Genomic DNA, 113,979 nt, shown 5'->3' on the forward strand with positions numbered 1-113,979 from the left:
CGCACCGAGAACTACTCGCTGCTCGCCAAGATCCGCGATATCTCGCAGGTCGTCGCGCAGTTCGGCATTGCGGCCCTCGCGATCGCGGCGATCAACTGATGACGCCCTATCGCTCCCTCACCGGCACGCTCACCCGGCTTCCGGTGCTCCGCAATCCATGGCTGCGGCGCGGCCTGTTCGTGGTGCTGCTCGCCATCTGCGCGGCGCTCACCCTGTTCCCGCAGAAATATCGCGCCGCCGTCAGCCTGACGCCGACCGATCCGGGCACCCTCGGCCTTAGCGGCACGCTGGGCCAGCTCGGCGCCGTGAACAGCGTGTTCGGCAACCAGGCCGCGATCGAAGTGAGCCAGAAGGTCGCGAACAGCGAATATGTCCGCACGATCGTCGCCAAGCAGACCAACCTCGAGCAGCACCTCAAGCTCACGCCGATCGAAGTGCATCGCTGGCTCGATCGCCATATCGACATCACGGTACTGCGCGGCGGCATCATGCAGATCGAGCTCAAGCAGCGCGATGCCGAGTTCGCCCGCCGGGTCGTCTCGGCTTATGGCGAAGCGGTCCGCAGCCAGCTCGCGCTGATCGCCCGCCGTCAGACCGAGCAGAAGCGCGCGATCCTGCAGCAGCTGTTCGAGCGAGCGGGCGAGCGCCTGTCCAAGGCGCGCACCGCCTATGACACCTTCCGCCTTTCGACCCGCTACAGCAGCCCGCAGGCGGCCTTCTATGCGGCAGGCGACCGGATTCCGGCGCTCGAGGCCGATATCCGCGCGAAGGAAGTCGATCTCAACGCGATGCGGCAGTTCGCGACGGACGACAATATCCGCGTCCGCCAGATGATCGCGGCGATCGACGCGCTGCGCCAGCAGCTGGCAGTGGCGAAGTCCACCTCGCCGCAGCAGGACAGCTCGGTCGGCCAGGTCGTCCGCCAGACGACGGAAGCAGAGCGTCTCTCCCGCGAGCTCGACATCGCCCAGGGCCTGTACGAGAACTACAAGCGCTTCCTGCAGGGCACGTCCGTCGAGGACCTGACCTCGGGCGTCACGATCCGTATCCTCGAGCCGGCCTATATCGACAGCGAGCGCCAGCTTAACTTCGGGCCTCTGGCGCTGGGCGTGCTGATCCTGCTGCTTGCGCTCGCGCTCGAATTCTATCCGCTGCGCCCGCCGCTTTCCGAGACCAGGCTCGCCGAGAAAGAGGCATGATCGACACGAGGCAGCCCGATCTATCGGTCGTCATTCCCTGCTACAACGAGGAGGAGAATGCCGAGGCGATCTGCGCGGCGGTGATCGCCCAGCTGGAGCCGCTGGAGCTCCTCTTCGAGGTGATCTTCATCGACAATGACTCGACCGATCGCACGGTCGAGATCGTCAAGTCGATCTGCGCGCGCGATCCGCGGGTCCGCCTGATCGTCAACACGCGCAACTTCGGCCAGATGCGTTCGCCGACCTATGGCATCTACCAGGCACGCGGCCGTGCCGTCGTGGGCATGTGCGCGGATTTCCAGGACCCGCCCGAGCTGCTCCCGCGCTTCGTGGAGCGCTGGCGCGCCGGTGTCGACATCATCCTCGGCATCCGCGCGGGCGAGGAGCGCAACAGCCCGATGCTGCGCGCTACCCGTGGCCTGTCCTATTGGCTCGCGCGCAATTTCGGCGACTATCCGATCCTGCCCGGCGCCACCGGCTTCGGCCTGTACGATGCCCGCGTGGTCCGCTCGATCCGCCAGCTGGCGGAGCCGGAGCCCTTCTTCCGCGGCATGCTGGTCGAGACCGGCTACCGGCTCGAGACCATCGCCTATCCGCGCCCGCCGCGTGCCGGTGGCCGCTCGAAGAACAACTTCTTCGCCCTGCTCGATTTCGCGATGTCGGCGCTTGCCGGTTCGTCGAAGCGGCTGCTGCGCATTCCGATCTATATCGGCGCGTTCGGCGCGCTGATGACGCTGGTGATGCTGCTCGGCGGAACGCTGGCCTTCTTCCTCGATCGTCCGATCGCGGGCTGGTTCATCGCCGCGGTGGTGCAGGCGCAGCTGGCCATGCTGTTCGGGTTCCTGGGATTGCTGGGCGACAATGTCCGGATCATCTCGGAGCGCACGCGCGGCACCCCGCTCGTGCTCGAGCGCGAACGCATCAACTTCCCGCCGGAATGAGCGCATGGCGATCTCTCTCTCCCGCGAGCGCCTGATCGAGCTGTGGCGCTATTACCAGGCCGGGGTGGTCAACACCGCCTTCGGCCTGGGTGCCTATGCGCTCCTCGTCTGGCTTGGCCTCAACATGTTCGTCGCGCAGCTGGTCGCCCATGTCGCCGGAGTCGCGTTCAACTACATCACCTATAGCCGGCACGTGTTTCGCGATGCCGGGCCGGCCAAGCTGCGCTTCACCATGTCCTATGTGGTCAACTACCTGATCGGCCTGGCCACACTCGCCTGCGTCGCGCTGGTAATCAAGTCGCCCTATCTCGCCGGCCTGATCACCGCGGTGCTGGTGTCGATCCTCAACTATTTCATCCTCAAGCACTTCATCTTCGTGAGGAAGACCGCGTGACGGAGACGCCACGTCCGGTGCGCCAGTCCGTCTGGATGGAATATGCGCTGATCCTGCCGATCATCGCCGCGATCGGCTACACGACATGGTTCTTCTTCTATTATCACTATCTGCCCCAACCCTTCTTCTACGAGCCGAGCGGCACGTGGATGGACTGGTATTCGCTGACTCGATGGTCGCAGAAGCCCGGGGCCTATGAAATCGAGCGGACCATCTATCCGCCGCTTTCCTTCGTGCTCATGCGGATGTTCTCGATCCCGCATTGCTATGCGCTGACCTATTCCGAGGAAGCCCGCGCCTGCGACTGGCTTGGCGGCGTGGCGCTCACCGCGATGTGGCTGGGCACGGTCGTGCTCACCTTCCTGAGCTATCGCAAGGTCGATCGGCGCACCGCCCTGCCCCGCGCCTTCGCGATGACCTTCGGCTTCCCGATGATCTACGCCTTCGAGCGCGGGAACCTGCTGATCTTCTGCTATGCCTGCATCCTGCTCGGCTTCGGCCCCTTGCTGAAATCCGCCTGGCTGCGCTGGTTCTTCGCCGGCCTGGCGGTGAACTTCAAAGTCTATCTGGTCGGCGCGATCGTCGCCCCCCTCCTGCGCCGCCGCTGGGTGGCGTTCGAAGGCATGCTGCTGTTCACGGTGCTGATCTATCTGGCGAGCTGGTACATCCTCGGCGAGGGCAGCCCCTCGCAGATCTACCGGAACATCACGAGCTATTCGACCGGCTTCGGCGCGCAGGCCGCGCTCGATCTCTGGTTCCCCGCCACCTATCTGCCGCTCAAGACGCTGATGACCGGGACCTTCCCGATCTACACGGTCGTGAGCTCGACCATGGCCGACGGCCTGGTGATCGGCGTGACGATCTTCACCCGCGTCATCCAGGCATCGATCCTGATCGCGGCGGCGGCGGCCTGGCTCCGGCCGGAAGCGGTCCCGCCCCGGCGCGTCGTCTTCCTGGCGATCGCCTTCGCGCTCAGCGCTTCGGAAGCCGGCGGCTATACCGAGATGCTGACGCTGGTGTTCGTCTTCATGGAGAAGCGTCGCGGCTTCGAGCGGACGACGGCGCTGTACATCGCCTATTTCCTGTCGATCCCGTTCGACTTCACGCTGGGCCTGCTGCCGCCGCTGGTGCGCTACTCCTATCTCGCCAATGTCGAGGTGATCGCCCAATATGGCGTTGGCGTGATGTCGCTGCTGCGCCCCGGCCTCAGCATGATCATCGCCGGCTTGCTGTCGATCCAGACCGTCCACGAGGTAGTGGCCGACATCCGCAACCAGGGCTGGCAGAATCGCTGGCGCTACCGCTTCGACTGGCCGGTCCTGCCCGGCGTGCTGCGCCCCAGCCGGCCGCGGCAGGCGGGCGAAGAAGGTCCGCGATGACGGGCCCCGCCTGCGAGACGATCTGATGGCCACCACAGACCTGCGCCATCGCTGGATGCTGCTGGCGATCCTCCTTGTCGCCTTCTATCTGCGCGCCTCGAGCATCGCCTTCGGCCTTCCCGGGCTGAACGATCCCGACGAGATGATGTTCGAGCTCGGCGCAATCCGCATGCTGCGCGGACCGACGCTCGATCCGGGCTGGTTCGGTCACCCGGCCACCACCACCATGTATGTGCTGGCGCTCGTCAATATCGGCGTGCTGGCCTTTGCCTTGCTGACCGGCGTGGCGAGTTCGGCCGGCAAGTTCGTCGAGCTGATCTACGCGGATCCCAGCTGGATGATCCTTCCCGGCCGCGTCGCCATGATGCTCTTCGCGCTGGGCACGATCTGGATGAGCTGGCGGCTCGCTTCGCGTTTCTTCGGCCCTGCCGCCGGCCTTGTGGCTGCGCTGCTGATCGCGTTCGATCCCGTGCACATCGCCTGGTCGCAGGTGATCCGGTCGGACATCATGGCCTGCTTCTTCATGCTGCTCTGCCTGCAGGCCTGTTCCGACATCGCCGAGAACGGGCGCTGGCGCAGCTATCTGCGCGCGGCCTTCTGGCTCGGCGTCGCCATCGCGACCAAATGGCCCTTCGCGCTGACCGGCATCGCGATCGCCGGCGCCAGCCTTGTCGCGGTGCGCACCAACGTCCTGCCCGCGCGCACCGCGATCGTCCGGCTCGCCGCCAGCGGGGCGGCGGCGATCGGCTTCCTGCTGCTGGTCTCCCCCTATCTGCTGATCAACTACCGCACGGTGGTGCGCAATCTCCAGGGCGAGAGCCAGCCGCACCATCTGGGCGCGACCGGCGGCGACTTCCTCCACAATCTCTGGTGGTATCTCTCCGGCCCGGTCGCGACCGGCCTCGGCATTGTCGGGCTTGTTTTATTCCTGCTCGGCGTCGCGCGATTGCCGCGACACCGCCTGCCGCTCTTCCTGCTGGCGCCGCTGGCCCTCGCCTTCCTGCTGCTGTTCTGCGCGCAACAGCTGGTCTGGGAGCGCTGGGCCCTGCCGCTGCTGCTGATCGGCGCGATCATTGCCGGGGGAGGTTGGGTCGTTCTTCAGGCAATCCTGCGTCGAACGCTCGCGGTGCCGGTGGCGCGGACCGCGATAACCATCGCCGTGGCGTTCGCTGCCGTGCTGCCGCTCGGGCTGCACGCCTGGTCCGATGGCGTCGAGCGCATGCACGACACCCGCCAGCAGGCCTCTGCCTGGGCACGCCAGCATATTCCGCCGGACGCTACCATCCTCATCGAGCACTTCGCCTATGACCTGATGAGCGCGCCGCAGCATTTCCTGTTCCCGCTGGCCGACGCCGGTTGCGTGGACCCGCGCGGACTGGTCCGCGGGACGATCCCCTATTCCGTGATCGACCGGGCCCGCGGCAGCCGCTCCAACCTCGACTATGGCACGCTCCCGCCCGAAAAGGCCGCCCTCTGCATCCCCGACTTTGCGATCCTCACGCAATATGACCGGTACCGCGCCGAGCGCACCACCTTCCCGAACGAATATGCCGCCTATCAGCGGCTGATCGCGCGCGGACGCATCGTCGCGACCTTCGCCCCGAGCCCGGGCCGGCATGGCGGCCCCATCGTGCGGATCGTCGATCTGCGCAAACCCTAGCTGCGTGGCGCCTGGCGGCGATAACTGAGCGCCTCGGCGACATGGATCCGCCCCACGCCCTCAGCCCCGGCAAGGTCAGCGATCGTGCGCGCCACGCGCAGCACCCGCGTATAGCCGCGCGCCGATAGCCGCATCGCCTCGGCCGCCTGCGCCAGCAACTTGCGGCCCGGCTCATCGGGCGTGGCATGGCTGGTGAGCAGGTCGCCTTCCGCCTCGGCATTGGTCCGCGCCGGCACGTCCCTATAGCGCGCCACCTGCACCGCCCGCGCCTCGGCGACGCGCACCGCCACTTCGGCCGAGCTTTCCGCCCGCCGATCGAGCACCAGGTCCGCCGCGGTCACCGGCTGGACCTCGACATGCAGGTCGATCCGGTCAAGCAGCGGGCCCGACACCTTGGCCTGGTAGTCCGCCGCGCAGCGCGGCGCTCGGGCACAGGCCAGCGCCGGGTCGCCCAGATGCCCGCACCGGCACGGGTTCATCGCCGCGACCAGCTGGACGCGCGCCGGGAAGGTGACATGCGCATTGGCGCGCGCCACGCTCACCACCCCCGCCTCGATCGGCTGCCGGAGCGAATCCAGCACCGCGCGCTGGAATTCGGGCAGCTCGTCGAGGAACAGTACGCCGAGATGCGCCAGGCTCACTTCCCCCGGCTTCACCCGCAGCCCGCCGCCGGTGAGCGCCGCCATCGAGGCGGAGTGATGGGGTGAGCGGAAGGGCCGCGTCCGGGTCAGCCGACCGCCCTGCAGCGTCCCCGCGACCGAGGCGACCATCGACACTTCCAGCGCCTCGCTTGCATCCAGCGGCGGCAATATGCCCGGCAGGCACGATGCCAGCAGCGACTTGCCCGCCCCCGGCGGCCCACACATCAGCAGGTTATGTCCACCCGCCGCCGCGATCTCGAGCGCGCGCCGCGCCGTCTCCTGCCCCTTCACCTGGGCAAGATCGGGCCCGACCACCGGCGGATCGACGGTACCCGCCTCGGCCGCGGGCAGCAGCTGGTGCCCCTTGAAGTGGTTGAGCAGCGCAATCAGGTCCGGCGCGGCGATCACTTCCACCTGGCCCGCCCAGCTTGCCTCGGGGCCCTGCGCGGCAGGGCAGACCAGCCCCTTGCCCGTCTCGGCAGCATGCAGCGCTGCGAGCAGCACGCCGGGGCTCGGCGCGATCCGCCCGTCCAGCGCCAGCTCGCCGACCACGACATAGCCCGACAGCGTCTCGGCATCGACCACGCCCATTGCCCCCAGCAGCGCCAGCGCTACCGCAAGGTCGAAATGCGAGCTTTTCACGTATTAAGCCAAACCTATCAATTCGATTTCACGGTCGGCTGGGCATAATCTCTCCTTCACGGGGCGCCGCGTGCCGCCACATGGCGAGTAGGTTCGTTACAGCAAACTGTTGAGCAGCGGTTCGAGCTCGGCGCGAACGTCATCATATGGCTCTCGACACTGTCGGCGGCTTGGTCATTTGGCTATGAATCTTCTTTCAAGCGATGCCCATCGCCACGCTCCAGCACGCGGATCAAATCACGCGATAGGATGGTGACGGCCGCCGCCAAAGCCTTGAGATCGAGGCTATCAGGGTGTGACAAATCCGCCTCGATCTTTGCCATGACCTCCGGCGAAAACTGAGAGAATCGCTTCGTACCCAGAAGCAGCAGAGAGTAATTGGCTTCCCAACCCCGATAACGCGTTGCGCCGGCTTTATGCGTATGCCGGAAGGCCTGAAGGTCTCCGCTTGGATCTTCGACGAGCAGAATCCCGCTAAAATTGCGCAGCGCCTTTTCCGAAGCTACGAATTGTTCGCGCGAGACCAAAGCGAAAGCCACGGTGATGGCTTCCAATCCAACATTTTCGAGGATCAGGCGTGGCAAACGTCGGGAGTCCGACGCGCTCGGTACATGCACTAACGCCACTTTGCTCATTTTGGTGGACGCAAACCGAATGACCTTACCTGGCGGCAGCAGGAGTGCCGTCGCCTGCACGGTCGATTCCGACATTTGCAAATTGGCATCGAGAGCGATCTGGCAACTCTGCCACTCGCTGCCTCCTTCTTCGCCGGCTCGCTCCTCCACAGCTCCGGCTGGGCCACGATCAACTGGTTCGTGCTGCCCGCCGTGGCACTCGTGCTCGTGGCACTTGTCTGGCGCGCTGCCCGCACTCCCACTCGAAAGGCGCATTTCGCATGATCGCAAAATATCGAACCGGGCTGATCCTCAGCGTCGCAGTTCTGGTCTTGGCTGGCTCGCTCTACGCCGAAACGCAGAAGCCCGCCCCAGCCAAGCCGAGTGACCTGCGGGCGAGCGACGAAGGCGCACGGCTCAAAAGCCTCCTCGTCAACGACACCGCCATGCCTAGCCTCGCGCCGCAGGGCTATGACGTGACGATCGTCGTCTTCTCGGACTATCAATGCCCCTATTGCCGCAAGCTGCACCCGACGCTGAACCAGCTTCTGGCCAGCGACCGCAAGGTACGCATCGTCTATCGCGACTGGCCGATCTTCGGGGAGGCTTCAGTCGAAGGCGCCCGGGTGGCGATGGCAGCCGGCTATCAGGGTAAGCATGCCGCGTTCAACGACGCGCTGATGGCAGGGCCGGTCAAGTTCACTTCCGCCGACATCCGCAAGGCCGCCGTACGCGCCGGCATCGACTGGCAACGCCTGCAAATCGACCTGAAACAGCATCAGGCGGAAATCGATGCTGGCCTCGGCCGCACCGTCCAGCTGGCCCGGCGCATGGGCCTGTCGGGCACCCCGGCACTGGTGATCGGCGACTATCTCATTCCGGGCGCAATCGATGCTGCAACCCTGCGTGAGGCAGTGAAGGCCGTTCGACAAGGCGCGCCGAAGTGATCCGTCAGGTAATGAAGGAGACGAACGCGAAGCGGACGTGCATCAACATCAGAGTGAATTCCTCCCGGAAAGGCGAGCGACGTGCCATCAATAAAGATTCACCCAATTACAACCCCTCGATTCGAGTAATTGATAATGCGCAACGGCAGCGCTCATGCCAATGGCGCCCGACTGGAATATTCGCGATGAACCGATCGGAGTTACGTGCCCCTGAAATCTGACCGATCTTGAGTAAAGCTCACGCTTGAAGCGGAGCGGGTTCAGTGAAAGCGATTATCGCGATTTTGGGGCAGGAAGCCTGGATGGCGCTGACGATGGCGGAAATAGGCCGAGGCAGCAACGGCTGATGATGGGCTTATGCTGCTCCTTGCTGGTGCGTTGGCGCGAACGGGCGGCAGAAGGCTCGACCATCAGCGCCACTTTTGTTCATGGCGCAACATGTATATCATGTACCAGCGCCTCTTGATCTGCATTTAGGCCATGAACATGGTTTCCTCAATTTCAGTACCACGCTCTTCGCGGAAGGGGCCGCAGCCAATTTTACTGATAAGAACTGAGATTATGTGATCGATCATGTGATCAAATGATGAAAATCTCAGGAGGCGACTTGAGTCCATAAGGGCGGACTCTCCGGTGGAATTAATAGTCATCCAGATTTGATTGTTGGCAACGATGACGCCCACCGGGCGCCATTCGCGCATAAATTCATCAGGCCGCTCACTTGAAAATTCAATCTGCGGAGTCCCAATATAAACAGGGCGTTGATCATCAAGGTCAACGGATCTGCTCAGGCTTTTGTCAAGCCCAAATAAATGCATAACGGAGTCAAATAAGATACATCCGCCGCACTCCGATAAGAATTCATCATAGCCTCTTGGAGCTTCAAATCCTGCAACAGTGATAAAATTATCATTATTAGTGTTTTTGGGAAATATTTTATGAAGGTATCTAAGTTTTTGTTCGGAGCCAATCTTCTTGACAAACAATATCCCGTTATCCGTCAAAATATTGGTATTGTCGGCGCATTCGTGCGCCGCTGAAATTATACGCTCATAGGCTCGCATTAGGCGCACTCTCCCCACCCGGTTTGCGCAACTTTAATCGCGATGGCCCTTCCACAGGTCTGCGCAATCCTCATCAGCGCGTCTTCTCTCGACTCGTAACCAAACATATCAGAGATCATGTTGTCCAAATTGTCCACGCGAATCCTGCCCGATAGCATTCCGGTTATATCAGTAAACCAACCGACTGAACGCACTGTCCGGGACAATCCCTCTAATCCACGAATAGGCGCTCGATGCCCCCCAGCCCTCATATGCACCTCAATATGCTCCCTCTTCGTGAGGAACTCGATATTGTTTGGATCTCTCGCGCTGGCTAGGGAGTTCCCATTCACCGTATTCCTGTGATGTCCTTCCATGCCGCGAACTCGCCCCGTTTCGAGGAGCTCCTTCTTCTGTGCAGGAGTCCATGCCCGCGTCCCGCCACCAGCCTGTACCAGCCTCTTTTCCTCCGCCCACGCATCTCTAACAGCCGCGCGGCGCGCGCTCTCAACCTCTTGGGCGGTTGGGCAGCGCCCGTTTTCATCATTGCACGCGGTGCCCGTCGGATCCGTGCTGTTTAGCGGATCATTCCCCACATATGTGTACAGATTGACCTGATCATCATATCCGATGGGATCGGTTTGCAAGAAGCGGCCCAGCGTCGGCGAGTAGATGCGAGCCTTGTAGTAATACATTCCCAACTCGGGGAGCCATGCCTGGCCAGTGTATTGGAACCGTCCCGGTTGGTTGGCGCCAGGGATGCCATACTCGTCGTAGCGATAAATACCCAAGGCATTGCCGTTGGCATCCGCAACCGACACCACTGACCCCTGATGATCGACTTGCATGCTGCGCAGGTCAGAAAGCCCCGCCCCTTCATACCAAAGGAGGGGGTCGTCCTCGCCTACACCATGCAGGTACCGCCGGAGCAGATTGCCCGACCCATCATATTCCACGGTGAGCTGGTCGCCATCGTACAGGAAGCGAGTATCGCTGACCCCGCCGCGGTAAACCTGATAAAGGCGACCAAGGGGGTCGTAAACTAGCGCAACGCCCTCGGAGGTTGCCACCAAACGATTCTCTGCATCATAAGCGTAATTCGTCGTACCATCAGCAATAAGGTTACCGTTTGCATCATATGCGAAGCTGTTGCCGGCCACGCTCGCATATTGATTGAGCCCGTTGGCCGTATAGGCTCGATCAACATTCACATAACCGGTGAACGCGTAACTGTTATTGGTTCGAGATCTACTAACAATCTGACCCGCCGGATTGTAGCCAAAGTTCGTCGCAACATCGTACGATGAACCTACCAGATCATGATTGATGCTTTGAAGCCGTGAGATTTGATCGAAACCGTACGACGAATAGACGGCACCTCGCCACTCGCCCGAACGACGTCCTTGGTTGTCCCAATCGAAATGCACCCGCTGGTAGACACCGCTTTCATAAGCGTCGATTGGCCGATCCAAACCATCATAAGCGTAAGTAAAGAAAATGCCATCGGGATAGGTGAGCCGACTGCGGTTGCCATCGGCGTCATATTGATAGCTCAGATTCCGGCTCACCCCTCCCATGCTTGTGGAGCTGGAGGCCAACCGCCCGAACCCGTCATAACCGTTGAGCACCGCGTCGCCGCCGGTCGGGCCATCAAACCGCGCCGCCGTTTGCAAACCTCGTAGATCGTAGCTGTAATAGACATCGCGCGTCGAACTGGCGCTCACGTTGGTGCACGCATAGCCCGAGACGCAGGTGTCTGGTACGATCTTCGACGTCATCCGATTGAGGGCGTCATAAGCAATGCTAAAGGTGCGAGCGTCGCGCTTTCGAAAGCTGGTGCGATTGCCATTCGCGTCGTAGCCATAGGCTTCATAGTCATTGGTGTTGACCGCGCCGGAAGTCGCGATTGCGTTCGCTGGCGTCGAGCCATTGTAGCCAGTAGGCGCAGTTGCCGAGGGAAATTGCCACAGCACCTGGCGATCATGCCCGTCATAGATCAGGCGCGCCTTGTTGCCATTGGCATCAACGATATATTCCTGTTTATCGTTCAAGGTATAGCTGTAGGTGACATAGGCCTGCTCCAGGCCTGTCCCGACCGCTCTGCGGACCTGCACTAAGCGCCCGGCTGTATCGTAGATATTCTTAGCGACGCGATCCGGGCCAAAACTCGCAGATACACCAGGAGTGCAAGCATCCGCATTGGCTGCAGTCGGATCCATGCGGACCACGGTGCACACAAGCCGACCGAGCGCATCGTAGCTGTATTGGGTCAGCAGATAGGTCGCGCCGTTACTTACTCTTTCGCTGACCTTATGGCCGAGCGCATCATAAGAATAGTCCTTCCGCTTATTGACGGTGAAATTAGGCCAATCTGCTGCCGCCACAGACGCGTCTGGCCAAGTGCCCAGGACTCCATCTTCAATCGAGATCAGCCTGTCGGCCGAATCATAAGTGTAGCGGATTCCGGAATTGTGCAGCGGTCCCCCGCCGTCCGGATCTGGGTACATTTCCCCCGTTTTACGGCCTGAGGAATCATACCGCGTATCGATGGTAAAACTCGGGCTGTCCTGAGCGTGGGTCAGCCGCGGAATAAGTAGAGCCACGCAAGTCATCGCGGCGAAGGCAAATCGAGCACAACGCTCAAATGGTTTAAGGCCTATCACTGGCAGGATCCTCCGGTTCCGCGCGGACTGATCTTCCTGATGACGTCACCACGACCGTTATAAACATAACAAGTCCGCAGCGTCTGGCTGTCCGCAGTTACCGCGATGCCTCGAAGCATCAGGTTATTTGCAGTCCCGTCCGGGCCATATTCGTAACTCTTTACGACCTCATCCGCCGTCCCCCCTGCGCAAGAGTTGCCGACCGTCGCACTAGTCCGGCAGGTGCGCTCGTCGGCAAGCAGCCATATGGGTTCAGGGCCTGCGCTGTAACCGCCGCCCGCATTCTTGAACCATGGATATCGCTGGACGTAGGAGTAACGAACCAGGGGAGAAATGCCGCCCACCGCGGGAAGGGCTTTGGTGAGTACTCCGCCGTGGCTACCGTCATAGCTGAAGCTGGTGACCGCGCCCCGCGCATCGGTGATCGTCAGCGGCTTGTTGCAGGTCTTCGGATTAGTGCAGGCCGAAGGATAGGTGGCGGAGATTGAGTAAGCGGCATCGCTCGAGCCCGGCTTCGGAACAAAGGTCATTTTGGTTATGTTGTTCCGTGCGTCTCGCTCGTACGTGTGGCCGTTCCCTTCAGACTGGCTGTCCCCGACTATCCGGTAATCGAAGTGGTTATAGCTATCCAGCCACTGCGAAGAGCCGCGTCCAAGATTCTCGGCGATCCCTTCAACCACACCAAATGTGAGATTGCCGCTTGCATTGCGCCAGAAGCCCAGCGGTCCGGTTACATCGCTAACTCCATGAGCCGTAATACGGCCTTCCTCCATGTTCCGGTAATAGGTGTAATTCCAAGTGTTGCCGCCCTTAGTGACTGAGGATACATGACGCTCAAGATAGCCGTCATTTTCACTACCGACCGTTTCATAGGTGTAGTTCACCGCCGATCCGGGAACTCCGGTATCTTCGATACTCAGGATGTCGCCAAGCACCGGCTTCCCAGGGACCGACGAAGCTCCAAAGGTCAGCTTGCGTCCGTACGTCTGCCCTTTTCTGCGAATCAGGATGCTGCGGTCGCTGTCACTGTAGATGAAATCCACATAGTCGATCGCGGTTGCAGTATTCGAGCAGAGCGCCAGCGCGCCCTCGTTGCAATAGAGCTGAGCCTTGTTGAAAGACAGAACTCGTTTCACGCCTCCCCAAGCAGGTGAGGTAATGTCATCCGATCGAAATTCATATTCAATTGTTACACCGCGATTAGAGCTGATCGAACGCAGTCGCCCATAGGGCAGGCCGTCGCGCGTAATCCACTGTGTATATAGTCGCCAGATTTCGCCGTTCGGAAAATTAATCTGATCAAAGTATCGTTGACCCGTTGGGCCGACCCTCACAGGCATGCTCGCGCCATCGGCAGTATAATAACCGTCTCCCCCTGAGTAATTGCTCAGGTAAATTATATGGGTCGGCCCGATGCTAGGTAAGTAAGAGGATCCGTCCGGATTTGTAACAATATAGCTGTAATGTCCTCGAGTCATGCCGCTGCCGAGCGGCGTCGTTACCGCATTAATAGTACCAACATTTTCATTCAGGAACGTGTTTTCTTGAAAGGGGAAGTTATTGCCGAAATTTGCTCCCGTCTGCTCTAGGGGTGCGAAGGAGATTGCTTGATCTCCCGTTGGCATCACTAGCTGCATATTGAGCTTTAGCGAGCTAAGCTCCGGCGCAAAGCTCAAGAGAGGAATTGTGACATTAGCCTTGCCGGATACCAAATCCACACCGTTTTCATCCTGGGTGCTAATCGCAGGCTGGGTCGCGGTCAGGTATGCATACGGATCGCTCTGTGCCCAAGCCGTCTGAGATCCGGCAGCGAGAAGCGAAACCGCCATAGCAATGCGAGAAGATAAGCCGAAGGACCAGTGACCGCGGTGCCATGTGTGACCCGGCATAATGTCTCCTGAAGTTGATGATCCCGAAATAGGGGAGAGGATGCAGTGAATGGCTAGGGCGATGGAAGCATCAAAAGGGCCCCGCCCGGCATTTATCCGCACGGGGATTGATAGGCACTCGCCCCCAGCGCCTAGAGTCCTATACAAGTAGCAATTGGGCCCGTTAGAGTTATTGTTACCTGTCCGCTGCTAGTCGCGCCGAGGCTATCCGCGACGACGTATGTAAAGACGGCGGCCCCTCGTCCGGTGCCTACAATATGAATTGTTGACGCGGAAGAAATGGAAACAGTCGCAGCGTTCTGGATAACGCCGCTCGTGCGCGTAATCGACTGCAAAGCGAGCGGTACGTTATTCTCGGGATCAGTGTCATTTGCGGTAAGATTCAAATTATATGTCGTATTGCACGGAAAGCTGATGGCGTCGGCGTTTGCCACTGGAGGGAGATTGCCGCTGGGAGTTGGCGTTGGAGCTGGAGTGGGGCTAGGGCTAGGGCTAGGGCTAGGGCTAGGGCTAGGGCTAGGCGTGGGAGTCCCGCCAGAACAATTGGCCGCCGCTGAACTCACCACATATCGTGAACGATTCCCCGCTGCGTCAAAACATGTTGTAGTGGATATACCACCATTGCTTCCGCCGGTTATTGACGACCCAACAAGTCGGCCGAGCGCATCATATTGATAGCTAGTGGCCTCTTGCGCCTGAGCCATCAAGGCAGTGAAACTGATTGCGAGACCACTAGTGCACGCCAGCAAACGAACACGCATTGCCGCTCCTTTACGAATCGGTCTTGAGGTCATTAAGCACGCATCCATTCGGCCCCTGCCGTTGGAAGACTATGCGCAAATGACGATCTGAACCCCCAAACAAATATAAGAAACCTGCGATACATTTCGGAAATGTGTCAGAAACTTCGTATGCATCCGTTTTGGCGGCACTTCACCAAAATAAGATGCCGAAGGTCTTTTGCTCTCGCGTTTGCCGGAGAGTCTGATGGCGTAGCGCTGTCCAACGACGTGGTCCCCTGAATTTCCTTCAAGGGGTGAAAAGAGCAATCCTGCCACCGTTACGCACATGATCTCGCCTCGAATGAGTAATAATGTTGGGTGGGAATCAGCGCCCCACCACCGGCATCCATGAGAACAGACAGGGAATCATCTACTCACTAGCTGGCGTTCTCAAGTTGCTGCCTGAATGGGCGCGCCAATATCGGAGATCGGGTGTTTGTAGTCCATTTGCTTCGCGAGTCTCTGCCTTAATCACCGACAATGCGCATCGTGGCGGCATATTTTGAGGTCGCGGGTAGGAGATGGCGCGCATACGCAAGAGGCTGTCGCGGGCTGGTCAAGCGTAGAGCCTGCATAATCGAGCCGATATCTACACCTGCGGCAAACAGATCCCGGTCACGACCTACCCGCACCGAATGTGCCGAGGTCTCTTTGACGATGAGTTCCGCCGGGGCGGAATCGGCTACCTTCTGCGCGACTGGCCCATTGCAAAGCGCTGGGACTGATACGTGCAAGCAAATTCGCCCCCTACGAAAAGTAAGGCCGGAGCAACTCATCGAGTGCTGCGCTTGCCTCAGCCTCCTGCGCAGACGTGAACGACCTGTTGCCAAACGTAACGAGACCTGGCGCGAGTACTACAGGCAGCTTCGTGGGCTTCTCCCAATCACCATTGTAAATGTGAAGGGTCGCTGTCGCGACTCCTGTCGAGCGATCAATATCGCGCGAGCCCAGTCCGAAGCCCAGACCATACCCTTCGCCAAACCGATCTTTGAGCGCTTGCGAGCGCGCTGCAATCCCCTCGCCAAAGAGAGGAAATTCCTCAGTGCGCGCACGAGATACCTCGTCCGCCGCCGGTAGAGCAGGAGCCGGCGGGTTACCTGCGCGCAGAGTTTCAGCAAAACGCTCAGCATCCTCGCGATAGTTTCGTGTCATGAACGTCCTTTCGATTGACCAGTCGTCCGACACTATGGGCCTCGTGCAAGAGACCTCAATGCTCAATCGCCGTGTGCGGGATCATAGCCAAGCTGCTGGAGCCGGCGAGGTCCCCGAATACAGCATTAGCTGAGCGGCGGCTTTATCCCATGTAGCGTTCCTAAGCCGACCGTCCGCAACCGGCCCAGGAGCTGGCCGGCAGCTTTAGTGCAATGCGCCCTAATCGTGGTCATTCAGGATCGACCCTTATGATACCCAAAGTAGCCGTTGGTTGATGCAAGTCAGCTACAACGCTGGAGCAAAGCCCCCCGCGCTTTTTGAGGCGGGATGAATAACTACGTGTCAATAAGGCTCAGAAGACCTTCCGAGGCATGAAGTTTGGCCTCAGCCCGCACGGACACCGATATGGCTTGCAGCTTCAGAGCTTGCTGTACCGATAATTGCCTTTGATATCCGATGCTAGGAACTCGCCCTTGGACCCCGCGGCTTGAAACGCAGCGGCGACATGGTTGGGTACGTCATAATATTGATACGTGCCGCCATTGTGAAAGGTGACCTCGAGGATCAACAAAGCGTCCTCGTATCGGATCGACTGGATGTTCGAAGAACTGAAGGGCGGGAATTGCTGCCAAGCCATAGTCGGGTCCTTATTTAGTTTCTTGGAGAATGGGGTTTTGTTGAAGCCAGGTCTCGACGAAAGGATTGTAATCAGGATCGTCCAAGCGTTTGATGTTCCACCCACCTGGCGTCATCGATTCTTCCGGCGCGAGCTCATCGCAGATCACCGGATCTTGGCTGTCTGGACGCCTATCTTTCGGAGGGGCTTGAATCATTGTCCGCATTGGAAGGCCCACCGCCTCGCCGAGAATGATTGCCTCTCCGGTGCGGAGGATCGGAAGCATGCTGGTCAGACCTTCGAGATTGTCTGAAAGCGCACTGGTCACCTGAGATCTGTCATTGCCATTACTCAGTCGCATGGCGAAGAAGGTTCCGCACTGAGAGAGAATGGTCGGATTTATCTCCGAGGGCCGCTGACTGACGATCATCGCACCAATGCCGTATTTGCGTCCTTCCTTCACAATCCGCTGCGTGACCAACGATGCCGCCCCATCGAAATTATCGTTCAGATAGGCATGCGCCTCTTCCATCACGATCAGCAATGGCCGCTCACGACCGCCTTCGGACAGATTTCGAGCCCAGAAAAGGCCATCATAGATCACGCGCAGGACGTTGCCGATGATGTCGTTCGTCATCGACGACGGGATGCCCGAGAGATCGAGGATGGTGATCGGATTGGGGCTTCCGAGCCAGTCCTTCATAAGTTCGGCGAGGCCCTTCTTGACCAGGCCATCGGCATCCGGATGCCAGTCGCCCGGGCGTAGCAGGAAGTCGTAGCGGGACACGCGGAGTTTCGATCCAAGCGCCTCAAGTTGCGAACGGATATTCAGGCCATCGGGCACATAGTTGATCTTTTCCGGGTCGTCTTTGACGTTCTTGACCTTGCGGAATCGGGGGGGAATCCCGGCCTCGGCGTCGCCCACCAAATCCTTCCCCTTGGCATCCTTCTCATATGCCCAAGTGGCAGGGTCGGTGGGGTTACCCTTGCTGTTATAATAGGTGGCGAACTCCGCGCCGTAGAGCTCGTGCCAAAGCTTGTTCAGCGAGAATGGAACCGGACTGTCGGCGCTCAGGTTTTCCGGGGTGAGTCCGCGGATGGGCGAGGCCGTGAGGCTGTCCGCTTTCGCGGCGATCACGCGCTCGAGAATGATGTTGCGCGCTTTCCCGTCGGTAGGCAGCGCGCCGAACGTCACACGCAGCATCTCGTCAAAGCTCAGCGCCCAAAAAGGGATGCAAAGCCGGCGCTCATTGGGCGCGCGGTCGCTTGGATTAATCCTGAAAACGGTGGCACGATCGCCAAGCGCCCGTGCATACTCACCGTGAAGATCCAGCACGACGATCCGCGCGGAGGGGAAGCGGTCTTCACTCGACAGGACGTTGAGAATGCCCGCGACCGTTGTCGATTTACCCGAGCCTGTGGTGCCGACTATGGCGGAGTGGCGGGTCACCAGCTTGTTGATGTCGACCAGAGCATCGATCGACTCGCTGCCGGCGATATGCCCAACCCGCACCAAATGGTTCTGTCGGTCCGACCGTCCATAGATCACCTTCAGGTCAGCTTCGGAAACGAGGTGCACTTCATCGTCGATGGTGGGATATTGTGAGATGCCGCGCTGGAAACGCCCCGTGCGATAGCCCTCGCCAATTAGCTGAATCTTCATCCAGCGCAGGCCGTTGGGGAGGTCCTTCGCCATGTTCTCCGGAACCGCGCTCGCTCCGACCTGCGATACGATGCCGAATAGATCGACATAGCCGACAGGTATCTTCACGAAGCTGCCGATCTGGCCAATTCTATAGCCTTGGCCATCGACGAAGCTGAGGCCGGAAAATCGGTCAGCGCGCATCGTCACGCTGACGGTTGTCCCGCTGACATCCTGGACCGCCCCGATGACCGTCGCAGCATTAAGGCTTTCAGGGCGCATCTGCGATGGCCTGTGCCTTTGGCGCTTCTGCCTGGGCTCCGGACAGTCCGCGAAGGAGATTACCGAGTGCAGCGAAGTCGCCCAGCCTTACCGACGTCGTGGTTCCGTCCGAGATGAAAATATTGGGCGGCAGTACGGGGGGATCGCCGTCGTTCGCTCGCCAGGTGCCGGCGTTGCGGCCGATAATCGCCTCGTCAAACCCCAGCATGCTGAGATTGGGAGTGCGCTCGGCGCACTCGCGACCGGCTTTGTACTTATCGTCGCTGAGCTTGCCGTACATGAACGCGAAAACCTGCGCGGTCGAATTGGTCGCCAGGCTGCGGCAGATCACATCGTTGATATGCTCGTCCGCGAACGAATAGCCGCAGATGAAAAGCGCGGCCGAAGGCTTGAGCAAAAAGGCTTTCAGCCTGTCCAGCATCGCAAGATAGGGCATCTTGCGGCTCTGGTTATATTTGAGGTGGGAAGGGTAGATCAGATAGGAGTTGCCATCGCGCATAGCGTCGCTGCGGATGACCGCCCCGGTCTTGTCGAGGCGCCAGTTCAACGAGCCATGGATTTTCCACAGGCGCGTCCAGCGCGGGGGCAGTATGGACTCGTCCTCCACTGCTCCCAGATCGAAGAATGCTCGCCTCGCCCCGATAAATCCGTCGAAATACGGCGCGTCGCTTTCCTCAAGAGCCTGCTCCAAAAGTAGGTCGTAGTTCGTGGTGAAAACGTGGATCGGCTGCTCACGATGGATCGCGCGGGCCCAGATCGCGAGGTTGTGATAAGGCGTGTCGTCTCCCGGGAGAGGTACATCGACCACTTCTGAGATCACCGCACAAATTTGCTTGTCGAGTTCTTGCAACTCGCCCGATTGAAGACCGCGCACGATCCCCTTCCCGGCGACACTGCAAAGCAGCCGGATCGTGCTCAGCAACAGTTCGATATTTTTCTCATCTCCCCCGTCCTCATCGACTATCGCGACGATCTTGTCCCAGACCGAGAGCGAGTCCGGCTTGCCTTTCAACCGGTTATGGATGGTAGAGGTGAGCCCCGCCACGTCCTGGATCAGCGGTTCGTTTTGAAGCGTTCCAGCGACTTCGCGTTCCACGCGTACCGACAAAGGGCAGCCGGCACCGATGAAGAAGCCAAGCGGCTTACGATTCTGGGACAGCGACTGCTGGATGAAGCTGATCTGATGGAGGGGATCGTGAAGATTCATGGGATCAGCGACCGATGAGCGAGAATTGCTATACACTTGCGAGCTATCATGAAGAGCGCCGCTAACCAAGCATGATCGCAATTTGATCCGATCTGGATTGTTATTGATCCATAATGATTTTGATTTTGTCAGGCAGGTAATTATTCGCTGAAGTCCAATTGGGTACGGGCTTCCTGTTGACGACGCGCCTGGGCCATCTCATCGGCAATGAGACGCCAGCCGCCTTGACGCAAGTCGGCCGTCCGTGGATGCCTCGCAAGCGATCATGCCGACAGTGCGGCCTCGCATGTATTTCAAGGGACGGAAAGGAAGCGCCCCGTGCCGGCGATAAAGATCATCCACAGCGCGGATTGGCAGCTTGGCAAGCCGTTCGGGCGGTTTCCGCAAGAAGTGCGCGGCGCACTGAGCGAAGCGCGCCTCGATGTGATCGACCGCTTGGCCGCCGCGGCCGCGAGCTTCGGTGCCGCGCATATCCTCGTTGCCGGAGATGTCTTCGACAACACCGAGCCTGGCGACAGGATCGTTGCGCAGGCAATGTCTCGAATGGAGCGCGCATCCGCGACATGGTGGCTGATGCCGGGCAATCACGACCACGCGCGTGCCGGCGGTCTGTGGAGCAGGGTGCGCGCACGCGCGGCGGCGAACGTTCGAATTCTGGATGCGGCCGAGCCTGTCGAGATTGAAGATGGTGCTTGGCTGCTGCCGGCACCGCTAGAACATCGCAAGACAGTCCTCGATCCAACCGCAGCGATGGTCGATATGCTGACCCCGCCCGGTGCTCTCCGCATCGGGCTGGCGCATGGCTCGATTACAGAGTTCGGTGCTTCAGGAGAAAGCTCGAATCTCATTCCTCCCGATCGCGCGAAATCGGCGGGGCTCGACTATCTTGCACTCGGCGACTGGCATGGGTTTCTCGCCGTAGGCGATCGGACCGCCTATAGTGGGACGCCCGAGGTGGATCGGTTCGGGCGAGACGAAGCGGGCGCTTGCATCGCCGTTACAATCAGGTCTGGCGATGCCCCGTCGCTCGAGCGCGTGGAGACCGGGCGGTTCCGTTGGCTGACCCGTCGCTGGGATTTGGCCGCTATGGGCGATCTCGAGCGCGAGCTCGATACTCTGCGTCGCGAAGCACGGCTTTCGGACGCGCTCTTGTCCTTGAAAATTGAAGGTGTGACCAGCTTGTCCGATCGCGTCGCGATTCTGGCAGCCTTGGATGACCGGCTTGCGCACGAGTTGCGCCATCTCGATCTCAATGCGGAAAACCTCCTGGCACGCCCGACCGCGGAGGATATCGCACAATTCGATGTGCAGGGTGCGCTGGCGAGCGCGGCGATGGCGTTGCGCGAGCGGGTGGACGCAGGAGGCGCCGACGCATCCTTGGCCGGCGCCGCACTCGAGCGTCTCTTTGTGGAGACCCTGCGCCTGGATGCGGGGGCTGCGCGATGATCCTGAATTCTTTGGAGCTTGCGAGCTTTCGGAAGTTTAGGGATCCCCTGCGGATCGACGGTTTCTCGCCAGGGTTCAATATCGTCGTCGAACCGAACGAGAGCGGAAAGTCGACGCTGCTCGAAGCGCTGCGTGCCGCCTTTTTCATTCGCTATTCGGCCAAGACCGAGCTGGTTAGGTCTTTCTTGCCGATCGGGGACGACGTGGCGCCGCGGATAGCGGTGGAGTTCGAGATCGCTGGTCAGCCGTGGAAACTTGAAAAGCAGTTTCTGAAGGCGCCATTCGTTCGCCTCGCTGGCCCGTCCGGCCGCCGCGAAAGCGATGCGGCGGAGGATGCGCTGCAAGAACTTCTGGGCTTTGAACGCGGCAACAATAGAGGAAGCGATCCGGAGACACGCGGGCCGCTGGGTATGCTCTGGGTCGAGCAGGCGACCGCTTTATCGGTGGAGAGTCCGAACCGCATCGTTCGTGACTCCGTGCGCGGCGTTCTGGAGGCCGAGGTGGGGGCGGTCACCGGAGGGCGACGGTTCGATGCCATCCGGGCCAATGTCGAAACCGCATACAGCGCCATCCGCACGCCGCGATCCGGACAGTCCCGAGGCGAACTGGCATCTGCCGAGGCGAGGGTCGCCGCCGCGTCTGCAGCACGCCAGCAAGCAGAAGCGGTCATGCGTGAATATGACCACGCACTCAGCGAGCTCGAGCTGGCCCGAGCCAGGCTACGGATCGTCGAGCGCGATCTGGTCGATCCCGAAACCGCGGAACAGCGGCGCATGCTTGCCGAGCAGCTCAAACTTGCAGAATCCGCCACACTTCGCTCGACCGCTGCAGAAGCGCAATTTGGTCAAGCGGACGAGGTGGCGAAGACTATTGCCGCGCGCATTGATCGCCTGGAAGGGAGCGAGCGCCGTGTCGAGGCGGCCGCGGCCGAAGTTGCCAGGCTCGAAGCCGAGCGCGATCGGACTCAGGATGGGGCGGACCAAGCCGCCCGCAATGAGCAAGAGCTTCGCGCTGCGCTCGAGGCAGCGCGATCGGTTCGCGAGCAGCGTGAGGATGCCCTGTCCCGCGCCAGGGACCGGATAGCGGCATTCGCCAAAATTGCCGGGGCCGGGCGCGCAATCGCGACGCGCAGGACGCTGTCGGACCTTGAAGATCGGGAGAAGTTACTTCAGGCCGATGTTAGCGCCGCTATCGGCGACGTGGAAATTAGCGCTCTGGCTGACCTGGAACGCGCCGCGATCGAAGCGCGGGCGCGGTTCGAGGCCGGAACGGTGAAGGTCGATTTCGACCTCGCCGATGGCGTCGAACTGCGGGTTGACGGCAATCCAAGCGGAGCAGCCAGCATCGACGTGCTGAGCGTTACCCGGCTGGACATCGGCGAAGCGGGCAGCGTCCTGATCCGCCCGCCGCAGGGCGGCGGCCGATCGATCGAGGCCGAACTCTCGGCGGCGGAAGATCGGCTTGGCGCCAAGCTGCGATCGCTCGGTGTCGTGTCTCACGCGATGGCGGTTGCGCGAAACGAACGCTCCTTGGCAGCGATGCGCGAACTCGAGGCGTTGCGCGTTCAGATATCAGTGGCTTGCCCTGGAGATCCGACGATCGGACTCGCGCCCGGCGCTGATGCACTCCGCGCATTTGTGGCGACGGTCGGCGAGCAGTCCGTGGAGGCCGTGGCTCCGAATGACGATATTGACGCGCTGGAGGCGGTGCTGGGCGAAGCCAAATTGGCCGAAGCCGAAGCGGCGGGCCGGCACGAGGACAGCCGACTGAGCTTGTCAAAGGCCGAGAGTGAACTCGCGGCGGCCGTTGCAGCGCTTGGTGCGGCCGGACGCGAGGCGGAAGCCGCCGTTGCGCAGTTGCGTGCCATCGCGATCGACGGCGATAGCGCTGCTCTTGAGACGGCGTTTGCCGAAGCGCAGCGGGACCGGGCGGCCAAGCTGGACGCGCTTGAGGCGGCTCGGGCGGGAGCAAAGTCCTTCGATGCGAATACGCTGCGCCGCCGAATCGAAAATCTCGATCGGGCAACGAGCAGGACCGTGGAGGAGAGAGTCGACCTCACCGGCAAGATTGCGGCGCTCGATTCCACTATCACCAGAGAGGGCACAGCCGGGCCGGCCGGGCATGTCGCAGAGACGAGGGAAGAAGAAGAGGCTGCCATTGCTGCGCGCGATCGGCTTCAACGTGAAGCCGATATTCTGGAAGTGTTGAGGGCTGCGCTGACCAACGCCGCCAATGAAGCGTCACGCACTTTTCTTCGCCCAGTCACCACACGCGCCATGCGCTATGTCGAGCGGCTTTTTCCCGGAAGCGATGTGACATTCGATGAGAATCTTGGTCTGTCGTCGGTCGCACGCGGCGGCCTGGACGAAGCCTCCGGTGATCTCAGCCGCGGTACGCAGGAGCAGCTGGCAATCCTGACCCGCCTCGCCTTTGCCGACCTTCTGCTGGAAGACAAGGCGCCCGTTTCGCTGATCCTTGACGATCCTCTTGTATATTCCGACGACGCGCGCCTGGAGACGATGACCGACATTCTTCAGGAAGCATCGGCGCGCATGCAGGTCATCCTTCTGACATGCCGTTCCAAGGCGTTCCGGCATGTCGAGGCGAACAGGATCGCGCTGCAATAATAAATGGCCGCAGTAGGGTCGAATGCCTTTCGCAAATTGGGGCAACGATATCGACTGGCGCGAAGGTCATATTCGAACAAGGTGGTCGCCGTGTCGCGCGATGCTGGAGGCGCGGGCTGCGGAGGCCCACCGGAAAATCTGCTTTTCGACCGCATGGACGGGACGCTGATGGCATTAGAGCGCTGATCCTAGCGATCGCCAGTTCGGTAGGCAGGCCTGCTTTCATGAATTGCGGACATCGTCCTCGCACTTGGCGGCGAAAGCGGAAAGCTGGCTACGAATGTCGCCATAGAGCGGCACCGCCAGCATCAATGCGCTCACCAGCGCTTCGATCAGCGTCCAGGCCCGTCGCCGCGCGTTCTCGCCGAGCGGCGTGAATAGGGCTGCCTGACCGGTGGGATGTATCTGCGCAAAGGCGGTGGTGGTCCCGCTATCGTTCGGATGCGCATATTCGCTCAACTCGTCATAGAGCGCGCGGAACTCGGGGATGCTTTTCGTCACTTGATCGACGTCCGACAGTACGTTGCGCGCACTGGGACGATCATCTCGGGTTCGCGATCCGAAGATGCCCCGCATCAATCGGGCGTCCAGGGCATCGGCGTCGCCGCCTTGATAGCCCGTCACGAGCTCGTGTAGCACGCGGAGCGTGGCGACAGTTTCCGTCGTGGCGCGGGCGAGCAGAATGCCAGCAACGTGCATCTGGTCATCGTAGGCGCCGAGTGCTCCCCGGCCGAGTTCATCGACGCGCCATGCAAGCGCGCCGGCGAGCAGCGCGACCTTGAACGGCAATTTGGAGCATGCCGATAGTTCCTGCGCGCGGATTTGGTCGGGCAGCAAGTGATCAAGTTCCTCGAGCAGCCTTCCCGCCGAGGCTCGCCGATCCTCAAAGTCCCACTCATCCATAGGCGAAGTAAATGCGGCGACGGCCCCAATGCAAGCCTCTCTCCACAAGATCTTCCATCTCGATAGATTGCAACTCCCAACACCTGTAATGAGCACGTGGCCAACATACTTCCCCACCCACCCGGAGTCCGAAGGCTTGGACACGACCAGGTAGCCCGCAGCCAGGACCCAACCGAAATCGCTAAATTCCCTGTCGCGATCCGTCGCGACCGGCTTATCATGCCGGTTGTGAAACGAAGCACCTTACCTCCGCCGACCGATACCGTTCGCAGGGCCGGCCGAACGGATTTCGCGCAGCTGGTCGGCAAGGCGGCCCCGGGCGGAGCGAACCTTCCGTTCACCCACCTGACCGACGCCTATCACATGCGCGGCATCGTCGAAGCCGGCGCGCTCGGCCCGCAGCCATGCCGGGTGTTCGAGGAGCCGCTGCTCTACCTCTTCTACGGGAGGCCCGCCTATCGCGTCGCCGCCCAGGTGGAGAGCAACGGTCTCGACGCCTATTGGCCGATCTGCTTCGTGCTGAAGCCCAAAGCCGTGGCGGCCAAGCGCATCTATCCCTTCGACAGCGGCGCCTTTCATCATGGCCGCTTCGGAAGCTTCTGCCACCATGGCATGATCAGGGAGGACTTCGAGCTCGAAGCGGACCCGGCCACGCCGGCCCGCTTGCTCAGTCTCTTCTGGCCCGATGCGCGCAGCTATTTCGACAATCGCAATCCATTGGAACCGGTCCTGGATGCCTTCGCCTTCGAGGCGAAATCCTATGGCGAACTGATCCGGGCCAAAGGCAATGCCGGCTTCGACGAACGGCATTCCGCGGTCGAGATACAGACGGCGGAGCCCTTGGCGCTTGCGCAGAATCTTCTTGCCGTGATCCTGCCGGCGGACTTTGCCAGCGAAGCGATCACCACCACCTTCCACGGGCTGGGTGCGCTCGTGCTCCCGTTCGACACGGTGACGCGGAACAGCGCGGCCAACATGGTCGGCCAGATCTACGATATCTGCCGCGATCTCTATTCCGGCAAGCATGGCGGAGATTCGTTCTGGTGACGCGAGCCCGCGCCAGCATGGCCGGCTATCTGCAGCCCGTGGTCGGCCAGCCCGGCTTCGCACTGCTGCTCTTCCGAACGCCCGAAGCGAACCGCCTGGTTGCCCAGAAGCTCGGCGCCGACGGCAATATCCGCGAATTCACGCCGATCGATCCTCCCGCCTACACCGAGATTTCAACCCCCGCGCTGCAGGTTGAGGCGAACGGCCCTGCCCTATGGGCCTATGTCCTGCCGGGCGAAGCACCCTGTATCGGCGCACGCGGGCAGGTCGCCGAGTGGCTGGGCGCGCGGCTCGGGCAGATAGAAGATCCGCTATTGCGATTGCAGGCAGCGGAGTTTTGCGAACGGGATCAACCGGTACGGGACGCCTGGCGGGCGGCCTATGAACGGTTGTCCGAAAGCGCTCCGAGGAGCGCGGTCGCGTGGCGCGACGTCGTCGTACTGCCCGGCCGGGTGCGGCAGGCCGTCGCCCAAGCCATCCTGGAGCACGGAATCGAGGGCCATGATCGCGACCTCGGCCGGGACGTGGGCGTAAGCGTCGAGAACGGCAAGCTGCACCTCAGCTTCGATGCCGGCCTGTTCGAAGCGCTCGGGAACTCGCCCGGGGCGCTTGCCGGAATTGCAAAGGAGACAAAGGGCGTCCGGGAAGCGTTCGATCTGGCTGATGACCTCGTCGCCACCTCCCGAGACAATTCAAGATTCATTCCACCTGATTCCCAAGAGCAATTGCTGATCGCGGTGGGGAGGCGTGCCATCGTGCTGGCCAACGCGGCCTCGCTCGACAATCCGAGCCTGAGGAACCCCGCAGGCTATCGCCTGTCGTACGCTCCCGAAATGGAAGAGGACCAGACAAGCCCGCCCGTGCTCGTCGCAAGCGGTACCCGAATTCTCTATCATGGCGACGCCGGCGCAGACGGGATCGCGCCCCATCTGCCCCCGCCCGCCTCCAGGAAGTCTGATCCGGCGCTTATCCTGTTCACGGTGATGCCCGGCAAGATGAACGTCACGAGGCAGGCGGTAGCGCAGGCGCTTGATCTCCGGCGCGCCGGCTACCGCACGATTGGCGTGATTCCTCACCTTCCGCACTACGGGATGGCCGAAAATGCGGACTATGCGAACCTGCTCGACACGCTGCAGGACAGTTTCGACACGATCTACATGGTGAGCGACCACAGCGCCTATACCCGCGGTGGCCTGCCCTTTGGCCCATCCTATTCCCTGCGGGCGACAACCAACCGCCTGCGGGAACTTCTGCGCAATATTGACAGCCACCTGGCCCGCACCGAAGCCGACACGCGGACCGTGGGTCGCGGCTCGGCACTGGTGCATCTTATCGGGTCCGCAATTGGAAGTCACCGAACAGGACCGGTCAGGCTGGTGGATCTTGCCCTCCAGGGGATTTCCGACTTCCCCCTGGACTGGAACGGCGCGGCACGCCTGCACGTGGCCTCGTCGGGCATCGATCGATTGCCGAGGGAGTATCTGCTCGATCTGATCGATCGCGAAGGCCTCGGGTCGGTCGGGACGCATTTCGGTGGCGACAATCTGGCGGGGCCGGATACGGCCGAACTCAAGGTCGAGATCGACGCGGCAGAGTGGCTTCCCCTTGGGCTGGAAGAATTCCACATGGTCTGTGCGAAGGCGCTTCAGAAACATGGCTGGGATCTGATCGATGCCGGGAACGACGAGACGAACTGGCGAATCCACCAGGCTGGCCTGGAGGTCCTGGTGGATTGCCGCGCGTATGGCGTCTCAAGAAAAGACTTCCGCCTGAGGGACAAGGCGCATCGCCGCTATGGCGAAATCGTCGTTCTGACAAACGTACCTGTCACCCCGGGTGATTATGCCCGCATGATGCTGAACGGCCAGGTGCCGGTGCACTATAGCAAGATCGGCATTCTGCGGACGCTCCTGATGCGGCGATACAGCTATCTGCTCAGCGCGCTGCGCAGGGGCGGCCATGAGCGGGAGCTTATCGAGGCGGCCTTCGCGATCTTCATCGACACCTTGAAGACAGGTCAAGAACCGCCCGGCGTGCAGCTGGCTACCCAGGAGCATAGAATTGTCCGCACACCGCGAGGGTTTGATCTCGATCTCGACTCATCGCGGGTGACGATGTTGAAGGATGCGGCTCGCATCGACCTGGTGATCGACGATGCCGCGGCGCGGGGGAGTTCGCACAAGGCCATCATGATACTCCACAAGGAAGGATGGATGGTCGGGTCCAATCCCTGGTCCCCAAAGCTGGAAAGCCTGAGATGACGAGGGGCGCATTCCATCCGGCGAAGCGCGCCGGCCATGCGCGGCCAGATGTGCCGCCGGGCGGAAGCCGGGGCGGCCACGCGCAGGGGCGTGGCGGCGGATGGTGGGGCCCGGCCTGCTTCCCGTTCGGCCGAACCCCGCTGCAGCTTTTTCACCAGGCCCGGCATGCACCGCGTTCCGGTCCGGGCCGATCCTCAGCGCACTCCCGGCGACACGCCTTTCCCCCTTCCTCCCCTTCCAATTGACGGGACCGGCGCTTTCCCCTGTAGTGCCGGCGCGTCCCCGCCGGGACGACACCCGGGAGCATGCATGGCCGAAGCCGAAACCCTGATCGCCCTGACCGCCGACATCGTCGCCTCGCACGTTGCGAACAACAGCGTCTCGCTGGCCGAAGTGCCGGTGCTGATCGCGAATGTGCACGGGGCGCTCGCCGGACTTGGCCAGCCCGACCCCGAACCCGAGCCGAAACAGGAGCCCGCGGTCTCGATCCGCGCCTCGGTCAAGCCGGACTATCTGGTCTGCCTCGAGGACGGCAAAAGGCTCAAGATGCTGAAGCGCCACCTGATGACCCAGTATCAGATGACGCCCGCCGACTATCGCGCGAAATGGAATCTCCCCGCCGACTATCCGATGGTCGCGCCCAATTATGCCGCCGCGCGCAAGGAGATGGCGCTCAAGATCGGCCTCGGCCGCAAGCCCGGCGCCAAGAAGCCCGCCGCAAAACCGGCCCGGGTCAAGGCAAAGGCCAGGTCTTGAACCAACCGCGCGAGCATCTTGCCCGTGCCGCGACCTACCTCGCCCAACACTTCCGGCCCGGACGGCGCCCCGACCCCGGGGCCCAACCCACCGGTCCTTCCGCTCCCGCGCATTTTCCTTCGGCAGCGGATCGTCACCCGCAGGGCCGGACTCCGGCGCAGCCGGAGCCCGGTCGCCGCGAAGCGGCGATAGAGCCGCGGTGCCCGCATGGCGGGCAGCCGCCCTGCCCCGCGCCAATGTCCCCTACGCCCTGCCCACCGGCCCCGCCGCACCCGGCACGAAATGCACGTCCAGTGCGTTCCGCGCGCCCAGCACAGAAAGCAGCCGGGCCGAGGCATCGGCCAGGGCATCGAGCGTGTCGAACATCTCGGTCGTGTAGGCCCCCCGCGCGAAGATCGCGGGATCGCGCACCATCGAGGTGTAGCTGGCCGGCCAGTGGCAGAGCAGCACAAAGGGCCAGCCGGCGCATGGCGGGTCGTAGGAAGCGATGACGATGCCACGCGCCACGAGCTGGGAGGGTCGATGGTCCAGCAGGTCGGGGACCACCGGGGACGGCCGCTCCGCTGCCAGCAATGCGCGGAACTCGCGATGCTCGCGCTCGGTCTCGATCATCACGGGATAGAAGTGCTCCAGTGCCAGCCCCGGTCCTGCGAAACGGGCGGGCACGTTGATCACCAGGATATCGGGCAAGGTGGGGACTGGGCGTGCGTAAAAGGCACGCCGTCGCGCAAGGTCCTGGTCCAGCACATGCATCGGACAAATGTGACCCAGCAGATCCATGGGTCAATGGCGACGTGACGATATCCGCGGCCCATCGTCCCGAAACGCCGCCGGACTGTTCCCAGACCGACCGGGGGCCGCTCGCGTCGGCGCAATTGATCGATCACGTAAGTTGATATATTTACGTGATCGAATCTGAAAACGCGAGTTGAGGCAAGAATGGAATTCCGGTCCCCCACCGTGGCGGCGCAGCAGAATGCGGACGCGATCGCCTATCTCACCGACCGGCTCAGCGACCCGCAGGCGGGCCGCCGCCAGGTCGAGCAGCTGATCGAAGTGCTGGGCAACGCCGTGGTGATGTATCCCGACTGGCATCCGATCCTGACGGTGCCCCCGGGCGGCGGCGCCAGCCGGGCTTCGAGCCTTGTCGAGATCAAGACCTATGCGGGCATCGATCATACGCGCGAGTTCGTCCGCGGCTTCGTGACCTGTCCCTATTCGGACACCCGCGCGGACCGGCTGGTCGCGGCGGTCAACAAGGTCGACGGTCTCTGTGCATACCGGCTCGACGCGCCGCTATACGACGACAGCGCCTTTCCCGTGGTTGTGGTCGCACAGGGTGTCGAGCTGGAAGCCGACGGCACCATCCGCAGCCGGGACGCGCTCGCCTGGTTTGCACAACAGACGGCCGGCGCAGCCTTCGGCGCGCAGGTCGCCGAGACCTGGTGGAACATCCGCACCAACCTGCTCGGCAGACCCCATGGTTCGCGATCCTCGCTGTTCGTGAACCAGCATACCGGCGCGCACATGCGCAAGATCCTTGAGGCAATGAACGACAGCGGGATGTTCGGCCCGATCCTCGAAGTCTCGCTCGACATGCTGTCCCAGAAGAAGCGCAACACGATCTGCGAGACCCTGATCCGGGCCGCCGTGAACAACTGGGACAAGGAGAGCGAGTCCTACGCCTTCGAGATGCGCGGGGAGACCTGCACCGCCTCGCTCCGCGACACCTGGAAGGACAATATGGAATTCTCGGTCCGCGTCCGGATCGGCGAGTCCGACCTCTCGGTATCGGGCTTCTATTATCCGAAGACCGACAAGATCACCCATGTCGAGCCCTGGGGCAGGCGCGAGGTCGCGGAGAAATTCCTGTGACCGGACCCCACCCAGGGCGGCCCCGAAACAGGCCGCCGCCGACGGGGATCCGCACGCCCAGGTCCATTACATCATGGTTTCCCGCGTGCTGGTCCCCGAGGATCGCGCCGACCATTGGACCAGAAAAGGCCGCGCGACATGCCAGGGATGACAGCGCCGAAAATCGCGGATTTCAGCCCTTTCATGGCGATGCGCGGAGGCGCGCCTCCACTATGCGCACGGCAACCGTCGCACCGCTATAGCGAACCGCCCCTCACGCAGCGCCCAACACCGATCTAAGCTGTACATCAAGCCAATGCCCGACCCGCTACCGGTTGAGCATCGGCATCCAGGATCCGCTCGCAAAGGTGGAAGCTATGAGGAAGTCGCCGAGAAGGCCGGGCATGGGCGCGCACGAGGCGGAGACCCGCCAGTTCGAAGCGCTGGTCGATGCCGGCGAACCCAATCTCGCGCTCCGGCTGCTGGTCATCCGGCGCTTCTGGACCTTGCTGGCTGCCCTGTCCTGCGGCCTGATGCTCTGGCTGACCGGGCTTCCTGCCAGCGCCCTCGCGGCCCTGGCCCGGCTGTTATGATGGACGGCACGACTGCTACTCGCTAGTGCGCCTTTCTCCGTTCCGCGATCAGCCTTGCGCATGCACGGCAGCGGCCAGCGCGGTCGCCGCGTCACGGACAGCCAGCCAGCGCAAGCGCTCGGCCTCCGCATCCGCCAGCGCGCGATGCGACACGGCGCCTCGGTCGCGCGCCGCGGTCCTAACGAGCAGTTCCTCAACTGCCGGCCCCAGCTTTTCCGGCGCCAGCACCGGCGTCAGGATCGAGACCGCCGCTTCGCGATGCGCTTCGTCGGTATCGCGGAGCCTGAGGCTGTGCCGTGGGAATCCGGCGGCGCGAAGCAGCACGCTCATCCATTTGCCGTCCCAGGATGGAGCGCTGGCCAGCAGATCATGACCCGCCAGTACATCGAGCATCCGCTGCGCGACCGCTTCATGGTGCTCGCCCTCGCCCAGCAGCAGCGCGCGCGGGATCTTGTGGATCGCCTCGGCCTCCGGGTCCCAATCCTCCCAGCCTGAAGCCGGGCGGATCAGATGGTCTTCGGCCCGGCCATCCTCGAACACCCAGCCGACTTCGATCGGGTAGCTCTGCTTGCCGAGGGATGAGGCTTCGAAATCGAGAAAGACAAGCATCACGCCATACCTACGCCAACACGATCCGGCCCGAAATGCGAAGGGCCGCCCACCGGGCGGCCCTTCCATTGTCATCCGAACGCGGACAGCTCAGCCGAGCCGGACCCCCGCGGTGGAGGTCATGCTCGAAAGATCAGCCGCGAGCGGCATGCGACAATGAGACATCTGACCACCTCCTTTCCGTTGTTGACGATGGCGTGAAGATGGAAAGCCGCACACGATATTTCAACGGCAGGCCGCTGATTATCCGAGGGAAATGGAGGTGCGGGGCCCAGCTGGGACGGGGTTGGGTCGAAGGTTGCGGGAATGCTTCCGGCCTGCGACACCAGGCCTTGAATTCCTTCCGCGATGCCGATTCCGGATCTTCAACCCGGCTGCGCGCCCCGCCGGCGCCAGGTCATCACCAGCACGTCGCGATATGCTGGCCTGGACGGATCGAGCGCATGGATAGCGGTGACACCATGCCGGATGCGCCGGTCGTCGAGCAGCACGACCTCGCCAGGGTCCGACAGGGTGAAGCTGTCCCGGCGCCCAGCCTCGTCCAGTATCTCCGTCATGCCGGCCTCGACATTCGACCGGTCGATCAGCATCACGAGCACCCAGTCGACGCCGTCGCGGTGCATGCCTTCGGGCGTGGGCAATCCAGCCTCCACGCCCAAAGCCTCGATGCGGAACTGGTGCAGTTCACCATCCCAGTCGAGATCCGCTTCCCCCTCATTCTCCAGGGCGGAGAATAGAGGCGTGCAGAGCGCGAACAGGCTCTGCAGGACCGGATGCCGGACAAGCGCCTCTCTGGCAGGCGCGAACCAGCGCTCCACATCGCCGTTCAGGGGATTGTACGCGCTGCTCTGGAAATGCGGCTGGTCCGGCTTTCGCGCCGCACCCGCCCCGCGCAGTTCGAACGCCGCATGGCGTCGGCGACGATAGCGTCCGCCATCCGCCATGAAGCTGTCGGGCTCGAGATCTCCCCAAAGGGCGGCCAGGCTATCAAGCACATCGGAACCCGCCGCCCCGATCATCTTTCGGAAGGACCCGGCATCCACATGCACATAGCCCCTGTCCGCAAGGGCGGCGCGAAGGCCGGCAGTTTGCTCTGCGAGATCGAAGATTGCGAGATCCTCCATGTTCGGGAGCGTCCCTTCGCGCGATCAACCCTCCATCGCAAGACCGGCAAATCGATCGGGATCGCGCCCCTGTGCTGCCCGCGTTGATCGGCGGCGTGGACCGCGACTCGTCGAATCTTCGTACGATCTCCCCAGGCCTCTTCAGCCGACTCGGAGAATTCCTCCCTCGGCTAGCAGGATAGCGAGACCGGCCCTCAGCCAATGGTGTCGAGGAAGATCTGCGTCCCGCCCTCGCAGGGCCGGGCGCCAGTCTCCTGGAAGGCGATGAGTCGCGCGGGACGGGAATTGCCTGAAGCGAAGAAGGGCGGCCTTGCGGCCGCCCTTCCAACACCGTGTTGCCACAGCGCCTTTGCAGGGGCGCCCTACCAGCAGAAGGGCCCCTGGATCAAGCAAATTGAGGATGCACGGCGCCCCTGGATCGCCAGAAATTTGGCCCATTTTGCGGGAGGATAACTCTATTCCCGGACTTGCCGGATCCGGGCTTGCGCAGGCCGGTTTCGCACCATCGGGAGCCGGGATAATGGCCCAGTTATACAGAAATAATTCTGCCACGGGGCGGGTTTAGGCCGGAGTCGTCCGACAAAGGGTTTGCGTCCCCGAATGGGCCGCGATACGTAACCGCTCGACGAGCCACAGCGCCTTTGCACCTCGTTTTGGCTCGTCACATTTTGAAGCTCCGCCCTTCTCCGGGCGGGCCTGTGGGAGTGAGTCATGCGAAGGTTTCGTACCCTCGTCGCGATCCTGCTCGCGACCGTTCTTTGCTCTCTGGCGATCGGCTCGGGCTTCCCGCCCGGGCCCTTTCCCGACCTCGACCTGAAGCTGATCTGCCTCGTCGCGATGCACATTCTCATTGGCGTGGGCCTGCTCATCGAGAGCCGGCTGGCCGCTCGCAAGCATCATCCGAAGGACGCGGTGCGCCCCCTTCCCCGGCGCCGCGATCCGCGCCACGCGATGATCGCCAACGGATATATGATGGCCGCATTTCTCAGCTTCGGCGTGGTCATGCTCGAGCTGCTCGGCCACTCAACCAGCGCCGCCGCCTGACCGGGGCAAAGGCCCAGAGGCAGTACTCCCTAGATCGAACCATTCGACAATGCCCGACCGGCCCGTGGCTATCGCCGGATCTGCCCGAGCGTCTCGGGCCGGATGCGGAAGCGGCCAGCCAGGCCCGTGATGCGCTCACCGGCGGGCCCGCCTTGCCAGCACGACGACCTCGGCATCCCGCCAGCTGGCCTTCACATCGACTCGCGCCGTCACCGTGACATCCGTCGGATCGGCCTCGGGTTCGAACGCCATCTCGACTGGGCGGGTTGCGTCGCGCCCGATCAGCGAAACCTCCAAGAGGAGGTCGTCGCCGAAAAGCTCGGTCCTCTCGGACTGCGAGCGATGAAAATCGACCCCGGCATAGCTGTACAGATAGGTCGCGGGGAGCCCGTCCGCCTCGCGCTGGATCACCGCGTCGCCCATCTCGCCCCTTGCATCGAAGAGGTCGGGCCAATCCCCGCCCGCACAGCCGAGCAGGACGATCGGCCTCGCCCCGGTCGCTGCGATCTTCGCGCCTTCCAGGGCAGCCGCATCGAACATCTCGCGCAAGGAACGCACCGCGACACGCCGCCGCCGCAGCTTCCGATAGGGACGCCAGACCTGCTGCGCGACATGCGCGGCAAAGCCTCGCGCGTAGCGCCGCGCGTACGCCGCATCATATTTCTTGCCGGGCCTTTCGATCAGCACGGCCTTGTCCACCCCGGAGACCTCGAATGGCGCACGCCCTCGTTTCCCCACGGCGAATGCGACCTTCACCCGGGGGAACAGGCCAAGCCGCCTGTTCAGAGCACCGAGTTCGGCCCCAATCGCTGCATGGAACGCCTCGGTCGCGACCGGTGCGATCGGAAGCGCGGCCAGCCGCCGGGCACAGTGCCTGTTGATGGCTGCGGCCGCGGCGACCAGAGCGGCGTACAGCGCGTCGCCGGCCGGCTGGGGAAAGCGGGTGGGATTCAGGACGCCAATCGCCTCGGACAGGGAGGCACCGGCTTCCGGCTCTTTCCAGCGCTCGGCAGTTCGGGTGAGCCACGCCTGGACCTGCCACAGCACATCCTCGCCCATGCGTGCCGCCGATTCATCCGCGCCAAGCGCGCCGAGCCAGTTCTCGATGGCCGTGAAGGCCGCATCGTCGCCGAGCGCCGCGACCAGGGCAAACCAGTCGGGCGAAAGCGCGCCGACCCGAAACCGCGTGTCGAGCGAATAGAAGCGGCCCGCCACCCGCTCGGCTTCGGTCATCGCGTCGGTACGCTGGACGAGCGAATCCAGCGCGCCGACATATTCGCTCGGCTTGCCGGACCATTCGGGCAAGCGGAGCCGGACAAAGCTGCGGACTAGGTCGAGCGCGCCGTTTCCGCCGCCCGGCGCTGCTGCCAGCTGCCGGGCAGCCTGGGCGGCCTCGAAGACGGAGGACGGCGAAACCGCCCATCCGGCGAGGATAAGCGCCGTCACGGTCCGGACATCGGCATGGAGATTGGCCAGGACGGCGCCGAAGATCGTCGCCGGCGAACCCTCACGGAAATCCGGATGGAGCAGGAGTGGCTCGGTCAGTGCACGGACAGCCGACCAATCGAGGTCGACCAGCTCGCAGCCGAGAAGCGCGGTCTGCAGCACGTGCCGGCCATCCTCCTCGGCAAGATCGTGCAGCCTTCGCCGCCACTCCAAAAGGCTCTCCATGTAGAGCGGAGCGCCAATGTCATCCTCATGCCAATAGGAAGCGGCCAGCACATAGGCCGAGGTCGCAAGATGCCGGAAGAGCAGGGGCCAGCCATGGACCAGAGCCGCCCAGTGCGCATCGTCCGTTGCCCCCTCGGGTGCCTGGGCATAGCGAGCGCCGGCCTGGAGCGCGGCTTCGCTGGCGCCGACCATGCGCATCGCCACGCTGCGATAGGTCCGGGTCAGCTGATCGGGCAGCGCTCCCGGCATGAGCGCCCGCAGGCCGGTGCCTCGCGGCGCGCGCTGGCCGGTCAGCCAGCGTCCGACACGGTGGACCATATATTCGGGAATTTCGTACGGGCTGGCGGCGGTCCGGGGCGGAACCCGGTCCTTGGGATCGGGTATGAGGTTGGGCGCGACATAGGCAAGGCTGCCGAGGAAATCGTCTTCCCGTTCGATATTGGCAACTGCCCGTTCGATCAGGCGCGCATAGGCACGGGTCCAGTTCGACTGCTCGGCGAACATCGACCCATATTGCGCATAGCTCGACGCGACACCGTCCTCGCCGATGATCGTGTGTGCGCGGAGCAGAAACGCGTGAAACTCCCGCATCTCGCGCAACGCATGCTGGAAGCCGGACAGCGCAAGCCGATCCAGCTGCAGGACGACTTTGTCGCCAAGTTCCTTTAGGATGTCGGTCGGCGTCAGCCTGTCCTGCTCGACAAAGGGCGCAAAGACCAGGGAATGGCGGATCAGCCATCGCTCGATGCCGTTCAGCGGCACACCGCCGATGCGACGGCACAGCTGCACATCTCCGTGGAGGTCCCGGCCAATTGGCCCGGCAAGGCCCAGCATCCAGCGATAGGCGCCAGCGCCCGGACCCTCCCCGGCCCTCCGGCACCGCCAGGCCCATAGGCGGACGGCGAGCCGCAATGGCCGGAGACGAATATCGATAAGCTGCCTTACGCGCTCGAACCGCGCCACCACCGCGCGCTCGCCCAGCCCGACCTCGGCGGTGCCGGCCATCACCATGGGCATCGCCTTGCCCTGGCCCAGCGCGAGCGTGTCGCTCAGCTGGACGGTCGCATATTCGGATAGCAGCCGGACGAGATGGCCGGGGATGATGCGGGCGGCGACGAAGCGCTTTCGAGCCTCTGCCCGATATCCCGGCGCGATGAAGGAAAGGCTGGTGATCAGGAACTGCCAGGTCAGCAACAGGTTGAGGAGCAGCCAGGCGGCAAGCACGACCAGCAGGCCCAGGCTGACCGACCAGGCCACCGCCGCCCGTCCGATCAGGTCGAGCACCAGCATCTCTGGCGCGAACAGGCCGATCACCAGCGCGATGGCGAGCGTCAGCCCACTGGTCCCGACGGCATAGGCGAGGCTCTGGTCATAATAGAGCTGGACATCGGCATTGGTCCCCGTCCCCTCGTCCCGGGTCACGATCAGGGTGACCATGCCGAGCGCGAGCGGAAAGATCAGGCCGACCATGGTCGCCTGGGCGCCCAGCATATAGCTGAGCAGATTGCGGATCGTCTCCGGCCTGCCATAGTCTGCGACCAGCGTGTCGAGCGCCGCTGGCGTCGGAAGGGTCAGCAGGGCGCCGGCAAGGATCAAGACGGCCCAGATCAGCAAATAGGCCCTGGCCAGCCCGAACAGCGAGCGGTTCGCGAGCAGGGGACGCATCCAGCGAAGCCACCAGGGCTCCAGGGCCGCCGCGAGCGCGGGATTCTGGCGTCGCAGGCGACGGACATCCGCGCTGACGTTGCGGCGGATACTCGCAAAGAGGTTCATGTCCCCCACCTCGCACAAGCCGCGACGATCGTCACCTGCATCGCCGTTTCCCGACACAATCGGAGATCGCCGGTAGCTCCGAAACTCAGCGCCGCTGCCTGCTTCTGGTCGGACGCGGCCTTCGAACCAAAGAGATCGCCAAGGAACTCGGCCTCGCGCCCAATACGGTCGACACCTATCTGCGCCAGTCGATCGGTCGGTCCGCGTCAAACCCGGTCACGCGGCCTTCTCGGAGGTCTTGGCCGTCCTTTTCGCGAGCGAGTTGCTTCTGCCGGAGCAGTTCCTCAAGGTTAAAATAGCGCTCTTCCGTCACCAACTTCCTCCATTCTCGCTCGGCGTTAGTCAGCGCCCGGATCGCGGCCGCCGTCACGTTGGGCTACGGAATCTAGCGTCGAATTTTCAGCGAGAGCCGCGGATAAGACGCGGTGTATCAGCGTCCAGATCGCATCCTGACGGTGATGGCCGCAGATCTCGATGCTCTGTTCAGCCGCAGAAATTTGCAAAACCGGATCCGCCGTATGGTGTAGTTCGGCAGCGTATCGGTAAGATATTCCACTACTATCTAGCCCCCGGTTCTCAATGACCATCGACGCGATCATCTTGCGGGGCCGTTCGGAACCCAACGGCCATAGCTCCACCTGTACCGCGATCATGGAAATCTCACCGAAACGCGATAGCTGCGCCAAGGTGGCTGAACGCTTGCTCGACCACCCCGCGCCGCAAAATGGCGGTCGCTGCTTGCAGTTAAAGACATGCCCACCTCCTCCGCATCAATCATCGAGATCAAGGAGCGCCCCTAGAGACCTGTATGGTTTCCCAGCAGGCCGAAGGTGATATTCGCCGAGCGGCGTTGCTTCCCAAGCCCTTGGCATGGACTCCCAGATATCTAACTGGGTCAGCCGGTTTCCATCCTTCACCTGCAAACGCTGGTCGCCAACCCAAACGTGCGCGTTGATCCACAAGTCGCTTAGTGCAGTGACCCCAAGTTCATTGAACACGTTCAACATGTGCGAAAACCCGAACGGCGCGCTCGGCATTTCAACGCGATTAGGAAAATTGATCCGCATACCGGTCCTCCTCCTCCTCTTTGCATGGGGCGGACCGGCAAAAGCCGGGTGTTGGAAACCTGCTGTGACACAGGCGCATGCGCCTTTACCGTTGCCGGCTGGACATGCGCGCATGCCACCCGGCCGAAAAGCTCAGCCAGGCGTCACAGGAGGGGTTTCCACGCCCCGCAGCCGGGACATACCGGCGGCGTTAGGACCGTCGCAGAACGAATTCCGGAGCGCAAGCGTCTTGAGTTTTCTCCTGCAAATTACGGGAAACTCTGGCTTTCAAACATCCTTCCATGTGGGGAATTTGTCCCGCTGGCTGGATAAATCAGGATAAATTTTGCGCCTCACATGCGGCCTTCCTTTGAGACTCAACTCGGTTGGATCACCGGCCTAAGTTCAACATCTAAGGGTGACGCACGTGAATGATTAACTCGATAGATGGATTAATTAAGCGGATAAAATCCGTATAAGTCACGACTCTTCCAGAGGAGAAGCGTTTATACCTCGGATATATCCAGATTCACCCTGAGTTATTCCTCAGTAATCCACACTTAATATCACGGAAAAACATTAAGTTTTATCGAGTCCAATCGAATAATATTCGATAATATTCCATATTGACTCCAGCTTTCACTTAGAACCATTGTCGACGCCGAGTTGAACAAGGCGAGCGCTCAACATGTTCTGGAGTCTCAAAGGCACATGATCGACGACAGGAGGCACACTCGCATCAAAAGTGCGTTAGCGCTGAAGGGGCTAACACTGTCGAGCATCGCACGCGATCTGGGCGTGGCGCCGGGCACGGTTTCGATTGTTAGCCGAGGCTTTCGTCGTAGCCGCCGAATCGAGACCGCTATTGCTACGGCGCTGGGATGCAGACCCGCGGACCTATGGCCAGAACGCTATCTTACGCACCGCCGCGAGGAAGCCCGAAAATGAGCCAACCGTGGAACTACGCCGGCAGCGGCTCAGCAAATGGATTGGCATGCTCCAAATCGGCCGGACATCTGGCTAGCGCCTCACCTGCGGATACGCGTGAGCCGAACGTCAAGTGAATTGGAAAATATCGTGGCAACCAAGATACCGTCCGAGAGCGAATGCCAGAGGCGATGGTTGCTTTTGAACGAGCCGACCACCGATTCACATCATCCCGTTTCAGTAATTGGTCAATCGATCAGGTTCGGCGGTGCATTTTATGATTTTTCATCACTCGTTCCACTTTATGGATCGCATTTCGTTTTTGTATTACTAATACAATTCACCGAAGCATTCTTCCAAAATGCTTCGAACGGAAATGCGAAGCGTATCCAGTCTTTGCGGTCGTTCTTTAAATTTGTTGCCATAGAAGCAATGATAATTCCCAATAGTGCGGCAGCTCGCGCGCACCAGAGACTATCGTCGTGCATTCGCCCGTCAGAAAGCGACATGAATGAACTTGCTGAGAGTTACGGCGATGTCATTCGCGATTTTGAGGACACCTCAATCCTCAAGTCCACCAACAAAACGTACCGCGGCACCCATTTAGAGTCCGTCTCCGCTGTGCTGCGGCGCCTCGCGCCCCATGGTCTTTGGCCCTTGACGCAACCGATCAGAAGAATCGACGATCGGGCGGGCGGCCACATACCCACTCTGGGGCAGCTCGGCCCTGGCGGGACCAGGGTCGTATTTGAGGGGCCAGACGCTTACGCAAGGAGCGTAGCCGCCTCGAAGGCCCGCATGGCGCACCTGCGGAAGCTGTCAGAGGAAGGCCTCCTTCAAGCGTACGCGGTTTTCGAGAGAGGCAAGCAGCTTCTTGCTCGAAAAGACACCGCTTCCCTGGAAGTGATCACTCAAGCAGTGAGCGAACTAACCTTCTATGGAAAGAACCAGCGCGAGGCGCCGCTGGTTGAAAGGATCTTCCCAAAAGGAAACCCCGATCTTCGGTTAGCAAATCTGCTCAAATATTTGGACACTAAAACCGCAGGCGCCATACCTTATAAGACCGATCAAGACGGATCCTATGGTCTCACCTCATTGGTCGGAGCTTGCGGAGGTGCGCAGTTGATCTCCGCCCATCTTCAGGGAACTAAATTCGCGCTTCTTTGCGCACAGATAATCACGCTGATCGACACCGGTATGAATGTGCAGCCCTGCGTCGATATGGCAGCCCAGCCCTTCAACGGTGAGTTCCGCCGCGGAAGCGTTTCGCTTTTGACCATTGTTGCCACGAAAGATCGACCGACGCAGAAAGAAGTACTTTCCACGGTGCCGATCGATGGCGCGGAGGCGCTCCTAAATGTCGCCGGATTCAATTTATCAACGAAATCTGCGATCTCAATGTGGCAAGAAATGTCCGAAAGACTTCGATTTCGCGCCAGAATGCAAAATGATAATGTACACAGATACCTATGGATTTGCCAAAAGGGTTCAGGATTTTTCGGAAGAATACATCAATTCTCAATGACCGTAGCAAAATCACAGATGAACTCTTTTGTGGAGTCCATCGCCGATGACCCCGTGTTAGGCGGATTTCAATTCAGCAGAAATAATATTCGTCCGACTTACCTAACTATCAGAAACTCCAAAAACCTAGAAACCCAAGTCGTCGTTTCGCTGGCGAACCATAGTGATGGCCGCGTTACGTTTGGCGCTTATCTCAATCGCGCCGAATATCGAGAGCTCTTGGCTTCACTCATGCGCAGGTTCCAGAACCAGCTTGAGGCGGCTATCCTCGTTACTGACATTTCGCGAGTGGTTCACCTTAGCGTGAATGCCGAAACCATCGTCGGCCGGGCCGAGGAAGCCGTTCAAAATGGCCTCGATGAGATATTGTTCGACGCGAGCAACGCGAGGACGGAAGCCATCGCCGCCGCGCCTCCAGTGGAAATCGTTCCCGAAAGGCTCGAGAGCTTCCTCCAATTCGACCCCAAGCATGACGACCTGGTCGCGCTGATCCTCATCAACAGAGGAATGGAAGCCTCAGAGGAGACCTTTCTGCTCAACAACCCACAACGGTGGAAGCACAAGTGGATGCCGGGCTTGGCACTTACAAGCGCCGCAATCGCCCGCCTGGAGCAGAGCAAGCACCATGTGGCACTCAAGCGCGCGTCTCATGCCGCCGATCAAGGAATTCTGGACGGAAGTTTAAGGGCCTTCAAACCATGGTGAAAGTTACGGCGACCGGCCGGGAAACGCGGGTGACGCAGTCACCCATAGGTGAGCATGATCGTATCATCGGAATAATGAAGAAGCCTCATTGGATGGCCAACGACTCCCCCCTCGACAACACGTGGATCATCAGAAATCACGGGGGAAATGTTCGAGGCGGAGACATCATTGTTCGCTTTGATGTAGCGATCGCGCCTGGCGTTAGCTCGATTGATCTCGAGGCCGACCTAGTAACAGCGAAAATTCTCGCGGAGCGCGGCCTGAGCGGAAACGACGCACGATACGCATCGGGCGCAACCATACCAATCAACGTGAGAAACTATTTCGCTTTCGTCCGTTGGCGGCACGCGCGCGGCATCAATCATAACAGCCGCCTCACCAATGACGATATCAGCGACCTCCTTTTGGATCTGGAAACAAAGGGCATCGTGGGCCTCGCTCCGTATCGGCAACGATATGAAGAGCTTGTCCGGCAGATCGAAGCCGGAGAGTTCAAAATTCCCTTCACACTCAAAGCGAAGAGAAAAATTGCCAAGAAACTCGCACTAGCTAATGCGCTTGGAGCACCACATACTACGAGTGTTCCAAGTTCCATCCTGCATGATCTTGACGAATTACTTCTTACAAGAGGCTTCTACATATCACAGGATCGTAAGACACAAAAGCAAGATGATTGTAACGATGAATCCGACGAGGCCGCTTTATCAGAAAATCGTTTGATTTCGTTTCTGACGGCTCCGCAGCTGCTATTTTACTACCGCAAGCATCTCGCGCACGACCCGATTCAATTCGAACCCTTCGAAGGAGAGGACCAGGTCTCGAAGATTGCCCAGTCGATCGCCCGGGTGGCTGCTGAACGCTCTTTCACCATGCCGGCATATCATGGCTGCTTTCTCGTTAACGAGGCCATCACCTGGGTGGCGACGTACTTCGAAGAGATTCAATCATTCACTGAGGATCTCAATAAGACCATCGCCAAATATGTTCAGCTGGACCACTGGCACCCTACTGAGGCCGCGTTCAAAGAGCGCCTTAGCCTAGATGAGAAGAAGTACACTTCTGGCCCGGGGAGTTGGTGGCCGGTCCATCCCTCCTACTTCGCATCGCAAGGCTGGGTGCAAAATGTCGCAACCTATCGCCCTTCACTTCGCCCCGTACTGTTTGAGTTGCTGAGCACCGCGGCGCTGATCGTAATTGCCGCCTTCTCTGCCCGGCGAAAAGAGGAGATGGAGTCCCTCAAGCAGGATTGCATTTCCACGTTGGATGGCGAGTTCTGGTTAGAGACCTGGATCTCCAAGAACATTCGCGAGATGGATAAGATTCCCGTTCCGGCGACGGTCAAGAGGGCGGTAGATGTTTTACTGTGGCTATCAAAAGAAGGCCGCCTGGAGTCCGGTGATGCCTGGCTGCTGGATTTTTCAGAATTCATCGCGCCCTCCGGGGAGCCGAAGGGCAGCAAACCCGCTTACCGCTTCTATGACGGGCTGGACCGATTTGCGGAGTTCGTCGGCGTCCCGCTGATCGACGGCCAACGCTGGATTCCCAAGCCAACCGAATATCGCCGCTTCTTTGGCTTGACCTATTTTCATAGGTTCGACTTTCCAAATCTCGTCGCACTCAGCGATTTCTATCGCCATTTTAACCCGACCAGAACGAGGGGATACATCACTGAAATCGCTCATGGCACTCACGTCAGGCGGCGTGAAGAGAACTCCGAGCGCAGAGTGGCACGGATCGAAGGATCGGAAAATTCGCCTCGGATCGACTGAGAGACTTCGAGGAGTGCGGGCTGGAATATCGCGTTACGGTCGTGCGTGAAGCAATTACAGGCGACGCGTACATGGGAGGCTTTGGCGGCACCACCATCGTCAATGACGCGCAAAAGCAAATTCGCGATTACAAGGCCCAGATAGGCCTCGGCTCGAGCGAGAATCTCGACCTACCAAGCCTGAACGATGTTCTGCGCTCGATGATGAAACCCATGTCGATCGAGCCTCACCCTAACGGGCATAGCGCGTGCAAATGCACTGCAAAGGCTCAAGATTTAAGCACAGCGAGTTGCCTCCGCCTGCGTGCGGAAGCCTACCCGGATGCGATCGCCCCCAGCGGCCCCGATATTGAATTTGCAACCGACCTCGTTTGCGCGGGCTGTGTGCATAACTTGCAACTGCCATGTCACAGCCGCTGGTGGGATAAGGCGCTCGAACACGAAGAGCATGAGAGCGAGCACGCCCTACTACCATTCCTGCGCGAGATTGCCAAAGGTCGTGCGACTGCGATCAAAGGCGTCCTAAACCGCTGCCACGGGCAGAGGTAACAATACACATGTCGCCTGAGACAACACCAACTCGCGAGGGCAAGAACCGGAAGTCATTTCGGCTGAAGGTCGAAATTCTCGAGCGGGCGGCGGATAGCGGCAGTATCCCGGAGAACCTCCGCAACATCAAACTCCTGAAGGAGCTTGCCGCCTGGGAGGATAAGACGCTGGGCCTCACAGCTTGGACGAGCGCGAACGTGCACTCGAAAAACGGCCACAATCCAGATCTAGTCAAACGATGGGTCGACGTTCGGGGGCGAATTGCTCTGATTGTGCCGCACAGGCGGACAGGACGAACCTTACGTGAAAGCCAGAAGCAAGAAATCACCCTCCGATCAGAGGTCAAGGTTCTGTTGCTCCAGAACGAAGCCCTTCTAGTTCTGGAAGAAAGATATCAAAAGCAGCTCAGAATGGCAGCGCGTGATCTCGACGCCGCGAATGATCGCTTGCGGAGCGCCGGCCTGGCAACGGTGCCTGCGACGTTCCAGGTGCCATGAACGGAAACGTCACGCCCTTTATCCCCAAGAACGGCAGATTCCGACTGCAGCGGGTGCGGAATGACAGCTCCGACCGCTTCTTCATCATCGACCCTGCAATAGGGATTTTCCCGGAAGGGCAGTCGTTCATCCGCGAATTAACCAGATGGAGAGGCGGAAATTCAAAGAGCGTCAGAGCCGCAGCGTATATCATTATTGATTGGTGCAACTACCTCAGGTCGACGGGCCTGAATTGGCATCAGGCCACGGACGAAGAGTTTCTCTCCTGGCTCGGGGACCAAAAAATAAGCAAAAAGCGCCTTTCTCGAAAGAATGCAATCATATGGCGCTGGTACAAGCACCTATACAATCACGATGCTTATAAAGCATCCGCGGCATCGACCCTCGCTCATATATCAATACCAACCAACGACAGTGAGTTCGGTCGCCCCCGATACGTCCCACGGCGTGGTAGCAGAGATGATAGAAATTCAGGGCGAGACAAAAAATCAAGGACATTCATTAGCGATGAGACGGTCGCCACTATCATAGCAAATATCGCTAGGCTCGGTAATTCATTCATCGTCGATCGAGACAGCTTGATTGTCGCATATGAAGTCGGTTGCGGGCTGAGAGCAATCGGCATATCTGATATTCAAATTTTCTCTATAAGCTCCGCTCTCCAAAAATCTGGTATAATTCCTAAGCACGTAAGTATTTTTCATTATGGATCGGATAAGGCAGCCCAAGCAGATATCCGCGTCAGATTAGATCGGCTGCTTGATATTGGCGGCCACGGCATCTTCATTAATGTGATGGAAAAATTCTCCAAATCCCGCGATGTGCTGATCGAAGTCGGGCTCATTCATCAGACACTAGACTTTATCTGGAGGCACCATGAAAAATGGAAGAGTGGATCACCAGCAAGCGAGCTGAAAAATCATCTCTTTCTGAGCCTCAAGACGGGCCAAGGACTTCTGCCCGGGACAGTATCTGACGTTGTTCGGCGGTATTTTAAACGCTTCGGCCTGGACGGGAGCGGTCACGATCTCCGCAGGTATAAGATCACAAGCCGGGGCTTGGAGCTCGTTCGCAAGAGCAAGAAGCACGGGAAGCTGTTTGACGGGACCGCCATCGAAGTCGCGATGGCTGATGAATTCGGACACGATGATTTCAAAACGATGAGCCCATATGTGAATATGGGAAGGATCCTCGATGCAATTGGCGACGAGGTGGATGACCACTACCGGCGGTAGGGATTGGTAGAGAGCCTTGATCCATGCACCCTAGCCGCAGATCGAGCCGGCTGCGTGCTGGAGAACGCACTTGGCCAAGGCATCATTGAAATACCTGCGCACGTGGCAAGCGAGCACTGCCTTCGGCAGTTGCGACCGGAGGAGTTCGAATATGAAATTCGAACTCCTCCGGTCGCTCATATTTTCTGGTAGCCTATCAATATCAAATCCTCTGAATAGTCTATATTTTTCAATATAGTTATACCGATTTGATAGATCCGGAATACGTGAGACGTGTGCCTTCCTTGGGCAGGTCGGCGGGCGAGAGGTTGAGGATGATGTGCTTGGGCGGCAGCGCCAGTCCGATCGCGGCCATCGCGGCACGTACCCGCTCGCGGCTCTCCGCCACGGCCTTGTCGGGCAGGCCGACGACCACGAACTTGGGAAGCCCGGCAACGAGGTTGCACTGCACCTCCACCGCACGGGCCTCCAGCCCCAGATAGGCAACCGTCGAAACGCTCGCGACCAAGCCCGCCTCCCCCCGACCGGACGGCACGATAGCGGGGGTTGGCCGGGTTGCGCGCCGGGATGCGGCCGGAACGGATCAATCAGGGCGCGTTGGTGCGGAAGTTGCGCTTCACCGCGCTCAGCAGCGGATTGGTGCCGTCGGGCATATGATCATAGTTGATCGCCCAGATGATCGCCCCGCCCAGGCCCGTCTGGCGCACATATAGCCCCTTCGCCGCGATCGACAGCTCGTCCTCATAGCTCAGGAAGCCAGCCTGGCTGAGCCCGGAGCCCGCGGGCGAGAACCCGCCGGGATAGCTGCGATAGCCGACCTGCGAGGTCTCGTCCCAGCTATAGGTGCCCCGGTTCAGATAGCCCCAGCGCACCAGCTCGGAATAGCGCAGCGGCGTATCCTGGATCTCGAGGATGTTGTTGTGCTCGGTGTCCTGGCGCGGCCCGGTGATCGTCGGGCCGTAATAGATGCCGTAGAAGCCGATGCCGATGCCGATCTTGCTGCGCGGAACCCCGGTCTTCACATAGGCCCGCACGCTGGTCTCCAGGTCGCGCGGCGTGGTGCCGGTGGCGCCATAGATCGGGCTGGAGAACCAGGAGAACCACCCCGCCTGGTTCCAGGCGCTGCCGACGCCGTAGCTCATCACATTATACTGATCGACGAGGTTGGCGATGTCCGCCTGCCACTGTTCGACCATGCCTTCGCGGGGGCCGTCCCTGGGCAGGTCGTTGATCGAGACGAGATAACCCGGGAAGGTGATCAGGAAGCGCCGGCCATTCTGGTAGCGCGGCCGTGCGTTCGCCTCGGCGCGCAGATCGGTGATCAGTGCGATCGCCCGCCGCCGGGCTTCCTCGCCCGTGACCTTCAGCGCCGCGCTGCCCTCGAGCCGATCCTCCCAGTCGACGTCGATCCCGTCATAGTCATGCGCCACGAGGTAATCGACAAGGTTGCGCACGAAGGTCCCGCGCACCGCATCGGTGCTCGAGCGCAGGAAGCCGTCGCCATCGCCCTCGCCGCCCAGCATGAGCAGCGCCTTCTTGCCGGCATCGTGGGCCCGCTTGACCAGATAGTCCTCGACGCTGCGGACGCCGTCCGGCGAGAGACCGGCGTCGTGCGCGGTGCCGGCGCCCTTGACGACCTGCCCCGCCTGCCCGCCCAGCGTCCCGCTGCCCGGCGCGACGCGGGCGAACATCAGGTGGGTAAGCGCCGTCACGTCCACCTTGTCGGGCGGATAGCTCCAGTCCCAGTAATAGCCGAGATAATAGCCGGTGACCCAGGGCCTGTCGTTGACCGGCGTGGTCACGGTGATCGTCGCGGTCGCCGTCGCATTCGGATCCGCCGCGCTTCTCGCGACGAGGTGATAGACGCCCGGCACCGCCGGCGCGGCATAGATCCCCGCCGCCGAAACCGTGCCGCCATTCGCTTCCTGCACGGTCCAGGTGCAGTTCTGGTCGCTCGATCCGGTCACCTGGCAACCATAGTGACGGGTCGCATCGGTCGGCAGCGAGAAGCTGCTCGGCGCAACCCGAACGCTCAGCGCCGACGTGGGCGACGGCGTGGGAGACGGCGATGGAGATGTGGATGCGGTGGGTGTCGGGGTCGGCGCCGGCGATACGACACCGCCCCCTCCGCCGCCGCTGCAGGCGGAAAGGAGGAGCATCGGGGCGAGCATGCGGTTCGTGCGGAACATGGCGGCGACATGCCCACCGCGGGCCCGACCAAACGACGACGCCGCGATGAAGGCCGGTCATGCGGCGACGAAACAAGGCTAATCCAGGATCAACCGTTCCAACGTGTCTTGCAGGCACAACACACACTCCCCACCTCCTCCTCATGGCAGGCGCACGAAGCCCTTTCCTCCGCACCGCCCTGTTCGTCACGGGGCTATTGGTGATCGCCGTATCGCCGGTGGTCGGCATCCTGCCCGGCCCGGGCGGGCTCTTCGTCTTCGCCGCCGGCCTGGTGCTTGTCCTCCAGAACTCGGCTCGCGCGCAGAAGGTCTTCTGCCGGGCAAAGAAGCGCTGGCCGCGATTCGGGCATTATGCCGACATGGCGCTGCGCCGGCGCAGTGCCCGCCGTCGTCGCTTGCGCGAAAAGGAGGCCGAAATCGCCCGCGCGGAAGCGGAACTGCTCGGTTTGCGGAACACAACGCGTTGACTCACGCAAATCGCCCCACTATGGGCACCCGACACGCGGCCGCCCCTGTGGTGGCCCTTTTACGTTCTAGATACTTGAGGATGAGCGATGAAGCGGACCTTTCAGCCGAGCAACCTGGTGCGTGCGCGCCGGCACGGCTTCCGCAGCCGCATGGCGACCCCGGGCGGCCGCAACGTGATCCGTGCCCGCCGCGCCCGCGGCCGCAACAAGCTGTCGGCGTAATCGCCGACGGTGCGGGGGTGGGTCTTACCCGGCTCACCCAGCGCAAGGATTATCTCGCAGCGAATGCAGGCAAGCGGGCTCCCATGCCCGGCTTTGTCCTGATCGTTCGCGCGCGTGACGATGCCGATCCGGTCATGCGGGTCGGCATTACCGTATCCAAGAAAGTCGGCAACGCGGTGATCCGCAACCGGATGAAGCGCCGGTTCCGCGCGCTCGTCCGCGAAGTGCTGCCCGAAGCCGGCCTGCCCGGCGCCGATCATGTGCTGATCGGCAGACATAGCGGCATCGAGCGCCCGTTCGACGATCTCAAGGCCGAGCTGGTCAAGGCGCTGGGCAAGGTGAAGCGGTGAATACCCCTTCCTTCGTCATGCTGAACTTGTTTCAGCATCCAACGCGCGGCACGGGAATCGCCAGAACCTCCTGCCTTTCGTTCGCGGCACGTTGGACCCTGAAACAAGTTCAGGGTGACGGGTGTGGGAACCGCGACGCATGATGGCGAAACTCCTGATCCTGCTCGCGCGCGCCTGGCAGATCGGCCCTTCGGCGGTGCTTCCGCCAACCTGCCGTTACCAGCCGAGCTGTTCGGCCTATGCAATCGAGGCACTTCGCCGCTATGGGGCAATGAAAGGCAGCTGGCTCGCCATCCGGCGGATCGCTCGCTGCCATCCCTGGGGCGGGCACGGCTACGATCCGGTGCCATAGAGTTTTTCCGAGGAAATCGTTCGTGAAGGATGACCAGAAGAATTTCCTGCTGTTCGCGGTAATCGCGGCACTCCTGCTGTTCGCGTGGCCCGCGATCATGCACTGGTTCTTCCCGCAGCAGCAGGCGGCCTCCACCCAGATGGTGAACGGCAAGCAGGTTGCGAAGCCGGGCGCCACGCCGGGCATCGATTCGCCCGCCGCGCTGCGCGACCGCGCGATCGTGCTGGCCGACGGCCCGCGCGTCGCGATCGAGACGCCGTCGCTCAAGGGCTCGATCAATCTCAAGGGCGCCCGGATCGACGACCTGGTCCTCCTCGGTTACGCCGAGACCACGGCCAAGAACTCCCCGCCGATCCGCCTGCTCTCGCCGAGCGGCGCGCAGGGTGCCTATTTCGCCCAGTTCGGGTGGCAGGGTGCCGGCGTCCAGGCGCCGGACCAGAACACTGTGTGGCAGGCCAGCGGGACCAAGCTGACACCCACCACCCCGGTGACGCTGACCAGCAAGACCGCCACTGGCCAGGTCTTCCGCATCGATCTCTCGGTCGACCAGGACTATATGTTCACGATCCGCCAGACGGTCGCGAATGTCGGCCAGGCGCCGGTCTCGGTCACCCCGTTCGCGCTCGTCTCGCGCGCCGAGCGCTCCAAGGACGTCGACCAGTGGGCCGCCCATGTCGGCCCGATCGCCGTCGCGCAGGGCGCCGCCAAGTACATCAACTGGGGCGATATCGAGAGCACGCCCACCCAGCTCTCCACCACCGGCGGCTGGGTCGGCTATAGCGACCATTACTGGCTGACCGCGCTCGTCCCCGATCAGCGCGTGCCCGTCTCGCTCCAGCAGCGCGGCACCGCCAAGCAGACCTACCAAGCCGATTACAGCCTCGCCGAGCCGCTCAACCTCGCGCCCGGCAAGCAGGTCAGCTACTCGAGCCGTTTCTTCGCCGGCGCGAAGGAAGTGAAGCAGCTCGAAGCCTATCAGTCCAAGCTCGGCATCGTGCAGTTCGACCGCGCGATCGACTGGGGCTGGTTCGGCATGATCGAGCAGCCGATCTTCTACTATCTCGACTGGCTGTTCCGCCTGGTCGGCAATTTCGGCGTGGCGATCATCCTGCTGACGATCACCATCCGCGGCCTGCTCTTCCCGATCGCGCACAAGCAGTTCGAATCGATGGCGCGCATGCGCGTCATCCAGCCGAAGATGAAGGCGCTGCAGGAACGCTACAAGGACGACAAGCAGCGCCAGCAGCAGGAGATCATGAAGCTCTACAAGGAAGAGAAGGTGAACCCGCTGGCGGGCTGCCTCCCGATCCTGCTCCAGATCCCGATCATGTTCGCGCTGTACAAGGTGCTGCTGCTGACGATCGAAATGCGCCACCAGCCCTTCGTCTTCTGGATCAGGGACCTTTCGGCCCCGGATCCCGCGACGATCCTCAACCTGTTCGGCTATCTGCACTTCACCCCGCCGTCCTTCCTGGCGATCGGCGTGATCCCGGTGCTGCTGGGCGTGTCGATGTACTTCCAGATGAAGTTCAACCCGGCGCCGATGGACGAGGTCCAGAAGCAGGTCTTCGCGATCATGCCGTGGATGCTGATGTTCCTGATGGCGCCGTTCGCGGTCGGCCTGCAGGTCTACTGGATCACCTCCAACGTGATCACCATCCTGCAGCAGCAGTGGCTCTACTCGCGCCACCCGGTGCTGAAGCAGTCGATGAAGAAGGAAGCACCCGCCAAGTGAGCGCGTTCGACGACGACATGATCGAGGCTGCGCGGAAGACCTTCGCCGGCCCGATCACGTTCCTCAAATCGGCACCGAAGCTCGAGCACCTCCCCAATCCGGTGGTGCCCGAGGTCGCGTTCGCCGGCCGTTCGAACGTGGGCAAGTCGTCGCTGATCAACGCGCTCACCAACCGCAACAGCCTTGCGCGCACCTCGAACACCCCGGGGCGCACGCAGGAGCTGAACTTCTTCGACGTGGGCGAGCCGCTGAAGTTCCGCCTGGTCGACATGCCCGGCTATGGCTTCGCCAAGGCGCCCAAGGACATGGTCCGCCAGTGGCGCTACCTGGTGAACGACTTCCTGCGCGGGCGCGACGTGCTCAAGCGCGCGCTGGTGCTGATCGACGCGCGCCACGGCATCAAGGAGGTCGACAACGACATCCTCGACATGCTCGACACGGCGGCGGTGAGCTACCGCATCGTCCTGACCAAGGCGGACAAGATCAAGGCGACCGAGCTCGCCGACGTCTTCGCCCGCACCGAGGCGGAGGCCCGCAAGCGCCCCGCCGCGCATCCGGACATCATCGCCACCTCGTCCGAAAAGGGCATGGGCATCCCCGAGCTGCGCGCCGCCGTGCTGGAAGCGATTGGTTGAGCCGGGGCGCCAGATGACCGACGGCGCCCTGCTCTTCTCCTACGGCACGCTCCAGCTGGAGAGCGTGCAGCTGAGCCAGTTCGGTCGCCTGCTCGAGGGCAGCGATGACGTGCTTCGTGGCTACAAGCAGATCGAGATCACGATCCGCGACCCCGACGTGCTGGAAGCCAGCGGCATCGAGGTCCATCTCGCGCTTGTCCCCGATGCCGGCGCCCCGCCGATCCCCGGCAAGGTCTTCCGCCTGACGCCGGACGAGCTGGCGGCAGCGGATGTCTATGAGAGCGAGAACTATGTCCGCGTCGAGGCTCCCCTCGCAAGCGGCGCCACTGCCTGGGTCTATGTGAAGGCCTGAGCGGCCCTGCTTGCAATGTAGGATCGGACCTGATTGTTCGAACGACCGGAAGCTCCGCACCACTCTTTCACCTTGTTGGAAAAATAGGATCGCGGCCGCGCAATCTTGTTGCGAGATGCGTCGCGTTTCCGCCGAGGAGGTCAAAATTCGGACCGCGCAAACCCGCTCCTGGCCTGTACTTTGTGTACTTTGGCGAGTCGCGCCCGCCCCTTGTGTAGGACGCCCCTTTTGACCTCGCCGGCCAAGCGCGCCACAGTCTTCGCAACCGGAGGGGATCGCCAATGAACGACGCGCCCAGCGCACCCGCACGGCTCGGCGGGCTCGACCTGTTCCGCGGGCTGACCGTGGCCTGCATGGTCATCGTCAACACGCCGGGCAGCTGGGACCATGTCTGGTGGCCGCTCGATCATGCCGAGTGGCATGGCTTCACCCCGACCGACCTTGTCTTCCCCGCCTTTCTCTGCGCGATGGGCGTGGCGCTCGGGCTTTCCTTCCCCCGCAAGGTCGATGGCAAGCTGTGGGGCCGCGTCGCGCGGCGAACGCTGCTGCTGATCCTGATCGGCTGGGCCTGGCAGATGCTGGCGCGGCCGGGCCTGGCGGATTTCCGGGTGTTCGGCGTCCTCCCCCGGCTCGGCCTTTGCTACGGCCTAGCCGCCACGCTGGCGATCCTCACCGCCCGCAAGCACGCCGACGGCCGCGCCCATCTCGGCGCTGCGGCCATCGGCATCGCCAGCCTTGTCCTGCTCATCGGCTATTGGGCGTTGCTGGCCTTCGTCCCCGCCCCCGGCTATGCCGCCGGCGACCTCAGCCCCGCCGGCAATCTGGCCGGCTATATCGATCGGATCACGGTCACCACCCACCACATGTATCGCTTCGGCACCGATGCGGCGGGCAACATCGTCTATGATCCGGAAGGGCTGCTCTCCACCCTGCCCGCCCTGGTCAACGTCCTGCTCGGCATGCTCGCGGCCCTGCTCTGGAAGGCCGCGCCGGAACGCGCGACGCTGCGCATCCTGATCGCCGGCATCGCGCTTGCCGCGCTGGGCTATGCCCTGTCCTTCGCCTTCCCGCTCAACAAGAAGCTGTGGACCAGCAGCTTCGCGCTGCTCACCTCGGGCCTGTCGGGCATCATCTTCGTCGCCTGCATCGTCGCCGCGCGCAGCGCTGCGGTCCGCACGATGCTCTGGCCGCTCGACGTGCTGGGGATGAACGCGATCCTCGGCTACCTCCTGTCGCTGCTGCTCTCGCTCGCCGCGATGCGCTCGGGCTTCCAGGCCTGGGCATGGGAGGGATTGGCGGCGCTGCTGCCCGGCAACCTGCTCCTCGCCTCCTTCCTGTTCGCACTGGGGATGCTGCTGGTGGTGCTCGCCCTGCTCATCCCGCTTCACCGCCGCGGCATCCATCTGCGACTGTAAACGCGATGGTAACCATGTCCGGCTATTTGCTGGCCGGATGGGAGAGCTGGACGGAAACGCGCTCAAAGGCGCGGTCTGGGACAAATGGGCGGCGCTGCCGCCCACGCTGATGCGCGCCCACAGCATCGCCATCCAGCGCGGCTACCCGGTTTCCTTCATCGCCAGCGTCTTTGTCAGCATCACCCTGGCAGTGATGATCCACGCCAATGGCTTCATGGCCTGGCACATTGCGGCACTGGCGCTCCATCTCGCGATCAATGTCGCCGTGCTGGTCCGCTGGCGCGACGGCAAGCGCAGCGACTGGCGGGTAGACGATCCCGCCGCCACGCTCCGCGCCACGGTGATCGAGGCGGCTGCGGTCTCGCTCGGCTGGTTCCTGTTCCTCGCCACGATCGGCCTGGGCGCGACCAGCCAGGAGCTGATCGTCACCACCACCGCGCTTGCCGGCGTCGTCGCGATCGGCGCGCTGCGCTATGCCCCGCTCCCGCCCGCCAGCCTCGCCTGGCTGGGCATCGCGGTGGTGATCTGCGCGCTCTACGCCATCTTCGCCAATATCCCGGCCGGCGTGTTCGTCTTCCTGGCGGTGTTCGTCGCCCTGCTCGCCCGCACCGTGATCGGCCAGGCGGCTCTTGTCAGCGAGCAGTTCGCCCAGGGCGAGGCACTGGCCCGCGCCGCCAGCGAGCGCGACCTGCTCCGCGCCACGGCGCAGCAGGAGGAACTGCAGCAAGTCGCCGCCGCCGCCGAGACCCGCCACCGCGCCCAGGTCGATGCCGAACGCGAGCGCCGCGCCGAGATCGCCCGCATCGCGGATCGCTTCGAAAGCCAGTTCATCGCCGCGATCAGCGAGCTCGCCGCTGCCGCCGAACAGACCCGTGTCTCGGCCGAAGGGCTCGCCGGCACCACCATGACGACCCGCGACGAGATCCGCGGCGTCGCCGGCCGCGCCGTCCGCGCCGATACCGGCGCCGCCACGCTGTTCGAGGAATCGGCCAATCTCAGCCGTACCTTGGCTACGGTCGAGGCGAGTATCGCCGCGCAGAGCGAGACGACGGCGCATCTCCACGCCCTATCCCGCTCCGCCGATGCGCGCTTCGGCACGCTCGCCGAGCATAGTGCCAGCGTCGGCAGCATTGCCGACATGATCGCCGAGATCGCGGCACGCACCAACCTGCTCGCCCTGAATGCCAGTATCGAGGCAGCCCGGGCCGGCGAAGCGGGTCGCGGCTTCGCGATCGTCGCCCAGGAGGTGAAGAGCCTCGCCGCCCAGACCGCCACCGCGACCGGCGACATCCGCGCCCAGCTCGAGCGCATGATCGGCGCGGTCCATGCGACCACCTCGATCGTCGGCGAGATGCGCGAAAGCTTCGATCGGATCGGCGAGGTCGGCGATGCCGTCGGCCAGGCGATCGCCAACCAGGGCGACGTGATCCGTTCAATCCAGAGCTATGCCGGCACCGCCGCCGCGCTTACCGCCGATCTCCAGACCGGCGCCGCCAACGCCGAAGCCGCAACCGACGCCGCAGCCCGCACGACGGCGGAGATGGATGCCGCAACCGACGAGCTGGTCGGCCAGGCCCGCCGCCTGCTCGGCGAGATGCGCAGCTTCCTCGAGACGCTGCGGGCGGCCTAAGCCAGCGCTAGTCCCGGCTGCGGCTTCTCCGCCCGCGCCGCGAGGATCGCCACCGCCGCCACCAGCCCGAAAGCGCCAGCTACCAGGAACGCTGGCGTATAGGTCCCGGTCCAGGCCCGCACCGCGCCCGCGCCGAACGCAGCGGTCGCCGCACCGATCTGGTGGCCGACCATCACCCAGCCGAACACGATCGGGGCATCGCGCTCGCCGAAATGGACATTGGCCAGCTTCACCGTCGGCGGCACCGTCGCGATCCAGTCGAGCCCGTAGAAGATCGCGAAGAGCAGCAGGCTTGATGCGCTGAAATCAAGGAAGGGCAGCGCCAGTAGCGAGAGGCCGCGCAGCCCGTAATAGACGAACAGCAGCTTGCGCGGATCATAGCGGTCGGTCATCCAGCCCGAGGCGGTGGTGCCGAACAGATCGAATAGACCCATCAGGCTGAGCAGCCCGGCGGCCTGCACCGGCGCGATGCCATGGTCACCGCAAAATGCGATCAGATGGGTGCCGACCAGCCCGTTGGTGGTCAGCCCGCAGACGAAGAAGGTACCGAAGAGCAGCCAGAAGGTCATGCTCTTCGAAGCACGGAACAGCGCGGTGAAGGCGAGGCCCGGCGTCGCGGCCTGCTTCATCGGCGGCGGCGGCGCGCTGGCATCGGTCTCACCGAAGCGCCGCACGCCGACATCCTGCGGATGCTCGGGCATGAACAGCAGGACGAACGGGATCACCGCAGCCGCCGCGATCGACACGGCGAGCGCTACCGGCCGCCACGCTCCGCCCTCGGCCAGCCAGGCAAGCAGCGGCAGGAAGACCAGCGCGCCGGTGGCGGTGCTCGCGGTCAGCATGCCCATCACCAGGCCCTGGCGCGTCGCGAACCAGCGATTGACCACCGCAGCGCCCAGCACCGAGGCGACGGCACCGCTGCCCACGCCCGAAACCACGCCCCAGCTCAGCACATATTGCCAGGGTTCGGACATCCAGAGGCTGGCAAAGGTCGCCACGGACATCAGTACCAGACCGCCCAGCATGGTCCGCTTGATCCCGACGCTGAGCATCAGCGCCGCGGCGAAGGGGCCGACCAGTCCGTAGAGGAAGATGCCGATAGCAGCGGCGGCGGAAATCGTCGCGCGGTCCCAGCCGAAATGCTGCTCCAGCGGCAACATCATCACCCCAGGCGCCGATCGCAGCCCGGCGGAGACAAGCAGCGCGACAAAGGTGATCGCCGCGACAATGCCGGCATAGCCGCGCGTGCCGAAGGGCATGCGGGAAAGCAGCGCGATCATGCCCGCCCCCCTGCACGCTCGACGCTCTGGGTGAAGCTTTCGAGCCCGGCCAGCAGCACCTTCCAGAGCGCTGCACCGGCCTCATCCTCCACGCGGTGCTGGATCGCGCTCCAGTCGGGCTCGGCAGCATGCATTGCCGCTTTGCCCTCGGAGGTGAGCGAGGCGCATTTGCTGCGCCCCTCCCCGGCCGCCGTCCGAACCCAGCCCCGCTTCTCCAGCGGGGTCAGCGCCCGGTAGAGCGAACTGCGATCCATCTCGAGCTGCTCGGCCAGCCGACTGAGCGCCAGGGGTTCGCCCCGCGAGATATGCCGCAGGATGGCGAACTGGCCGATGGACATGCCATGACTGGCCAGCGCCTCGTCATAGACACGGCCGATTACGCGGGAGGCCTTGCGCAGCAGCGTGCAGGCACAGACCGAGGGCAACGAATCTTGATGCATACACATCGTGTATATGCATCAAGCAAGCTTCACAACGCTGCATATGCATCATGTGCGTGCATCATGCATATGCAGCAAGCTCAGATCGGGTTGTATTTGGCCAGGAACGCCTCGAGCGCCTTCAGGAACTGCAACCGATCCGCTTCACGGGTGAAGTGGTGATCGCCCTCCGGCTGTTCGATATAGGTTACATTCTTTCCGGCTTCTTTCAAGCGCTTGGCCATCAGCCGCGATTGCGAGACGGGTACTCTTTTGTCTTCCTTGCCATGCACGATCAGGATCGGTGTGGAGAATTGCTCGGGAAAGTTGAGCGGTGAAACGCCCTTGAGATCCCCCACCTGCTGCCGCAGCCAGTCCTGCCGGGCCCCCGAGCCCAGGAAATTGCCGTTGAAGCGCAGCATGCGGTTCAGGTCCGACACGCCGGCATAGGATACAGCACACCGATAACGCGATCCGTCCCGCTGCGCCGCACGCATCGCCGCATAGCCGCCATAGGAAGCGCCGACCATGCAGACCCGCTTGGGATCCGCGATGCCCTGCGCCGCGAGCGCGGTCACCGCGTCGTCCAGATCGTCCTGCATCGCCAGGCCCCATTGCCCCTGGCCCTTGCGCGTGAACTTGGTGCCATAGCCCGAGGATCCACGATAATTGGGCTGGATCACCACATAGCCGCGATCGGCCATGAACTGGGCCCACCAGTCCCATTCCTCGGTATCGCGGGCATAGGGGCCACCGTGCGGCATGACGATCAGCGGCGCGTTGTGCGGATCGCCCACCGGCAGCGTCAGCACCGCCGGGATCTCCAGCCCGTCCCGCGCCTTGTAGCGGATCGTCTTCACGCGATGGAGCAGCCGCATGCCAATCGTGTTGTTGACGCTCCCGATCGACGTCATCGAGCCGTCCGCCGCGCGATACAGGAAATAGCCGCCCGGCGCCGAGGCCGAGCCGGCCCGGACGACCACGACGCTCCGATCGCGATTCATCGAGACGATCTCAGGCGAGCCGCCCTTGATCATCCCGTCGAGCTTCGCCTGCAGCGCGACCATCGAGGGATCGGTCCACACCATGCCCGGCTTGTCGCGCGTCACGTCGATGCCGAGATAGCCGAAGCCGGTGCCATCGATCCGGATGCCGTCGATGTCATAGCCCTTCGAGGCAAACAGCTGCTTGCCACGCTCCAGCTTGGTCAAGTCATATTCGTAAAGCGACGAGAACCCATCCGCATCGTCGCCGATGATCAGCGCCTTTGTCGGATCGCTGAGGAACAACGTCGGCATCTCGATCGAGTCATGGATCGAGGTGGCCTTGTCGATCACCTTGAAATTCTCGCCGCGCTGCTGGCGATAATAGAGGCGACGCTTGCGGCCGTCGTCGGAAAGGCCATAGCCCATGCGGACCACGCCATTGCCGTCGGCATACCAGTCCCATACCCCCGCCATGCCGGGCTGGACGCGCCGGGCCCGGCCGTTGGTGACGTCGATCTCGTCCACGCGCGGCCAGAAGTCCGGCTGGCTGCCATAGATCGAGTTTTGCGAGCCGAGCAGGATGCGCGGCGTGCCGTCGCGCGCGACCCAGATCAGGTCCGATGCGTTCTGGCCGGCCGTTTCCTTGTTGAGCTTCACCAGCTTGGTGCCGTCGGCGCGCACGCCATAGGCGCGCGTGAGGTACCATTCCTCGTCCTCGACCGGCACGGTCTGGCCGATGCCGACGACGAGCCACTCGTCGTTCACCCATTTCCACCAGTTGAGATCGGTATCCCCCAGCGCAATGATCGCCGGCTTGCCGCCTTCGACCGAGAAGACGCCGAAATACTGGACACCGTTCACCGCGATGCGGGCCGCCACCTTGTCGCCCTTGGGCGAAAGCACGGGCGCCTCGACCGCAGGCAGCTCGGCGAAAACCTCGGTATCGTAGCGAACAACGCGGGGCAGTGAAGCCGTGGCCGGTACCGGCGCGGCGGCGGACGCCGTCTGCGCGGAAGCACCTTCGGAAACGCCCATACCGAGAACGAACGCCGCCAACGCGGACGACACGAGCAGACAGCTACGCATGAATCCCCCCTAATCCCCGCAAATCATTCGAAGGATTTCGTTACGTTGGCAAGACAGCGATGACACCGTTTCGACTGGTCCGCGCCCGACGATTGCCCCCGGCGCACCTGCCCGCTATCCCGGCCGCATGAAGCTCTATATCGGCAACAAGGCCTATTCCTCCTGGTCGCTGCGCGGCTGGCTCGCCTGCAAGCAAGCGGGCCTCCCCTTCGAGGAGGTGGTGGTGCCGCTGTACGATGATGCCTGGGAGAAGCGCCGCGAGGGCGACGAGTTCGCCCCGTCCTCGGGCAAGGTGCCAATCCTGTGGGACGGCGATGCCGTGGTGTGGGACAGCCTGGCGATCGTCGAGTATCTCAACGACAAGACCGGCAACACGAAGTTCTGGCCGACCGAGCCCGCGGCGCGCGCCATGGCCCGCTCGATGGCAGCCGAGATGCATTCCAGCTTCGCGGCGCTGCGCCGCAAGCACAGCATGAACATCCGCCAGGTCTATCCGCCCAAGACTCCCGACGCCGACGTGATCCAGGATATCGGCCGGATCATGGAGCTCTGGGCCCAGGCCCGCGCCCGCTTCGGCGGTGACGGCCAGTTCCTGTTCGGCGAGTTCGGCGCGGCGGACATCATGTTCGCGCCCGTCGTGACCCGGCTGGTCACCTATTCGCTCCCGGTCGCCCGCTTCGCCCCCGCCTATATGAACGCGGTGCTCCAGCATCCCTTCATGCAGGACTGGATCGCCGGCGCGCAGGAGGAAGAGTGGGTGATCCAGCAATTCGAAGCCGATCCGGTCTGATCCTCTCTTGCGCAGCGCCCTCGCTGCGCGCAGGCTCCCCCAACAAGTTTCCACCGGGTCGCAGGGATCAACCGGGGGGAATAATCCATGTTCGATGTAAAGAAGCTGCAGGAGCGGCTGGGCGTGACCGCCGATGGCGCGCTGGGACGCGGCACGCTTGCGGCACTGTTCGCCAAGGCCGGCGCACCGGCGAAGATCGCGCCCGAGCTGGGGCTCGCCGCGAATGTCCATTTCCGCACCTATGGCCTGGTTGAGAACGGCCTGCGCCTGGCCCATTTCATGGCGCAGTGCGCACATGAGAGCGGCGGTTTCCTGTACAATCGCGAGATCTGGGGGCCGACTGCCGCGCAGAAGAAGTACGAGATGAACGCCGCGCTGGGCAACGACCAACCGGGTGACGGCCTGCGCTATCTCGGCCGCGGCCCCGGCCAGCTCACCGGCCGCGCCAACTACCGCCTCTATGGCCGCAAGCTGGGTATCGACCTGGAAAGCAATCCCGAGCTGTTGGAAGTCTGGTCACTCGGCCTGCTCGCCTTCTGCGCCTATTGGGACAATTGCAGCCTCAACGAATGGGCCGACAAGGATAATCTCATGGCCGTCTCCAACGGCATCAACCGCGGAAACCCGACCTCCACCAAGGATCCCAATGGCTGGGAAGACCGCAAGAACCGCTATGCCAAGATGAAGGCGCTGATCCTCTGAACCACTTCGGACCGGGTTCCGGATTGATCCGGACCCCGGTCCGATGCCTGATGCAGGCTTCCAGTAACGAGGAGTCTGCGCATGAAGAATCTTCTGAAAATCGCTGGCCTGTTTGCAGTTCTTACCGCCAGCACCACGCTCCCGGCACAGGCGATGCACGGTCAGCAGGAATATGTCGTCGTATTTTATGACGACGAGAACCACACCAACATCGTTGGGCATAACGTGGTCTATTGCGACGGTCATTTCGTCCATGTCGGCGCGCGCACTCTCTACACCGACGAGATCTATTACGGCTGCAACTGACCCACTGCATCTGGGAGCGTGGGGATCAGAACGCGCTCCCGTCCTTGCGCCGGAAGCCCTGTCCGGCCGGCAGGTGCATGTCGATGTCCGGATAATGGCAGTCGCTGGCGGACGGCCTGCCCACCGCGACATAGACGCAGGGCGCATCACTGCGGTTCTGAAGGACATGGCCGTTGCCGTCGCCCTTGGCAAAGGCGGCAATGTCGCCCGGCAGCATCAGCACCTCACCGCCGTCATCGACCAGTACCGCCTCGCCGGCGAGCATCACGACGAACTCGTCCTCACCTTCGTGCCAGTGCCGCTGCGCGGACCAGGCGCCGGGCTCCAGCGTCACATGGCTGAACCCGAAATCGCTGATCCCGCTTGCAGGCGCCAGCCGGCGATACCAGCGCCCCTGCACCGGCCCGGCAAATTCGGCCGGATAGCCGGTCGCATTGGTCTGCGGGATTGTATCGAGATCGAGCTTGGGCAATGTCGCCTCCACCAATGCCGGAGACCATCTTGCCCGACGCAATCGAACTGACCAAGGCCCTGATCGCAGCCGAGAGCGTTACCCCCGCGCGGGGCAGCGTGTTCGATGTGCTGGAGGCAGCCCTCCTCCCCCTCGGCTTCAAGGTCGAGCGCTTCATCGAAGGCGAGGCGCCGGACGGGCCGGTGGAGAACCTGCTCGCGGTGCGCGGCACCAGCGGTCGCCACTTCGCCTTTGCCGGCCATCTCGACGTGGTGCCGCCGGGCCAGGGCTGGACCAGCGGCGCCTTCGCACCCGAAATCCGTGGCGACCTGCTCTACGGCCGTGGTGCCGTCGACATGAAGGGTGCGATCGCCGCCTTCGTCGCCGCGGCGGCGCAAGTCGAAGGCGGCGTGACCACGCTGATCATCACCGGCGACGAGGAAGGCCCCGCTACCTTCGGCACGCCGCGCCTGATCGAACGGATGGCCGAGCGCGGCCTGCTGCCCGACCTCTGCCTGGTCGGCGAGCCGACCTCGCAGCACCGCCTCGGCGACATGATCAAGATCGGCCGCCGCGGCTCGACGGTGATCGATATCGTCGTGCCGGGCAGGCAGGGACATGTCGCCTACCCGCACCTAGCCGACAACCCGGTCCCGCGCCTCGTCCGCGCGCTGGCCGAGATCGATGCGATCGTGCTGGACGAGGGCAATGCCTGGTTCCAGCCCTCGAACATCGAGATCATCGACCTTACCGTGGGCAATCCCGCTACCAACGTCATTCCAGGCGAGGCGCAGGCGCGGGTCAGCATCCGCTTCAACGACCAGCAATATGGCCCCGACCTGATCGCGCGGATCGAGGAGATCGTGCAGCGCCACGCGCCCTTGGGCATCGTCAAGGGGCGCGTCTATGGCGAGGCCTTCCTCACCGAGCCGGGCGAGCTCTCCACGCTGGTCGCCGGCGCGATCGAGGCTAAGCTGGGAGTGATCCCGGAGCTTTCGACTACCGGCGGCACCTCCGACGCGCGCTTCCTGTCGAAGCTCTGCCCGGTGGTCGAGTTCGGCCTGCTCAACGCGACGATGCACAAGCTCGACGAAGCCGTGGCGCTCGCCGACCTGGAGGCGCTGACGGATGTGTACGAGGAGATTTTAAGGCGCGCGGTGGTCTGAGAGCCAACCGTCCCCCTGAACTTGTTTCAGGGTCCAGCTATCGGCAGACGAAAGACAAGCGGCTCTTGCGCTGTAACTCGATGCCCGTTGGATGCTGAAACAAGTTCAGCACGACGAAATGGGGAACCTCAGCCCGCGATGCGCTGCGGCTCTACGCCGCGTGCCCATTCGAGGAAGGCTTCCTCCTCCATCGGCGTCGCCACCGCATAGCCCTGGAGCACGTCACAGCCGATGACACGCAGCACGGTCGCCTGGTCCTCGGTCTCGATGCCCTCGGCCACCGCTTCGCAGTTCAGGCCGTGGATCAGACCGATCACCGCCTGGGCGATGGTCCGGGCCTCGGCGCTGTCGGCGACATGCTCGATCAGGCTGCGATCGAGCTTGATCCGGTCGATCGGCAGCCTGCGCAGGCGCGCGATGTTCGAATAGCCGGTGCCGAAATCGTCGATGGCGATGGTCGCGCCGTCGTGGCGCAGCAGCGCGATCGCCTCGAGCACTTCGCTGGAGCAGTGCATCGCCAGCGTCTCGGTGATTTCGAGCTCCAGCAGGTTGGCCGGCGCATTGGCCGCCAGCATCGCCTCGCGCAGCATCCGGAAGAAGCTGGCATGATCGAGCTGGCGCGGGCTGATGTTCACCGCCATGCGCTGCTGGATGCCGAGGCGGCCCCAACGCGAAATGGTCTCGGCAACGCTCTCCACCACCCACTCGCCGATCTCGACGATCAGGCCGGTTTCCTCGGCGCGCTGGATGAAGGCACCGGGCATCTTGAGCCCGTCCGGATGGCGCCAGCGCAGCAGCGCCTCGGCGGCAACGATGCGGCCATCCGTGGCGGAGACCTGGGGCTGGTAGACGAGCGTGAACTGGTCCTTGTCGACCGCTTCGCGCAGGTCGCTTTCCAGCCGGGCGCGTTCGGCGATCTCGGCGGCGAGAATCTCGGTGAAATGCTCGGCGCGGCCACGGCCCATCGCCTTGGCATGGTACATGGCGGCATCGGCGGCGCGCATCAGGTCGTGCAGCGTCGTACCGTGCTCCGGGCGCAGCGCGATGCCGATCGAGGCACCGATCGACACTTCCTGGTCGGCCAGATCGAACGGTTCGGACAGTGCGTAAAGGATGCCGCGGCCGATCCGCTCGGCTTCCCGCACATTGCGCAGCGCCGGGAAGAACATGGTGAACTCGTCGCCGGCCAGTCGGCCGATCAGCGGCGGACGTGCATCGGCTTCGGCGGCGAAGCGATCAGCGACCGCGCGCAGGCGATTGGCGACCATGCCGAGCAGCGCGTCGCCGGTGGCATGGCCCAGCGTGTCGTTGACATGCTTGAAGCGATCGAGATCGATGAAGAAGAGCACCGCGACCGCGCCCGGCGGCAGGTCCGACAGCATGCGCTCGGCGGTACGCCGGAAATTGGTGCGGTTGGGCAGCGAGGTCACCGGATCGAACATCGCGAGCCGCTGGACGCTTTCCAGATTGGCGTGGAGCTGGCGGAACAGCCCGTCCATGGCGCGCGCCAGGGTCGGCACCGATTCATGCACCTGGGGCGGGATGCCGCTCTGGAGATCGCCATTGGCGGCACCCTGGAGGCGCTCGATCGCGGCGTCGATGGCTTCGGCGGTGGAGGCGATGCTGCGCTCGGCCGAGGCCCAGCACATCACGCCGCAGACAATCGCGGCGATCAGCGCGCGACCGGCGGTCTCGACGGTGATCATGCCAGGGGTGGAGGCAGCAGCCAGCGCGAGGATGAACGCCACCGCACCGGCGCACATCGCGAAGGCTATCGCACGGCTCTTGAGCGAAAATCCTTCCACTGCGCTCGCTCTTCCCCCCAGGAATCCCTCGGAGACCGGCGAATCCCGACCTCGACCCCCGGAAACATGGCAGACAGAAGTTAAGAATTTTCCCGGGGGCGGCGCAGCACGATGTAGAGTGCACCGGCTCCGCCGTGGCGCGGATGCGCGGTTCTTACGGCAGCGATACGATCGGAATGGCGCGACGAGGCGAGCCAGTCGCCCACCGCCGCGCGGATCGCGCCGCGTGCATGCGGCCGCTCGGATTCCGGACGCGGCGGCTTGCCGGTGACGAGCAGCAGCACGCGATCGCCACGCCCGATCGCGACCTCGAGCCCGAAATCGAGCCGGTCATAGGCCGAGGATAGCGTGTGGCCGTGCAGGTCGACCGTCGATTCAGGCGAGACCAGACCGCGCGACAGGCGGCGATCCCAGGACGCGTCGAGGGTATTGGCCGCCACCCTGCGCGCCGGCGGTGGCGTCGGCGCGGGCGCGCGCAGTGGCGGCACCCGCCCCTTCACCTTGGGCGCGCCCGGTATCGGCAGCGGTGCCGGCGTTGTCGGCTTATCGAGCGCCTCGACCGACTTGACCGGACGTGCCGCAAGCGGGGTGACGCTGGCGATCACCCGTTTCCACAGCGCCGCTTCCTCGGGCGCGAGGCGCCTCACCGCTGGCGGGTCGGCGTCGGCGCCCCGGCGATCGGCGCACCGCCCAGGCGGCTGAGCGTGCCCAGCGGCAGCAGCAGCCAGGCCGTGCCGCGCGAGTTCATGCCGCCCGCGATCGCGCGCGCATCATCGCCCGCGCCCCAGAAGGTATCGACGCGGTTGGGCCCCTTGATCGCCCCGCCGGTATCCTGCGCGATCCACAGGCCATTGGCCTCGGCCCGGTCCATCGAGAGGAACACCGGCGCGCCCAGCGGAATGAACTTGGGATCGACCGCGGCGCTCACCTGCCCGGTGACCGGCAGGCCCAGCGAACCATTGGGCCCGGCCCCCTTCAGCTCCTGGAAGAACACATAGCTCTTGTTCTCCCACATGATCTGGCGCCCCTCCTCGGGATGGGTGCGCAGATATTCCATGATGCCCTGCATCGAGGCCTTGCCCGGCTGGAGCAGGCCACGATCGCGCATCAGCGCGCCGATGCCGACATATTCGCGACCGTTCTGACCCGCAAAGCCGATCCGCATCACCTGCCCGTCCGGCCCGCGCAGGCGGCCCGAACCCTGGATCTGGAGGAAGAACAGCTCGATCGGATCCGCCGCCCAGGCGATCTCCAGCCCGCGCCCTTCCAGCGCGCCCTGATCGATCTCCTTGCGGTCGTAATAGGGGATGAAGGTCTTGCCCGCGACACGGCCGCGGATCTTCTTGCCCTTCATGTCAGCCGAGAACTGGCCGAGATCGACTTCGATGATGTCGTCCGGCTTGGCATAGACCGGCACGCCATAGCCCGAGCGATGATGCTTCGTGCCGGCGATCTCGGGCTCGTAATAGCCGGTCGCCTGGGCCCTCCCGTCGGCTATTTGGACGGATTCGAACCACCGAGAGAAGAAGGCGCGGGAATCGCGTTCGGGCCAGGTTTTCGCGGCGTCGCAGGCGGGTTGCCAGTCACGGCCCTGGGTAAGGCCGCTGACATCGGTGCGACGCACCAGCGACGGGCAGCTCAGCCGGAACGCGACCAGCGCGCGCGCCGCCGCATCGTCGCTCAGCGGCAGCGAATCGAAGGCCGGCCCCGGGATCAGCCCGGCCGAGGCCGCGGTCAGCGTGCCGGCGGGCGCGGCCGGCGCCGGATAGGCGGCGAGCGGCACGGCCGGGATCGGCTGGCGGACGGCGGGATTGCCATGCGGCTCGGCCACGCGGCTGCTGTCACGTGGACGCTCGCGCGGGACTTCGCGGGACGGCGGCGGCGCATAGCCCGGCTCGACCGAACGCGGCACCACACCACCCGAGCAGGCGCCCAACAACGCCGCGAGCGCGACTCCCCCCCAGATACGCATGTGCTGCCCCCTCAGGCTTCGTCGGTTTCGACGAGCTTCCAATTGGGATCGTTGCTGCGGAGACTCCGGGCGAACGTCCAGATGTCGTGCGTCTCGACCGCATCGCTCAGCGAGCCGGCGATGACATTGCCGTCCGCGTCGCGGGTGACCGCCGCGATATCGGCATCGAAGCGCACGGTGATGCGGGCGCTCTTGCCCTCGACCACCGCGTCCGAGATGATCGCACGCTCGATCGCAACCAGGCGATTCTCCAGCACATGGCCGGCGGCCTTGCGATCGGCGATCGCCTGCGAGAAGCCGGCGCGGACATCGTCCTCGACCAGCCAGGCCAAAGTATCCTCGTCGCCCTTCCAGAAGGCCTCGAGGATCATCTTGTACGCGCTCTTGGCGCCATCGATGAACTGGGCGACGTCGAAGCTGGAATCGGCGGCGATCACGGCCTTGAGCCCGCTCTCGGCACCCGTCTCGATCACGCGCGGATTGACGTCGCGTGCTTCGGGCGCCTGATCGATGGTGCGCTGCGCCGGCGGCACCGCCACGCGCTCTTCGCTGGGCTTGGGCAGCGCCTGCTCATGACCGGTGCGCTTGCCGAGCACGGCATAGAGTCGGAGTGCCAGGAACCCGGCCACCATTGCGAACAAGATTATCGTGTACACTACGCCTCCAAACGCTTCGCCGGTTAACATAGGCCTAAGCGGCGCGCGTTTCAAATCCGGGCAATCCGTGGGAATTGAAACACGTGCGCCCGCCTGCTAGGCGCGCAACCGATCCAACGCTTCAACAGCGTGAAACTTTCCGGATAAAGAGGTAGTTGAAATGGCCGAGAACGACACGATCGCCGAATTCGGCGAGCCCGCAGCCAACGGTGTGGACACCACCCCGGCCGCCGGCCTGCTGTCGCAGTATGTGAAGGACTTCTCGTTCGAGAACCCGAATGCGCCGGCCATCTTCCAGAGCCAGACGGCTCCGGCGATCGACGTGCAGTTCAACATCGGCTCGGGCAAGGTTGCCGACGAAGTGTTCGAAGTCGTGCTCAAGATCGAAGTGCGCGCCACCGCCGAGAGCCAGACCGCGTTCATCGTCGACCTGGCCTATGCCGGCCTGTTCGGCATCCGCAACGTGCCCGAGGGTGAAGCGCTCGACGCGTTCCTGCTCGGCGAGGCTCCCCGCCTGCTCTTCCCGTTCGCCCGCCGCGTGCTGGCCGACGCGGTGCGCGACGGCGGCTTCCCGCCGCTGATGCTAGAGCCGATCGATTTCGGCGGCATCTACCTGCAGCAGCGCGCCGTGAACGAAGGCGGCCTGACCGGCGAAGTGGCAGGCGAAGCCTGAGGAGTATCCGGGGGTGACGGTTCTCAAATCCTCCCCGAGCTTGTCTCGGGGAGGGGGACCATTCGCAAAGCCAATGGGGGAGGGGCCGAGGGCGAAGCCGGCGGTGTTCCACCGCCGCCCCTCCACCACGACGCTGCGCGTCGCGGTCCCCCTCCCCCAGCAAGCTGGGGGAGGATTTAAGAAGTGAAGCTCGCACGCACACTGGGCTCGGTCGGCGGGCTTACCCTGGCCAGCCGCGTGCTCGCGCTGGTGCGCGATTCGCTGCAGGCGCGCTATGTCGGCGCCAATTTCGCGTCGGACGCGTTCCTGGTCGCCTTCCGGCTGCCCAACATGTTCCGCGCCTTCTTCGCGGAAGGCGCCTTCTCCTCGGCCTTCATCCCGATGTTCAACCGCAAGCTCGCCGAGCATGACGGCGAGCGCGGGCCGGCCTTCGAGTTCGCCGAGCGCACCCTGGCGGTGCTGTTCGCCATCCTGGCGCTGATGACGGTGGTGATGCTCGCCGCCGCCTGGCCGCTCACCGCCCTGCTCTCGGGCGGCTTCCACAAACAGGCGCCGACGCACGACCAGTTCGCCTTCGCGGTCGAGCTGAGCCGGATCACCATCCCCTATCTGATGCTGATCTGCCTGGCCTCGCTGCTGGGCGGCATCCTCAATTCGCTCGACAAATTCTGGGTCAACGCCGCCGCGCCGATCCTGCTCAACATCGCGATGGTGACGGCGCTGTTCGTCTTCCACGGCACGCCCGAGGAGACGGCGCGGGCCCAGGCGATCGCGGTGCCGCTGGGCGGCGTGGTGCAATTGCTGTGGCTGTGGTTCGCCTGCCGCGCCGCCGGCGTGTCGCTGCGCCCCCGCCTGCCCCGGCTCGATCCCGAAGTGAAAAGGCTGATGAAGCTGATCCTGCCCGCCGCGCTCGGCGCCGGGGCGGTGCAGCTCAACCTGGTCATCTCGACCGCGCTTTCGGGCTATCTGCTCGGCGAAGGCTCGATCTCGTTCATCTATTATGCCGACCGGCTCAACCAGCTGCCGCTCGGCATGATCGGCATCGGGCTGGGCACCATCCTGCTCCCCACCGTCTCGCGGCTGCTCGGCGCCGGCAAGGACGCCGAGGCGATGGAGACGCAGAATCGCGGCATGGAGCTGGCGCTGTTCCTGACCCTGCCGGCAATGGTCGCGCTGATCGTCGCCGCCGAACCGATCGTGCGCGGGCTGTTCCAGTACGGACACTTCACCGCCGACGACACGGTGAAATGCGCCTGGGCGCTGGCCGGCTTCTCGATCGGCCTGCCGAGCTATGTGCTGGTCAAGGTGCTGACCCCGGGCTTCTATGCCCGGCAGGATACGAAGACGCCGGTGCGCTTCGCCACCATCTCGGTGGCGGTGAACATCGTGGCCAATCTCGCGCTGATCCCGCTGATCGGCCATATCGGCCCGCCGCTGGCGACCGCCCTCTCCTCCACCGTCAATGTCTGGATGCTCTATGCCGCGCTGAAGAAGCGCGGGCATTTCGTGGCGGACGCGCAACTGCGGCGCCGGCTGCCGCGGCTGGCGCTGGCCGCGGTGCTGATGGGCGCGGCGATCTTCGGCTTCGAGGGGCTGCTCGATCCCTGGCTGAGCGGGCTGCTGTGGCAGCGCTACGCGGCGCTGGTGGTGCTGGTGGGCGCGGGCGTGGCGATCTATTTCGTGGCGTGCTTCGTGACGCGGGCCTTCCGGGTTTCGGATCTGAACGCGCTGGTGCGGCGGCGGCGGGCCTGATCCCTCTTATTTTCGTCATTCCCGCGAAGGCGGGAATCCATTGGCATTGCCGTGACGGCTCCTTTCGAGAAGCCAGCCAGAATGGATCCCCGCCTTCGCGGGGATGACGGAGAAGAGAGTGCACTCGCCCCCTTCAGTTCCCCGGCGAAGGCCGGGGAACTGAAGGGGGCGATCAGGCGCTCCAGCCCACTCGTCACGAAATGCCTACCCCTCGCCCACCCCACCCGCTACAGCGCCCCCGTCCCTGACATCATCGTGCGGCTGCGTCCCCGCCGTCTCGGACCCGCGGCCCGTCCAAAGGCCGAACGGTCAGCCCGGGCGTGGAAGGAATATCTATGCGCGTCGTTTCCGGCATTCAGACCACCGGCAATCTGCACCTCGGCAACTATCTGGGGGCGATCAAGAACTGGGTGGCGATGCAGGACCAGGGAGAATGTCTGTTCTTCCTCGCCGATCTCCATGCGCTGACGGGGAATATCTCGCCGCAGGAGCTTGCCAATTCGACGATCGAGATGGCCGCGACGCTGATGGCGTCGGGCATCGACGATCGTGCGATCCTGTTCAACCAGGCGCGCGTGCCCGCGCATGCCGAGCTGTGCTGGATCCTCAACGGCACCGCGCGGATGGGCTGGCTGAACCGCATGACCCAGTGGAAGGACAAGGCGGGCAAGAATCGCGAGGGCGCGAGCGTGGGCCTGTTCACCTATCCGGTGCTCCAGGCAGCCGACGTGCTGGTCTACAAGGCGACGCACGTCCCGGTGGGCGAGGATCAGAAGCAGCATCTCGAGCTGGCGCGCGACATCGCGACCAAGTTCAACACCGACTATGAAGTCGAGCTGTTCCCGCTGCCCGAGCCGTTCATTTCCAAGGCCGCGCCGCGGATCATGAGCCTGCGCGACGGCAGCGCGAAGATGAGCAAGTCCGATCCTTCGGACCTGTCGCGGATCAACCTGTCCGACGATGACGACACGATCGCGCAGAAGTTCAGGAAGGCGAAGACCGATCCGGAGCCGCTGCCCGATTCGTTCGAGGCGCTCGCCGAGCGCCCCGAGGCGAAGAACCTGGTGACGATCTTCGCCGCCTTGTCGGACCGCGATCCGCAATCGGTGGTGGCGGAATTCGCCGGCCAGGGTTTCGGCGCGTTCAAGCCGGCGCTGGCGGACCTCGCCATCTCGGTGCTCTCGCCGGTGCGCGAACGGCTCAACCAGCTGCTCGGCGACCGCGCGGCGGTGGGCGCGCAGCTCGCCAGGGGCGCGGCGCGGGCAAGCGAGCTGGCGGCACCGACGCTGCTGGCGGCGCAGAAGGCGGTCGGGCTGCAGGTTTAATCTTATTCCTCCCCCCGGGGGGGAGGGGGACCGCCGCCGAAGGCGGTGGTGGAGGGGTAGCGCGCCACAAGCGACATCGCTCGCGGAGAATACCCCTCCACCAGCCTGCGGCTGGTCCCCTCCCCCCCCCCGGGGGAGGATTCTTTAGGGTTGTCCATTACCCTCCCCCGGACATCACCGGACTTCGGGGAGGGAACAGTTATGGGTACCACCGGGTTTCTGTGCGCGGAGAGTGCCTGATGCGTAGACTGATTCCCGTGCTGCTCCTCGGGAGCGCGATCGCCGGCTGCAGCGGTGGTGGGGGCTCTGGCGGCGGCGGCACCGTCGTGACGCCGACGCCCACGCCGAGCCCGACCAGCACGCCCACCCCTACCCCGACGGCCACGCCGACGCCGACCGGCAGCGAGCCGGCGACGGGCTCGGATTTCCTGACTTCGGTCGCGCAGCTCTACAGCAGCCCGCCCAATATCGGCGCCTGCCAGGCCGGGACGCTCAAGCCCGAGGTCGGCCAGCGGGTGCTGGCGGCGCTCAACTATATCCGCGGGCTCCACAACCTGCCGGCGGTCACCTACAGCGCCGCCGACGAGCCGGCCGTGCAGCAATCGGCGCTGATGATGGCGGCGAACGGCCAGCTCAGCCACAATCCGCCGACCAGCTGGAACTGCTATACCGCTGCCGGCGCCACCGCCGCCGGGCAGAGCAACATCTATCTGGGCACCGGCGGGCTGCGCTATTCGCAGGATGCCGATCTGCTGGCCGGCTGGCTGATCGACACCAACAATGTAGTGGCGAACAATATCGGCCATCGCCGCTGGCTGCTCTATCCGTTCCTGTCGACGATCGCCTATGGCCGCACCGCCGGCGTGTGGCAGACCAACAACCGGGCGGACGGCGCTTCGATCAAGGTGATCAACACCACCCAGAACACCGCCGGGCCGCTGCCCGACTTCGTCGCCTATCCCTTCCAGGATTATCCGGCGCGCTATTTCGAGACCGGGGCGCTGCTCTCCTTCGGGGTGATCGCCAACAAGAGCTCGAACTTCGGCGCGAATCAGTCGGTGAGCTATGCCGGCGCGACGATCAGCGTGCGGGTGCGCGGCGGCGCGGCGCTGACCGTGTCGAACATATCGTGGGACAATGACGGATACGGCCTGCCCAACAGCCTGCAATGGAGCGTCGCCGGGCTCGCCGCCAACACCACCTATGACGTGACGATCAGCAACGTCACGGTGAGCGGCGCGGCGCGCAACTACAGCTATTATTTCCGGATCGTGCCCTGAGCGGCGCGAAACCGCCATATCCGTTGCAGATCGGCTAGGTCGCCCCGGCGCCGCGACCTAGCCTGTGCCTTCCACGACAGGGAGGCACTCATGCGCAACAAGATCGGTTTCTCGCTTTCGCTTGCCGCCGCCGCCGGTTTCCAGGCCGTCCTCGCCCAGCCGCTCCAGGCGCGCCCGAACCTCGAATGCGCCAACCCGCCTTCGGTCACCTGCACCAGCTACCAGGCGCGCGGCTTCGCCAGCTATGGCGAGTGCGTGACCTATTACAGCGAATATTGCCCGCTGCTGGAGAGCGGCGAAGGCGGCTGCGTCTATGATCCGCGAATCGGGCAGACGATCTGCTGGTGAGTGGGTCGCTTCATTATGTCTAGACAAAAAGGCCGGAGCCCCTGCGGGCCCCGGCCTTTCCGTTTTGAAGGGTGGAGGCGTGACCGATCTGCGTTGCCCCGCTCTCAGCTCCTCCACCCCGCCCGCCCCTGAAAGAGGCGGGAAGTTATCCCTTCAGCCCTCCAGCGTGCGCATCAGCGTGCGCACGGCGGTGTCGATCTCCACGTCCTTGGCGCGCAGATCCTCGATTCGCTTGACCGCGTGGATCACCGTCGAGTGATCGCGGTTGCCGAACTTGCGGCCGATCTCCGGCAGCGAGCGCGTGGTCAGGCGCTTGGCGAGGTACATCGCGATCTGGCGCGGCCGGGCGATCGCGACGGCACGGCGCTCGGAGATCAGGTCGATCTGCTTGACCTCGAAATGCGCCGAGACCGCGCGCTGGATCTCGTCGATGGTGATCCGGCGCTGGGCCGAACGCAGCACTTCGCCGAGCACGTTGGTCGCGAAGTCGATCGTGATGACTTCGTTGTTGAGCTGGGCATAGGCGACGAGGCGGTTCAGCGCGCCCTCGAGCTCGCGGATGTTGGTGGTGATCCGCGCGGCGAGCAGGTCCATCACCTCATGCGGCATCGAGACGGCGGGCATCTCGAGCAGCTTGCGGCCGACGATCGCGCGGCGCAGCTCAAGCTCGGCCGGCTTGATGTCGGCGACCAGACCCGAGCCGAGACGGCCGGCGAGGCGCGGCTCGAAGCCCTCAAGCGCCTGGGGCGCACGGTCGGCGGCGATCACCAGTCGCTTGCCCGACGACATGAACTCGTTGACGGTGTGGAAGAATTCCTGCTGCGTCGCGTCCTTGCCGCCGATGAACTGCAGGTCGTCGATCATCAGCAGATCGACCGAGCGCAGCCGCGCCTTGAACGCGTGCGTGTCCTTGTTGCGCAGCGCCTGGACGAACTCGAACATGAAACGCTCGGCGGTCACGTAGATCGCGGTCGCATCCGGATTCGCGGCGAGGAAGGCATGGCCGATCGCGTGCATCAGGTGCGTCTTGCCCTGGCCCGTGCCGGCATGAAGGTAGAGCGGGCTGAACTGCGGCGAGCCCGGCTGCGCCATCGCCTTGGCGGCGTTGCAGGCGACGCGATTCGTCGCGTCGATCACGAATCGCTCGAACGTGAAGCGCTGGTCGAACTGCGGGCGCTCGATCGCGGCAGCCGCCACGGGGGCCGAATCGGCGACCGGAGCCACCGGCGCCGCGCTGAGCACGCGCTTCGGCTCCTCGGCCAGCGTCTCGATCGACACGCTGCGCACAGCCGGAATCTGGCCGCGGAACTCGAGCAGCAGACGCTCGGCATAGTGATTCTTGACCCACTGGGTCATGAACGCCGACGGCAGCCCAAGGCGCACGATCTCGGCATCGCTGCCCTCGATCAGGACAACCGGCTTCAGCCATTGGTCGAACAGACGCTGGCCCGCCGAGCGACGCAGATTCGCGCGCACATGCGACCAAGCCTTGGCAACCGCTGCTTCCATTCCGTCCCGTTCCAAGGCCTGAACCTGAGTCACCGTGACGCACCCCTCCTTCGCGGGAAGCACTGCTTCCCGTGCGCAAATTCGCTCCGACATGAGGCCCCCCGACACCGGACATCCCCGGTCCCTGTGCGGCAGGCTTCGACTACACCCTGGCGAGAACCCGCCTGGGAGGTCTGTTGTAGGTACCCCTTTCTGAGTCGAGCAAGGGGGTCCGGTGTAAAGATACTGAAATAGTTTTGTTGACTCGCCGTAACCCACGGAAAACCGTGCCCATGGCCACTAACTATCTGAAAAGAATAGCGCCTTCAAATTATTGCAAGTCGAAGACACCGCGACTCGCGCGAATCGTAGGGTTCCAGGGTGCTAACCACGATTCGTTCCGCAAGCCTCTGTCGAACACGACAAAAACCCCGCGGAACTGGTGTCCCGCGGGGCTTTGTTACGGAAAAGTGACGATTATGCCAGCGCTTCGACGCGCTTGTTCAGACGCGCAAACTTGCGCGAGGCCGTGTTCTTGTGAAGCACGCCCTTGGCAACGCCGCGCGCCATTTCCGGCTGCGCAGCGGCGAGCGCGGCAGCGGCCGCAGTCTTGTCGCCGGCTTCAAGGGCCGACTCGACCTTCTTCACGAAGGTGCGGATACGGCTCACGCGGGTGCCGTTGATCTCCGCGCGGCGCGCATTGCGCCGGATACGCTTCTTCGCTTGCGGCGTATTCGCCATGCCGTGTCGTTCCTGCTCGTAAAATGGTTTGGACCCGGAGACGAAACGCCGTCCACGTCCGGAAAGACGGGCCCCTTAGCGGCACCAGCGATTCGGGTCAACCAAGAACGATGCGGCACGGCGGAGGCAGTATCTCGCCCGGCCCCGGTACGTACGCAGAATCGAAATAGGGACCCACCATCACGAGGCGCCTGCCTTCGAACCGCGCGGTGCCCCGCCATTCCCCACCCAGCGACAGCGCGCCGCTGGCCTGGTGCCAGGTGTAGCTGCCACTGCCGCTGGTCATCGTCTCCACCATCGCTTCCGGGTAGGTGAAGTCATATCCGCCATTGTCGAAGAAGCGGATTTCGGAAGGCAGCTTTGTGCGGCAATGCTGCGATTCGACCACATGCCAGGTGCCGGTGAGCACTTGCTGATCCCGCCCTGTGACCTTCACCGTGCGGCTGTACGGCATCCCGCCTATGCGCATCGAGAGGGCAATCTCCTCGCCGCCCTTGGCATCGGACCGTACCAGCAAGCGCTGCCTGCCGCGCAAGCGGGCCGGACCTTTCACCGCCAGATCGGCGATGCAGCGCTGCGGGATCACCTTCTCTCCGTCCGGACCGTCACGGTAAACATATTCGATGTTCGTCTCGTCATCCGGCCGCAGGACCTCGCGGTCATAGCGCGCCGCCCGCAGCGATTCGCCGATATGACGGCAATCCGCCGCACCGGCGGCGAGCAGGGCAAGGGCAGTCAGCAGCATGGCATCTCCCTATTTCTGGCAGGCGGGGCACCAGAAGGTCGACCGCCCCGAATCGATTCGCCGCTCGACCAGCCCGCCGCAGCCGCACGGCTCCCCTTCCCGGCCATAGACGCGCCATTCCTTGGCGAAATAGCCGAGCTCGCCGTCCGGCCGGGCATAATCGCGAATCGTCGAGCCGCCGGCGCGGATCGCGCTTTCGAGCACGTCGCGAATCGCCGCGACCAGCTTTTCCAGCCTGGCCTTCGAGATCGAGCCGCCTTCGCGGGTGGGCGCGATGCGGGCGATATAGAGCGCCTCGCACACATAGATATTGCCCAGCCCCGCCACGATGCGCTGATCGAGCAGCAGCGCCTTCACCGGCGCGATCCTGTCCTTGAAGACACGCGCCAGGTGCGCGGCGTTGAAGTCCGGGCCCAGAGGCTCGGGGCCAAGTGCGACGAAGGGCGCCCAGGCACTCACCTCCGCGGTCGGCACCAGGTCGACCGAGCCGAATCGCCGGGGATCATTGAGCGCGAGACGGTGCTGCTGCGTCTCCAGCACCATGTGATCATGCTTGCCGATCTCGCCCGGATCGATCCGCCAGCGCCCGGACATGCCGAGATGGAAGATCAGCGTGTCGCCGCGATTCGTCTCGATCAGCCCATATTTGGCGCGGCGGCCCATGCCAGTGACCGTCGCCCCGGTGAGCCGCTGGCCGAGCCCTTCCGGGAAGGGCCGGCGCAGATCGCCGCGGTGGAGGGTGACGCGCTGGATCGTCTCGCCCTTGAGCACGGGCTCCAGCCCGCGAACGGTCGTCTCTACTTCGGGGAGTTCTGGCATGCCCTGTCCGTACCGCTCCCGTCATCCCGGCGAAAGCCGGGATCTCGTGCGGTTCCTGCCCCGCGCCTTCGCCTGAGATCCCGGCTTTCGCCGGGATGACGATATGGGCGGGTATGGCGATATGGACGGATGACGTAGGAAATTTCCCCCGCTAGAGCCCGTCGCATGACCGACACCGTCTCCTTCGGCTACGAGGATGTGGCCCCCGAGGAAAAGACCCGCCGCGTCGGCGAGGTCTTCTCCAGCGTCGCGGCGAAATACGACCTGATGAACGACGCCATGTCGGGCGGACTTCACCGGTTGTGGAAGGACAAGTTCGTCCGCCGGGTGAAGCCGCGCGAGGGCGAGCATATCCTCGACATGGCCGGCGGCACCGGCGACATCGCCTTCCGCATGGCCCCTTCGGGCGCATCGATCACGGTGGCGGACATCAATCCCGAGATGCTTGCCGTCGGCGTAGAGCGCGCCGCCGAGCGCGGGATCGACGGGCTGGTATGGAGCGAGGCCAATGCCGAGACGCTGCAATGGCCCGACAAGTTCTTCGACGCCTATACCATCGCCTTCGGCATCCGGAACGTGACCGACATTCCCAAGGCGCTGCGCGAAGCACACCGCGTGCTCAAGCGCGGCGGGCGGCTGTTCGTGCTCGAGTTCTCGACCACCGAGTGGCCGGGCTTCTCCGAAGTCTATGACGCCTATTCGCACAAGCTCGTCCCCAAGCTCGGCCAGATGCTGGCGGGCGATGCGGAGAGCTATCGCTACCTGATCGAATCGATCCGCCGCTTCCCGAAGATGCCCGAGTTCGAGCGGATGATCCGCGAAGCAGGCTTCACCCAGACCAAGGTCGAGCCGCTGCTCGGCGGGCTGGTCGCGATCCACAGCGGCTGGAAGATCTGAGCTAAGTGACCGCACCCGCCGTTCATCTCTGGCGCCTGCTGAAATGGGGCCGCATCCTGGCGCGCCACGGCGCGCTGCGCGGTATCGAGCAGGATCCGCACACGCCCAGGCCCGTGCGCCGCGTGGCGCGCATCGCCCGCTTCGGCGCGCGCGTGCCCAAGGTGCCGCATTATGCCGATGCCTTCCAGGCGATCGGCCCCGCCGCGATCAAGCTCGGCCAGACGCTGGCCACCCGTCCCGACCTGGTCGGCGATGAGGCGGCGCACGACCTGCTGCGCCTGCAGGATGCGCTGCCGCCGCTCCCCTTCCCGGTGATCCGCCAGCGGATCGAGGGCAGCTTCGGCCGGCCGCTCGAGACCTTCTTCGCCGAATTCGACGAGCATCCCGTCGGTGCCGCCTCGATCGCGCAGGTCCACCGTGCGATCACCACCGATGGCCGCCAGGTCGCCGTGAAGGTGCTGCGCCCGGGCATCGAGACCGAGTTTGCCAAGGCGATCGACACCTATGAATGGGCCGCCGCCCAGGTGGAGAGCATGGGCGGCGAGGCGTCGCGCCTGCGCCCCCGAATGGTGATCGAGACGTTCAAGCGCTGGACCGCGCGCGAGCTCGACCTGCGCCGCGAAGCAGCCTCTGCTTCCGAACTGGCCGAGGGCATGCAGGCCGAGCCGGACTTCATGGTTCCCCAGATCGACTGGCAGCGCACCACCGGCAAGGTGATGACGCTGGAATGGATCGACGGCATCAAGCTGTCGCACCGGCAGAAGCTGATCGAGGCCGGGCACGATACCAGCGCGCTCGCCAGCCGGCTGATCAAGGCGTTCCTGCGCCAGGCGATCGCCGAAGGCTTCTTCCATGCCGACATGCACCAGGGGAACCTCTTCGCGCTCCCCGATGGCCGCATCGCCGCGATCGACTTCGGCATCATGGGCCGGATCGATCGACGTGCAAGGGTCTGGCTGGCCGAGATCCTCTACGGACTGATCACCGGCAACTACAAGCGCGTCGCCGAGATCCATTTCGAGGCGGGCTATGTGCCGCCGCACCACAATGTCGCCGAGTTCGCGACGGCGCTGCGTGCGGTCGGCGAGCCGATGCGCGGGCTGGCGGTGAAGGACATGTCGATGGGCGCGATGCTCGACGGCCTGTTCTCGATCACCCGCGACTTCGACATGCAGACCCAGCCGCATCTCCTTCTGCTCCAGAAGACGATGGTGATGGTCGAGGGCGTGGCGCGCGGGCTCGATCCCGATATCAATCTGTGGGACGTCTCGGCCCCGTTCGTGCGCGAATGGATCCGCACCGAGCTGGGCCCGGAAGCCAAGATCGCCGACCGGCTGGTCGAGGATTTCCGCACGCTTGCCCGCCTGCCCGACCTGATCCGCAACATCGAGCTGCGCTTCCCGGCCCCGGGTGGCGCGCCGCCCGCGCCGCCGCTCAAGGAGATCGAGCGGATCCGCGTGGTCGGCGGCTGGCGCTATGCGCTGGTTGCGGTCTTCTCGGGCGCGGTGGGTGCCGCGATCATGATGTACCTGCTCTCGTGAAGCTGCCCGCGGTCCAGTGGCTGGCGGAACCGACGCGCTTCGCCGCGCTGGCCCGCCCCCGCGCCCGGATCGTTCTTGGCATTCTGCTGCTGTTCCTGCTGCTGTCGCTGACCGCGCTGGTCACGGTCGGGCCGCCGCCGGTGAGCGGCGATCCGGCGAAGCGTGCCGACGACCAGAGCGACGTGATGCTCTATGAGAGCATCGTCGCCGGCGTGCGGCACGGCGGCGACTATTACGAAGTGACCGCCGATGCGCTGCGGGCCGGCAACTACCCGCTACGCCCCTTCGTCACCTTCCGCCTGCCCGGGCTGGCGATGGTCGAGGCGCATGTGCCGCGTGCCGGCATGCTGGCGCTGCTCTTCGTGCTGGTCGCCTCGGTCCTTGCCGTGTGGGGCATGAAGCTGCGGAGCGGGATGACGCGCTGGCCGCCGGTGCTGATCGGCCTCGCCCTGCTCGCCGGCGGGCTGATGGCGTTCGTCCAGACCGACCTCTGGGCGTTTCACGAGATATGGGCGGGGCTGCTGATCGCCCTGTCGCTCGGCATCCGGCGGCAGGGGCGCTGGATCGAGGCCGTCGCGATCGCGCTGCTGGCCATGCTGGTGCGCGAGCTGGCCGCGCTCTACGCGATCATGATGCTCGCCGCCGCCTGGTTCGAGGGACAGCGGCGCGAGGCGATCGGCTGGGGCGTGGCGCTGGCCTGCCTCGCGGTCGCGGTCGGCTTCCATGCCCATGCGGTGGGCCAGGTGACCAATGCCGCCGATCCGGCCTCGCCGGGCTGGGCCGGGCTGCACGGCTATGGCTTCTTCGCCAAGGCGATGGTGCTGTCGACCGCGCTGCAGCTCTTCCCGATGGCGCTGGGCGTGCTGCTGTTCACCTGCTCGCTGTTCGGCTGGGCGGCTTGGAAAGACCAGGCGGCGGGGCGCGTGTTCCTGACGCTTGCGGCATATGGCGTGGCGCTGGCCCTGTTCGCGCGGCCCGATACCTTCTATTGGGGACTGATGGTCGCCCCGCTCTCGCTGATCGGCCTCGCCTTCGTGCCCGACGCCCTGCGCGACCTGTTCCGGCAGGCGCTCGACAGGCGCAGGATCACCGTGACAAAGGTCACACGATGAAGAAGATCCTCCTGATCGTCGGCGGCGGCATCGCGGCCTACAAGGCGTGCGAGCTGATCCGGCTGTGCCGCAAGGCCGGGATCGAAGTGAAGTGCGTGCTCACCGAAGGCGGGCAGCATTTCGTCACGCCGATGACGCTCGCGGCGCTGAGCGAGAACCAGGTCTATACCAACCTGTTCGACCTCAAGGACGAGGCCGAGATGGGGCATATCCAGCTCAGCCGCGAGGCGGACCTGGTGGTGGTGGCGCCCGCCACCGCCGACCTGCTCGCCAAGATGGCCGCGGGGATTGCCGACGATCTGGCGACCACGCTGCTGCTCGCCACCGACAAGCCCGTCCTCGCCGCGCCGGCGATGAACGTGCGGATGTGGCAGCACGCCGCGACCCGCCGCAATGTCGCGACGCTGCGCGGCGACGGGGTGACGGTGCTGGAGCCCGACGAGGGGCCGATGGCCTGCGGCGAGTACGGTCCCGGCCGGCTGCCCGAGCCCGAGGCGATCCTCGCGGCGATCCAGAAGTTCTCAGAACCTAAATCTGGTGCGCCTCGTCCGCTTGCCGGCAAGCATGTCCTCGTCACCGCCGGCCCCACCCATGAGCCGATCGACCCGGTGCGCTACATCGCCAATCGCTCCTCGGGGAAGCAGGGCTATGCGATTGCCGGGGCGCTCGCAGCCTTGGGAGCGAAGGTCACGCTGGTTTCGGGGCCGGTCACGCTGGCCACGCCGCCGGGCGTCACCCGCATCGATGTCGAGACCGCGCAGGAAATGGCCAATGCCGTCGCCCAGGCGCTGCCCGCCGATGCCGCGGTGATGGTCGCCGCGGTCGGCGACTGGCATGTCGAGCGCGCCGGGCAGAAGCTCAAGAAGCAGGGCGGCGAGCCGCCCCGGCTCCAGCTCTCCGAGAATCCGGACATCCTCGCGATGCTCGGCGCCAGCCCGCGCCGGCCGGGACTGGTGGTGGGCTTCGCCGCCGAAACCGAACAGGTGCTCGAACATGCTGCCGCGAAAAGGACTCGCAAGGGCGCAGACTGGATTGTCGCCAACGATGTTTCCGGCGATGTGATGGGCGGTGAAGCCAATGCCGTTCATCTCGTCACCGCCGACGGTGTCGAAAGCTGGGAAAGACTGCCCAAGGACGAAGTCGCCCGCCGTCTCGCGCAGCGGATTGCCGATGCGCTCTAGCCTTGCCCTTTTGCTGCTCGGCGCGAGCCTGGCCGCCTGTACGCCGGGCGAGCGCATTGGCGCGCCGGAACCGGGCCCGGGCCTGTACAGCCAGAGCTTCGGCAACACGCCCGCCAAGCAGGTGCGCACGCTGATCGTGGTGCTGCACGGCGACGCGCCGACGACCAAGCCCGACTATCACTATGCCTTTGCCCGCAGCGCCGCCGCCGCGGTGCCACAGAGCATCGCCGTCGCGCTGCTCCGCCCGGGCTATGAGGACCCGCAGGGGCATGTCTCGCCCGGCGAGCGCGGCCTGACCACCGGCGACAATTATACCGCGGACCGGATCGGCGCCGTCGCCGCGACGATCCGCCACCTGCAGCGCCGCTATGGCCAGGCGCGCACCGTGGTAGTCGGCCATTCGGGCGGCGCCGCGATCGCCGCCGACCTTGCCGCGACGCATCCGGGGCTGGTCGACGGCATCGTCCTCGTTTCCTGCCCCTGCGCGCTGCCCGAGTGGCGCAAGCACATGAAGACCGTGTCACCCACCCCGCTCTGGGACGCGCCGGTCACCAGTCTCGACCCGGTCAAGCTGGTCGGCGGCATGCAGCCCTCGCTGCGCGCCGCGGTGCTGGTCGGCGGCGACGACAAGACCACGCCGGTGCGCTTCTCGCGCACCTATGCCGAGGCGCTTTCGCTGCGCGGCATCGCCACCGATTTCCGTATCATCCCCGGCAAGGACCATGAGCTGCTGAGCGATCCCGAAGTGATCTCCGCGCTCCAGCGCCTTGCCGCCGCGCTTCCAGGAAAATCTTGATGCTCGCTCCGATCCGCATTGCCCTTCAGCGCCTGCCGCATGGCGAGGGCCTGCCGCTGCCCGCCTATGCGACGGCGGGAGCCGCGGGCATGGACGTGGTCGCGGCCGAGGATGTGGTGCTCGCCCCCGGCGCGCGCCATGCGGTGGCGACCGGCTTCGCGATGGCGATCCCGGTCGGCTACGAAGTCCAGGTCCGCCCGCGCTCGGGCCTGGCGCTCAAGCACGGCATCACCTGCCTCAACACGCCCGGCACGATCGACAGCGACTATCGCGGCGAGGTTAAGGTGATCCTTGCCAATCTCGGTGACGCGGCGTTCACCGTCGCGCGCGGAGACCGTATCGCACAACTCGTGCCCGCGCCGGTTCAGCATGCGGAGCTCGAGGAGGTGGGGACGCTCGACGAAACGGCGCGAGGCATCGGGGGCTTCGGATCGACGGGCACGTGATAGCGACGGTTCTTCTTGCTGCGGCGCTCCAGACGGCGCCGATCGACTGGGACGCCCTGCCGCCCCTGCCCTGGCGCGCACCCCCAATCATCACCGCCGAGATGCAGACCTTCGTCCAGCGCGAAGTGAAGCTGCGCAAATGCGTGCTCGCCAAGCCGGGTGTCGCCGAAGTCTCGATCGCCGTGCTGGTCGACGAGGGAGGCAATATCCGGACCACCGTACCGCGCGCCATCGCCTGCCCCTCGGTCGAGCAATATGCCGCCGCGCTGGCAGCCGGCTTCGCGCGCAACAACCTGCTCCCCCGCCCTGGTGCGACCGAGCAATGGTATCGCACGACCATCAGCTTCACCCTGACCAAATGACACTCTCCGACACGGAGCTGGAGCGCTACGCCCGCCATATCGTGCTGCGCGAGATCGGCGGCGGCGGGCAGATGCGGCTGAAGGCCGCGCGCGTGCTGGTGATCGGCGCGGGCGGCATCGGATCGCCGGCGATCGAATATCTGGCGGCCGCGGGGATCGGCGCGCTCGGCGCGGTGGACGACGACACGGTCTCGCTCTCCAACCTCCAGCGCCAGACGCTCTATGCGACCGGCGACGTAGACCGCCCCAAGGTCGAGGCCGCCCGCGCCCGCGTCGCCGCGCTCAACCCCGAAGTGGTGTTCACCGGCTTCCAGCAGCGCATCGACGCGCGCAATGCCGATGCGCTGATCGCCGAGTTCGCGCCCGACGTGATCCTCGACGGCTGCGACAATTTCGCCACCCGGCTGGCGGTCGCAGACGCCGCGCTGCGTCATTGTATCCCGCTCGTCTCCGCCGCCGTCTCCGAATTCGAGGGACAGCTGGGCGTGTTCCGCGGCTGGGAGCCGGACAAGCCCTGCTACCGCTGCTTCGTCGGCCATGATCCCGAGCGCCCGGGCATCAGCTGCGCCGAACAGGGCGTGCTGGGCGCGCTTACTGGGGTGATGGGCAGCCTCGCCGCGCTGGAAGTGGTCCGCGCCATCGTGCCGCTCGGCGAGGAGACCGCGGGTAAGCTGCTGCTGGTTGACGCGCTGGCCTTCCGCTTCCGCACGCTGACGCTGCCGAAGGACCCGGGCTGTCCCGCTTGTGGTGATCTGGAGAGGCCGGAGTGATCGGTCCGCTCCCCGAGGTGACGTTCTACGGATTGGCGACAGCCTATTTCGTCCTGTGCACGATCACCCCTCGCGGAGTGATCCTTTTGATGAGCTTCGGGCAATCGCGCATCAGCGATACCGGTGAGCGTGTGCTGCGCTGGCTGTCCGGCTTCTTTGCCCTGGCATCTTTCGCAAGTTTCCTTTGGGCGTTGCTCACCTAACGCCTTTCCCGACCGTAGAGGTCAGTGACTCGTCACTACCTGATGCGTGAAACTGGACTTCGCCGCGCCCTTGAGGCACCTGCCCTCCCCATGACGCGCGTCCTGGTAACCGGCTCGGCCGGCTTCATCGGCTTCCACACGGCCAGCAAGCTCCTCCAGCGCGGCGTCACCGTGCTCGGCGTGGACAATTTTAGCGCCTATTACGATCCGGCGCTCAAGGAAGCGCGCAACGACATCCTGTCGAACCACCCGAACTTCAACGTCGCCCGCGTCTCGATCGACGACATGGGCGCGTTCGGCGCGCAATGGGCCGAGTTCCAGCCCGATGTGGTGATCCACCTCGCCGCGCAGGCCGGCGTGCGCCACTCGATCGACAGCCCGGAATCCTATGTCACGGCGAACCTGATCGGCAGCTTCAACGTGCTGGAGCTGGCGCGTCAGCACAAGACCAGGCACCTGCTCGCCGCCTCGACCAGCTCGGTCTATGGCGCGAACACCGACATGCCGTTCACCGAGACGCAGCGCACCGCCACCCCCTTGAGCTTTTACGCCGCCACCAAGGGCGCGACCGAGCTGATGGGGCACAGCTACGCGCATCTGTTCAAGACGCCGATGACCTTCTTCCGCTTCTTCACGGTCTATGGACCGTGGGGCCGGCCGGACATGGCGCTGTTCAAGTTTACCAAGGGCATCCTCGCCGGCCAGCCGATCGACATCTACAACAACGGCAACATGGTCCGCGACTTCACCTATGTGGAGGATCTGGCCGAATCGATCGTCCGGCTGACCGAGGCCGTGCCGGGCGACACGCCGGTGGAGGGCGACAGCCTCTCGCCCGTCGCCCCCTTCCGCGTCGTCAACATCGGTGCGGGCCAGCAGACCCAGCTGATGGACTATATCGGCGAGATCGAGCGCGCGCTGGGCAAGGAAGCGATCAAGAACTTCATGCCGATGCAGCAGGGCGACGTGCCCGCGACCGAGGCGTCGCACGCGCTGCTCAAGACGCTGACCGGCTATGCCCCCACCACCCCGCCGAGCGCCGGCGTGCCGGCATTCGTGGATTGGTATCTGGAGCATTATCGAAACTGAAACCCCTGCGGAGGCATGAAGGGCGCGACAGAGCGTACTTCACGGGGTTTCTATGAGCATCGAATGGCCCGCCCATGGCTTGAAGCTGCAGGCGCGGATCGAAAGCGGCACCGCGATCATCGGCGTGATCGGCATGGGCTATGTCGGCCTGCCGCTCGCCGTTGCCTTTGGCGAGGCGGGCTGCCCGGTCCTCGCTTTCGACGTCGACCAGGCCAAGATCGACGCGCTCGAAGCCGGTGAGAGCTATATCAAGCATATCGACGGCGCCCGCATCGCGCCGCTCGTCGAAAACGAGAAGCTGCGCGCCACTGCCGACCTGAGCCGGCTGGACGAAGCCGATGTGGTGCTGATCTGCGTGCCGACGCCGCTCACCCGCCATCTCGAGCCCGACCTGAAATATGTCGAGCTGACCACCCAGGCGATCGCGAAGACGCTGCGCCGCGGCCAACTCGTCATCCTCGAATCGACGACCTATCCGGGCACCACCAGGGAGGTGATGCAGCCGATCCTCGAGGCCGAGGGCCTGGTCGCCGGCAAGGACTTCTTCCTCGCCTACTCGCCCGAGCGCGAGGACCCGGGCAACCCGACCTTCTCGACCACCAAGATCCCGAAGGTCGTCGGCGCCGACGACACGGTCTCGGCCGACCTGGCGCTGGGCGTCTATCGCCACATCGTGCCCCAGGCGATCCAGGTCTCGTCCGCCGCGACCGCCGAGGCGGTGAAGATCACCGAGAATGTGTTCCGCGCCGTCAACATCGCGCTGGTCAACGAGCTCAAGCTCATCTTCACCGCGATGGACATCGATGTGTGGGAAGTGATCGACGCGGCGAAATCGAAGCCGTTCGGCTTCATGCCCTTCTATCCGGGCCCGGGCCTGGGCGGGCACTGCATCCCGATCGACCCCTTCTACCTCACCTGGAAGGCGCGCGAGTATAACCAGCACACCAAGTTCATCGAGCTGGCCGGCCAGATCAACGCGGACATGCCGCAGCATGTCGTCCGGGTGATGGCGGACACGCTGGACGCGCGCTTCGGCCGCGGCCTGCGCGGCGCGCGCATCCTGGTGATGGGCGTCGCCTACAAGAAGAATGTCGAGGACATCCGCGAGAGCCCGTCGCTCCGCCTGATGGAGATGATCGAGGCACGCGGCGCCACCGCCGACTTCTTCGACCCGCATGTCGCCCAGATCGACAACACCCGCGAGCACCCGACGCTCAACTTCCGCAACGGCGTGGCGTGGGACGAGGCCGAGATCGCCAGGTACGACGCGGTGCTGATCGCCACCGACCATGACGCGGTGGACTATGCGGCGCTGGTCGATGCCGCGAAGCTGGTAATCGACACCCGCAATGCCTGTGGCAAGGCGGGTGTGGTTTCGGAGAAGGTCGTCCGCGCCTGAGCCCCCAAGCTCAGCCCGGGCAACGGCTCGTCATGAAATCGCGGATCGCCGGCGCGATATCCTCGCGCTCAAGCGCCACCGCGATGTTCGCCTGGATGAAGCCGGCCTTGTCGCCGCAATCATAGCGGGTGCCCGCGAAGGTGACGCCGTGGAAGCGCTGGTCGCCGATCATCTGGGCCATCGCATCGGTCAGCTGGATCTCGCCGCCGGCACCCTTGCCCTGCTTCTCCAGCACCCGCATCACTTCGGGCTGCAGGATGTAGCGGCCGATCACCGACAGGTTGGACGGCGCCGTGCCCGGGGCCGGCTTCTCGACCAGGCCCTTCACTTCAGTCAGCGCCCCGTCCTGCGCGCCCGGCGTGATGATGCCGTAGCGATGCGTCTGGTCGTCCGGCACGATCTCGGCGCAGATCAGGTTGCCGCCCACCTTGTTATAGGCATCGACCATCTGCTTGAGGCAGCCCGGCTTGCCGAGCATGAAATCATCGGCGAGCAGCACCGCGAAGGGCTCGTCGCCGACGATGTCGCGCGCGCACCACACGGCATGGCCCAGGCCCATCGGCTCCTGCTGGCGGACATAGGCGACCGCGCCGGGCTTGAGCCGGGTGGCGTCGAGGATCTCGAGCGACTTGCCGCGTGCCGACATGGTCGTCTCGAGCTCATAGGCGATATCGAAATGGTCCTCGATCGCGCTCTTGCCGCGGCCAGTAACGAAGATCATCTGCTCGATGCCGGCTTCCAGGGCCTCGTCGACCGCGTACTGGATCAACGGACGATCGACCACCGGCAGCATTTCCTTCGGCATCGCCTTGGTGGCGGGCAGGAAACGCGTACCGAGGCCGCCCACGGGAAACACGGCCTTGCGCAACGGCTTGATGGTCATTCGGGAAATGCCTTTTCAGATCAGTCGGGCGCCCATAGCGATGGCTATAGGCTTTCGCAATTATGTCCGCGACCGTAACCTGATGGTGACGGGATCGGCGATAGGAGAATGCGCATGACCGGTACCAGCAAGCGCGTTCTCCTGATCTTCGGCACGCGTCCCGAAGCGATCAAGCTCTTTCCCGTGGTCCGCGCGCTGGCGGCCGTGCCCGGGCTGGACGTGCGCACCTGCGTCACCGCCCAGCATCGCGGGCTGCTCGACCAGGTGCTGTCGATCGCGGGCCTGACGCCGGACATCGACCTCGACCTGATGGAACCGGGCCAGACGCTCGATCAGCTCACCGCGCGGCTGCTCACCGGCCTCGGCAAGGTGATGGACGACGAGAAGCCCGACCGGGTAATCGTGCAGGGCGATACCGCCACCGCGATGGTCGGCGCGCTGGCAGGCTATTACCGCAAGGTGCCGGTGAGCCATGTCGAGGCGGGCCTGCGCTCGGGCGACATCTACCAGCCCTGGCCCGAGGAAGTGAACCGCCGCATCGTCGCGCCGATCGCCGACCAGCATTTCGCTCCGACGGATACCGCGGCCGAGGCGCTGCGCCGCGAGAATATCGACCCCGCGACGATCCATGTCACCGGCAATACGGTGATCGACGCGCTGCTCGCCACGCGCGCCCGGATCGAAGCCGAGCCGGAGCTGGCCGCCGGGCTCGATCCGATCGCCGCGCGCTTCGCCGGCAAGCGGATCGTGCTGGTCACCACGCACCGCCGCGAGAATTTCGGCGGCGGCATGGAGGACATCGCCCGGGCGCTCGGCCGCATCGCCGACCGCGACGACACCGCAATCCTGTTCCCGATGCACCCCAATCCCAATGTCGTGGCGGCAATGGACAAGGTGCTGGGCGACCGGGCCAATGTCGCGCGCATCGAGCCGCTCGACTATCCCCACTTCATCCGCGCGCTCGAGCTCTGCGACGTGGTGCTCAGCGACTCGGGCGGCGTGCAGGAGGAAGCGCCCGCGCTCGGCAAGCCGGTGCTGGTGATGCGCGAGACCACCGAGCGCCCGGAAGGGGTCGTCGCGGGCACCGCGAAGCTGGTCGGCACCGACCCGGAGCGTATCGTTTCCGAAATCTCAACCCTCCTCGACGTACCATCCGCCTATTCGGCCATGGCCCGCGCCCACAATCCGTTCGGCGACGGCCATGCCTCTGAGCGGATTGCGGGGATCGTCGCACATGGTTTCGGATTCTGAGCTCAAGGTCTGTGTTCTCGGCCTGGGCTATATCGGGCTTCCCACGGCAGCGGTGATCGCGCGCACCGGCGCGAAGGTGCTGGGCGTCGACGTCCACCAGTCGGTGGTCGACACGGTGAATTCGGGCAAGGTCCATATCGAGGAGATCGACCTGGACGGCCTGGTCTCGGGCGTCGTCGCGCGCGGCAGCCTGCGCGCCTCGCTCCAGGTGGAGGAGGCCGACGTCTTCGTCATCGCCGTCCCCACCCCCTTCGGCGAGAACCATGCGCCCGATATCGGCTATGTGCTCAAGGCCGCGACCAATGTCGCGATCACGCTCAAGGCCGGCGACGTGGTGATCCTCGAATCGACCTCGCCGGTGGGCACCACCGAGAAGGTCGCCGCGCTGCTCGCCCAGCTCCGCCCCGACCTCAAGATCCCCGGCCACTGCACCGGCAGCGCCGATGTCGCCATCGCCTATTGCCCCGAGCGCGTGCTGCCCGGGCGCATCTTGGTCGAGCTGATCGACAATGACCGCGTCATCGGCGGCATTACGCCGCGCTGCGCCCGCAAGGCACTGCAATTCTATCGCCGCTTCGTGCGCGGCGCCTGCGTCACCACCACGGCCAAGGCTGCGGAGATGACCAAGCTCACCGAGAACGCCTTCCGCGACGTCAACATCGCCTTCGCCAACGAGCTGAGCCTCGTCGCCGAGAAGATGGGCGTCGATGTGTGGGAAGTGATCCGCCTCGCCAACCGCCATCCGCGCGTCAACATCCTGTCGCCCGGCCCGGGCGTGGGCGGCCACTGCATCGCGGTCGATCCCTGGTTCCTGGTCAGCGCCGCGCCCGAGCAGACCCCGCTGATCCGCACCGCCCGCGAAGTGAATGACGGCAAGACCGACTATGTCATCGGCCACGCCGCAGCGATGCTCGAATCCAACCCCCATGCCCAGGTTGCGTGCCTGGGCCTCGCGTTCAAGGCGAACATCGATGATTTCCGCGAGAGCCCCGCGCTCAAGGTCGCGGCGGCGCTGGCCGAGCAGTTTGGAGAGCGTATCCAGATCGTAGAGCCCTATGCCGACGCGCTGCCCAAGGCATTCGACGGCACCGGTGCCGGGCTAATCGACATCGACAGCGCGATCGAGAGCTGCGGCATCTTCGTGGTGCTGGTCGATCACGACGTGTTCAAGTCGGTCCCGCTCGACGAGCGCGCCGACAAGCTGGTCTACGACACGCGCGGCATCTGGCCCGACCAGCCGCGCGGCGTCCCTGGCGAGCCGCTCCGCCTGGCGAGCTGAAGCGCTAGTTCCGCACCAGGATCGACTGCCAGTCGCCATCCAGCGGCTTGTCGCGTTCGCCGAGGATCGGGGGCACGACCGGCCGGGCCGAAATGGTCTCGGCCTTGGCAATCTCGGCCTCGAACGTGGCGACCCGGTCCCGCCAGGCCGGATGCGAGCGGCTGCGCAATATGCCGCCGGCCTTGCTCGGGCCGAAGCGCTTCCAGAAGGCCGTCGTCGCGCGCAGCGGATAGCCGGCATTGGCCAGCAGGTAGACCGAAAGGAGATCCGCCTGGACCTCGGTCTGGCGGAAATACTTCACGTTCGCGCCAAAGCCGGAAAGCAGGCCGTAATCGACGCCGCGCGCAATCAACCGGTCACGGTGGCGCAGGATATTGTGCGCGAATTCATGCGCGACCACCACGGCGATCTGCTCGTCGGGATAGTCCTCGAGGAAGCCGGCTCCGACCTGCACCGCGGTGCCGGTGCTGGCCGCGTTGAAGTCATCGGTCATCTCGAATCGGCTGTTGCAGGTGCGGATCGGGCGAATCGTCACATGGACCGGGCGACCGGCTCTAAGTGCGTCCACTTCGATCGATGCATCGACGGGCAGTGCCGCGATTGCGAGGTGCGCGGCATCCAGCCGGTCCGCCTTGCCAGCCTTGCCAGGCAGTTTCGCGATCTCGACCGAACCGACCCGAACGAGCGAATCATCGGCGCGCAGTCCCGCCTGCTCCGCCGGGCTGCCGGGCAAGACCCCTTCGACCGCGACCGGCGTGGCGAAACCGAAATGCCGGGCAGCAGCCTCGCGCTGCGGCCCGCCATATTGATCGAGCACGTGAAGCTGCATGCCGGTGCCGGGCTCGGTCCGGTCGCACAGCCGCGCATTGGCCACGGCGAGCCGCCAGCCGATCGCCGCGATGCGCATGTCGGCAGCGCGCACCCCTTCGAACAGGGCGGCATCATCCGCGCGCGTCGACAGGGGCAGGAAAAGCAACGGCAGGACGATGGCCGGAAAGCCGCGGCGACAGGCATGAGCGAGGCGGCGGAACGCGGATGATACGGGCTTCATTCCAGCCATCCTACGCGCGGCCCGCCCCATCGACAAACCCCGGCACGCCCATTCGAGACTCCATCGCCCGATTCGCTCTGCACTACGGTGTTTTTGCACCGCAACTCGAACCGGGGCCGGTCTTCCGCAACATATCAGTCACAAAAAAACCCTCCTAACCATCACGAAACAAGGCCATTTCGACGAAGACACTTCATTAACCCCCTTGGCTATATTGGTGCAGCGCGTTAAGGACGGCTGCGTAACCACTTGGTGCGGGTCGCCTGGGTAACAGAAGTGATCCGGATCAACCGGGCCTGTGTTGCCAAAGGGTCACGTCGGGAACTTTCTCGCCGTTACCAAAGTTTGAGGTGTTGCGACGGGTTTGGTCCTATGGCATAGGACTGCCCGACGAGAGCACCAGAGCTCGAAAGAGGGAGAAAAAGAGTGTTCACTAAGCTTCTTACGGCGGCCGCTATCGCGTCGATGGCGACTGCTCCTGTTCTGGCCGCTCCGACGAGCGCTTCGAAGCTGTCGCTGTCGGGCGTTCGCGCCTCGACCTCGACCAGCAAGAAGAGCGAGCTGGCTCCGGCCGTTCTGATCGGCGTTCTCGCCACCGTCGCCATCATCGGCGGCGCCGTGGTTCTCGCCGACAGCGACGACACGCCCGACAGCCCGTAGGATTGTCGGTCGGTCAGCTGACCGAGTTTCAAGTGGCGATCCTTCGGGGTCGCCACTTTTTATTTGCCCGTCGCACGCGTGGCGAGTTGATCTCGCCGGGGCATGAGGGCGAACGGGTTATTTGAGTTTGCAAGTCGGTATGGCGTTCGGCTTATCCCTCTTCAAGCGCCCTGCCAAAGGGAACTCCGCCCTCCCCTCGGGAGAGCGATATTACGCGATCGGCGACATTCACGGCCGCCTGGATCTCCTCAACGAATTGCTCGCACGCATCGAGGAGGATGACCGCCAGCGCGCGCCAGCCGCCACGACGCTGGTCTTCATTGGAGACCTGATCGATCGGGGCCCCGATTCCGCCGGCGTGATCGACGCCCTTATGGCGCTCCGGGAGCGCTTGCCGAATTCCCGGTTCCTGCTCGGAAATCACGAAGAACTGTTTCTTGGCGCCCTTGAGGGCAGCATCGAGATTCTGAAATTCCACCTCCGCGTGGGCGGCAAGGCCACCGTGCTCAGCTACGGCATCTCCGAAGAGGAATACGCACCGGCGAGCCATACCGAGCTCCTCGAGCTCCTGAAGGCCAGGGTCCCCGAGGCCCATGTCCGCTTTCTCGAAAGCTTCGAGGACATGATCATCGCCGGCGACTATGTCTTCGTGCACGCCGGGGTAAATCCGAACCTTCCCCTGGAAAAGCAGCGGGTGAAGGATCTGCGCTGGATCCGGGACAGCTTCCTCGATCACAAGGGCGCCCTGGAGAAAACCGTCGTCCACGGGCACACCATCGTCCCGGAGGCGCAGTTCAAGTCCAACCGGATCGCGATAGACACCGGCGCCTATGACTCAGGCCGCCTGACCGCGCTCGGGCTCGAAGGCGAAGAGCGCTGGCTGCTGCAGACCTGATTGCCTCCCGGTTGCCCGCTCCGGCAGCGCGCGCGACCAAGCCGACTTGACTGGGCGTGCGCGCAAGAGCACGGGAATCTTCCGTTCATCTCCTCGAAAAGGTCGCCCCGGCGACCTCGCTGTGCAAAGTGGGGCATGTTCGCACTGGAGGGCAAATGACTGACGTTCCGGCCAATTTCCGTATCCAGACTTTGAAGGAAATCGTCCGTCACGGGTTGCGACTGGTCGGCCTGGGGCGCCGCCCCTCCCATCTTGGCTCCGGCAATATCCGCGAACGGTTCTCCGAGATCTACGCGTCGGGCGTCTGGCAGGTCGGCAATGACGATGCCCCAGGCTCCGGCGCCGGATCCAGCCTGCAGGCGACGCAGAATATCCGGACCGAACTCCCTCGGATTCTCGACACGCTTGGTGCCGAGACGCTGCTGGACATCGGTTGCGGCGATTTCACCTGGATGCGCGAAGTCAGCCTGTCGCAGCGCTATATCGGTGCCGACATCGTCCCCGCGGTGATCGAGAGCAACACGGCGAATTTCAGCTCGGACCGGCGCGAATTCCATTGCCTGGACGCAATCAGCGGAACCTTGCCCGACGCGGATGCGGTGCTGTGCCGCGAAATGCTGTTCCACCTGAGCTTCGCCGATGCCCGGCGCGCGCTGCAGAATATCCTGAGCAAGCCGCGCAAGTTCATTCTGCTGACGACGGATGGCTCCACCGGCTTCAACCGCGACGTCGATACCGGCGACTTCCGGCTTCTGAACCTTACCCGCCGCCCGTTCGGCTTTCCGACGCCGGCCCATGTCATTGATGACAGCTTCGTATCTCCAGGGCGCGCGATCGGCGTATGGCATGCCGAGGACATCGCCGCCGCCTTGCGCACGCACGCTTGATCTGAACGGCCGACGCCGACATCCAGACAAAATAGTCCAGTACAGAGTAGCCCAGTACGAGAGGGGCAGCGATGAATGTCGACAGAGGGCGCCTAGCGACCCGCTCCGTTTCCCAGACGCTGGGTCGAACACGGTACCAGGTTGCCCTGGCTTTCCTCATTGCCATCCTGGTGCCGGTGGTGCTCCGCCAATATTGGTTTGGCGCGGCGGTGACGTCGCCGAACCAGTTCAACACCGCGGCGGGCGGAACGCTGGCCCTCGTACTCGGCTATCTCGGCTATCGGCGGCTGCATGTGTTTCCCGGCATTACCGCCGGCGGATATATCGTGGCGAGCGTCTCCTTCACCTTCGCCATGCTGGCCACGATGCTCGTGGTCCTTCGCCTCGACTACAGCCGCGTCCAGTTCGCCATCAGCTATGTGCTGACATCGGTGATTTTCACGCTCATCCACCTGATCGTGCGGCGACGTCGCAGGGTTTGCTTCGGCGTGATCCCGGGCGGCAGGACAAACCGGCTCCCGCAGCTCGGCTCGGTAACCTGGCATCATATCGAGACGCCGGACGCCCCCACGCCGCCCCTGCACGGCGTTGTCGTCGATCTGAGCGCCGACCATAGCGCCGCGTGGGACAGCCGGATCACGTCCTTCGTGCTGCAGGGCGCTCCCGTCTATCATGTGAAGCAGGCGATCGAGCAGCTCACCGGCCGGGTCGAAGTCGATCATCTGTCCGAGAACACCCTGGGCTCGCTGAACCCGAACGACGTCTTCTTCAAGATCAAGGCGACGGTCGATATCCTCGCGGCGCTCTGCATGCTGATCGTGCTGTCTCCGGCGATGCTGCTGATTGCGGTGCTGATCCGGCTGGACTCTCCTGGCCCGGCCCTTTTCCGCCAGTGCAGGACGGGTTTTCGCGCCCGCCCGTTCACGATCTACAAGTTCCGCACGATGCGAATTGCGACTGCCGCTTCGAGCGATGAGGAGGCACGCCGACGGGCGATGACCCAGGCCAACGATCCCCGGATCACCCGGCTCGGCGCCTTTCTGCGCAAGAGCCGCCTGGATGAACTGCCGCAGCTGATCAACATCGTGCGTGGCGAGATGAGCCTGATCGGCCCGCGCCCGGAAGCGGCCGAGCTGACAAGCTGGTACGAGAAGGAAATCCCGTTCTACCACTATCGCCACATCATCAAGCCGGGCGTCACCGGCTGGGCGCAGATCAACCAGGGTCACGTCTCCGAGGTTGAGGCCATCAAGGAAAAGCTCAACCTCGACTTCTATTATGTGAAGAACTTTTCGCTCTGGCTGGACATCCTGATCATCCTCAGAACCGTCCACACCATGTTCACCGGCACTGGTGCGCGCTAGCCCTCGATAAGACTAAAGGCTTGAAGATGATCACTTTTCGACGTGTGGCCCGCGGCCTCAAGAATCTCTATCGCCGGGAAGTACTTCGCGATGGCCCCCTTCTGGAGGCAAAGCGCTGGTTCCGCGACAAGGGCGATACCACGCTTCGCCTGGACTATCCGCTCGATGAAGACAGCATCGTCGTGGATCTGGGCGGCTATATCGGCCAATGGGCGCTCGACATCCACGAACGCTATGGCTCGACCGTGCATGTCTTCGAACCGGTGCCCTCGCTCCACGCCACCTGCGTCGAGCGCTTCTCCGGAAAGCCGAAGCTGCACGCCCATCGCTATGGCCTGAGCGACAAGGACGGCACCTTCGCGATCACCGACGATGGCGACGCCTCCAGCTTCGTCAGCCTCGAGAAATCGGATTCGCACATCAATTGCGAACTCCGCTCGGCGCCCGCGGCGCTGGATGCGCTCGGGCTCGATCATATCGATCTGCTCAAGCTCAATATCGAGGGCGGCGAATTTGCCGTTCTGCCCGCGCTTATCGAGGCGGGCTGGCTGCCCCGGATCCGCTTCCTGCAGATCCAGTTCCATACCGTCGGCGACTATGATGCGATGCGCGACGCCATTCGCGCAAAGCTGGCGGAAACCCATGATGAGCAGTGGTGCTATCGCTTCGTCTGGGAAGGCTGGGAGCGAAAGCCGGGCTGAACCCGGCACTGGCTCTGTCCATAGCCGCTTGCGATATCCCCGATGGCGCCGCCTGCCCGGCTGCGCCATCGGCGTTTCAGGCTTGGCTATCCGCGCCCAGGCCTTCGCTGGCCAGCTGGAAATACCGGTCTGCGATGATACCCCAGCGATAGGTGTCGCGCAGCGCCGCCAGTGCCTGCGCATCGATCGACACAACCACTTCGCCGGCAAGCGCCTCCGCCAGCTGCCCGGCATCGGCAAAATAGCTGCCCGCGTTGCTGAGCGTGGCGCGATTGAAGGCACAATCGAAGCTGAGCAGCCTGTCCGTGTGAAACAGCGCCTCGACCAGCGACGGATTGGTCCCGCCCACGCTATGGCCGTGGATATAGCCGATCGCGCCGCGTCGGTAGCGCTCCAGCACCCGCTGATCATAGATGGGGTCGAGCAGCCGCAGGTGCGTGCTGGCGCCGAAGCGCTCCCGCAACCGGCGGCCATAGTCGCTTCCGTTCCAGTTTCCGATGAACACCAGGCCCGCCCCCGCCTTGTCGCAGGCCTCGAGGATCATTTCCGTATTGTTCTCGGGCTCGATACGCGCGACCGCGAGATAATATGCCCCTTGCGCCGCGTCGATCGGCGCGGCGTCGGCGGGCACCGGCGCCTCGGGCAGGATCGTGTGATCGCCGCCATAGGCAATCACCGTCGCCTTGCGCCGGTATCGCGCCTCGAAGATCTCCGCGAGCGCCGAATTGTCGGCAATGATCTTCTGGCTGAAGACGGCCGCGAAATATTCGAGCCCCTTCAGCAGCAGCTTCGAGGAGGCGGAGAACTTGTCGCGCCGCCACTCCATGCCGTCGACATTGGTGATGTAGCAGGTGGAAGGCGACAGGAGGCGCAGCAGCGGGAGGATCCAGCTGCCGGAATAGCCGAACAGGAACACGACCGGACTGCGTTCGACGAAGCGCGCGTGCAGCAGCGCGGCTGCATCGTACAACATGCTCATGGGGCCATTGGCCCGCAGCGGGATGAACACCCGCCTATGGCCGCAGAAATCCTCGGACAGGTCCTCGCTATAGACCTTGCGCTCGCAATAGACCGCGAATGTCATCCGGCCAGGCTCGATATGCCGACACAATTGCTCGGCCAGCGTCTCGAAGCCGCCATAGCGGCCGGGAACGCCCACCGTGCCAACCAGAGAAACGCGCCTCGATCGGCGCGTCCGTGCCCTATTCACGCTCTTCCCCCTGCAAAATCATGCGCAGCGCCTCGCGGAAACGGTCCATGGTGTAAAGCCCGCGCCGCACCTCGCAGGCGGCGCGCAGTTCGGCTTGTCTCGCCGGGTCTCCGGCGAGCGCCGTGATCCGCGCGGCGATCTCCGCCGGATCCCGGGATGCGATGTTGAACGCCAGCGCCGGGCCCAGCACTTCGTCGAGCACCTCGGCTCCCGCGCCTCCCACGGGCACCAGGAACGCGCATGATTCGACCGCTACCAGCGAGAAGGTCTCCACCCACAGTTCGGGATCGGTGGCCAGCAGGGTCAGGAAACCGTCGGCGAACAAAGTCGATGGCGCGGTTTCGCCGAAATGCACCGCCACGCCAAGCGCGCGGGCCTTCGCCAGCAGCCCGGCATCGTGCCGCTCGAGATCGGCCAGATAGGCAACGGGCCGCAGTCCCGTCCCGCCCAGCCGCGCCGCGACGTCGAGATAGAGGTCGAACCCCTTCATCGGCGCCGTCGTGCCGATATACAGGAACCGATCGCGCGCCGAAGCCGGCGGCACGTTCGGCACCGCCACGGGATTGGCAAGGATCGTCGCGTCGATGCCCAGCCCGGAGGCATGGACATGGGAAACGCACATCACCCGCACGCCCCGCCGCATCGCCAGCCGGAGCAGCGGCCGGAAGACGCCGGGAAAGGTCAGCTCATGCAGGTGCAGGAAGACCTGCCGCGGCCGGACCAGCGCCGCGAGCATCGCCGGCGGCAGCGCATAGATGGTGTTGCCCCAGATCCGCTCCCCGCGCAGCACGCGCAGCAGCAGCAGCGGCGCCAGGGCGAGTGACCATAGTGGGAAGAGCAGCTTGCGCACCCGTACCGAGCCGCAGACCAGGTCCGCGCGTACGCCCGGCAGATCCGAGACGAAGCCATGGCCGCCAAAGCCCAGCTGCACCCGGACCCTGGCGCCCAGCGCCTCGAACGCGGCAAACAGCTGCGTGGCCACGCGCTGCGAGCCCGCATAGGCATCGAACGGGTTGAGCAGGGTCACTGGCGGCATCGCGGCGCGCATGTCAGGACTCCGCCGCGGCGGTTCCGTAAGCGAACATCCGATGCTCGACGAACCAGACAATGCCCGCCAGCAGGGCGAAGACCAGGCCGGAGAACACGATCCTGACGGTCAGCGCCTGGGCATCGAGGGCAAGCAGCAGGTCGATCTCGCGCAGGCCGATCGCGGCCAGGGCCATCACCGCGAGTCGGGGGAGCGCAAGCACGCCGAGGTCCCGCAACGCTCCGCGCCCCGCCGCACGGAACATCAGCGCCGCCGCGATGGCGTGCGACACGCACAGGGCGAGCGGCAGCGCGACGAGGCCGAGCCGCGGGAAGAAGCCGACGACCATCGCCATCGATACCACCTGCCCGAGCGACCCGGCAAAGGCATAGGACTTCCCCTTCCCCGCCGCGAGCAGGCTCACCCCGCCCAGCAGGTACAGGATCACCGAGACCAGCGCGGGCGCGTACCAGCGCAGGAGCGGCGCGAGCGCCAGCGCGGAATTGCTCAGGCCGTGCTTCCCGAACAGAATCGTCACTGCGATGTCCGAAAAGCCGTAGAGGAACACCACCGCGGCGCCGCCAACCAGCAGGCACTGCCGCACCCATATGTCGGTCACGCCGCGAAACGCCGCCTCTCCGTCGCGCTGGAACGCATGGGAGAGCTGGGGCAGCGCGAGCGATGCCAGCGCGCTGGTGAACACCGCCTGCAGCGTCGAGCGCGCGAACAGCGCATAGCTGAGAACCGACAATCCGCCGACGCCGGCGAGCGCCGCATATTGACGCTCCAGCAGCCCGCTCGCCTGCCCCAGCAGATAGGGCACGAACAGCGGCAGCGCGACCAGCGTGGCCGCCCTGACATAGAAGCGCAGCTCGCTCCATTTCAGCTGCCGTAGCCGGGAAACCACTGTGCGAAGGAAATCGAACGAGACGGCGAGCGGCGCGAGGACGCCGAGATAATAGGAGACGAGGAGCAGCTCCACCGCCGGCAGTCGCGGAAAGAGCACGATGAAGGCAGTGCCGATCGCCCCCCCGAGCGTTCCGGCGATTTCCGGCCGATAGACCACGCCGACGCAATTCATATAGGCGGTGAGCACCGCGACCAGCTGGGAAAGCACCAGGCCCGGCAGCAGCAGCAATACGAACCTGGTCGCGTCCCCGGTCAGGCCGCCGGTGGACGCGAGCCCGAACATGTCGTCCGACAGGCTGAGCAGCGCGACCAGGCCGAGGCCGATCACCAGCGCGCCCACGACCACGCCGACGCTGACCGACGCTATGTACTTGTCGGCGGCCGCCTGCCCTTCGCCGTGCTGGAACTTAGCATAGGTGGCCCGAAAGGTCTCGACGAAGGGGCCGAACACCATCAGGCTGATCGCGTTCACCAGGCCCAGCGACCAGACCCAGGCGTCGTACATGGCACTTACGCCGAAAATCCGGGCGAACACGAAGATGGTGACCAGGCCGACGCCAAGCTTCAGCCCGCGTACCGTGATCAGGCCGACGAAATCCAGCTGGACCGCCATCTAGCGCCCCTTGGCATGATAGGTTGCGATCGCCGCCTCATAGGCCTCCAGGATCACCTTCTCGCGGCTGTCCCAGCGGAACACGGTGCATTCGCGGGCACAGGCCTCGGCCATCTCGCGGAGCTTCTCCGGGCGCTCCGCCAGCGCCTCCAGCGCCTCCGCCATGTTGCGCTCGATCGCATCGAGGCTCTCGACCGGCAGCTTGATCCCATAGCCGCCGCCGACGGTGTCGTGCATGCCGCAATGGTCCAGGGCCATCAGCGGGACGCAATTCTCCATCGCTTCCCAGATGGTGGTCGGATTGCCCTCGTTGAGCCCGGTCACGACGTGCAGATGCGCGCTGCGGAACAGCTCGGACACCGTCTCCCGCGGAATCTGGCCGTGCCAGGTGATCACGTCATCGATACCCGCCTGGATCGCGGCTTCCTGCATCGACGCCTTCATCGGGCCATCCCCGATGATGTCGAAATGATAGGCGTGGCGATCCTTCAGCTGACCGATCGCGCCGAGCAGGATCGGCAGCCCCTTGCGCGCCTCGATGCTGCCGATCCAGGCAACGCGGATCGGCTTTGCCGGGAACTTGCTGGTATCCAGCGTCAACGGCCCCACGATGCCGTTCTCGGGCATGTAGCGGCTGGATACGCCGTGTATCCGCTTGAAGATCGCCTGGTTCTCGCTCGTGGCGGTGAACAGGAAATCGGCGCGCTTGAGCGCCTTGCGCACCCGCCCGCTGAAGCGGAGCTGAAAACCGTTGACCATCGCCCGCAGCGAGAGCTTGGCCAGCCCGCTCGCCGGCATCGCGCGGCGCAGCTGCCAGGGGAAATTCGTGGCGCCGCCGATCGGGCCCCAGACATAGGGTTTGTCCAGCTTCCACAAATGCCCCGGCTCGCGATAGCCGATCGGCCCGAGATAATGGACCAGGTCGAAATCGCGCTCGGCGCAAAGGCGCCTGGCCACCCTGCCCGCCTCGCGATGCCACACCGCATAGGCCAGGTAGAAGCTGTAGAGGAGGAAACCCTTGCGGTTGAAGCGGTTCAGGATCGACGCCAGCCGCGGGGGCTGGACGAAGACATAGTCGACATCCTTGTCGAGCACGTCGCGGACCGCGGCCATATCGTCGTCATCGCCCATATGCGGCCCCGACGTGCCGTACAGCAGGGTGATGTCGCACCATTTCTTCATCGCCTGGATGTGATTCCAGGTCACCGAATATTCCGAGCCCCGCCGCGGCGAGATCATATAGGCCAGCAGCAGCACCCGCCGGCGCGGCGGTGGCGGATCATCCGAACTGGTTTCGGCCAGGCCGTGCATCAGAAGGCGAACTGATAGGGCGAAGCCCAGGCGGCGCCGCGCGCGATGCCGACGACCAGCCACGCCGTGAACATCACCAGCAGCGCGGCGGCGAAGCTCGCATCCCGAAGCGACCTGCGCGACAGGAGGTCCGCGGTCAGGAACGCCAGGCAGATCGCGCGCATGCCGTTGAAGTAGAACAGCGCGCGCGCGAACGGGATGAAGCCCCAGCTGGTGTTCACCGGCGTCAGGATCGCGGCGACCAGGAAGAGATAGTGATAGCGCGCATAGCCCTGATCGGCCCAGCGCGCCGCCGTCCTGCGGGAGAACAGGATCAGGATGATATCGACGATCATCCAGAAGAACGCCGCGATGCCGTAGGAATCATAGCCCCCGGTCAGCAGCAGGTCCGATCGGGAGGTCCGGCCATAGGAGGTATAGTCCAGCATCGGCGCGAGATAGGAGAACAGGAAGATCACCTGGTCCGAGAAGAGCTGGGTCATGAAATAGGCGAGCATCAGCCCGCCCAATTGCAGCGAGACCGGCGGCAGCGAGACGCGCCAGAGCATCAGGCCGATCGGGAAGAAGACGATGGCGCTGCGGTGAAACAGAAACGCCAGGAAGATCATCGCGCCGAAGAGAAACAGGTTGCGGCGATTGATCGCGTCAAGCGCGACCAGGATCGCGAAGAACGCCACGCCCTGCCGGATCGTGCTGTTGACCTCGAAGATCAGCAGCGTGGAGAAAATATAGAAGATCACGAGCGCGGCGAGATCGACCCGCTTGCGAAGCCAGGCCACCAGCAGAATGCACTGGACGCAGGTGGTGGCGGCAATGATCGCCTGTGGCGGGAACGAAAAGAGCTTCAGAAACTGGATTAGATAAAGGAACCCCGGCTCGAAATACACCGTCGACGGCGTGTCGTACATGGTGGTGTAGGTGTAATAATCGATATAGCCGAAGAAGTCTCCGCCCACCGCGTAGCGGAAACCGATCACCACCGTGACCAGCACGACGGTGATCACGGACGCGATATTGGCTCCCGATTGGGAGAAGTCTCCGCTCGCCGTCGAATACCATCGCGGCAACTGCCAGACGAGCGCCAGCGAGATGATAAGGCCAAAATAAACAATATATGCGAGCGTCATGTCTCAATCCCAGGCAGCGCTGCCGCGGTCACGCCAACTTGCCGCCCGCCCGCTTCAGCCGGGCGAGAATCCATTGAACGCTCATCAGTGGAAGGAACAGCACGGCCACGCCGAGGTGCTTCGCGGTGAAGCCGCTCGAACTCGCGGTCACCGCCTGCACGAATTCGGGAACCCGCTTCACGCCCCGCCGCTCCACTCCACTAGTCCTGCGCCAATAATATCGCACGCCGCTGACCGCAAATCCGATCTGTCGCTCGATGGCCTGGCGGCCGGCCCGTCCGACGTCCGCCCGCATCGCCACCCCGCGCAGCTTCAGGACGATATGGATCATGTCCCGGACATGCTTCACCGGATTGCTCGCCGCCATGATCGAGCCGGGGCGCATCCGATAGAGATAGGCCGGCCGCTCGATCCTCAGCAGTTTCCTGGCGCAGAGCATCGCCTGAGGTGTGAACAGCGCATCCTCGTGATAGATGCCGGGTTCGAACCAAAGGTCATGCTCGGCCAGCAAGCCCCGCCGGAAGACATAGAATTGCACGGGCATCGGCGGATTGCCGCTCATCAGGAAATCGGTGCCCGGGATCGCCTGCTCGCAATTCTCGCTGAACACCCCGCGCACCAGCGTGCCGCCGATCGTCTCGAAATTCAGCGCGAGCATGTCCACGCCGACCGCCGCGCGATCGAGGATCTGGCCGGTCGCGCCGGGCAGCACCTCGTCATCGCTATCGACGAACCAGATATAATCGCCCCGGGCGGCGCGTATGCCGGTATTCCGCGCTTCGCTGAGCCCCTTGTTCTCCTGGGTTATGATCGTGACGTTCGGCAGCATCCCACAGATCGCTTGCGCGATGCGGATGCTGTCATCGGGGCTCCCGTCATCGACCAGGATCAGTTCGCACCGATCGGCGAACTCCGGCTCGCGGATGATGCTCTCCACGCATGCGGCGATGAATTCCTCGACGCGGTAGACCGGGACCACGAACGACAGCCCCGGCGTACGCTGCGGTGTTGGGCTGTGTCCTTCCGGCATGGTCACCAGCCCCGTAGGCGATATGCGGCCCGCGTCGCGAGCGTCCGCATGCGTCGGTGCATCCTCGAGCCCAGTTCCCGCCAATTGAAATCGGCAAAGGCCTGGGGCGGCGCAAGCCGCACCGTGCGCGGGGGCGCGTCCTGGACGCGGCCCAGTTCCGCCAGGATCAGGGCCGTGAGATCATGCTCCTCGATCAGGCGCCGGCGTGCCTCGATCAGCGCCGGCAGACGCGCCTGGTAGATCTCCTCGGCATGGTCGAGCACGTTCGCCACCACGGCCTCCGCCGCGGCCGGATCGTCCAGGTCGAGCCGGATCACCGCGCCCGGGAAGAATTTCTCGATATCGGGGGCGCCGGCATAGATGGGCACCGCATAACCCAGGATCGGATCGGCGATCTTCTCCGTCCAGAGCCCCGGCACGCCGCTGTTCTCGAAGCAGAGATGAAAGCGGTAGGGCAGCAGCGCTTCGTCCTTGTACTCGACGAACCGGTGCGGGCGGCCGAAGAAGTCGATGCGCTCGCCGAAGCGCTGCCGGAACCGCTCGATCAGGCGCAACCGCTTGAAATGGTTGGGCAGGTAGGAAAGGTTGGAGGTCACGACCGAGATGTCGCGCGTCTTCTCGGGTATCGGCAGCGCCCGGAGCGTCGCGTGGTCGTAGCGATAGCTCTGCTCGCTGCCATTGTAGCCGAAATGCCAGTTATTGAAGTGCTGGATGCGCACCGCATCGGGGTGGCGCCCCGGCTTGGCCGAATAGACGCGATCGAACTGCGCGAGGAAACCCGGCGGATAGATGCCGATCTCCGGCGGCTCGCCCGAAACGAAGACAAGCCCGCCTTCGCGCACCGTCAGCGCTGCCGGGACCGACATGCCTTCGAATACGATCGCGAGGTCCCAATCGCCGCCGTCTCCGTTCTCGACGAGCTCGACCTTCTCGGAAAATTGCGCGCCGATATGCTGGGTGTACAGCGGATAGGCGTGCCGGGTTAGCAGGTTCACGCGCGCGCGCATGTCAGGCCTTCCCCCCGGCCAGGGTGCCACGCAGCAATGCCTGGGTCTCGGCAAGCCTCGGATCATCGAAGCTGGCGTCGGTGTCGCCGAGTACCGAGGCCCAGAACAGCAAGGTGCTGTTGTTCCCGTCGATCGCGCCGAAGCGGCAGAAGGTCCGCAACACGTCCTCGCTCTTCATGCCCGCCGTCGTCACGACATGGGCTTCGCGCTCGGCCAGCAGCGGCGCGAGTTCGGGCGACGAGAGCAGCGCTTCATCGTTGGTAAGCAGGGCGGCTCCTCTCGGGATCGCTGCCATGCGCGACTGGACATGCGCGATGGCAGCGGCGCGGTCGGCGAAAAAGTCGCCGAGGCGCAGATGCACGCCGAACGGATAGAGCTTTTCGCCCGGAATGGCGAGGTCCCGGCGCAGGTCGCCCAGGGCGCTCGCGACCGCCTGGGGCGAGAAGCGGGCATAGTCCCGGCTCCACTGGAAATAGCCGTCGAGCAGCGTGACGCCCGGAAGCGCGATCCATTCCCGCTTCGCGCCGAGCCGTGCGGTGATCTTGGGCAGCCGGGCAGCCGAGAGCGCGCGCATCCAGCCGGCGGGCGCCTCGTACGGGAGTTCGTCGCTCTGCGTGAAGCGGTGCGGGTAGTTCAGGTCGTGGATCTGGTACAGCCGCTCGCCCCGCTCCGCCGCGAACAGGCGGGCGAAGAGCAGCTGGAACAGTTGATTGCCCAGGCCACCATGGGTTCGAACGACAACCGGCATCAGATCTCGAGCGAGGCGAGCGCCTCAATGGCATCGGGTATCGGATAATGGTGGTTGCCCACGAACACGCCGTGCGCATCCACATGGTCCGCGGCGGTCAGCCGGCCGTGCACTTCGTGATCCATGTACTTCACCACCTCCTTGGCAGCGAAATTCCCGGCCACGATCGGGCGGCATTCGAATCCCTTCGCATGCAACGCCCCCAGCAACCGGCTGCGCGTGAGATTCCGGCCCGGCCGCACGACGAGGCTGAAGCCGAACCAGCTGCTCTTTCCGGTCTCCCGCTGTATCATCAGGTCCGGATGCTGAGACAGGGCAGCCTGCAGAAGCGCACCATTTTCCCGCCGCGCGGCGATTAGCCCCGGCAGCTTCTCCACCTGGCAGATGCCCAGGGCACCAGACATCTCCAACGGGCGAAGATTGTAGCCCGGAAGGATGAAGCGGAAGGCTTCCTCGAAATAGTCATCCGACTTGTCGGAGCAGATATGGTTCACGCGCGGCAGATTGCGCGTCCAGCCATGCGCGCGAAGCGAGAGGAGGATGTGGTACAGCTCCTCGTCGTCCGTCGAGACCATGCCGCCTTCCATCGTCGAGATGTGATGGCTGAAGAAGCAGCTATAGGTCCCCATCAGGCCGAAAGTGCCTGCCTGCTTGCCGTCGAATTCGGCGCCGAGGGATTCACAATTGTCTTCGAGCAGGATCAGGCCATGCGCGTCACAGATCTTCTGGAGGCGCGCAAAATCGTTCGGATTGCCGAGAAGATTGACCGCGAGGATCGCGCGCGTCGACGGGCCGATCGCAGCCTCAACCGCATCGAGATCGAGATTCAGCGTCTCGAGATCGATGTCCACGAACTTCATCTTCAGCCCGTACTGGTGGAGCGGGTAGTAGGTCGTGCTCCAGGAAACCGCCGGAACGATCACCTCGTCGCCACGCTTGAGCCGGCGCTTCTCGTCCGACGTGTAGAACAGCGCCGCGATCATCAGGAGATTGGCCGAGGAACCCGAATTGACCATCACGGAGTAGCTCGCCCCGAGATAGTCCGCGAAGGCGCGCTCGAACGCCTGCACCTTCGGACCCATGGTGAAGTGTCCGGAAGCGATCACGTCCTGCAACGCCTGGTATTCAGCTTCGTCCCAGGTGGAATTCGCCAGCGGGAAAACAAAGCTCATACTGCGCTCCTCAGAAAGAACTCATAAGTCAGACCCACTGCCTGCTTGAGGTCATGGCGGGGCTTCCACCCCATTGCGTCGAGACGCGACACGTCGACGACTTTCCGCGCCATCCCGACCGGACGGTCCAGGTCGTGGTGGAAGCCGCCGGAATATCCGAGGACATCCGCCACGGTCTGATAATATTCGTTGATGCTGTAGTCGAAGCCCAGGCCGATGTTCATCAGGTCGGGCATCGCATCGAAATTCTGCAGGCAGTGCACCACGGCATCCGCGAAGTCGGTCGCGAACAGGAATTCCCGCCGCGCCGTGCCGTCGCCCCAGATCTCCACCGATTCCGCGCCCGTCTGGATCGCGCCGTGCACCTTCTGGATGATCGCCGGCAGCAGATGGGAGCTGGCCGGCTTGAAATTGTCATGCCGTCCGAAGAGGTTGCACGGGATGACCGACTTCAGCGAGGTCGCCTCGCTGGCTGCGTCGAGATAGGCCGCGAGCTTGAGCACCGCGATCTTGGCCAGCGCATAGCCTTCGTTCGTCGGCTCCAGCGGACCGGTCAGAAGGTCCTCCTCGCGCAGCAGCGTCGTGCGGTCGCGCGGGTAGATGCAGGAGCTGGCGAGGTTCAGCACGACCGAGGCGCCCGCCTCCACCGCCGCCGTGATCACGTTGCGACCGAGATCGAGATTCTCGATCAGAAAGCCGGCGGGGTCCCGCATGTTCGCCTGGATGCCGCCCACCTTGCCGGCAGCATGGATCACCGTGGCCGGCCGATGCAGCTGCATATAGGCGCGCACCGCGGCTGCGTCCCGCAGGTCCAGCTCGGCACGCCCCGGCATGAGCAACCGCGCCCCGCTCAGGGCCGGATGCTCGCGCAGATTCTGCCCGACCATCCCCGTGCCACCGGTTACAAGGATGGGCTCCAGCAGTCCCGATGCGGCCATGCCTTCAATACCCGGAATGGGCGATGAGCGCAGCGCGACGCGCCGCCTTGAGATCCGCCTCGACCATTTCCGCGCAGAGATCGCGGGTCGAAATCTCGGGCAGCCAGCCGAGGTCGTCCTTCGCTAGGGCCGGATCACCGAGCAGGGTCTCGACTTCGGCCGGACGGAAATATTTCGGATCGACGCGCACGATCACGTCGCCCGGCTTCACTGCCGGCGCATTGTCGCCGCTGACCGCCTCGACGATGCCGCGCTCCTCAACGCCCTCGCCCTCGAAGCGCAGCGTGATCCCGAGGCCTTCGGCGCTCCAGGTCAGGAACTCGCGGACGCTGAACTGCACGCCGGTCGCGATCACATAATCCTTGGGGGTTTCCTGCTGCAGCATGAGCCACTGCATCCGCACATAATCGCGCGCATGCCCCCAGTCGCGCTTCGCATCGAGATTGCCGAGATACAGGCAATTCTCGAGCCCCTGCGCGATGTTGCAAAGGCCGCGGGTGATCTTGCGGGTGACGAAGGTCTCGCCGCGGCGCGGGCTCTCATGATTGAACAGGATGCCGTTGCAGGCGTACATCCCATAGGCCTCACGATAATTCACCGTGATCCAATAGGCGTAGAGCTTCGCCACCGCATAGGGGCTGCGCGGATAGAAGGGCGTCTTCTCGGTCTGCGGCACCGTCTGCACCAGGCCATAGAGCTCGCTGCTCGATGCCTGATAGAAGCGCGTGCGCTCCTGGAGCCCGAGCAGGCGGATCGCCTCGAGCACGCGGAGGGCGCCCACGCCGGTGACGTCGGCGGTATATTCGGGCAGCTCGAACGAAACCGCGACGTGGCTCTGCGCGCCGAGATTATAGACCTCGTCCGGCTGGATCTGCTGCATCAGCCGAATGAGGTTCGTGGAGTCCGCCAGATCGCCATAGTGGAGATGCAGGTTCACATCCTGGGCGTGCGGGTCCTGGAAGATATGGTCGATGCGCCCGGTGTTGAACGAGCTGGACCGGCGCTTGATGCCGTGGACGACATAGCCCTTCTGCAGCAGAAACTCGGCAAGATAGGATCCGTCCTGCCCCGTGATTCCGGTGATCAGCGCAACCTTTTGACCAGAACTCATAGATCTTACCGAGCCCGAAGGCTCTCTCCGCTAGAAACGTTTGGGAAACCGCCGTCCGAAAAAGCCGCGGGAAATCAGGAGCAGCCTAACGAGGAGCGACGCGCGTCAGATCGATCTTCACCACGTCGAAAGTCACCCCTTGCCGGTCTTCGCCCCCGCTCACATCAAGCTCCAGAAACTGGTGCGGGCACCCTTCGTCGATAAGGATCGAATCGTCAATCTCCTCGGATTGCGCTCCGTTGACCGGACGGCCCTGCCACACGATCCGGCTGCCTTCGCCGATTCCGCAGCGTAAAATCCAATTGGCCTTTGCCCGCGCGGGCAAGGCGATGTTGTCGTACTTGGCCTGGAAGCGATACCGCCCCGGCGCGAGGAACAGCAGCTTGCTCGCGGCCGTGCCGCCATGCCCGGGATTGGCATAGGCACTGAATCCGGTCTGGCCATTGGCGGCACTGGAGAATTCCGCGCCGGCATCGGGATCGCTGACCAAACGCCATCCCAGCGCGCCGAACTTCCTGCTTGCGTCGCGCTCGCCGATCGCGGCGCTGCGCAGAACGGTTAGATCGGCATAAGGCAGCGAGCGATAGAAGCGCTCGAGCTCGTCGAAAGCCGCTGCACCGGCCAATTTGTCGACCAGCTGGATCTCGATGATGCGATAGACGGAATCACGCGGAAGCGGCCCGTCCTCGAGGATCATCGCCGACAGCACGCGAGGATCCTGGTCCGGCGCAGCGACGCGCGTGATCAGGAACGGCACGAGCCACGGAGCACCGGCCTTCACATAAGGCTTCATCGCCTTGCGGATTTCCGGATCCGACAAGGCATTGCCAAGCGCGGGCAGCAACAGGTCGCGCGCGCCCTCGCTGGAACGCAGCGCAAGATCATATTGCACGAGGACCTGGGGCAGCTGGTTGTGCGCGGCGTGATATTCGATCAGCCAGAGCTGGGCGAGACGCGTACGCTGGCCCACGCGCTGCGCGAGATTGATCAGGCGGGCGGCGCCGGCCTGATCCCCGCGAAGATCCCTGGCGACACCCAGCGCGGCGATCGCGCTGGGATTGATCGCCTGCGCCCGGATCGAGCGGAGCGCCAGGTCGCTCACCCGCCCCGCCGAGGCAGGATTCGGCGTCGTCAGTACGCGCTGCGCCATCCCGGCGAGCGCGCCACTGTCATGTGGTGCGAAACGCAGTGCCGCGGCCGGATCGCTCCCGCGATAGACAGAGCCCATCGCGGCGGCGAAGCTCGCATAGCCGATTCCGGCTGCCAGGATCCCAAGTGCAATGCCCCGGCCCATTCTGGCCCTGTCGGAAAAGGCATCACGAAGGGATCCCCGACGGCTCATCGCGCGTCGCCGCCCTCATCGTTTCCGTAGCCATAGCCATAGCCGTAGCCATAGCCATAGCCCGCCTGACGGCGCTTGAGCTTGGTCAGCACCACGCCGAAGATGTGCGCGTGGACATCCTGGAGACGGCTGAGCGACGACTTCACGCCGCGCACCGCCACGCCCTCGGCCTCGACCACGAACACGCTGCCCTCAACCGAGCGCGACAGCAGCGGCGCGTCGGCCAGACCGAGGATCGGCGGGGAGTCGACGACGACATGATCGAACTCTTCGAGCAACTGACGGACCAGAAGGCCCATGCGGTCGCTGCTCAGCAGCTCGGCGGCGCTCGGCGGGATCGGGCCCGACGACATGATCGACACGCCACGCAGCGGCGTCTCGACGACGAACGAACGCCAATCATTCTCGCCGGCCAGGAAGTTGCTCAAACCGCGCTCGTTCTTGACCCCGAACAGGCCATGGACGGACGGACGGCGCATGTCGGCATCGACGAGGATGACCTTCTTCGAGGTGCGCCCCAGCACGGTAGCGAGCGCGAACGCGGTTGTGCTCTTGCCTTCCGCAGGCCGGGTACTGGTGACCATGAGCGATCGCGGCACACCGTGATCGGTCGAGAAGGACAGGTTGGAGCGAATACTGAGATAGGCTTCGGAAAGCTCGGACTTCGCATCGGCCAGCGCCTTCGACGCGTCCTCTCCCTCCACGTCGGGCACGCTGCCCAGCAAGGGAACCTGCAGGACCCGGTTGACCTGGCTCGGCTCGCGCAATCCCTCGTCGATCTGATCGAGTGCGATCGTCGCAATGCCCGCAAAGGCAAGGCCGCCCAGCATCGCCAAAGCGAGATTGAGGAACAGGCGGGGCGAGGAAGGCTTCGCCGGCACCTTCGCGGTATCGACGATCGCGATGTTGCTCGGGGTCACCCCGGCGACGCCGATCTCCTTGTAGCGCTGCAGCAGCGCATCATAGAGCTGGCGATTGGTGTCGGCCTCGCGCTGGTAGATATTGTACTGGATGCTGTCGCGCTGCTCGACATCGAGCCGCTTCTTCAGCACCGAGACCTGTTCGCGCAGTTCCGCCTCGCGGCGCGTTGCCTCGCGGAACGCATTGCTGTCGAGGCCGGTTACGCGACGCTCCTCACGGGCAATGCTCGCATCCAGAACCCCGAGCTGCTCGTGCAGCGCCCGCGCCGCCGGATATTGCGGCTCGAACTGCACCAGCATGCGGGCATATTCCGACGCGACTTCCGCGCGGCGCTGCCGCAGCTGCGACAGGGCGGGGTTGGCGAGCGCAAGCGGATTGCTGTCCGCGGAGCCGCCGCTCTTCATCCGGCTCTCCGCCGCGATGCGATCGGCAATCGCCTTGCTCAGGGCATCGTTCAGCGCTTCGAGATCGACCGCCGTCAGCGTCCGCTCGGCCTGGGTCTTGCCATCGGCGCCCTGCGTCCGGTGGAGCGTCACGATGTCGCGCTCCGACGCATAGGAAACCAGGTCCCGCTCGGACTTTTCGAGCTTGCCGCGAAGATCGTTCAGCTGGCGCTCGAGGAAGGAACGCGCGTCGGCAGTCGACGAGAAGCGACGGTCGGCGCTGGCTTCGATGAACTGCTGCGTCCAGGCATTGGCGATTTCCGCGGAAAGCGCAGGCGACCCGCTGGTGTAGCTGACGTCGACAAGCGCGGAGCCGCGAACCGGCGCGATGCCGATATGCGCGAGCACCAGGTTGGTCGCGGCCTTCTCGCGCTCATCGGCGATCGACGACGCCGCGCCGGCAGGCTTGCCGGCGGCAAAGGCGGCGGGATCGATCCCGTGCGCTGCAAAGAACGCATCGTTGCTCGCCAGCCGCAGCCTGCGCACGACGCGCTCGCCCAGCGTGCGCGCCTCGAGCAGCGCATACTGGGTCTGGTAGAATTCCAGGTCGCGGCCCGCATCGGCCGGCTCAAGACCCTCGACCTTCGTGATATTCTTCTGATCGCGGCTGATCTCCACGCGCGCACGCGCGGTGTATTGCGGCGTCATCATCATCGTGGCGACAAAGCCGAGGACAACCGAAACGACCAGGATCGACGCGATCACCCACTTCCAGCGGTTGATGATCTGCCAATACTGAAGCAGCAGCGGCGGCGCGAGCGAGGATACCCGCTTCACCTCACCCTGGCCCCCAGCAACCTGCGCGTGCCCTTCAGTATCTGTCTGCGACATGTGGGAAAATATCCGAGTGTCAGTTTGATTAGTTTTGAAGGGCCACGACCAGCGGAGTCGTCACCAGCGGAATGATCGAGATGAAGTCGCGGAAGAGGCGGCGCGCGTAGGATTCCCCGACGACCACGACGTCGTTTGCGTAGACCTCAGGGTCCGCATAGGCGCCCTGACGAATGGCCTTCAGGTTATACAGCGCGGCATATTTCTGCCCCTGCACCGTCCGGAACACGACAACATAGTCGAGCTTCGCATATTCGGTGGCGCCCTTGGCAGTCGCGACCGCGCGCATCAGCGTCATGCGGCCCACCACGGGATACAGGCCCGGCTCGCGAACCTGGCCGTCCACGGTGACGACCTGGCTCACAGTCTCCTTGAGATTCACCGTGACCTGCGGATCCCGGATATGCGCGGCGCGAAGGCGATCGCGGAGAATGTCCTGGATTTCGGCCGGCGTGCGGCCGGCAGCCTCCACCACCCCCGCCAGCGGGAACGAAATTCGCCCGCTCGCATCGGTCTGGACTTCCTTCTTGCTCAGTTCCTCGACGCCGAAGACGTCGATCTCCAGCTTGTCGAACGGGCCGACAAGATAGGGACGGTCTTCGCCGACGATATCCACGCGCGAAGGCGGCGGCAGCTCATTGCCGACCACCACCTGCGTACCGGCATCACCACCAAGTGCACGACTACCGGCACAGGCCGAGAGCGCGGAAACGGCGACCAGCAGCGCGACCCCGCGAAAAGCACCAAAACTCAGCAAGATTATTTCCCTCCTACCTCATCGTCGATGAGGCCCTTGCCGTCCTTTACAGCGCGTCTCTCGCCGGAAACCCACAAAACCGCAACAACGAAAAGGCAAGAAATCGACGGGACACGAAGCGGATAGTCCCCGAGACTCGCAAGCGCAACAAAAACCACGAGAAATGCGCCCAGGCGGCCAAATAGATCACCCTCGGCGCGCACCGGAGCACGGAAGCGGCTCCATATCCTGCGCCCCAGCAAAACCACCGCCAGCAAGAGCAGAATTACGCCCGGCACGCCTGCAGTCAGCCAGATCTCCAGGAAATCATTATGCGCGTGGTTGGTGTAGGTCAGCGACAGCAGGTTTCTAGGTTCATCGACCTGATATACCTCGACGAACGAGCCGACGCCGGACCCGAACGGGAAGTATTTCCATGCCATTTCGGCAATGGGCCCCCACATCTGGAAACGGCGATCATTGCCCTGCCCCGCCGCCAGCAGGCGGCTCAGCGCCTCGGCCTTCGAGCTCAGCGCCGCGATCGCGACCATCGCCGATACGACGGCGGCCGCGGCCCAATAGCGCCAGTCGCGCCACAGCGCCTTGGAACGCCCGCCGCGGCGCGTGCTGGGCAGCCGATATATCATGGCGATGCTCAGCAGCCCGCAGATCCCGATCAGCAGGCCCGCGCGCGATCCGGTGATCAGCAACAGCGGCACGAGGACCAACCCGGCTCCAGCGGCCAGCAGCGAACGCCCGATGCTCCGCTCTCCCTTGTCCCCGCGCAGCATCGCGTAGGTGGCAAGCATCGGAAACAGCAGCGCAAGCAGCAACGCCTGGTGATTGCGATTGGCGAACATGCCGACCGCGGCGCCGTCATTGGTGACGCGGTAGAGATACAGCGACCCGTGCGGGGGGCCGAGTATCTGGAGGATACCCAGCACGCCGCTCAGCAGGCCCAGCGCCACGAACAGCGGCAGCAGCGCGTGCAACTCGCGCTGCCGAAGCTGCACGCCCATCAGAAATATCGCGAAGGGCACCAGCAGGCTGTACAGGGCGTTCCAGCTATCGTCCGGCGCCAGGCTCAGCGGCCGCCACACGCCCTGCAGGCCGGCAGCTGCATCGACCTGAACCGCGAGCTGCCGCCCCGGCAGGTTCTGCCAGAGCGCGGGCGGCAACGGGATGAGGTGCAGGATGCAAAGCCCGGCAACTGCCGCGGCGATGCCAAACGCGAACCGATTGGCCCGAACTTCTTCCATGCGCAGGGAGAACAGGGCGAAGCAACACATCAGCGCCGCAGCAGGCCGCAGGATCAACAGGGATTCAACATCGTCCCGCGAGCCGCCGCCGATGAAGAAAACAAGCACCAGAAATGCCGCTATCACCCAGAACTTCGCCCGGAACTGACGAATATATTGCATCATCGCGCATTTTCTTTCTGACGCCGGCATCGCCTGCCGAGAAGGATGGCGGCACGGCGTTAGATGCGGCCATTACGAGCGTCAACCGCACCCCGGCGCCGCCCCGGCCCGGCTCCACCCCGCACGGGGAAGACGTCGGCGCGGAATCGTGGCAGGGCCACCCGCAAACGCCACAAGGAAAGCCTGCCCGAATGCCGATCGATGCCCCTCACGCCTCGCGGCGCATGCTGCTGGCCGCACTCGCAGGCTCGGCCGCGCATCCCGTGGCAGCCCGGGCGCTGCCCAGGAATGGCGGGCCCGACATAATCGGCGCACCGCAGGACGCACCGCAGCCCCGGCCGATCCAGGGCTTCGTCTCGGTGCTTGATTTCGGCGCCACCGGCACCGGCACCTCGGACGATACCAGCGCCTTCCAGAAGGCCATCGACTTCGTTTCCGAGCACGGCTTTGCCCTGCACGCTCCCGCCGGACGCTACCGGCTGACCAAGACCCTGGAAATCAAGGAAAACATCACGATTTCAGGCGACGGATCGGACAACACGCTGCTGCACCTGGACAGTGACGGCCCGATCCCGGCGATCCGCATATCCTGCCGCGACAATTCCAGCATCATCGGATTGCGGATCCAGGGCCTGAAACTGATCTGCGGCACCCCCGGCTCCGCCAGCGACGGCATCGAGATCATTACGACGAAGGTCAATTCGAGCGTCAATCAATCCGTCTTCGAAGATCTGTTCATCATCAACCCGCGCATCGGCATCCGCATTGGCGGCGTGGTCTACCGATCGATCTGGCAGAACATCACCATCTCCGGCCGCGTATCCAGATATGGCATATATTGCGAAGACGCGTTCATCGACGTCACCTACAATACATTCTGGAATATCGAGGTCACCGGCGTAACCGACAAGGCATATGCCTATTACATTCATTCGAACTTCTCGAATTTCATCAACCTGACCTGCGATGGCTGCTGTTATTTCTCCTCACCCGGAGGATCCATCATCAACCTCGCGGTCGAGACGATGGCCGCCGACCATCCGCCGAGCGACAGCGTCGTGACCCTGAATCAGGTCCAGACGGCAAGCAACTTCAACCTGCTCAGCATCCGCCCCACCCAATGCCTGTATGCAGTCAAGGTGATTGGTCGCGCCGTCACGATCGCGGGACTGCGCTTCGGCGGCGCCCAGCCCTCCCGCCCGATCTTCTTCGATCACGGGTCCTCGGGCGTCGTGAACGGCATCTACATGGATCCGCCATTCGAGAAGCTGGACAGCTATACGCCCGCCGCGGTGCTCAACAACTGGGCGCTGCTCGGCTGCGATGGGGTATCTTCCCGAACGCTCACCTACGCCGAAGACGATTGGACACCCAAGTTCATCGGCTGGGCCAAGCCCCCGAAGCTTCGTTCGGCAACCTATGAGCGGATCGGTCGCCGCGTGTTCGTCACGCTCGAAGCCGAGGGCGGGGTGAGCTCGGCCACTGCGCGCATCGAGGGCATGCCATTCGCCTGCGCCACCGGGGCG

At 63.9% G+C, this 113,979-nt stretch carries 106 protein-coding genes and 2 pseudogenes (2 of these 108 running past the window's edge); 60 read left to right on the forward strand and 48 right to left on the reverse strand.

Going from position 1 to position 113,979, the window contains the following annotated elements:
- The 6 genes in view from AAHM44_RS01395 to AAHM44_RS01420 are tightly spaced (at most 25 nt apart) and all read left to right on the forward strand, a layout consistent with a single transcriptional unit that may run on beyond the window.
- Positions 1-99: the end of an SLBB domain-containing protein gene (locus AAHM44_RS01395; RefSeq protein ID WP_342248759.1), read on the forward strand. Its footprint begins 1,881 nt before the window's first position; the window shows 99 of its 1,980 coding nt (coding positions 1,882-1,980); its start codon lies beyond the left edge, outside the window; the stop codon is at positions 97-99.
- Entirely contained in the window at positions 99-1,199 is a 1,101-nt protein-coding gene (locus AAHM44_RS01400) for a hypothetical protein (RefSeq protein ID WP_269574637.1), read from the forward strand. Before AAHM44_RS01395 ends, AAHM44_RS01400 begins: the two co-directional genes overlap by 1 nt.
- The gene (locus AAHM44_RS01405; RefSeq protein WP_342248760.1) at positions 1,196-2,140 is read left to right on the forward strand and encodes a glycosyltransferase family 2 protein; all 945 of its coding nucleotides are present in this window, start codon (positions 1,196-1,198) and stop codon (positions 2,138-2,140) included. The genes AAHM44_RS01400 and AAHM44_RS01405 overlap by 4 nt, the downstream gene beginning before the upstream one ends.
- 4 nt (positions 2,141-2,144) lie before the next feature.
- Positions 2,145-2,534 (forward strand): GtrA family protein, encoded by a 390-nt coding sequence (locus AAHM44_RS01410; protein WP_269574635.1) that lies wholly within the window; start codon positions 2,145-2,147, stop codon positions 2,532-2,534.
- Entirely contained in the window at positions 2,531-3,913 is a 1,383-nt protein-coding gene (locus AAHM44_RS01415; RefSeq protein ID WP_342248761.1) for a glycosyltransferase family 87 protein, read from the forward strand. Before AAHM44_RS01410 ends, AAHM44_RS01415 begins: the two co-directional genes overlap by 4 nt.
- A 25-nt stretch (positions 3,914-3,938) precedes the next feature.
- Positions 3,939-5,573, forward strand: a complete 1,635-nt coding sequence (locus AAHM44_RS01420) for an ArnT family glycosyltransferase (RefSeq protein WP_342248762.1) — start codon at positions 3,939-3,941, stop codon at positions 5,571-5,573.
- On the opposite strand, the pseudogene AAHM44_RS01425 reads toward AAHM44_RS01420, so the two are convergent.
- Both AAHM44_RS01425 and AAHM44_RS01430 read right to left on the reverse strand, forming a co-directional pair.
- Positions 5,570-6,853, reverse strand: a pseudogene (locus tag AAHM44_RS01425) (YifB family Mg chelatase-like AAA ATPase); the annotation flags it as partial. The gene AAHM44_RS01420 and the pseudogene AAHM44_RS01425 overlap by 4 nt on opposite strands.
- Positions 6,854-7,038: 185 nt before the next feature.
- Complete coding sequence (locus AAHM44_RS01430) at positions 7,039-7,566, reverse strand: hypothetical protein (protein ID WP_342248763.1); 528 nt, start codon at positions 7,564-7,566, stop codon at positions 7,039-7,041.
- Between AAHM44_RS01430 and AAHM44_RS01435 the strand changes: the two genes are divergently transcribed.
- Both AAHM44_RS01435 and AAHM44_RS01440 read left to right on the forward strand, forming a co-directional pair.
- Complete coding sequence (locus AAHM44_RS01435; RefSeq protein ID WP_342248764.1) at positions 7,567-7,755, forward strand: hypothetical protein; 189 nt, start codon at positions 7,567-7,569, stop codon at positions 7,753-7,755.
- The gene (locus AAHM44_RS01440; RefSeq protein WP_342248765.1) at positions 7,752-8,417 is read left to right on the forward strand and encodes a DsbA family protein; all 666 of its coding nucleotides are present in this window, start codon (positions 7,752-7,754) and stop codon (positions 8,415-8,417) included. Before AAHM44_RS01435 ends, AAHM44_RS01440 begins: the two co-directional genes overlap by 4 nt.
- 473 nt (positions 8,418-8,890) lie before the next feature.
- Here AAHM44_RS01440 and AAHM44_RS01445 read toward each other — a convergent pair whose 3' ends face one another.
- The 8 genes from AAHM44_RS01445 to AAHM44_RS01475 form a co-directional block, all read right to left on the reverse strand.
- Positions 8,891-9,481, reverse strand: a complete 591-nt coding sequence (locus AAHM44_RS01445) for a hypothetical protein (RefSeq protein WP_342248766.1) — start codon at positions 9,479-9,481, stop codon at positions 8,891-8,893.
- Entirely contained in the window at positions 9,481-12,063 is a 2,583-nt protein-coding gene (locus AAHM44_RS01450; RefSeq protein WP_342248767.1) for an RHS repeat-associated core domain-containing protein, read from the reverse strand. The genes AAHM44_RS01445 and AAHM44_RS01450 overlap by 1 nt, the downstream gene beginning before the upstream one ends.
- A 56-nt stretch (positions 12,064-12,119) precedes the next feature.
- Complete coding sequence (locus AAHM44_RS01455; protein WP_342248768.1) at positions 12,120-13,952, reverse strand: hypothetical protein; 1,833 nt, start codon at positions 13,950-13,952, stop codon at positions 12,120-12,122.
- 191 nt (positions 13,953-14,143) lie between these two features.
- The gene (locus tag AAHM44_RS24815; RefSeq protein ID WP_446745936.1) at positions 14,144-14,821 is read right to left on the reverse strand and encodes an Ig-like domain-containing protein; all 678 of its coding nucleotides are present in this window, start codon (positions 14,819-14,821) and stop codon (positions 14,144-14,146) included.
- A gap of 720 nt (positions 14,822-15,541) precedes the next feature.
- Positions 15,542-15,979 carry a hypothetical protein gene (locus tag AAHM44_RS01460; protein ID WP_342248769.1) on the reverse strand — a complete coding sequence of 146 codons (438 nt, stop codon included), beginning with the start codon at positions 15,977-15,979 and terminating at the stop codon, positions 15,542-15,544.
- Between the two features lie 385 nt (positions 15,980-16,364).
- Positions 16,365-16,583: a KTSC domain-containing protein gene (locus AAHM44_RS01465; protein WP_342248770.1), complete on the reverse strand. Its 219-nt coding sequence runs from the start codon at positions 16,581-16,583 to the stop codon at positions 16,365-16,367.
- Positions 16,584-16,593: 10 nt separating this feature from the next.
- A complete protein-coding gene (locus tag AAHM44_RS01470; RefSeq protein ID WP_342248771.1) occupies positions 16,594-18,486 on the reverse strand; it encodes an ATP-binding protein in 1,893 nt (630 codons plus the stop codon).
- Positions 18,476-19,693: an SIR2 family NAD-dependent protein deacylase gene (locus AAHM44_RS01475; RefSeq protein WP_342248772.1), complete on the reverse strand. Its 1,218-nt coding sequence runs from the start codon at positions 19,691-19,693 to the stop codon at positions 18,476-18,478. Before AAHM44_RS01475 ends, AAHM44_RS01470 begins: the two co-directional genes overlap by 11 nt.
- Positions 19,694-20,011: 318 nt before the next feature.
- Here AAHM44_RS01475 and AAHM44_RS01480 point away from each other — a divergent pair, with 318 nt between their 5' ends.
- Both AAHM44_RS01480 and AAHM44_RS01485 read left to right on the forward strand, forming a co-directional pair.
- On the forward strand, positions 20,012-21,139 hold the full coding sequence (locus AAHM44_RS01480; protein WP_342248773.1) for a metallophosphoesterase family protein: 1,128 nt from the start codon (positions 20,012-20,014) through the stop codon (positions 21,137-21,139).
- A complete protein-coding gene (locus tag AAHM44_RS01485) occupies positions 21,136-23,766 on the forward strand; it encodes an AAA family ATPase (protein WP_342248774.1) in 2,631 nt (876 codons plus the stop codon). Before AAHM44_RS01480 ends, AAHM44_RS01485 begins: the two co-directional genes overlap by 4 nt.
- Before the next feature lie 222 nt (positions 23,767-23,988).
- On the opposite strand, the gene AAHM44_RS01490 is transcribed toward AAHM44_RS01485, so the two are convergent.
- Entirely contained in the window at positions 23,989-24,669 is a 681-nt protein-coding gene (locus tag AAHM44_RS01490) for a hypothetical protein (protein WP_342248775.1), read from the reverse strand.
- Between the two features lie 228 nt (positions 24,670-24,897).
- Here AAHM44_RS01490 and AAHM44_RS01495 point away from each other — a divergent pair, with 228 nt between their 5' ends.
- From AAHM44_RS01495 to AAHM44_RS01505, 3 genes are all read left to right on the forward strand, one after another.
- Positions 24,898-25,716: a hypothetical protein gene (locus AAHM44_RS01495; RefSeq protein ID WP_342248776.1), complete on the forward strand. Its 819-nt coding sequence runs from the start codon at positions 24,898-24,900 to the stop codon at positions 25,714-25,716.
- A 17-nt stretch (positions 25,717-25,733) separates the two neighbouring features.
- Complete coding sequence (locus AAHM44_RS01500; protein ID WP_342248777.1) at positions 25,734-27,977, forward strand: hypothetical protein; 2,244 nt, start codon at positions 25,734-25,736, stop codon at positions 27,975-27,977.
- Between the two features lie 309 nt (positions 27,978-28,286).
- Positions 28,287-28,733, forward strand: a complete 447-nt coding sequence (locus tag AAHM44_RS01505) for a MucR family transcriptional regulator (protein WP_342248778.1) — start codon at positions 28,287-28,289, stop codon at positions 28,731-28,733.
- Between the two features lie 243 nt (positions 28,734-28,976).
- Here the strand turns inward: AAHM44_RS01505 and AAHM44_RS01510 are convergent, their stop codons facing one another.
- Positions 28,977-29,486, reverse strand: coding sequence for a hypothetical protein (locus tag AAHM44_RS01510; RefSeq protein ID WP_342248779.1), 510 nt, complete (start codon positions 29,484-29,486; stop codon positions 28,977-28,979).
- 186 nt (positions 29,487-29,672) lie between these two features.
- Here AAHM44_RS01510 and AAHM44_RS01515 point away from each other — a divergent pair, with 186 nt between their 5' ends.
- A complete protein-coding gene (locus AAHM44_RS01515; RefSeq protein WP_342248780.1) occupies positions 29,673-30,608 on the forward strand; it encodes a hypothetical protein in 936 nt (311 codons plus the stop codon).
- Positions 30,609-30,964: 356 nt separating this feature from the next.
- On the forward strand, positions 30,965-31,180 hold the full coding sequence (locus tag AAHM44_RS01520; RefSeq protein ID WP_342248781.1) for a hypothetical protein: 216 nt from the start codon (positions 30,965-30,967) through the stop codon (positions 31,178-31,180).
- 48 nt (positions 31,181-31,228) lie between these two features.
- Here AAHM44_RS01520 and AAHM44_RS01525 read toward each other — a convergent pair whose 3' ends face one another.
- Positions 31,229-31,789: a 3'-5' exonuclease gene (locus tag AAHM44_RS01525; RefSeq protein WP_342248782.1), complete on the reverse strand. Its 561-nt coding sequence runs from the start codon at positions 31,787-31,789 to the stop codon at positions 31,229-31,231.
- A 365-nt stretch (positions 31,790-32,154) separates the two neighbouring features.
- Complete coding sequence (locus AAHM44_RS01530) at positions 32,155-32,913, reverse strand: 2OG-Fe dioxygenase family protein (RefSeq protein WP_342248783.1); 759 nt, start codon at positions 32,911-32,913, stop codon at positions 32,155-32,157.
- Positions 32,914-33,624: 711 nt separating this feature from the next.
- Between AAHM44_RS01530 and AAHM44_RS01535 the strand changes: the two genes are divergently transcribed.
- Positions 33,625-33,957 (forward strand): hypothetical protein, encoded by a 333-nt coding sequence (locus AAHM44_RS01535; RefSeq protein ID WP_342248784.1) that lies wholly within the window; start codon positions 33,625-33,627, stop codon positions 33,955-33,957.
- A 135-nt stretch (positions 33,958-34,092) separates the two neighbouring features.
- Here the strand turns inward: AAHM44_RS01535 and AAHM44_RS01540 are convergent, their stop codons facing one another.
- Entirely contained in the window at positions 34,093-37,401 is a 3,309-nt protein-coding gene (locus AAHM44_RS01540; RefSeq protein WP_342248785.1) for a hypothetical protein, read from the reverse strand.
- A gap of 65 nt (positions 37,402-37,466) precedes the next feature.
- On the opposite strand from AAHM44_RS01540, the gene AAHM44_RS01545 reads away from it, so the two are divergent.
- Positions 37,467-37,700, forward strand: coding sequence for a sigma factor-like helix-turn-helix DNA-binding protein (locus AAHM44_RS01545; RefSeq protein WP_342248840.1), 234 nt, complete (start codon positions 37,467-37,469; stop codon positions 37,698-37,700).
- Positions 37,701-37,739: 39 nt separating this feature from the next.
- On the opposite strand, the gene AAHM44_RS01550 is transcribed toward AAHM44_RS01545, so the two are convergent.
- On the reverse strand, positions 37,740-38,087 hold the full coding sequence (locus tag AAHM44_RS01550; RefSeq protein ID WP_342248786.1) for a hypothetical protein: 348 nt from the start codon (positions 38,085-38,087) through the stop codon (positions 37,740-37,742).
- Positions 38,088-38,171: 84 nt separating this feature from the next.
- Positions 38,172-38,468 (reverse strand): hypothetical protein, encoded by a 297-nt coding sequence (locus AAHM44_RS01555; RefSeq protein WP_342248787.1) that lies wholly within the window; start codon positions 38,466-38,468, stop codon positions 38,172-38,174.
- A 690-nt stretch (positions 38,469-39,158) separates the two neighbouring features.
- On the opposite strand from AAHM44_RS01555, the gene AAHM44_RS24820 reads away from it, so the two are divergent.
- The 6 genes from AAHM44_RS24820 to AAHM44_RS01580 all read left to right on the forward strand — a co-directional run bounded on the left by AAHM44_RS24820 (position 39,159) and on the right by AAHM44_RS01580 (position 45,652).
- Positions 39,159-39,395: a helix-turn-helix domain-containing protein gene (locus AAHM44_RS24820; RefSeq protein WP_446745937.1), complete on the forward strand. Its 237-nt coding sequence runs from the start codon at positions 39,159-39,161 to the stop codon at positions 39,393-39,395.
- A gap of 129 nt (positions 39,396-39,524) precedes the next feature.
- Positions 39,525-41,603 (forward strand): hypothetical protein, encoded by a 2,079-nt coding sequence (locus AAHM44_RS01560; protein WP_342248788.1) that lies wholly within the window; start codon positions 39,525-39,527, stop codon positions 41,601-41,603.
- The gene (locus AAHM44_RS01565; protein WP_342248789.1) at positions 41,597-43,372 is read left to right on the forward strand and encodes a hypothetical protein; all 1,776 of its coding nucleotides are present in this window, start codon (positions 41,597-41,599) and stop codon (positions 43,370-43,372) included. Before AAHM44_RS01560 ends, AAHM44_RS01565 begins: the two co-directional genes overlap by 7 nt.
- 41 nt (positions 43,373-43,413) lie before the next feature.
- A complete protein-coding gene (locus tag AAHM44_RS01570) occupies positions 43,414-43,920 on the forward strand; it encodes a hypothetical protein (protein WP_342248790.1) in 507 nt (168 codons plus the stop codon).
- An 8-nt stretch (positions 43,921-43,928) separates the two neighbouring features.
- Entirely contained in the window at positions 43,929-44,417 is a 489-nt protein-coding gene (locus AAHM44_RS01575; protein WP_342248791.1) for a hypothetical protein, read from the forward strand.
- Positions 44,414-45,652: a hypothetical protein gene (locus AAHM44_RS01580; protein WP_342248792.1), complete on the forward strand. Its 1,239-nt coding sequence runs from the start codon at positions 44,414-44,416 to the stop codon at positions 45,650-45,652. Before AAHM44_RS01575 ends, AAHM44_RS01580 begins: the two co-directional genes overlap by 4 nt.
- A gap of 274 nt (positions 45,653-45,926) precedes the next feature.
- Here the strand turns inward: AAHM44_RS01580 and AAHM44_RS01585 are convergent.
- Positions 45,927-46,160 (reverse strand): annotated as a pseudogene (locus AAHM44_RS01585) (magnesium chelatase domain-containing protein); the annotation flags it as partial.
- A gap of 79 nt (positions 46,161-46,239) precedes the next feature.
- Entirely contained in the window at positions 46,240-47,841 is a 1,602-nt protein-coding gene (locus AAHM44_RS01590) for a glycoside hydrolase family 18 protein (RefSeq protein WP_342248793.1), read from the reverse strand.
- A gap of 200 nt (positions 47,842-48,041) precedes the next feature.
- On the opposite strand from AAHM44_RS01590, the gene AAHM44_RS01595 reads away from it, so the two are divergent.
- From AAHM44_RS01595 to AAHM44_RS01635, 9 genes are all read left to right on the forward strand, one after another.
- On the forward strand, positions 48,042-48,308 hold the full coding sequence (locus tag AAHM44_RS01595) for a hypothetical protein (RefSeq protein WP_269574630.1): 267 nt from the start codon (positions 48,042-48,044) through the stop codon (positions 48,306-48,308).
- 87 nt (positions 48,309-48,395) lie between these two features.
- Positions 48,396-48,530 carry a 50S ribosomal protein L34 gene (gene rpmH / locus AAHM44_RS01600; protein ID WP_086128886.1) on the forward strand — a complete coding sequence of 45 codons (135 nt, stop codon included), beginning with the start codon at positions 48,396-48,398 and terminating at the stop codon, positions 48,528-48,530.
- Between the two features lie 17 nt (positions 48,531-48,547).
- Positions 48,548-48,880 (forward strand): ribonuclease P protein component, encoded by a 333-nt coding sequence (rnpA, locus tag AAHM44_RS01605; protein ID WP_342248794.1) that lies wholly within the window; start codon positions 48,548-48,550, stop codon positions 48,878-48,880.
- 139 nt (positions 48,881-49,019) lie between these two features.
- Positions 49,020-49,232 (forward strand): membrane protein insertion efficiency factor YidD, encoded by a 213-nt coding sequence (yidD, locus tag AAHM44_RS01610; protein ID WP_184168079.1) that lies wholly within the window; start codon positions 49,020-49,022, stop codon positions 49,230-49,232.
- A gap of 22 nt (positions 49,233-49,254) precedes the next feature.
- Entirely contained in the window at positions 49,255-50,967 is a 1,713-nt protein-coding gene (yidC, locus tag AAHM44_RS01615) for a membrane protein insertase YidC (RefSeq protein ID WP_269574628.1), read from the forward strand.
- A 17-nt stretch (positions 50,968-50,984) separates the two neighbouring features.
- Positions 50,985-51,602 carry a ribosome biogenesis GTP-binding protein YihA/YsxC gene (gene yihA, locus AAHM44_RS01620; RefSeq protein ID WP_221416431.1) on the forward strand — a complete coding sequence of 206 codons (618 nt, stop codon included), beginning with the start codon at positions 50,985-50,987 and terminating at the stop codon, positions 51,600-51,602.
- Positions 51,603-51,615: 13 nt separating this feature from the next.
- Complete coding sequence (locus tag AAHM44_RS01625) at positions 51,616-51,954, forward strand: gamma-glutamylcyclotransferase family protein (RefSeq protein ID WP_342248795.1); 339 nt, start codon at positions 51,616-51,618, stop codon at positions 51,952-51,954.
- Positions 51,955-52,235: 281 nt separating this feature from the next.
- On the forward strand, positions 52,236-53,369 hold the full coding sequence (locus AAHM44_RS01630; RefSeq protein WP_342248796.1) for an acyltransferase family protein: 1,134 nt from the start codon (positions 52,236-52,238) through the stop codon (positions 53,367-53,369).
- 37 nt (positions 53,370-53,406) lie between these two features.
- Entirely contained in the window at positions 53,407-54,999 is a 1,593-nt protein-coding gene (locus AAHM44_RS01635) for a methyl-accepting chemotaxis protein (protein ID WP_342248797.1), read from the forward strand.
- Here the strand turns inward: AAHM44_RS01635 and AAHM44_RS01640 are convergent.
- From AAHM44_RS01640 to AAHM44_RS01650, 3 genes are all read right to left on the reverse strand, one after another.
- Complete coding sequence (locus AAHM44_RS01640) at positions 54,996-56,279, reverse strand: MFS transporter (protein WP_342248798.1); 1,284 nt, start codon at positions 56,277-56,279, stop codon at positions 54,996-54,998. The two genes, AAHM44_RS01635 and AAHM44_RS01640, sit on opposite strands and share 4 nt — an antisense overlap.
- Positions 56,276-56,719 carry a MarR family winged helix-turn-helix transcriptional regulator gene (locus AAHM44_RS01645; protein WP_342248799.1) on the reverse strand — a complete coding sequence of 148 codons (444 nt, stop codon included), beginning with the start codon at positions 56,717-56,719 and terminating at the stop codon, positions 56,276-56,278. Before AAHM44_RS01645 ends, AAHM44_RS01640 begins: the two co-directional genes overlap by 4 nt.
- Before the next feature lie 80 nt (positions 56,720-56,799).
- Positions 56,800-58,770, reverse strand: coding sequence for an alpha/beta hydrolase family protein (locus AAHM44_RS01650; protein ID WP_269574623.1), 1,971 nt, complete (start codon positions 58,768-58,770; stop codon positions 56,800-56,802).
- Positions 58,771-58,897: 127 nt separating this feature from the next.
- Here AAHM44_RS01650 and AAHM44_RS01655 point away from each other — a divergent pair, with 127 nt between their 5' ends.
- The 3 genes from AAHM44_RS01655 to AAHM44_RS01665 all read left to right on the forward strand — a co-directional run bounded on the left by AAHM44_RS01655 (position 58,898) and on the right by AAHM44_RS01665 (position 60,568).
- The gene (locus AAHM44_RS01655) at positions 58,898-59,560 is read left to right on the forward strand and encodes a glutathione S-transferase family protein (RefSeq protein ID WP_269574622.1); all 663 of its coding nucleotides are present in this window, start codon (positions 58,898-58,900) and stop codon (positions 59,558-59,560) included.
- 87 nt (positions 59,561-59,647) lie between these two features.
- Positions 59,648-60,262, forward strand: coding sequence for a glycoside hydrolase family 19 protein (locus tag AAHM44_RS01660; protein WP_342248800.1), 615 nt, complete (start codon positions 59,648-59,650; stop codon positions 60,260-60,262).
- An 81-nt stretch (positions 60,263-60,343) separates the two neighbouring features.
- Positions 60,344-60,568, forward strand: a complete 225-nt coding sequence (locus AAHM44_RS01665; RefSeq protein ID WP_269574620.1) for a DUF6289 family protein — start codon at positions 60,344-60,346, stop codon at positions 60,566-60,568.
- Between the two features lie 25 nt (positions 60,569-60,593).
- Here the strand turns inward: AAHM44_RS01665 and AAHM44_RS01670 are convergent, their stop codons facing one another.
- Positions 60,594-61,040 (reverse strand): cupin domain-containing protein, encoded by a 447-nt coding sequence (locus AAHM44_RS01670; RefSeq protein WP_342248801.1) that lies wholly within the window; start codon positions 61,038-61,040, stop codon positions 60,594-60,596.
- 14 nt (positions 61,041-61,054) lie between these two features.
- Here AAHM44_RS01670 and dapE point away from each other — a divergent pair, with 14 nt between their 5' ends.
- A complete protein-coding gene (gene dapE / locus AAHM44_RS01675) occupies positions 61,055-62,185 on the forward strand; it encodes a succinyl-diaminopimelate desuccinylase (protein WP_342248802.1) in 1,131 nt (376 codons plus the stop codon).
- Between the two features lie 128 nt (positions 62,186-62,313).
- Here dapE and AAHM44_RS01680 read toward each other — a convergent pair whose 3' ends face one another.
- The 4 genes from AAHM44_RS01680 to AAHM44_RS01695 form a co-directional block, all read right to left on the reverse strand.
- On the reverse strand, positions 62,314-63,990 hold the full coding sequence (locus AAHM44_RS01680) for a putative bifunctional diguanylate cyclase/phosphodiesterase (protein ID WP_269574617.1): 1,677 nt from the start codon (positions 63,988-63,990) through the stop codon (positions 62,314-62,316).
- Positions 63,991-64,070: 80 nt separating this feature from the next.
- Positions 64,071-64,637 carry a Smr/MutS family protein gene (locus AAHM44_RS01685; RefSeq protein ID WP_269574616.1) on the reverse strand — a complete coding sequence of 189 codons (567 nt, stop codon included), beginning with the start codon at positions 64,635-64,637 and terminating at the stop codon, positions 64,071-64,073.
- Positions 64,634-65,962 (reverse strand): murein transglycosylase A, encoded by a 1,329-nt coding sequence (gene mltA, locus AAHM44_RS01690; protein ID WP_342248803.1) that lies wholly within the window; start codon positions 65,960-65,962, stop codon positions 64,634-64,636. Before mltA ends, AAHM44_RS01685 begins: the two co-directional genes overlap by 4 nt.
- An 11-nt stretch (positions 65,963-65,973) precedes the next feature.
- Positions 65,974-66,594 carry a Tim44/TimA family putative adaptor protein gene (locus AAHM44_RS01695; protein ID WP_446745938.1) on the reverse strand — a complete coding sequence of 207 codons (621 nt, stop codon included), beginning with the start codon at positions 66,592-66,594 and terminating at the stop codon, positions 65,974-65,976.
- A gap of 184 nt (positions 66,595-66,778) precedes the next feature.
- Between AAHM44_RS01695 and secB the strand changes: the two genes are divergently transcribed.
- From secB to AAHM44_RS01720, 5 genes are all read left to right on the forward strand, one after another.
- The gene (secB, locus tag AAHM44_RS01700) at positions 66,779-67,291 is read left to right on the forward strand and encodes a protein-export chaperone SecB (protein WP_184168113.1); all 513 of its coding nucleotides are present in this window, start codon (positions 66,779-66,781) and stop codon (positions 67,289-67,291) included.
- A gap of 183 nt (positions 67,292-67,474) precedes the next feature.
- Positions 67,475-69,043 (forward strand): murein biosynthesis integral membrane protein MurJ, encoded by a 1,569-nt coding sequence (murJ, locus tag AAHM44_RS01705; protein WP_342248805.1) that lies wholly within the window; start codon positions 67,475-67,477, stop codon positions 69,041-69,043.
- Between the two features lie 335 nt (positions 69,044-69,378).
- Positions 69,379-70,368 carry a tryptophan--tRNA ligase gene (gene trpS, locus AAHM44_RS01710; protein WP_269574612.1) on the forward strand — a complete coding sequence of 330 codons (990 nt, stop codon included), beginning with the start codon at positions 69,379-69,381 and terminating at the stop codon, positions 70,366-70,368.
- 239 nt (positions 70,369-70,607) lie between these two features.
- A complete protein-coding gene (locus tag AAHM44_RS01715; RefSeq protein WP_342248806.1) occupies positions 70,608-71,648 on the forward strand; it encodes a CAP domain-containing protein in 1,041 nt (346 codons plus the stop codon).
- Between the two features lie 90 nt (positions 71,649-71,738).
- Complete coding sequence (locus AAHM44_RS01720; RefSeq protein WP_184168121.1) at positions 71,739-71,996, forward strand: hypothetical protein; 258 nt, start codon at positions 71,739-71,741, stop codon at positions 71,994-71,996.
- 153 nt (positions 71,997-72,149) lie between these two features.
- Here AAHM44_RS01720 and dnaA read toward each other — a convergent pair whose 3' ends face one another.
- From dnaA to mutM, 4 genes are all read right to left on the reverse strand, one after another.
- On the reverse strand, positions 72,150-73,505 hold the full coding sequence (dnaA, locus tag AAHM44_RS01725) for a chromosomal replication initiator protein DnaA (protein WP_269574610.1): 1,356 nt from the start codon (positions 73,503-73,505) through the stop codon (positions 72,150-72,152).
- A gap of 456 nt (positions 73,506-73,961) precedes the next feature.
- Positions 73,962-74,225, reverse strand: a complete 264-nt coding sequence (gene rpsT, locus AAHM44_RS01730) for a 30S ribosomal protein S20 (protein WP_183994207.1) — start codon at positions 74,223-74,225, stop codon at positions 73,962-73,964.
- 97 nt (positions 74,226-74,322) lie between these two features.
- Entirely contained in the window at positions 74,323-74,970 is a 648-nt protein-coding gene (locus AAHM44_RS01735) for a hypothetical protein (RefSeq protein WP_342248807.1), read from the reverse strand.
- A gap of 9 nt (positions 74,971-74,979) precedes the next feature.
- Entirely contained in the window at positions 74,980-75,789 is an 810-nt protein-coding gene (gene mutM, locus AAHM44_RS01740) for a bifunctional DNA-formamidopyrimidine glycosylase/DNA-(apurinic or apyrimidinic site) lyase (RefSeq protein WP_342248808.1), read from the reverse strand.
- 165 nt (positions 75,790-75,954) lie between these two features.
- Between mutM and AAHM44_RS01745 the strand changes: the two genes are divergently transcribed.
- The 11 genes from AAHM44_RS01745 to AAHM44_RS01795 all read left to right on the forward strand — a co-directional run bounded on the left by AAHM44_RS01745 (position 75,955) and on the right by AAHM44_RS01795 (position 85,585).
- Positions 75,955-76,686, forward strand: a complete 732-nt coding sequence (locus AAHM44_RS01745; protein WP_269574607.1) for a class I SAM-dependent methyltransferase — start codon at positions 75,955-75,957, stop codon at positions 76,684-76,686.
- Between the two features lie 5 nt (positions 76,687-76,691).
- A complete protein-coding gene (gene ubiB / locus AAHM44_RS01750) occupies positions 76,692-78,227 on the forward strand; it encodes a 2-polyprenylphenol 6-hydroxylase (protein WP_269574606.1) in 1,536 nt (511 codons plus the stop codon).
- Entirely contained in the window at positions 78,224-79,339 is a 1,116-nt protein-coding gene (locus AAHM44_RS01755) for a hypothetical protein (protein ID WP_342248809.1), read from the forward strand. Before ubiB ends, AAHM44_RS01755 begins: the two co-directional genes overlap by 4 nt.
- Entirely contained in the window at positions 79,336-80,520 is a 1,185-nt protein-coding gene (gene coaBC / locus AAHM44_RS01760) for a bifunctional phosphopantothenoylcysteine decarboxylase/phosphopantothenate--cysteine ligase CoaBC (protein WP_342248810.1), read from the forward strand. The genes AAHM44_RS01755 and coaBC overlap by 4 nt, the downstream gene beginning before the upstream one ends.
- Complete coding sequence (locus tag AAHM44_RS01765; RefSeq protein ID WP_269574603.1) at positions 80,510-81,316, forward strand: alpha/beta hydrolase; 807 nt, start codon at positions 80,510-80,512, stop codon at positions 81,314-81,316. The genes coaBC and AAHM44_RS01765 overlap by 11 nt, the downstream gene beginning before the upstream one ends.
- On the forward strand, positions 81,316-81,762 hold the full coding sequence (dut, locus tag AAHM44_RS01770; protein ID WP_269574602.1) for a dUTP diphosphatase: 447 nt from the start codon (positions 81,316-81,318) through the stop codon (positions 81,760-81,762). The genes AAHM44_RS01765 and dut overlap by 1 nt, the downstream gene beginning before the upstream one ends.
- Positions 81,759-82,124 carry a hypothetical protein gene (locus tag AAHM44_RS01775; RefSeq protein ID WP_269574601.1) on the forward strand — a complete coding sequence of 122 codons (366 nt, stop codon included), beginning with the start codon at positions 81,759-81,761 and terminating at the stop codon, positions 82,122-82,124. The genes dut and AAHM44_RS01775 overlap by 4 nt, the downstream gene beginning before the upstream one ends.
- Positions 82,121-82,894 carry a HesA/MoeB/ThiF family protein gene (locus AAHM44_RS01780; protein ID WP_342248811.1) on the forward strand — a complete coding sequence of 258 codons (774 nt, stop codon included), beginning with the start codon at positions 82,121-82,123 and terminating at the stop codon, positions 82,892-82,894. Before AAHM44_RS01775 ends, AAHM44_RS01780 begins: the two co-directional genes overlap by 4 nt.
- Entirely contained in the window at positions 82,891-83,097 is a 207-nt protein-coding gene (locus AAHM44_RS01785) for a hypothetical protein (protein WP_342248812.1), read from the forward strand. Before AAHM44_RS01780 ends, AAHM44_RS01785 begins: the two co-directional genes overlap by 4 nt.
- Before the next feature lie 90 nt (positions 83,098-83,187).
- Positions 83,188-84,186 (forward strand): NAD-dependent epimerase/dehydratase family protein, encoded by a 999-nt coding sequence (locus tag AAHM44_RS01790; RefSeq protein WP_342248813.1) that lies wholly within the window; start codon positions 83,188-83,190, stop codon positions 84,184-84,186.
- Between the two features lie 52 nt (positions 84,187-84,238).
- Entirely contained in the window at positions 84,239-85,585 is a 1,347-nt protein-coding gene (locus AAHM44_RS01795) for a nucleotide sugar dehydrogenase (RefSeq protein WP_342248814.1), read from the forward strand.
- Between the two features lie 10 nt (positions 85,586-85,595).
- Here the strand turns inward: AAHM44_RS01795 and galU are convergent, their stop codons facing one another.
- Positions 85,596-86,468: a UTP--glucose-1-phosphate uridylyltransferase GalU gene (gene galU / locus AAHM44_RS01800; RefSeq protein WP_269574596.1), complete on the reverse strand. Its 873-nt coding sequence runs from the start codon at positions 86,466-86,468 to the stop codon at positions 85,596-85,598.
- 114 nt (positions 86,469-86,582) lie between these two features.
- Here galU and wecB point away from each other — a divergent pair, with 114 nt between their 5' ends.
- Positions 86,583-87,719, forward strand: coding sequence for a non-hydrolyzing UDP-N-acetylglucosamine 2-epimerase (wecB, locus tag AAHM44_RS01805; RefSeq protein WP_342248815.1), 1,137 nt, complete (start codon positions 86,583-86,585; stop codon positions 87,717-87,719).
- Positions 87,703-88,998, forward strand: a complete 1,296-nt coding sequence (gene wecC / locus AAHM44_RS01810) for a UDP-N-acetyl-D-mannosamine dehydrogenase (protein ID WP_269574594.1) — start codon at positions 87,703-87,705, stop codon at positions 88,996-88,998. Before wecB ends, wecC begins: the two co-directional genes overlap by 17 nt.
- Before the next feature lie 4 nt (positions 88,999-89,002).
- On the opposite strand, the gene AAHM44_RS01815 is transcribed toward wecC, so the two are convergent.
- Positions 89,003-90,049, reverse strand: a complete 1,047-nt coding sequence (locus AAHM44_RS01815) for a M48 family metallopeptidase (protein ID WP_342248816.1) — start codon at positions 90,047-90,049, stop codon at positions 89,003-89,005.
- Between the two features lie 426 nt (positions 90,050-90,475).
- Between AAHM44_RS01815 and AAHM44_RS01820 the strand changes: the two genes are divergently transcribed.
- The 5 genes from AAHM44_RS01820 (at position 90,476) to AAHM44_RS01840 (ending at position 94,556) form a co-directional block, all read left to right on the forward strand.
- Entirely contained in the window at positions 90,476-90,709 is a 234-nt protein-coding gene (locus tag AAHM44_RS01820) for a hypothetical protein (RefSeq protein ID WP_184168150.1), read from the forward strand.
- Positions 90,710-90,830: 121 nt separating this feature from the next.
- Positions 90,831-91,604 carry a metallophosphoesterase family protein gene (locus AAHM44_RS01825; protein ID WP_342248817.1) on the forward strand — a complete coding sequence of 258 codons (774 nt, stop codon included), beginning with the start codon at positions 90,831-90,833 and terminating at the stop codon, positions 91,602-91,604.
- Between the two features lie 155 nt (positions 91,605-91,759).
- On the forward strand, positions 91,760-92,491 hold the full coding sequence (locus tag AAHM44_RS01830) for a class I SAM-dependent methyltransferase (RefSeq protein ID WP_184168152.1): 732 nt from the start codon (positions 91,760-91,762) through the stop codon (positions 92,489-92,491).
- Positions 92,492-92,670: 179 nt separating this feature from the next.
- A complete protein-coding gene (locus AAHM44_RS01835; RefSeq protein ID WP_342248818.1) occupies positions 92,671-93,855 on the forward strand; it encodes a sugar transferase in 1,185 nt (394 codons plus the stop codon).
- Between the two features lie 26 nt (positions 93,856-93,881).
- Positions 93,882-94,556: an FkbM family methyltransferase gene (locus AAHM44_RS01840; RefSeq protein WP_184168156.1), complete on the forward strand. Its 675-nt coding sequence runs from the start codon at positions 93,882-93,884 to the stop codon at positions 94,554-94,556.
- A 76-nt stretch (positions 94,557-94,632) separates the two neighbouring features.
- Here the strand turns inward: AAHM44_RS01840 and AAHM44_RS01845 are convergent, their stop codons facing one another.
- The 15 genes from AAHM44_RS01845 to AAHM44_RS01915 form a co-directional block, all read right to left on the reverse strand.
- Entirely contained in the window at positions 94,633-95,766 is a 1,134-nt protein-coding gene (locus AAHM44_RS01845; RefSeq protein WP_342248819.1) for a DUF1972 domain-containing protein, read from the reverse strand.
- A complete protein-coding gene (locus AAHM44_RS01850) occupies positions 95,759-96,814 on the reverse strand; it encodes a hypothetical protein (protein ID WP_342248820.1) in 1,056 nt (351 codons plus the stop codon). Before AAHM44_RS01850 ends, AAHM44_RS01845 begins: the two co-directional genes overlap by 8 nt.
- A 1-nt stretch (position 96,815) precedes the next feature.
- On the reverse strand, positions 96,816-98,315 hold the full coding sequence (locus tag AAHM44_RS01855; RefSeq protein ID WP_342248821.1) for a lipid II flippase MurJ: 1,500 nt from the start codon (positions 98,313-98,315) through the stop codon (positions 96,816-96,818).
- On the reverse strand, positions 98,316-99,626 hold the full coding sequence (locus tag AAHM44_RS01860; RefSeq protein ID WP_342248822.1) for a glycosyltransferase family 4 protein: 1,311 nt from the start codon (positions 99,624-99,626) through the stop codon (positions 98,316-98,318). It lies immediately after the preceding gene.
- Complete coding sequence (locus AAHM44_RS01865) at positions 99,626-100,753, reverse strand: EpsG family protein (RefSeq protein ID WP_342248823.1); 1,128 nt, start codon at positions 100,751-100,753, stop codon at positions 99,626-99,628. The genes AAHM44_RS01860 and AAHM44_RS01865 overlap by 1 nt, the downstream gene beginning before the upstream one ends.
- A 28-nt stretch (positions 100,754-100,781) precedes the next feature.
- On the reverse strand, positions 100,782-101,783 hold the full coding sequence (locus AAHM44_RS01870; RefSeq protein ID WP_342248841.1) for a glycosyltransferase: 1,002 nt from the start codon (positions 101,781-101,783) through the stop codon (positions 100,782-100,784).
- A gap of 2 nt (positions 101,784-101,785) precedes the next feature.
- Entirely contained in the window at positions 101,786-102,790 is a 1,005-nt protein-coding gene (locus AAHM44_RS01875; RefSeq protein WP_342248824.1) for a glycosyltransferase family 10 domain-containing protein, read from the reverse strand.
- 1 nt (position 102,791) lies between these two features.
- Positions 102,792-103,538 (reverse strand): hypothetical protein, encoded by a 747-nt coding sequence (locus AAHM44_RS01880; protein ID WP_342248825.1) that lies wholly within the window; start codon positions 103,536-103,538, stop codon positions 102,792-102,794.
- Positions 103,538-104,710: a DegT/DnrJ/EryC1/StrS family aminotransferase gene (locus AAHM44_RS01885; RefSeq protein ID WP_342248826.1), complete on the reverse strand. Its 1,173-nt coding sequence runs from the start codon at positions 104,708-104,710 to the stop codon at positions 103,538-103,540. Before AAHM44_RS01885 ends, AAHM44_RS01880 begins: the two co-directional genes overlap by 1 nt.
- A complete protein-coding gene (locus AAHM44_RS01890) occupies positions 104,707-105,648 on the reverse strand; it encodes a GDP-L-fucose synthase family protein (RefSeq protein ID WP_342248827.1) in 942 nt (313 codons plus the stop codon). The genes AAHM44_RS01885 and AAHM44_RS01890 overlap by 4 nt, the downstream gene beginning before the upstream one ends.
- Before the next feature lie 4 nt (positions 105,649-105,652).
- Positions 105,653-106,759 carry a GDP-mannose 4,6-dehydratase gene (gene gmd, locus AAHM44_RS01895; protein WP_184168178.1) on the reverse strand — a complete coding sequence of 369 codons (1,107 nt, stop codon included), beginning with the start codon at positions 106,757-106,759 and terminating at the stop codon, positions 105,653-105,655.
- Positions 106,760-106,844: 85 nt separating this feature from the next.
- A complete protein-coding gene (locus AAHM44_RS01900) occupies positions 106,845-108,053 on the reverse strand; it encodes a hypothetical protein (protein WP_342248828.1) in 1,209 nt (402 codons plus the stop codon).
- A 44-nt stretch (positions 108,054-108,097) separates the two neighbouring features.
- Positions 108,098-110,242, reverse strand: a complete 2,145-nt coding sequence (locus AAHM44_RS01905; protein WP_342248829.1) for a GumC family protein — start codon at positions 110,240-110,242, stop codon at positions 108,098-108,100.
- Between the two features lie 82 nt (positions 110,243-110,324).
- Positions 110,325-111,053, reverse strand: coding sequence for a polysaccharide biosynthesis/export family protein (locus tag AAHM44_RS01910; protein ID WP_269574579.1), 729 nt, complete (start codon positions 111,051-111,053; stop codon positions 110,325-110,327).
- 2 nt (positions 111,054-111,055) lie between these two features.
- On the reverse strand, positions 111,056-112,456 hold the full coding sequence (locus AAHM44_RS01915) for an O-antigen ligase family protein (protein ID WP_184168183.1): 1,401 nt from the start codon (positions 112,454-112,456) through the stop codon (positions 111,056-111,058).
- On the opposite strand from AAHM44_RS01915, the gene AAHM44_RS01920 reads away from it, so the two are divergent.
- Positions 112,405-113,979 carry the 5' portion of a glycosyl hydrolase family 28-related protein gene (locus AAHM44_RS01920; protein WP_342248830.1) on the forward strand. Its footprint extends 147 nt past the window's final position, so the window shows 1,575 of its 1,722 coding nt (coding positions 1-1,575); it begins with the start codon at positions 112,405-112,407; its stop codon lies off the right edge, out of view. The genes AAHM44_RS01915 and AAHM44_RS01920 overlap by 52 nt on opposite strands.

This window comes from Sphingomonas sp. OTU376, assembly GCF_038440415.1.
Lineage (GTDB): Bacteria > Pseudomonadota > Alphaproteobacteria > Sphingomonadales > Sphingomonadaceae > Sphingomonas > Sphingomonas kyeonggiensis_A.

What these genes read in the sequence shown, in the direction of transcription:
- AAHM44_RS01400 (WP_269574637.1), top strand. Translation starts at nt 99, where the DNA reads ATGACGCCCTATCGCTCCCTCACCGGCACGCTCACCCGGCTTCCGGTG.
- AAHM44_RS01405 (WP_342248760.1), top strand. Translation starts at nt 1,196, where the DNA reads ATGATCGACACGAGGCAGCCCGATCTATCGGTCGTCATTCCCTGCTAC.
- AAHM44_RS01410 (WP_269574635.1), top strand. Translation starts at nt 2,145, where the DNA reads ATGGCGATCTCTCTCTCCCGCGAGCGCCTGATCGAGCTGTGGCGCTAT.
- AAHM44_RS01420 (WP_342248762.1), top strand. Translation starts at nt 3,939, where the DNA reads ATGGCCACCACAGACCTGCGCCATCGCTGGATGCTGCTGGCGATCCTC.
- AAHM44_RS01430 (WP_342248763.1), bottom strand. Translation starts at nt 7,566, where the DNA reads ATGTCGGAATCGACCGTGCAGGCGACGGCACTCCTGCTGCCGCCAGGT.
- AAHM44_RS01440 (WP_342248765.1), top strand. Translation starts at nt 7,752, where the DNA reads ATGATCGCAAAATATCGAACCGGGCTGATCCTCAGCGTCGCAGTTCTG.
- AAHM44_RS01445 (WP_342248766.1), bottom strand. Translation starts at nt 9,481, where the DNA reads ATGCGAGCCTATGAGCGTATAATTTCAGCGGCGCACGAATGCGCCGAC.
- AAHM44_RS01455 (WP_342248768.1), bottom strand. Translation starts at nt 13,952, where the DNA reads ATGGCGGTTTCGCTTCTCGCTGCCGGATCTCAGACGGCTTGGGCACAG.
- AAHM44_RS24815 (WP_446745936.1), bottom strand. Translation starts at nt 14,821, where the DNA reads ATGGATGCGTGCTTAATGACCTCAAGACCGATTCGTAAAGGAGCGGCA.
- AAHM44_RS01465 (WP_342248770.1), bottom strand. Translation starts at nt 16,583, where the DNA reads ATGGCTTGGCAGCAATTCCCGCCCTTCAGTTCTTCGAACATCCAGTCG.
- AAHM44_RS01470 (WP_342248771.1), bottom strand. Translation starts at nt 18,486, where the DNA reads ATGCGCCCTGAAAGCCTTAATGCTGCGACGGTCATCGGGGCGGTCCAG.
- AAHM44_RS01475 (WP_342248772.1), bottom strand. Translation starts at nt 19,693, where the DNA reads ATGAATCTTCACGATCCCCTCCATCAGATCAGCTTCATCCAGCAGTCG.
- AAHM44_RS01485 (WP_342248774.1), top strand. Translation starts at nt 21,136, where the DNA reads ATGATCCTGAATTCTTTGGAGCTTGCGAGCTTTCGGAAGTTTAGGGAT.
- AAHM44_RS01490 (WP_342248775.1), bottom strand. Translation starts at nt 24,669, where the DNA reads ATGGATGAGTGGGACTTTGAGGATCGGCGAGCCTCGGCGGGAAGGCTG.
- AAHM44_RS01500 (WP_342248777.1), top strand. Translation starts at nt 25,734, where the DNA reads ATGGCCGGCTATCTGCAGCCCGTGGTCGGCCAGCCCGGCTTCGCACTG.
- AAHM44_RS01505 (WP_342248778.1), top strand. Translation starts at nt 28,287, where the DNA reads ATGGCCGAAGCCGAAACCCTGATCGCCCTGACCGCCGACATCGTCGCC.
- AAHM44_RS01510 (WP_342248779.1), bottom strand. Translation starts at nt 29,486, where the DNA reads ATGCATGTGCTGGACCAGGACCTTGCGCGACGGCGTGCCTTTTACGCA.
- AAHM44_RS01515 (WP_342248780.1), top strand. Translation starts at nt 29,673, where the DNA reads ATGGAATTCCGGTCCCCCACCGTGGCGGCGCAGCAGAATGCGGACGCG.
- AAHM44_RS01520 (WP_342248781.1), top strand. Translation starts at nt 30,965, where the DNA reads ATGAGGAAGTCGCCGAGAAGGCCGGGCATGGGCGCGCACGAGGCGGAG.
- AAHM44_RS01525 (WP_342248782.1), bottom strand. Translation starts at nt 31,789, where the DNA reads ATGCTTGTCTTTCTCGATTTCGAAGCCTCATCCCTCGGCAAGCAGAGC.
- AAHM44_RS01530 (WP_342248783.1), bottom strand. Translation starts at nt 32,913, where the DNA reads ATGGAGGATCTCGCAATCTTCGATCTCGCAGAGCAAACTGCCGGCCTT.
- AAHM44_RS01535 (WP_342248784.1), top strand. Translation starts at nt 33,625, where the DNA reads ATGCGAAGGTTTCGTACCCTCGTCGCGATCCTGCTCGCGACCGTTCTT.
- AAHM44_RS01540 (WP_342248785.1), bottom strand. Translation starts at nt 37,401, where the DNA reads ATGAACCTCTTTGCGAGTATCCGCCGCAACGTCAGCGCGGATGTCCGT.
- AAHM44_RS01555 (WP_342248787.1), bottom strand. Translation starts at nt 38,468, where the DNA reads ATGCGGATCAATTTTCCTAATCGCGTTGAAATGCCGAGCGCGCCGTTC.
- AAHM44_RS24820 (WP_446745937.1), top strand. Translation starts at nt 39,159, where the DNA reads ATGATCGACGACAGGAGGCACACTCGCATCAAAAGTGCGTTAGCGCTG.
- AAHM44_RS01565 (WP_342248789.1), top strand. Translation starts at nt 41,597, where the DNA reads ATGGTGAAAGTTACGGCGACCGGCCGGGAAACGCGGGTGACGCAGTCA.
- AAHM44_RS01575 (WP_342248791.1), top strand. Translation starts at nt 43,929, where the DNA reads ATGTCGCCTGAGACAACACCAACTCGCGAGGGCAAGAACCGGAAGTCA.
- AAHM44_RS01580 (WP_342248792.1), top strand. Translation starts at nt 44,414, where the DNA reads ATGAACGGAAACGTCACGCCCTTTATCCCCAAGAACGGCAGATTCCGA.
- AAHM44_RS01590 (WP_342248793.1), bottom strand. Translation starts at nt 47,841, where the DNA reads ATGTTCCGCACGAACCGCATGCTCGCCCCGATGCTCCTCCTTTCCGCC.
- rpmH (WP_086128886.1), top strand. Translation starts at nt 48,396, where the DNA reads ATGAAGCGGACCTTTCAGCCGAGCAACCTGGTGCGTGCGCGCCGGCAC.
- yidD (WP_184168079.1), top strand. Translation starts at nt 49,020, where the DNA reads ATGATGGCGAAACTCCTGATCCTGCTCGCGCGCGCCTGGCAGATCGGC.
- yihA (WP_221416431.1), top strand. Translation starts at nt 50,985, where the DNA reads ATGATCGAGGCTGCGCGGAAGACCTTCGCCGGCCCGATCACGTTCCTC.
- AAHM44_RS01625 (WP_342248795.1), top strand. Translation starts at nt 51,616, where the DNA reads ATGACCGACGGCGCCCTGCTCTTCTCCTACGGCACGCTCCAGCTGGAG.
- AAHM44_RS01630 (WP_342248796.1), top strand. Translation starts at nt 52,236, where the DNA reads ATGAACGACGCGCCCAGCGCACCCGCACGGCTCGGCGGGCTCGACCTG.
- AAHM44_RS01635 (WP_342248797.1), top strand. Translation starts at nt 53,407, where the DNA reads ATGGGAGAGCTGGACGGAAACGCGCTCAAAGGCGCGGTCTGGGACAAA.
- AAHM44_RS01640 (WP_342248798.1), bottom strand. Translation starts at nt 56,279, where the DNA reads ATGATCGCGCTGCTTTCCCGCATGCCCTTCGGCACGCGCGGCTATGCC.
- AAHM44_RS01645 (WP_342248799.1), bottom strand. Translation starts at nt 56,719, where the DNA reads ATGCATCAAGATTCGTTGCCCTCGGTCTGTGCCTGCACGCTGCTGCGC.
- AAHM44_RS01650 (WP_269574623.1), bottom strand. Translation starts at nt 58,770, where the DNA reads ATGCGTAGCTGTCTGCTCGTGTCGTCCGCGTTGGCGGCGTTCGTTCTC.
- AAHM44_RS01655 (WP_269574622.1), top strand. Translation starts at nt 58,898, where the DNA reads ATGAAGCTCTATATCGGCAACAAGGCCTATTCCTCCTGGTCGCTGCGC.
- AAHM44_RS01660 (WP_342248800.1), top strand. Translation starts at nt 59,648, where the DNA reads ATGTTCGATGTAAAGAAGCTGCAGGAGCGGCTGGGCGTGACCGCCGAT.
- AAHM44_RS01665 (WP_269574620.1), top strand. Translation starts at nt 60,344, where the DNA reads ATGAAGAATCTTCTGAAAATCGCTGGCCTGTTTGCAGTTCTTACCGCC.
- dapE (WP_342248802.1), top strand. Translation starts at nt 61,055, where the DNA reads ATGCCGGAGACCATCTTGCCCGACGCAATCGAACTGACCAAGGCCCTG.
- mltA (WP_342248803.1), bottom strand. Translation starts at nt 65,962, where the DNA reads ATGCGTATCTGGGGGGGAGTCGCGCTCGCGGCGTTGTTGGGCGCCTGC.
- AAHM44_RS01695 (WP_446745938.1), bottom strand. Translation starts at nt 66,594, where the DNA reads ATGGTGGCCGGGTTCCTGGCACTCCGACTCTATGCCGTGCTCGGCAAG.
- secB (WP_184168113.1), top strand. Translation starts at nt 66,779, where the DNA reads ATGGCCGAGAACGACACGATCGCCGAATTCGGCGAGCCCGCAGCCAAC.
- trpS (WP_269574612.1), top strand. Translation starts at nt 69,379, where the DNA reads ATGCGCGTCGTTTCCGGCATTCAGACCACCGGCAATCTGCACCTCGGC.
- AAHM44_RS01715 (WP_342248806.1), top strand. Translation starts at nt 70,608, where the DNA reads ATGCGTAGACTGATTCCCGTGCTGCTCCTCGGGAGCGCGATCGCCGGC.
- AAHM44_RS01720 (WP_184168121.1), top strand. Translation starts at nt 71,739, where the DNA reads ATGCGCAACAAGATCGGTTTCTCGCTTTCGCTTGCCGCCGCCGCCGGT.
- dnaA (WP_269574610.1), bottom strand. Translation starts at nt 73,505, where the DNA reads ATGGAAGCAGCGGTTGCCAAGGCTTGGTCGCATGTGCGCGCGAATCTG.
- rpsT (WP_183994207.1), bottom strand. Translation starts at nt 74,225, where the DNA reads ATGGCGAATACGCCGCAAGCGAAGAAGCGTATCCGGCGCAATGCGCGC.
- AAHM44_RS01735 (WP_342248807.1), bottom strand. Translation starts at nt 74,970, where the DNA reads ATGCTGCTGACTGCCCTTGCCCTGCTCGCCGCCGGTGCGGCGGATTGC.
- mutM (WP_342248808.1), bottom strand. Translation starts at nt 75,789, where the DNA reads ATGCCAGAACTCCCCGAAGTAGAGACGACCGTTCGCGGGCTGGAGCCC.
- AAHM44_RS01745 (WP_269574607.1), top strand. Translation starts at nt 75,955, where the DNA reads ATGACCGACACCGTCTCCTTCGGCTACGAGGATGTGGCCCCCGAGGAA.
- coaBC (WP_342248810.1), top strand. Translation starts at nt 79,336, where the DNA reads ATGAAGAAGATCCTCCTGATCGTCGGCGGCGGCATCGCGGCCTACAAG.
- AAHM44_RS01765 (WP_269574603.1), top strand. Translation starts at nt 80,510, where the DNA reads ATGCGCTCTAGCCTTGCCCTTTTGCTGCTCGGCGCGAGCCTGGCCGCC.
- dut (WP_269574602.1), top strand. Translation starts at nt 81,316, where the DNA reads ATGCTCGCTCCGATCCGCATTGCCCTTCAGCGCCTGCCGCATGGCGAG.
- AAHM44_RS01780 (WP_342248811.1), top strand. Translation starts at nt 82,121, where the DNA reads ATGACACTCTCCGACACGGAGCTGGAGCGCTACGCCCGCCATATCGTG.
- AAHM44_RS01790 (WP_342248813.1), top strand. Translation starts at nt 83,188, where the DNA reads ATGACGCGCGTCCTGGTAACCGGCTCGGCCGGCTTCATCGGCTTCCAC.
- AAHM44_RS01795 (WP_342248814.1), top strand. Translation starts at nt 84,239, where the DNA reads ATGAGCATCGAATGGCCCGCCCATGGCTTGAAGCTGCAGGCGCGGATC.
- galU (WP_269574596.1), bottom strand. Translation starts at nt 86,468, where the DNA reads ATGACCATCAAGCCGTTGCGCAAGGCCGTGTTTCCCGTGGGCGGCCTC.
- wecB (WP_342248815.1), top strand. Translation starts at nt 86,583, where the DNA reads ATGACCGGTACCAGCAAGCGCGTTCTCCTGATCTTCGGCACGCGTCCC.
- wecC (WP_269574594.1), top strand. Translation starts at nt 87,703, where the DNA reads ATGGTTTCGGATTCTGAGCTCAAGGTCTGTGTTCTCGGCCTGGGCTAT.
- AAHM44_RS01815 (WP_342248816.1), bottom strand. Translation starts at nt 90,049, where the DNA reads ATGAAGCCCGTATCATCCGCGTTCCGCCGCCTCGCTCATGCCTGTCGC.
- AAHM44_RS01830 (WP_184168152.1), top strand. Translation starts at nt 91,760, where the DNA reads ATGACTGACGTTCCGGCCAATTTCCGTATCCAGACTTTGAAGGAAATC.
- AAHM44_RS01840 (WP_184168156.1), top strand. Translation starts at nt 93,882, where the DNA reads ATGATCACTTTTCGACGTGTGGCCCGCGGCCTCAAGAATCTCTATCGC.
- AAHM44_RS01850 (WP_342248820.1), bottom strand. Translation starts at nt 96,814, where the DNA reads ATGCGCGCCGCGATGCCGCCAGTGACCCTGCTCAACCCGTTCGATGCC.
- AAHM44_RS01855 (WP_342248821.1), bottom strand. Translation starts at nt 98,315, where the DNA reads ATGGCGGTCCAGCTGGATTTCGTCGGCCTGATCACGGTACGCGGGCTG.
- AAHM44_RS01860 (WP_342248822.1), bottom strand. Translation starts at nt 99,626, where the DNA reads ATGCACGGCCTGGCCGAAACCAGTTCGGATGATCCGCCACCGCCGCGC.
- AAHM44_RS01865 (WP_342248823.1), bottom strand. Translation starts at nt 100,753, where the DNA reads ATGACGCTCGCATATATTGTTTATTTTGGCCTTATCATCTCGCTGGCG.
- AAHM44_RS01870 (WP_342248841.1), bottom strand. Translation starts at nt 101,783, where the DNA reads ATGCCGGAAGGACACAGCCCAACACCGCAGCGTACGCCGGGGCTGTCG.
- AAHM44_RS01875 (WP_342248824.1), bottom strand. Translation starts at nt 102,790, where the DNA reads ATGCGCGCGCGCGTGAACCTGCTAACCCGGCACGCCTATCCGCTGTAC.
- AAHM44_RS01880 (WP_342248825.1), bottom strand. Translation starts at nt 103,538, where the DNA reads ATGCCGGTTGTCGTTCGAACCCATGGTGGCCTGGGCAATCAACTGTTC.
- AAHM44_RS01885 (WP_342248826.1), bottom strand. Translation starts at nt 104,710, where the DNA reads ATGAGCTTTGTTTTCCCGCTGGCGAATTCCACCTGGGACGAAGCTGAA.
- AAHM44_RS01890 (WP_342248827.1), bottom strand. Translation starts at nt 105,648, where the DNA reads ATGGCCGCATCGGGACTGCTGGAGCCCATCCTTGTAACCGGTGGCACG.
- gmd (WP_184168178.1), bottom strand. Translation starts at nt 106,759, where the DNA reads ATGAGTTCTGGTCAAAAGGTTGCGCTGATCACCGGAATCACGGGGCAG.
- AAHM44_RS01900 (WP_342248828.1), bottom strand. Translation starts at nt 108,053, where the DNA reads ATGGGCCGGGGCATTGCACTTGGGATCCTGGCAGCCGGAATCGGCTAT.
- AAHM44_RS01915 (WP_184168183.1), bottom strand. Translation starts at nt 112,456, where the DNA reads ATGATGCAATATATTCGTCAGTTCCGGGCGAAGTTCTGGGTGATAGCG.